The sequence below is a fragment of the Kitasatospora sp. NPDC001660 genome (assembly GCF_053596725.1).
On record NZ_JBSFGU010000003.1, the window covers coordinates 229,991 to 342,124 of the forward strand.

A 112,134-nucleotide genomic window follows, 5' to 3' on the forward strand; every position below is an offset into this window, starting at 1 on the left:
CGCCAGCGGGAGATCATCTCCGAGGAGCTCACCGCGATCGTCGAGAAGTACGGCGACGAGCGGCGCTCGACCCTCATCCCGTCCGACGGCGACCTCTCCATCGAGGACCTCATCGCCGAGGAGGACATCGTCGTCACGATCACCCGTGGCGGCTACGTCAAGCGGACCCGCTCCGACCTCTACCGCTCGCAGAAGCGCGGCGGCAAGGGCGTGCGCGGCGCCCAGCTCAAGCAGGACGACATCGTCGACCACTTCTTCGTGACGACGACCCACAACTGGATCCTGTTCTTCACCAACAAGGGCCGGGTCTACCGCGCCAAGGGCTACGAGCTGCCGGACGCCGGGCGCGACGCCCGCGGCCAGCACGTGGCCAACCTGCTGGCCTTCCAGCCGGAGGAGCACATCACCCAGGTGATGGCCGTCCGCACCTACGAGGACAAGCCGTACCTCGTCCTCGCCACCCGGGCCGGCCTGGTGAAGAAGTCCCCGCTCAAGGACTACGACTCCCCGCGTTCCGGCGGCCTGATCGCGATCAACCTGCGCCAGGACGAGGAGGGCCGGGACGACGAGCTGATCGGTGCCGAGTTGGTCTCCGCCGAGGACGACCTGCTGCTGGTCTCCAAGAAGGCCCAGTCGATCCGCTTCACCGCCACCGACGAGGCCCTGCGGCCCACCGGCCGCGCCACCTCGGGCGTCAAGGGGATGGCCTTCCGCGAGGACGACGAGCTCCTCTCGATGAACGTCGTCCGTCCGGGCACGTACGTCTTCACCGCCACCGACGGCGGGTACGCCAAGCGCACGGCGGTGGACGAGTACCGTGTCCAGGGACGCGGCGGCTTCGGCACCAAGGCGGCGAAGATCGTCGAGGGCCGGGGCTCGCTGGTCGGCGCGCTGGTGGTCGACGACACCGACGAGATCATGGCGATCACCCTCTCGGGTGGAGTGATCCGTACGAGGGTTTCCGAAGTTCGTGAAACCGGACGTGACACCATGGGCGTCCAACTGATCAACCTCGGAAAGCGCGACGCGGTCGTGGGCATGGCCCGCAACGCGGAGGCCGAGGACGAGGAGACGTCGGAGGACGAGGTCGAGGGCACCGAGTCCACCGAGATGGCCGAGGGTACGGAGACGGCGGCCGGCGGCGAAGCCGGGGCCTGATCCGAACCGTGGGCCGGTGTCGTCGCGTCCCTAGGACGGGGATGCGGTGGCACCGGCCGCCGACCAGTTCCGGGCAATCCCGCCGGGCGCTGGATGTCGAGTGACGAGCAGGGCGGTTCCCCCGTCCTGGCGGGAAGTGCGGGAGGACCAGGTGAGTGGAGCCACGGGTGCTGCGGGAGGAGCCTCCGGCGGCCGTCCGGGCGCGCAGGGCGGGGGCGGGTACGGCGTGCCGCAGCCGCCGGCCGAACACCCGGCCGCGTCCACCTCGCTGATGCCACCGGTCGGCGGAGCGGGCCAGAGCGGTGGCACGTACGGCGGTCAGACGCCGGCGCCCGGCGGCAGCGGGTTCTCGCAGCCGACCACCTACGCCAAGGGGCAGCCGACCCCGGCCCGCGGCACCCGGACGGGTAACACGCCGCCCGGCGGCACGCCCGTTCCCGGGGCCGCGCGCCGTCCCGGCAACACCCCGGCCGGCGGCGTGGGCCTGGGGCGGACCCGCAAGGCCCGGCTGCGGGTGACCAAGGTCGACCCGTGGTCCGTGATGAAGGTCAGCTTCCTGCTGTCGCTGGCGGTCGGGATCATCGTCATCGTGGCCGCGGCCGTCCTGTGGATGACGCTGGACTCGCTCGGCGTCTTCGACTCGCTGTCCAAGACCCTGAAGGACGTCACCGGCTCGGACAGCAACGGCGGCATCAACATCATGGACTACATCGGCTTCGGCAAGGTGATGACCTTCACCTCGCTGATCGCCGTGGTCGACGTCGTGCTGCTGACCGCGCTGTCCACGCTCTCCGCGTTCATCTACAACGCCGCGGCCGGCTTCACCGGCGGGGTCGAGCTGACCCTGGCCGAGGAGGAATGATTTTGGCCGGGTCCTGATCCCGGGTCAGGCATCCGTCCGCGGACGGAATGTGCGGGCCCCGGAGGCTGTTCCAGCCTCCGGGGCCCGTCGGCATTCGGGTGACAGCCGGCCGCCCGCGGCGTGCCGCTCGAATTCGGGCCGGCCGCGGTGGGATTAGCTGGGTGCCGCCCGTTCCGCGCCAGGGAGTGCCACAGGCCGCCCCCGGTCCGACAGACCGGGTCGTGCAGGACGACTGGACGGAGGCGCGCTCAATGGCACAGCTCGCAGGTCAACTGGTCGAAGCCCTGGACGGGCTGCTGGGGGTCCCGGTCCCGCTGCGGGTCCAGGCCTGGGACGGCAGCGTCGCGGGCCCGCCCGGCGCCCCCACCGTCGTCCTGCGGGGCCGCCGCGCGCTGCGCCGCCTGCTCTGGTCCCCCGGCGAGCTGGGCCTGGCCCGCGCCTACGTCTCCGGGGACCTGGAGGTCGCCCCCGGCGGCGACCTCTACGAGGTGCTCGACGCCGTCGGCCGGTTCGCCGAGCGCCCGGAGATCCGCACGCTGAAGCTCGGCCCGCGCGACGTCCTCGGCCCCAGGGGCCGCCGGGTGTTCGCCGCAGCCCTGCGGGCCGGGGCGCTCGGCCCCGGGCCCACGCCGCCCCCCGAGGAGGCCAGGACGGCCCACGGGCGGCTGCACAGCCGCGGCCGGGACCGCGCGGCCATCAGCCACCACTACGACGTCGGCAACGACTTCTACAGGCTCGTCCTGGGCTCCTCCATGGTGTACTCGTGCGCCTACTGGACGCCGGAGTCGAAGAGCCTGGAGGACGCCCAGGAGGCCAAGCTCGACCTGATCTGCCGCAAGCTCGGCCTGCGGACCGGGATGCGCCTGCTCGACGTCGGCTGCGGCTGGGGCTCGCTGCTGCTGCACGCGGCCCGCCACTACGGCGTCACGGCGGTCGGCGTCTCGATCTCCAGGGAGCAGGTCGCGCTGGCCCGCCGGCGGGTCGAGGAGGCCGGGCTGGCCGACCGGGTGGAGGTCCGGCTGCAGGACTACCGGGAGATCACCGACGGCCCGTTCGACGCGATCTCCAGCGTCGGGATGGCCGAGCACGTCGGCTCCGAGCAGTACCGGGTGTACGCCGCGGGCCTGTACCGGCTGCTGGTGCCCGGCGGCCGGCTGCTCAACCACCAGATCGCGCGCCGCCCCGACCACCCCGGCGAGACGCACCGCACCAGCCCCTTCATCGACCGCTACGTCTTCCCGGACGGCGAGCTCTCCCCGGTCGGTTCCACCGTGGCCCGGCTGGAGGAGGCCGGCTTCGAGGTCCGGGACGTCGAGTCGCTGCGCGAGCACTACGCGCTGACGCTGCGCGAGTGGGTGGCCAACCTCGAGGCGCACTGGACCGAGGCGGTCCGGCTGGCCGGCCGGGGCCGGGCCCGGGTGTGGCGGCTGTACATGGCGGCCTCCGCGCTCGCCTTCGAGCGGAACCGGATCGGGGTCAACCAGATCCTCGCCGTCCGCAGCACCGACGCGGGCGCCGCCCGTCTGCCGGCGACCCGCGAGGAGTGGCTGCTGCGGCGGTCCGCCGCAGCGCCGCAGCTCGGTGCCGGGGTCCCTGCCGCGACCCCCGCCGGCACGGATTTGGGGGATCGGCGGTCGGTCCGCTAATCTTTCAGTGCGGCGAGGGCCTATAGCTCAGACGGTTAGAGCGCTTCCCTGATAAGGAAGAGGCCACAGGTTCAAGTCCTGTTAGGCCCACCACCGCGAAGGGCCCGGAGTGATCCACTCCGGGCCCTTCGACGTTTTCCCGTTTTCGTTCCGCGGCCAGGTTCCGGTAACCTCTGCGTGTGGCGAGGGCCTATAGCTCAGACGGTTAGAGCGCTTCCCTGATAAGGAAGAGGCCACAGGTTCAAGTCCTGTTAGGCCCACCTCCCCGAGGGGCCCGGAGTGATCCACTCCGGGCCCCTCGGCGTTTCCCGGCGTCAATCCTCCGGCCCGGACGCGGGGTTGGCGGCAGCGGTGGCTGGTCACGATTGGGACACCGGTGTGTATCATCGGCCACAAGGGCGGTCTGGCACCCGGCGGCCCCGTAGGCGTTCGAAACAATCTGGACTCGTCGGCCCGGTCACTCCGGCCGGAGCCGGCTCTTGAGTCCACTTACGCAAGAAGGACGAGGTCCCGCGGTGAAGAAGCTTCTCCTGGTCGCCCTGGTCGCCCTCGGCGGCTTCTTTGTCTACCGTCAGGTCCAGGCGGACCGCGCCGAGCAGGACCTGTGGACCGAGGCCACCGACCCGGTTCCGGCCGGTCGCTGAGGCCCGGGCGATCTGACGATCGACGATCTTCGGGGGCGCGCCACGCGCCTCCTCGGGTCGGCCGGTCCGGTCATCCGACCGGATCGGCCGATTCCCTCAGGGGGACGGCGCTGGTAGGCCGCCGGAACCCGGTACGCTAGTGCCCGTTGGCACGCGCGGTGCCGTCGAGGGGCATTAGCTCAGTTGGTAGAGCGCTGCCTTTGCAAGGCAGATGTCAGGAGTTCGAGTCTCCTATGCTCCACAGTTCGTCGTACGAGCCGATCGGCCGTTGACCTGAATCCAGGTCAACGGCCGATCGGCGTTCCGGCGTCAGTGGGGCTTGCGCGGGTCGTGCGGCTTGGGGCGGTCGTCGGGGGCGGGCCCGGGCTCGGCGGCGTCCTCGGGACCGGCACCGTTGACCGGCGCGGCGGCCGAGCCCGTCGCGTGGGCACCGGACGGCTGGGGAGCCTGCGGCGCCGGGGGCTCGACCAGCCACTCCGGGTTGCTGTGCCGGCGCCACCACTGCCAGGCGAGGACCCCGCTGCCGATCGCCACCGCTCCGGCCACGGCGAGGCCGGTGGTCCACCCGTTGCGCTGCTCCTTCCGGATGTTCCGGGCGGCGAGATCGCTGATCTCGGCGGAGCTGACGTGGCCGTGCAGGGCGGTGAGCGCGGCGGCGCCCCGGGCCTGGGCCTCCTGCGCGACCGGGACGACGACGGCGCGGGCCTCCCCGACGGCCTGGACGACCCTGGGGCCGACCGTGGAGCGCGCCTGGTCGGCGGCCCGGGTGGCGGAGAGGCGGGCGGCCAGAGCGGCCTCCTGGGCCCGGTGGAAGGCCCTCAGGGCGTTCTCCTGGGCGTCGGGTGGGAGGCTGGCGAAGGCGTGGCCGAACTGGGGGGCGATGTGCCGGTCGTACTGGACGCGGAGGCTCTGGGCGGCCTGGGAGGCCTTCGGGCCGAGGGCGTCGAGGGCGGGGCCCAGGCGTTGCCTGGCGCCGTCCGCGAGGTGCGCGGCGGTGTCCCGGGTCCTGGCGGCCGTCTCGCGAGCTGAGTCCAAACGGGTCACGGGTTCTCTCCTCCTCGGTGGCGTCCTTTGTGCGCATATCCACCTGAATGCCGATCATGCATCCTGATTCGTCCGATGGCATTCCGGAGTGGGCCGTACGCGGGCGACGGTGTGGCGGTGGGGTGGGGATGTGTGGGTGGGAGCGGGGCAGGATCTGGGGTGGGGAAGACCTCCGCCGCCGGTTTCGCCGCAGTAGGCTGGCGGCTCCGGTGGTCTTGTACGGGAAGGGGAAACCGCTGATGCTCCCGGACGAGCCGAGGTCGCCGGCCGATCGGATCCGGGCGACCGGCCCAGAGGCCGCGCTGCCCGGGTGCTACCGCCACCCGCAGACGCCCACCGGCATCTCGTGCACCCGCTGCGGGCGCCCGATCTGCCCGTCGTGCATGGTCCCCGCCTCGGTGGGCTTCCAGTGCCCGGAGTGCGTCAGCGGCGCGCACGCCCAGGTACGGCAGCCGACCACCCGCTACGGCGGGGCGCTGACCGCGGACGGCGCGCTGGTCACCAAGGTCCTGATCGGGATCAACGTCGCGGTCTTCGTGCTCGCCGCCTACGTCTTCACACCGTGGCTCGCCCAGGACTGGATGCTGTACAGCGCCGGGCGGGCGATCCCGGGCGGCCCCGGGGGCGTCGCCGACGGTCCGGGCCAGTGGTACCGGCTGCTGACCGCGACCTTCCTGCACGTCCAGGTCTGGCACGTCGGGTTCAACATGCTGGCGCTCTGGTGGACCGGACAGGTCCTGGAGGCGGTGCTCGGCCGGGCGCGCTTCCTCGCCCTCTACCTGGTCTCGGGCCTCGCCGGCAGCGCCTTCGCGTTCCTGGTGGCCGGCGACCTGATGAGCTCGCTGGGGGCCTCCGGGGCCGTCTTCGGCCTTTTCGGCGCGACCCTCGTGCTGCAGGTCAGGACCCGCGGCCCGATCGGTCCGGTCATGGCGCTGCTGGTCTTCAACCTGATCGTCACCTTCTCGGTCCCCGGGATCGACTGGCGGGCCCACGTGGGCGGCCTGGTGGTGGGGGCGCTGACCGCGGTTGGCCTGATGTTCGCCCCGCGCGAGCGCCGCGGGCTGGTCCAGGGGCTGACGATGGCGGGCGCGGTGGCCGTCGTCCTGGCGATGGTGCTGATCGGGATGGCCCGCTACGGCGCCTGACACCGGAGGCGTTTGTCCACAACGGGTGCGGGGTTGTGCACAGCCTGTGTGGTGCGCCGGGTGCGGACAGTTGTTCTACGCGCGTTCCCCTGTGTGGCTCCGGTTTCGGCGGGCGGTGTCCACAGGTGTGAGCGGCGCGCCATAGCGAAGTTATCCACAGGGTGGGGATGCTTTTCCCCAGTGTGGATAACCATGTGGATAAAGCCGACAGTGTGATTGTGGGGATAACCGTCGGGCCGGTCGGCCGTCCCCGGGCACGCCTCGACGCCGTCCCGGGTCGAGCGGTCCGGGACGGCGCAGACACCTCGTCGGAGGCCGGGAAGGCCGATCAGCGGTGGGATCCGGCCAGGGCGTGGGCCCCGGGCGTCACTTCCACTGGGTGGAGACGCCGAAGCCCGCCGCGATGAAGCCGAAGCCGACCAGGATGTTCCAGTTCCGCCAGCTTTCGACCGGGTAGTTCCCGCTCGTCACGTAGTAGGTGACGATCCACACCAGGCCGATCAGGAACAGTGCCAGCATCAGGGGCGCGACCCACCCGCGGCCCGAACTGATCTTCACCGTGGCCGTGGTCGGCGGGGTGTAGTCGGACTTCTTGCGGAGTCGAGACTTCGGCACGAGGAGCTCTCCTGTCGATGCGCTGTGAGACCGCGCAGGGTGCAGCGGGGTGGAGTCGGCCGGCGTCGCTCGTGGAGAACGCTGGGGACGGCTCCCGCACGTGCCACCGGCGTCCGTTAGCGTAGTGGCTCGGCGGGTCTTAAGGAGATAAGGGTACGGTGCCTAATTTGTCGATTCCCCCTCGGCCGACCCGTACCCGTCGATCCGGCATCCGAATTGTCGGCCGTGCCCTGACCTGCGCCGTCTTCGCGCTCGCCGGTCTGCTCTTCTACATCAGCGCGCAGACCGCCCGCGGCACCGACCTGCGGACCGACAACTCGCTCCTCAGCCTCGGCGACGTGATACGCCAGCGCAGTGCCCAGAACCAGCAGGCACAGGCCCAGCTCGCCGACCTCCAGGCCCGCGCCCAGGAGCTCACCGAGCAGCAGGGCCGCAACCCGGCCGACACCGCCCGGCTGGACGGGCTCCGGCTCGGTGCCGCGCTGGAACCGCTCCAGGGCGGCGGCCTGACCGTCACCCTCAACGACGCCCCGCCGAACGCCACCGCCCGCATCCCGAACGTCCCCGAGCCGGGCGTCAACGACCTGGTCATCCACCAGCAGGACATCCAGGCCGTGGTCAACGCGCTGTGGCGGGGCGGTGCCGAAGGCGTGCAGGTCATGGACCAGCGCCTCATCTCCACCAGCGCCGTACGCTGCGTCGGCAACACCCTGCTGCTCCAGGGCCGGGTCTACTCGCCGCCGTACGTCGTCAAGGCGGTGGGGAAGACCGACGAGCTGCGCGCCGCCGTGGACGCGGACCCGACCATCCGCAACTACCTGCGCTACGTCCAGGCGTACGGACTCGGCTGGAAGGTCCAGGAGAGCGGCGACCTCACCCTGCCCGGCTACTCGGGTACCACCGACCTCCGTTCGGCGGGCGGCCAGCAGTAGTGGACCGGCCTCGGCGCCGTCGAGAGCGGGTCTACTCTTGACCCCAGTCTGCTACGTCGAGGGAGCACCATGTACGGCTGGATCTGGCGACACCTCCCGGGGAACACCCTGGTCAAGGCCGTCATCTCGCTGCTCCTCATCCTCGGGGTGGTCTACCTCCTGTTCACCTACGTCTTTCCGTGGGCGGAACCGTTGCTCCCCTTCGGTGACGTCACAGTGGACGGCGGCGACGGTGCCGCGGCCGGCTGAGCCGGTGGGCCCCGTTCTTCCCCCCAGTCCCCGCAATCCCCGGAGATAGCGCGCGAATGACCACCCCCCAGCCGACCCAGCCCCGGATCCTGGTCGTCGACAACTACGACAGCTTCGTGTTCAACCTGGTCCAGTACCTGTACCAGCTCGGCGCCACCTGCGAGGTGGTGCGCAACGACGAGGTGACCGTCGACCACGCCGTCCGCCGCAGCGGCGACGAGGGCTTCGACGGGGTGCTGCTCTCCCCCGGCCCCGGCGCGCCGGAGGAGGCCGGGGTCTGCATCGAGATGGTCCACCACTGTGCGCGGATCGGGCTGCCGGTGTTCGGCGTCTGCCTGGGCCTGCAGTCGATCGCGGCCGCGTACGGCGCGGTGGTCGGCCGGGCGCCCGAGCTGCTGCACGGCAAGACCTCGCTGGTCGAGCACGAGGACGGCGGGGTGTTCGAGGGCCTGCCCTCGCCGCTCACCGCCACCCGGTACCACTCGCTTGCGGTCGACCCGGCCACCGTGCCGGACGACCTGGTGGTCACCGCCCGCACCGAGAGCGGCGTGATCATGGGCCTGCGGCACCGCGAACTGCTCGTCGAGGGCGTGCAGTTCCACCCCGAGTCGGTGCTCACCGAGGGCGGGCACCGGATGCTCGCGAACTGGCTGGCGGAGTGCGGCCACCCGCAGGCCGTGGACCGGTCGGCCGGGCTCGCCCCGGTGATCGGCCGGGGCTGAGCGGCGTGACCGCGCTGCGTCCGGAGGGGCGTTACCAGCCGGAGGCGGGCCCGTACGGGGACGGGCAGCAGCCCGCGGGCCAGTACGGCCACGCCCAGCACGGCACCGGCCACCAGGGCACCGGCCACCAGGGCAACGGCCAGTACGGCTACAGCCAGTTCGGGAACGGCCAGTACCAGGAGGCCTACCAGGCCCAGCCCGTCCCGCCCGCACAGCCCGGGCCGGCGGGCACCGAGGACGGCTGGGGCGTGTACGAGCAGGCCGAGCAGGCCGCCGGCGCGCCCGAGTACCCGTGGCTGCCCGACCAGACCGTGCAGCTGCGGCTGCCCGCCGAGGAGGGAGCCCCGGAGGCCGAGCCGGCCCCGCCCACCGGCGGCCGGGCCGAGCGCCGACGGGCCGCCCAGGGGCGCACCTCGGTGCGCCCGGGCAACGGCCGGCGCCGGGCGTCCGGCCAGAGCGCCGGGCCGCGGGTACGGCCCAAGGAGTCCCCGGTGGTCGTGGTCGCCCGCCTGGCCGGCGAACTGTGCATCACGCTCGGCGTGGTGATGCTGCTCTTCGTCTCCTACCAGCTGTGGTGGACCAACGTGCAGGCCGACGCGGCCGCCAACGGCGCCCGCAACCAGCTGGAGAAGCAGTTCGACGCCGCGCAGCCCGCCCAGCCGGGACAGCCGGCGCCGGATCCGGCCAAACCGGAGACGTTCGAGCCCGGCAAGGGCTTCGCCATCATCTACCTGCCCAAGCTCGGGCTGAAGTTCCCGATCGCCGAGGGCACCTCCAAGTCAGCGGTGCTCGACAAGGGCCTGGTCGGCCACTACACGGGCACCGGGATGCCGGCCGACAAGGCGGGCAACTTCGCGCTCGCCGCGCACCGCAACACCCACGGCGAGCCGTTCCGGTACATCAACCAGCTCGGCAAGGGCGACAAGGTCGTGGTGGAGACCGCCACCGCGTACTACACGTACGAGATCACCAGCGGCATCCCGGAGACCTCGCCCAACAACGTGAGCGTGATCAAGCCCGTTCCGAACGGCTCCGGTTACACGGGCCCTGGCCGGTACATCACGCTCACCACCTGTACGCCGGAGTTCACCTCCAAGTTCCGCCTCATCCTGTTTGGCAAGATGACCGAGGAGCGGCCGCGCAGCCAGGGCAAGCCGGACGCGATCGCGGGCGGGTAGCCACCCGGCCGCAGGGCGATGGAGGGGAACACCGGTGGTGACGCAGGACGAGACGGCCGCGGAGGCCTTCCCGCAGCCCGGACCGGGGCCCGCCCGACGGGGACGGTCCCGGGCGCTGGCCGCGATCGGGGTCTTCGGCGAGCTCCTGATCACCCTGGGCCTGGTGCTCGGCCTGTTCGTCGCGTACTCGCTGTGGTGGACCAACGTCGAGGCGGACCGCTCGGCGGCCGAGGCCTCCGGCAAGCTGCGCAGTGCCTGGGCCGCGGGCCCGCCCGCCGCACCCTCGGCGGCTCCCGGCGCACCCCCGGAGGCACCCGGCGCGCCCCCGGAGGCGTCCGGCGCGCCGTCCTCGCCGGCCCCGTACGCGGCGGGGGAGGAGATCGGCTTCCTGCACGTCCCGGCGATGGGCAGGGACTTCCAGGTGCTGATCCGGATGGGCACCGACACCGGCACCCTGGCCGAGGGCGTCGCCGGGGTGTACGAGCAGGCGGCGATGCCCTGGGACGCGACCGGCAACTTCGCGCTGGCCGCCCACCGGGACGGCCACGGCGCGAAGTTCCACGACCTGGACGCGGTCCGCAAGGGCGACGCGATCGTCGTCGAGACCAGGGACAAGTGGTACGTCTACAAGGTCGACAACACCCTGCCGGAGACGTCCAAGTACGACACCGGGATCGTCGCGCCCGTCCCGACCGGCTCCGGCTACACCGGTCCGGGCCGGTACATCACGCTGACCACCTGCACGCCGGTCTACACCTCGCGCTACCGGATGGCGGTGTGGGGGAGCCTGGTCCGGGTGGACGCCGTGGACGCCGAGCGCACCCCGCCGCCCGAGCTGCGGCACTCCTGAATTCTCCGCTCCCCGTCGGGGGGAAAGCCCGAGGGCCCGTCGCAATCGCTGCGACGGGCCCTCGGTGCTGTCGTGCCGACTTCCACCGGTCCTCGGAACCCTCAGAACCAGGGGAAGAAGGGCTTAGTTCCCCTTGTTGGGGTCGGTGGGTGCGGGGAAGAAGGGGTTGCCCCCTTTCGGCGGCTCGGCCGCCTTCGTGAACAGCTGGACCTGGGTGTTCGGGTCCAGCTGGGCGCCGGCGCCCGGGTTGCTCAGCTGGACGATCGCGTTCGGGTCCTGCGGGCCGCTGACCACGGTGTAGCCCAGGCCGGCCTTCGAGAGCGCGGCGATGGCGTCCGACAGCTTGGCGTTCTGCAACGGCGGGACGGTGGCCTTTTCCGGCGCCTTGAAGACGGTCAGCGTGATCTTGGTCCCGGCTGGGGCCTTGGTATTGGCCGCGGGCGTCTGCGCCGCGATCGTGTCGATCTTGGTCGGGTCGGGGGTCGGCACGGTCTTCGACATGTCGACCTGGAAGCCTTGGCCCTGCAACTGGGCCGCCGCCGCGTCTTTCTGCATGCCGACCACGGACGGGACGGGCGTCTTGCTCTTGCCCTGTGAGATCGTCAGCTTGATCGGGGCGCTCGGGTCGGCCGGGGTGTTGGCCGCCGGGTCCTGGGCGGTGACGGTGTCCTGCGGGGCGGTGTCGTCGTCCTTGTACTCGGTGGTGACGTTGGTGAAGCCGGCGGTGGACAGGGCCTGCGTCGCCTGGTCCTTGGGCTTGCCGACCACGCCCGGCACGTTCGCCTTGGCCGGGCCGGAAGAGACCTGCACGGTGATCGTGCCGTTCTCCGCGACCTGGCTGCCGGCCGCCGGGTTCTGGGTGCAGATTTGGTCCTTCTTGATGTTGCCGTCCGGGCAGGCGACCTTGTCGCCCTCGGTCACCACGAGCTTGGGACCGGCCTGCTGGGCCGCCGTCTTGGCGTCGGCCAGGCTCTTGCCGACCAGGTTCGGCGCGGCGATCTTCGAGGTCTCCTTGGTGCCGCCACCGCCGGTGAACATCGCCTGGGCCACGAAGAAGGTGCCGACCAGGACCAGCACGGCGGCGAGCGCCAGCACGATCCAGGAGGTGTTGCTCTTCTTCGGCGGCTCCTCGCCGCGCCGGCCGCCCTCGCGGCCGTAGCCGTCGTCGTAGCCGTCGTGGCCGCCGCCCGCCGGGGTGCCGGCGTAGGTCTGGCCGTAGCCGTCGTCCGGGTAGCCGCCCTGCTGCCCGTAGCCGGGCTGCCCGACCTGCGGCAGGACGGTGGTCGGACCGCCGGGCTGCTGCGGCAGCACGTTGGTCTGGCCGTACGGGTCGTGCTGCGGGTAGCCGTTCTGGTCGTAGCCGTACCCGGCGGCGCCCATGCCGTAGGCGGCGGCCTGCTGGGCGGCGGCGACCGGGAGGCCGTCGAGGAAGCGCTCGATGTCGTCGCGCATCTCGTCGGCGGTCTGGTAGCGGTAGTCGCGGTCCTTGGCGAGCGCCTTGAGCACGATCGCGTCGACCTCGGGGCGCACCTCGGGGTCGAAGACGGACGGCGGCTGCGCCTCCTCCCGGACGTGCTGGTAGGCCACCGCGACCGGCGAGTCGCCGACGAACGGCGGGCGGACGGTCAGCAGCTCGTACAGCAGGCAGCCGGTGGAGTACAGGTCGGAACGGGCGTCGACCTGCTCGCCCTTGGCCTGTTCGGGGGAGAGGTACTGGGCGGTGCCGATGACGGCCGAGGTCTGCGTCATGGTCATCCCGGCGTCGCCCATCGCGCGGGCGATGCCGAAGTCCATGACCTTGACGTTGCCCTGCCGGGTCAGCATCACGTTGGCGGGCTTGATGTCGCGGTGGACGATGCCGGCCCGGTGCGAGTACTCCAGCGCCTGCAGGATGCCGATGGTCATCTCCAGCGCCCGCTCCGGCAGCAGCCGGCGGCCGGAGTGCAGCAGCTCGCGCAGGGTGGACCCCTCGACGTACTCCATCACGATGTACGGGATGGAGATGCCGTCGATGTAGTCCTCGCCGGTGTCGTACACGGCGACGATCGCGGGGTGGTTCAGGGACGCCGCGGACTGGGCCTCACGGCGGAAGCGGGCCTGGAAGGACGGGTCCCGGGCCATGTCGGCCCGGAGCGTCTTCACTGCGACGGAACGGCCGAGCCGGGTGTCATGGGCGAGGTACACCTCGGCCATGCCGCCGCGTCCGAGGACGCCGCCGAGCTCGTACCTGCCGCCGAGGCGACGAGGCTCTTCCATAGTTCCGACCCTCTCCCTCACCCGCCGGTGAGGTTGTGACGTAGGTGTCCCCGCACGCTCTGGGGGACGTCGCACGAGCCGCGGCCGGTTCTCCGGCCGGGTCGCGCGGCGCCTCGCGGGCGGCAACGGGCACACCCGCTGCTGGCGGATACGCTACCGGTCGCACCACGTGGGACCGGAGTCAGCCGTCGGCCGATATCAGACCGGTATCCGGGCGGGGGTGTCGATCGTGACATTCCACTCACCGCCGTCCGGGCCCGTCACTTGCCGAGTACGGCCTGCATCACCGACTTGGCGATCGGGGCGGCGAGGCGCCCGCCGCTGATGCCGTCGCGGTTGTTGGAGCCGTCCTCGACCACGACCGCGACCGCGACCGACTGGCCGTCCGAGGTCTTGGCCCAGGACGTGAACCACGCGAACGGCAGGCCCGCGTTGTCCTCGCCGTGCTGCGCGGTGCCGGTCTTGCCGCCGACCTGGAGGCCGGGGATCTTGGCGTTCGTGCCGGTGCCGTTCTCGACCACCGAGACCATCAGGTCCTGCATCTTCTGCGCGGTGGCCGGGCTCATGGCCTGGGAGAACTGCTTCTCGGTGTGCTTGGAGATGGTGGTCAGCGAGGCCGAGCGCTCCTGGTCGACCAGGTACGGCTGCATCAGGCCGCCGTTGTTGGCGATCGCCGCGGAGACCATGGCCATCTGCAGCGGGGTGGCGCGGGTGTCGTGCTGGCCGATCGAGTCCTGGGCGGTGCCGTCCAGGCTGGCGCTGTTCGGGAAGATGCTCTTCTCGGAGCGGACCGGGGTGTCGATGGTGCTGTTGAAGCCGAACTTCTCGGCCTGCGCCCGCATCTTGTCCTTGCCGAGGTCGGCGCCCATCTTGGCGAAGACCGTGTTGCAGGACTGGTCCAGCCCGGACTTGATGGTGGCGTTCTCGCACTTCTCGGTCGGCGACTCGTTCTTCAGCACGGTGTTGGTGTTCGGCAGGGTGTACGGGTCCGGCGTGCTGGTCACGTCGTCGACGTTCTGGTACAGGCCGTTCTCGAACGCGGCGGTCGCGGTGACCAGCTTGAAGGTCGAGCCGGGCGGATAGGTCTCCCGCAGCGCCCGGTTGAGCATCGGCTTGTTCGGGTCGGCGTTGAGGTCCGTCCAGGCCTTGGAGTCGGAGTCCTCGCTGCCGGCGATGGTGCCCGGGTCGTAGGACGGGGTGGAGACCAGCGCCAGGATCGCGCCGGTCTTCGGGTCGAGCGCGACGACCGCGCCCTTCTTGTTGCCGAGTCCGTCCCAGGCGGCCTTCTGGGCCTTGGCGTTGATCGTCGTGACGACGTCGCCGCCCTTCTTCTGCTCACCGGTCAGCATGTCCAGGGTGTTGCGGAAGAACAGCCGGTCGTCGGTGCCCGAGAGGACGCCGTCCTCCAGGTTCTCCAGCCCGGTGGAGCCGAAGACCTGGGAGGAGTAGCCGGTCACCGGGGCGTACATCGGGCCGTCGACCCAGGAGCGCTTGTACTTGTAGCGCAGGCCGTTGACGAAGTCGGACTTCGTGACCGGCTGGCCGCCGACGATGATGTTGCCGCGCGGGTGGGCGTAGCGGTCGAACTGCTGGCGCTTGTTGTTGACGTTGCTGGCCCATGCGTCGGCCTGGACGCCCTGCACCCAGTTGGTGCGCAGCATCAGGGCCAGGATCAGCACGAGGCAGAAGATCGAGACCCGGCGGATCGGCTTGTTCATCTGGCGGGTCCTCCCTGGCCCTCGGTGGCGGGGGCGGGTTCGACCCCGGGTCGGCGGGCGCTGTCGCTGATCTTCAGCAGGATCGCGATCAGTGCCCAGTTGGCGACCACTGACGAACCGCCCTGGGCGAGGAACGGCATGGTCATACCGGTCAGTGGGATCAGTCCGGTGACTCCGCCGGCGACGACGAAGACCTGCAGTGCCATGGCCGAGGCGAGGCCGACGGCGAACAGCTTGCCGAACGGGTCGCGGGCGGCGAGCGCGGTGCGCAGGCCGCGCTGGACCAGCAGCGCGTAGAGCAGGAAGATCGCCATCAGGCCGGCCAGGCCGAGCTCCTCGCCGAAGGAGCCCAGGATGAAGTCGCTCTTGGCGGCGAAGTTGATCAGCCAGGACCGTCCCTGGCCGAGGCCGGAGCCGGTCACCCCGCCGGAGCCGAGCGCCATCAGGGACTGCCCGATCTGCTCGGTGGACCCCTTGGGCGGGTGCGGGGCGAAGGCGGCCATCGGGTCGAGCCAGGCGTCGATGCGGGTCTTCACGTGGCTGGTGGTCATGGCGACGGCGGTCGCGCCGCCGACCGACATCAGCAGGCCGAACAGGATCCAGCTGGTGCGCTCGGTGGCGACGTAGAGCATGACCACGAACAGGCCGAAGAACAGGAAGGACGTGCCGAGGTCGTTCTCGAAGATCAGGATCAGCAGGCTGAGCAGCCAGATCACGACGATCGGGCCGAGGTCGCGACCGCGCGGCAGGTAGAGGCCCATGAAGCGGCGGCTGGCCAGGGCCAGGGCGTCCCGCTTGACCATCAGGTAGCCGGCGAAGAAGACGGTCAGGATGATCTTGGCGAACTCGCCGGGCTGGATGGAGAAGCCGCCCATCCGGATCCAGATCTTGGCGCCGAAGTCCTCCGCGCGGGCCGGGAAGAACGCCGGGGCGGCGAGCAGGACCAGGGCCGCGACCATCGAGATGTAGGTGTAGCGCTGGAGGACGCGGTGGTCCTTGAGGAACATCATGACGCCGATGAACAGCGCGACGCCCAGTCCGGACCACATCAGCTGGTTGCGGGCCGCCTCGAAGTTGCCGCTGAGCAGCTTCCCGGCCTTGTCGAGCCGCCAGATCATCACCACGCCGAGCCCGTTCAGCAGGGTGGCGAGCGGCAGCATCAGCGGGTCCGCGTACGGTGCGTAGCGGCGCACCAGCAGGTGCGCGACGAGGGCGAGCGAGCCCATCCCGACGCCGTAGCCGAGCATGCCGCCGGGCAGCTCGGAGTCCATGGCGAGGCCCACGTTGGCGTAGGCGAAGACCGGGAGCAGGACGGCGAAGACCAGCAGGGCCAGCTCGGTGTTGCGCCGGTTGGGCGCCTCCTGCGGGGTGATGGTGGTGTTGCCCCGGCGCCGGGTGACGGGCCGGGCGGCCGGCGTCCGGCGGCGGCCGGGCCGGCTCGCGCCGCTGCTCAGGTCGTAGGCGCTCACGGGGTGGCCGCTCCCTGACGGCCGACGGGCCGGCCGGGGGCGGGCCTATGTCGGATCACGGGTGTCACTGCTTCGGGCAGGAGTCGGCGCGCTGCCGGTCCTCCTCGCTCAGGCCGGGCACGTCGCCCGCCGCGCCGGCGGCCGGCGCCGTGGCGGAGGGCGGCTGGGTGGCCGGGGCGGTCGGGGTGGCCGAGGGGGTGGGCGTCGCGCTGGGCGTCGCGGCCGCGGGAGTGCGGTTCTTCTCGGTGCTCTTCTCGGTGGGCCGCTCGCTCGGGGTGGGTGCGGTGGCGGCCACGAACCCGGCGGGGTCGGCCCGGAAGGTGACGGTGGTGCCGGTCTGCGTGGGCTGGGTGCCCGCGGGCTGCCCGGTGGCGCCGGTCTTCGCGTCGATGACCTTCTTGCAGAGCTTGGCCCAGCCGTCGAGCTCCTTGATGGTCGCGTCGGCGTCGTTCAGGCTGTTGACCGAGATGGTCTTGGAGACGTGCGCCTGCTGGTCCGTCGGCAGGTACTTGAGCTCGATGTCCTTGTACTCGGTGTGCACCGAGGAGAGGCTGAGGCCGGCCAGGTTCTGGTTGATGCCCTGGTAGACGGCGACGTGCCCGCTCTCCGCGCCGACGTAGTACTGGTCCTGGGTCCACTGGTACCCGAAGTACCCGCCGCCGCCCAGCACGCCGAGGGCGACCAGGACGGCCAGCGAGATCTTGAGCCCCTTGCGGCTCCGCTTCGGCGGCTCCTCCTCGTCGAAGTCCTCGGTGCCGTACACCGAGGGCTCGCCGCCGCCGTAGGCGCCGTACTCCTCGCCGTAGCCCTCGGCCGGGCCGAAGCCGCCCTGGGCGGCGCCGTAGCCGCCCTCGTAGCCGTCGGCGGGGCCGAAGGCGCCCTGGGGGCTGCGGCCGAGGCCGGCGGCGCGGCCGGCCGGGGTGTCGGCGATGGAGCGGTCGGTGGCGGCCGAGGACGGCGGGGCGTCGGCGACCGCGCCGACCACCACCGGGACGTCGTTGAACTGGCCGCTCATGGTGTCCGTGGCGCCGACGTCGATGACGTCCGCCACGATGCAGGTGATGTTGTCCGGGCCGCCGCCGCGCAGCGCGAGCTGGATCAGCTCCTGCACGGTCTGCTCGGGCGCGTAGTAGCTGCCCAGGGTGTCCTGGAGCGTCTGGTGGCTGACCGGGCCGGAGAGGCCGTCGGAGCAGATCAGGTAGCGGTCGCCGGCCCGGACCTCGCGGATCGACAGGTCGGGCTCGACCTGGCCGCGGCCGTCCAGGGCCCGCATCAGCAGCGAGCGCTGCGGGTGGGTCTCGGCCTCCTCGGGCGTGATCCGGCCCTCGTCGACCAGGCGCTGCACCCAGGTGTGGTCCTGGGTGATCTGCACCAGCGAGCCGTCGCGCAGCAGGTAGGCGCGGGAGTCGCCGACGTGCACGAGGCCCATCCGCTGGCCCGTCCAGAGCATGGCGGTGAGCGTGCAGCCCATGCCCTCCAGCTGCGGGTCCTCCTCGACCATCTGCCGGAGCCGGTCGTTGGCGCCCTGGACGGCGTCACCGAGCAGGGTCAGCAGGTCGGCGCCCGGCACGTCCTCGTCCAGACGGACGATGGAGCCGAGCACCTCGGAGGACGCGACCTCGCCGGCCGCGGCGCCGCCCATGCCGTCGGCCACGGCCAGCAGCCGCGGCCCGGCGTAGCCGGAGTCCTCGTTCCCCTCCCGGATCAGTCCCTTGTGGGAGCCAGCGGCGAAGCGCAGCACCAGGGTCATGCGACCTGTGCCCCCCTCTGGGTCATGGACGGGATGCTGTCCCTCATGCGCTACTACTTCCGCAGTTCGATGACGGTCCTGCCGATACGGATCGGCATGCCCGGCTGGAGCGGGGTCGGCGCGGTCAGGCGCTGCCGGTCCAGATAGGTGCCGTTGGTGGAGCCTAGATCCTCGACCGTCCACTGCCCAGTCTGGTCGGGATAGATCCTGGCATGCCGGGAGGACGCGTAGTCGTCGTCCAGCACGATGGTGGAGTCGTGCGCGCGGCCCAGGGTAATGGTCTGGCCCTGCAGCGCGACGGTGGTGCCGGCCAGCGAGCCCTGGACCACGACGAGCTGCGTCGGGGCGCCGCGTCGGCGGCCGCCGCCCGCGGTCGGGGTGGCCGGGTTGCCGCCCGGGCCCGGTGCGGGGCGCCCGGCGGCGGGGGCGGTGCCCGCTCCGGCTCCGGCTCCCGACCCGGCCGCGGGCGCGGCAGTGCCGCGGCGCGAGGAACGGGGGTTCACCTTGGTCCCGAAGAGATCGCTGCGGATCACCTGGATCGCGACGATGACGAACAGCCACAGCACGGCCAGGAAGCCCAGCCGCATCACCGTCAGGGTCAGTTCGGACATGGCCGCCCCGCGTGTGGGTGAGCGAAGCGAGCGAACAAATCGGACACTACCCTTCGACCTGTCGGTAGACGATGGTGGTGGAGCCCACGACGATTCGCGAGCCGTCGCGGAGCGTAGCGCGCTGGGTGTGCTGTCCGTCCACCACGATGCCGTTGGTGGAGCCCAGGTCGAGGACCATCGAAGGGGTGCCGGGGCGGATCTCGGCGTGCTTGCGGGAGACGCCGGGATCGTCGATCCGGACGTCCGCCTCGGTCGAGCGGCCGAGCACGCACGCGGTGCCGGAGATCTGGTGGCGGGCGCCGTTGACCTCGATCCAGCGGCGGACCGAGGTGCCGTGGCCGGAGCCGGGGAAGGCGCGCACGTTGCCGCCGGCGGCGGGCGGGGCCGCGGGCATGGCGGGGGGCGCGGCCGGCGGCGGGGGCGCGTTGAGCTGGCCGGCGCCCGGCTGCTGCCACGGCGCGCCGGGGGCCGGGGCGGCCGGCGCGCGGTCGTAGCCGGGCTGCGGCGGGGCGTACTGCTGGGGCTCCTCGGCCGCCAGGGTGCGGCTGCGCACCCGGTACAGGCCGGTGTCCAGGTCGTCGGCCTTCTCCAGGTTCACCTGGAGGGGACCCATGAAGCTGTACCGCTGGGCCTCGGCGTACTCGCGGACCATGCCGGCGAGCTCGTTGCCGAGCTGCCCGGAGTAGGGGCTCAGGCGCTCGTAGTCGTGCGGGCTCAGCTCGACGATGAAGTCGTTCGGCACGACGGTGCGGTCGCGGTTCCAGATGCTCGCGTTGTTGTCGCACTCGCGCTGCAGCGCCCCGGCGATCTCCACGGGCTGGACCTCGGACTTGAACACCTTGGCGAAGGTGCCGTTGACGAGACCCTCAAGTCGCTGCTCGAACTTCTTCAGCACTCCCATGGGGCACCCCCTTCCAGGGTTCGTTCGCCTGCCTGCCGACCGGGCCCCGGAGAGCCGGTCGTGCCTACTTGCGGTACTTCCGTACTGATCGTATCCACGCCGGGCCCATCCGTACGGTTCCCGGACCGCGTCGTGCCCGGGGGTGGGCTCGGACACACAGGGTGACGCATATCGGGTACGGCACGCCAGGTGTGCCCGTCGGAAGGGGGTTCCACGCTTCGCCCGGGCGTTCGGATCGCATCCGTTCGGACGTGCTCGGGTGGCGGACCGGGGGCGGATCCCGCCCGTCGGAAAGGATTCGGAGCACTCCCCCGGGTCGTGCTACTGTTTTCCACGTCGGAAGGGCCGCCCGAAAGGGAGGCCGGAACGAAGAACCGCAGGGGCCGCGAGGCGCCGGGCGGGACGGAGGGCCGGTCGGTACGGAAGACACACCCATGCGCGGGTGGCGGAATAGGCAGACGCGCTGGATTCAGGTTCCAGTGCCCGAAAGGGCGTGGGGGTTCAACTCCCCCCTCGCGCACAGCGAAGCCCCGCAGATCTTCGGATCTGCGGGGCTTTCCCGTTCTCCCGGAAGGGTTCGCGCGGCGGTCCCGCCAGGCCGGCTCCGCCTCAGCAGCGGGAGACGGGGAGTTCGGCGCGGACCTCGAAGCCGCCCTCCTGGGTGGGGCCGGCGATCAGGGTGCCGCCGAGCAGCTGGGCGCGCTCGCGCAGGCCGACCAGGCCGTGGCCGCCGCCCGGCAGGGTCTCGGCGGGGTGCGCCGGCGGCGGATCGTTGCGCACCTCGACCCTCAGCCGTCGGCCCTTGGCCCGCACCTTCACGTGCACGGCCGCGTCCGGGGCGTACTTGGTGATGTTGGTGAGCGCCTCCTGGACCGTCCGGTAGGCGGCCCGCTCGACCGCCTCCGGCCACGGGCGGTCGCCCGGCGCCAGCTCGGCGTCGGCGGCCAGGCCGCTCTCCTCGATCAGCCGGGGCAGGTCGGCCAGCCGGGGCTGCGGCGCGAGCGGGGTGTTCTGGTGCGGGTCGCCGGTGCGCAGCACGCCGACCATCTGGCGCAGCTCGTCGAGCGTGCGTACGGAGAGCTCGCGGATGGTGCGGGCGGTGGACGCCGCGGCCGGGTCGGCGGTGCTCACCTGGAGCGCGCCGGCCTGGATGCTGATCAGACTGACCTGGTGCGAGACGACGTCGTGCATCTCGCGGGCGAGCCGGCCGCGCTCGCTGATCAGCACGCGCTCGGCGAGCAGCCTGGTCTCCCGTTCCTGGCCGCGGGTCAGCTCCTCGACCCGGGCCGCCAGCTCCCGCCGGGTGCGGGCGAGCAGGCCGGTGGCGGCGGGGCCGGCGGCGAGCATGAGCGACTGGATGGCGTAGAGCGCGGTGTCGCGGCTCAGCCAGACGGTCTGGTCGGAGATCGGCCAGTGGAAGAACTCGACGAGCGTGAAGAGGGTGCCGAAGGGGATGACGAGGCGGGGGCCGGGGCGCTCGGCGGCCAGCGTGTAGACGGCCGTGATCGGGGCCAGCCAGATGTCGGCGACGTAGCTGCCGGGCATGGTGAGCAGCAGCACCGCGAGCGGGAAGCGGCGGCGCCAGAGCAGCGTCACGGCGGCCAGCACCGAGAGCGTCACCTGCCACCACGCGGCGTCCCGGGCGACCAGGGCCGCGTCCATCAGGGAGTACAGCGCGGGCAGCAGCAGCATCAGCCAGGGCGCGGTGCACCAGGCCGGCAGCCGTCTCGACGGCAGCTGGTCGGCGGCGGTCATGCCCCGTCGCCGGGTTTCGGTCGGACCAGTCCGGCCCGGTGGGCGAGGACGGCGGCCTGGACGCGGTTGGCGGCGCCGAGCTTGCCGAGGATCGCGCTGATGTGGTCCTTGACGGTGCCGGTGCCGAGGAACAGCCGGTCGGCGATCTCCGCGTTGGACAGGCCCTCGCCGAGGAGCGCCAGGACGTCCAGTTCCCGGCCGGTGAGGGTGCGGGCGAGCGCGGAGGCCTCGGCGTCCGGGCCGCCGCCGTCCACGTAGCCGCCGATCACGGTGCGGGTGACGGTCGGGGAGAGGATGTTGCCGCCGGCCGCGAGCACCCGGACGGCGTGCACCAGCTGCTCGGGGGCGGTGTCCTTGAGCAGGAAGCCGGAGGCGCCGGCCCGCAGTGCGGTGCCGATGTACTCGTCGGTGTCGAAGGTGGTGAGCATCCCCACGGCCGGAGGGTCGGGCAGGGCGCGGACGCGGCGCAGCACCGAGATGCCGTCGAGGTCGGGCATCCGGATGTCGAGCAGCACGACGTGCGGGCGCAGCCGCTGGACGTGCTCCTCGGCCTGGCCGCCGGAGCAGTCGCCGACCACCTCCAGGTCGGGGGCGGAACCGACGATGAGGCCGAGGCCGGAGCGGACCAGGATCTCGTCGTCCACGATCAGCACGCGGGTGGTGGCGATGGTGCCTCCTCGGGTCGGGCGGCCGGGTGGTGGCGGTCCGCGCACGGGTCGATGTCGAGGGTAGGGGTAGCCGGGGCGGGTCGCCGAACGCCTGGGGGGTCCGCACCCCCGCCGAACGGCGGGGGCTGGAATCCGCTACCCGGTTCACGCGATTCTCACGCGAGGTGGGGAACCATGTTGGTGGCTGCCCTTTTGTCGGCCCGCTTCCTCGTGTGGGGGCCGGCGAGCCCGAGGGCCGCCGGTCAGTCCGTCGGGCCCGTGCGGGCGCCCGGCGCCGGGCCGTGTGCGGATGCGCCCCACCATCTGATCGTTTGGAATTGAGCTGTGTCGTCCACTGTGAAGTCGGAGCCGTCCGCCATGTCCGCCGGGCCCCGGCCCGTCGGGCTGCTCGACCGCTGGCGCCCGCGGGCCGCCGCGGCCTCCGTCTGGTACCTGCGGCTGATCGCGCTGCTGAACGTGGCGACAGTGCTGCTGGCGCCGTTCCGCGACCAGGTCAGCGAGCACAACGAGGGTGAGTACTTCACCCCGTACCTGATGACCTCGGGCCTGGCCAGCGCGGTGCTGTCGGTGTTCCTGGCCGTCGCGATGCGGCGGCGCAAGCGGGCCGCGTGGATCTTCAACGCGGCACTGGCCGGGATATTCGCGCTGCTCTACGTGCTGGCCATGGTGCTGCCCGACGAGCGCTTCGACCGGCACCCGCTGAACTACGTCTCCACCGTGCTGACCTGCCTGTTCGTACTGGCGCTGCTGGTCGGGCGGAAGGAGTTCACGTCCAAGGGCGACGAGTCCAACCCGAAGACCGCCGCCGCGACCTTCGTCGGCGGGCTGCTGTTCGGTGGCGGGGTGGGCGCGCTGCTGGTGTGGCTGACCAACGAGCTGACCGGCGCCGGCTTCTGGGACCTGTTCCGCTACTCGGTCGGCCGGATGATCACCATCACCCCGACCGAGCACCTGCGCTCCGTGATCGCCGCACCGACCTGGGTGAACGCGGCGATCAACGCGATGGGCGCGGTGCTGTTCCTGCTCGTCCTGTACGTCGCCTTCCGCAGCCCGCGCGGCAAGGAGCTGCTGAACCCCGAGGACGAGGCGCAACTGCGGGCGCTGCTGGACAAGCAGGGCGAGCGGGACTCGCTCGGCTACTTCGCGCTGCGCCGGGACAAGGCCGTGATCTTCTCCCCCAGCGGCAAGGCGGCGGTCACCTACCGGGTGATCGGCGGGGTGTCGCTGGCCTCGGGCGACCCGATCGGCGACCCGGAGGCCTGGCCGGGCGCGATCGACGCGTGGCTGTCCGAGGCCCGCGAGCACGCCTGGGCGCCGGCCGTGATGGGCGCCTCCGAGGAGGCCGGGGTGATCTACGCCCGGCACGGGCTGGACGCGCTGGAGCTGGGCGACGAGGCGATCGTCGAGCTGGACGAGTTCTCGCTCGAGGGCCGGGCCATGCGGGTGGTCCGCCAGGCGTACAACCGGGTCAAGCGGGCCGGGTACACCGTGCGGATCCGCCGCCACGAGGACATCTCCGAGGCGGAGATGGAGCAGCTGGTGGCCAAGGCCGACGAGTGGCGCGACGGCGCGACCGAGCGCGGCTTCTCGATGGCGCTCGGCCGGCTCGGTGACCCGGCCGACGGCCGCTGCGTGATGCTGGAGTGCCACGACGGGGACGGCGAGCTCAAGGCGTTGCTGAGCTTCGTGCCGTGGGGTCCGGACGGGCTCTCGCTGGACCTGATGCGCCGGGCCCGGGACACCGAGAACGGCCTGGTCGAGTTCATGGTGATCGAGCTGCTCCAGCGCGCCGACGAGGTGGGGCTGAAGCGGGTGTCGCTGAACTTCGCGATGTTCCGCTCGGTCTTCGAGCGCGGTTCGCGGCTCGGCGCCGGCCCGGTGCTGCGGCTGTGGCGGTCCGTGCTGGGCTTCTTCTCGCGCTGGTGGCAGATCGAGTCGCTGTACCGCGCGAACGCCAAGTACCGGCCGATCTGGGAGCCGCGCTACCTGCTCTTCGAGAAGAGCAGCGAGATCCCGCGGATCGGCATCGCGAGCGCGCGCGCCGAGGGCTTCATCGTCGCGCCGAGCATGCCAGCCCTTTTCCGGCGCCGGCACGCCCGGTCCGCCGTGGTGGCGCCCCGGGTGCCCGTGGGGGCGCAGCAGGGCAAGGGGTAGTCCCTCCGCCCGGGGGTGGAGGGCTGCGGACGGCCGGATGGGGGTGCCCTAGGGGGGATCCCCTCCCCCCTGAGGATGACCCTTATCCCCATCCATGCCGATGTGGATTTGTTAACAGGCTTCTAATGTTGGGGTAGCTGAGAAAAGACTTAACGGCTCGGGGATTCAGGAGAGGACGGCTGTGATTCACAGGACCCACACGGGGGGCGTGCGAAAGGGGCCGCTGGCGACAGCCAGAGCGGCCGCTTTCGCCGAGTGGGGGACGTTGTTCGTGAAGGTTCGCGACGGGGTGGTGCGCAAGAAGTTCGCCGCCGTTCCGCTGGCCACCACGGCGACGTCTCTGATCCTGCTGTTCAGCATCGTGCAGCACCTGCCGGGCGGTGAGCGCTTCGTCAACCACATCGGTGTGGTGAAGGCCGCGCTGCCGCTGGACGTCTCGCTGCTGCGGACCCCGCTGTCGCTGTACGTCCCGGCGCTCGACCTGCCGGTCTGGGGGGCGCTGGCCCAGGTCTTCGTGGTCTTCGGCATCGCCGAGATCGTGCTCGGCCGGCGGATGCTGCTGATGGTGGCCTACTCCTGCACCCTGGCGGGCACGCTGTTCGCCCGGGTCGGCGTGGCGATCGGGCCGGACCACCTGTTCGGCTTCCCGAAGTGGGTCGCCCACGTGCGGGACACCGGGCCGTCGGCCGCGGTGGTGGCGTTGGCGATCTGCATCGCGTTCCGCTGCCGGGCCTGGCTCACCGCCGGGCTGGTGGTGGTCCTGATGGTCGGCGAGGCGGTCGTGCTGCCGAACCTGGCCGGTCTGGAGCACGTCGTCGCGGTGATCACCGCGCTGCTGATCGCCGTCTCGGCCGAGGTGTTCGGCGGCTTCTGGCCGCGGGTGCTGGCCGGGGTCGGGGCCGCGACCTCGGTGGCCACGGCGGCCTCCCGCGAGGTCGCGGTGGAGGCCCGGCGGCGGACCTCGGCGGGGGCCGTCATTCCCTGAGAGGCTCAATTCCCTGAGCGGCTCATGAGAGACGTTCCGGCCTGACGGCCGGGTGAGGCGGAATCACCGCTCCGCCCGGCCGTCAGGCTTTCGGCGTCCCGTGGGGCAGCGGGAGTTCGAACCAGACGACCTTGCCGACCGCCTTGCGGGCGGTGCCCCAGCGTTCGGCGAACTTGGTGACCAGGGTGAGGCCGCGGCCGGTCTCGCCCAGTTGCTCGGCGGGCTCCAGCGAGGGCAGGTTGTGATTGTCGTCGCTGACCTCGACCAGGAGCTTGTCCACCCGGATCAGCTGGAGCTGGACCCGGTCCCTGGCCACCCGGACGGCGTTCGTGACCAGCTCGCTGACCAGCAGCTCGGTGGTGTCGCTGAGCGCCTCCAGGTGCCAGGCGGCCAGCTGCTCGCGGACCAGGGCGCGGGCCCGGCGGACCTCGCGGTGGTCGACGGTGAGGTTCCAGGTGGCCACCTCGGACGGGGCGACCCCGTCGAAGCGGGCCACCAGGAGGGCGACGTCGTCCTTGCGGTCGTCCGAGTGCAGGCGCTCCAGCACCACGTCGCAGGCCTGCTCGGGGCTCTGCCCGGGGTCGATCAGGTTGCCGCAGAGCGCGGCCAGTCCGGCTCCTATGTCGCCGCCCCGGACCTCGACCAGGCCGTCGGTGCAGAGCACCAGCATCGAGCCGTCCGACACGTCGATGGTCTTGGCGACGAACGGCACCCCGCCGACCCCGATCGGCGCGCCGGCCGGGATCTCCAGCAGCTCGCCGCTGCCGTCCGGGTGCACCAGGACCGGCGGGACGTGGCCGGCACTGGCCAGTTCGCAGGTCCGGTTGATCGGGTCGTAGACCGCGTACAGGCAGGTGGCGAGGTGGTCGTCGCCGAGCTTGTGGGCCAGGTTGTCGAGGTGGCGCAGCAGCTGGCCGGGGGGCAGATCGAGCGCGGCGAGGGTCTGCATCGCGGTGCGGAAGCGGCCCATCGCGGCGGCCGAGTGCAGGCCGTGGCCCATCACGTCGCCGACCACCAGGGCGACCCGGCTGCCGGGCAGCTGGATCGCGTCGAACCAGTCGCCGCCGACCTCGGCCTTCGGGTCGCCGGGCAGGTAGCGGTGGGCGATCTGCACGCCGGGGATCTGCGGCGGGCGGGTCGGGATCATCGAGCGCTGCAGGGTGGTGGCGACCCTGGCCTCGGCACGGTGCAGCCGGGCGTTGTCGAGCGAGAGGGCGGCGCGGACGGCCAGTTCCTTGAGGGTCGCGGCGTCGCTCTCGTCGAAGCAGGCGCGGTCGGGCAGCCGGAGCAGCTTGAGGATGCCGAGCACGGTGCCCCGGGCGGAGAGCGGGACGACCAGCATCGAGCGGCCGGAGACCACCGGGGCCAGCCGGACGCCGCCGAGCGCGATGGCGTAGTCGACCGCGACGTCGTCGCTGACCACCGGGACCAGGACCGGCTGGTTCAGCTGGAGGGCCATCCCGGGCGGGGTGCGGCGGGGCATGCTGACCAGCGAGCCCTCGGCCAGGACGTGGTCCCAGGCGCCGCCGGTCTCGTTGTAGACCAGGGCGACCCGGCGGAGCATGGTGTCGTCGTCCGGCCGGGCGGCGGGCAGCTCGGAGTCGGAGATCAGTCCGTCCACGAGGTCCACGCAGGCGAAGTCGGCGACCCGGGGGACCAGCACCTGGCAGAGCTCGTGGGCGGTGAAGCCGAGGTCCAGGGTGGTGCCGACCTTTCCGCCGACCTCGTTCAGCAGGGCCAGCTGCTCGCCGGCGTGGCCGTTGGTCAGGAACGGGCCCAGGCGGCCGGCCGGCGGCGGGCCGTCGGCGCTCGTGGGGGGCGGGACGGCGGGCGGGGACTGGTCACCGCGGGAGCACCTCCCGGCCGGGGCCGGGGAGAGGGCCTGGTGGCCGTTGGCGGACGGTTCGACGGCGGCCGGCTCGATGGTGGCGCCTCCTCCGGAGGGCGACGGGACGGACAGGGCGGCGGCCGACCTGCCGGCGGGCCGCTCGGTCAACTCGCGCTGGCCGGGCAGCGGGCCGGCCGGGCGCCCGCGGACCGCACGGGTCGCGGCGGGCTGCTCGGGTTGGGGCGGCGGGCCGATCCGGGCGGCGCGCTGCTGGGCGGTGGGGTAGCGGCGGCCGATCCCGGCGGCGGCGTGCGCGGTGCCGGACTGCGGGTCGGACGGCAGCAGCGGCAGGACGGTGGCGGCGTCCAGCCGCAGGGCGGGGAGTCCGGCGCGCTCCAGCGACTCCAGGAGCGGGGCGCGGTGGGCGGTGGGCAGGAGCCGGGCCAGCGGCGCGGCCAGAGCGGAACCGGCGAGTGGGCCGCCGGGCGGGGTGAGCGTGGCGACGAGCCCGTGGAAGCCGCCCCGGGCGGCGGGGGCGGCGGCGAACGGCAGCAGCCGCTCGCCCAGCGCGAGGCGCGGGCCGGCGGTGCGCAGCGGGCGGGCGTCCGCAGCGAGGGCGAGCAGTCCGTCGGACGGGCCGGGCAGCGGGTAGGCCCACCACAGCACGTCGCGCAGGTGGTCCTCACGGTCGGTGACGGGCATCTGGCCGGCCCAGGGGTGGCCGTCGGCGGTCAGCGCGGCCAGGGTGTCGAGGGCGTCGCAGCGGCGGCGGGCGCCGGTGCCGCCGGAGGCGCTGCGGGGCTCCACGGCGGGCAGCAGGCCGGAGGCGGGGCGGTCGCGGGCGACCTCGGCGCGGTGCCCGAAGAGTTCCTCGGCGGCCCGGCTCCACTGCGCGATCCGCCCGGCCCGGTCGACCAGGACGAGGGCGAGTCGGACCAGGGCGACCACGCCGGCCGGGGGGCCTTCCGGAACGGGCTCGGCGCCCGCCGGACGCGGTGTGGAGTTGGGCTCGTCCACCATGGATTCGGTCTGCTCCCGCCTGGCCGCCACGCCTGGAGGCGGCCGTCTCTCTGGAGGAAGGCACGCTGTGTGGATACCAGCGAAGCACGGACCGGGCCGGGCTCGATAGCGAAACGAGGAGATTCATCAGGATCGGTTGCACACCGCTTGCCTCGCGCCGGTTCGTACCCCCCTTCCAGCCGGTTGACGCTTCTCGCGCGGGGGTAGGGTGGCAGGCCGGGCCGCACCGCGGAACCGGTCGGCGGGCCAGCCGACGGCAGGACGAGACAGAGGCGAGATGTGACCGCGCAGAGCCCCGTCCGCTGGACGGACCCGGAGCAGCAGGAGCTGGAGGAGCGGGTCGCCGCCGCCGAACTCGCCTGGCTGAGCATGGACGTCGACGTGCAGACGCTGCGGGTCGAGATCGACAACTTCGCGCTGATCCACCATCAGCTGCTCGGCCCGCTCTACGCCCGGCTGGACGAGCTGGACGCCCTCGTCGCCGAGGCGGTCGCGGCCCGGACCGGGCGGCCGGAGGACCTGCGGCGGGCCGCCGAGGCCCGGCAGCAGGTCGAGGAACTCCCCGATCTGGACGCGCTGTTCGACTCCGTCCAGTCCGTCCGCGAGCAGCGCGGCGGCGGCGAGGAGGAGGCCGTGCCGGCGCCGCCCGCCGCCCCGGCCAAGGTCCGCCCCGGTCGGGAGGCCCAGCGGATCTACCGCGAGCTGGTGCGCCGCGCCCACCCGGACCTCACCACCGACCCGGCCGAGCAGCAGCGACGGGCCGGGTTCCTGGTCCGGGTCAACGAGGCCTACGCGTTCGGCGACGCCGACGCGCTGGCGGGCCTGGCCGCCGAGTGGTCCACCGCGCCCGAGGCGGCCCCGGCGCCGGACGCGCCGGACCGGCTGGAGTGGCTGCGCCGCCGGCTGGAGTGGCTCACCGCGAAGATCGCCGAGACCGCCGCCGAGCAGGTCCGGCTGGAGCGGACCCCGATGGGGCAGCTGCTCGGGCTCGCACCGCAGGACCCGGACCGGCTGCTGGAGCAGCTCGCCGAGGAGCTGCTGGCCAAGGCAGCGGACCGGCAGGCCGAGCTGGCCCGGCTGCTCGGCGATCCTTCGTCGCCGGTGGGCGACAATGGCACGGACCCTTCACATTCCCAGGAGAGCCAGACGATGTTCCCGCAGATCCCCTCCGCCGACGCCGCCTCCGTGCCCGCCGACGCCGTCCTGCTGGACGTCCGCGAGCAGGACGAGTGGGACGCGGGCCACGTGGACGGCGCGCTGCACATTCCGCTCGGTCAGGTCATCGCCCGGCTGGGCGAGCTGCCGGACGAGAAGCTGTACGTGCTGTGCCGGGTCGGCGGGCGCTCGGCGCAGGTCGTCCAGTACCTGGTGCAGCAGGGCCGGGACGCGGTGAACGTGGACGGCGGCATGTACGCCTGGGAGGGCGCGGGCCGTCCGATGGTGAGCAGCAGCGGCCAGGACGCCTACGTGCTGTAGCCCGTACGCTCCCCCGGGCCCGGTAGGGCAGGATGGGCGCGCGACCGACCCGGGACGGGCCCGGCGGCGCCCGTCCGGCAGGGGGAGTGCGCATGGCTGACGGCACGGACGCACCGGCCGACGGGCGGGCGTGGTCGCGGCCCGCACAGCTGGTGCTGGGCCTGGCCGCCGTGGTGCTGATGACCGGGACCGGGCTCTTCCTCGGCGCGGTGTTCCTGCACGTCGCGCCCGCCAACACGGTGTCCCGGCAGTACCGGAACGAGATCGACGGCCTGGTCTACCCCGAGTTCGAGCAGAACTGGAAGCTCTTCGCGCCCAACCCGCTCCAGCAGAACGTCAGCCTGGACGCCCGGGTGCGGACCGTCGCCGACGGTGGTGCCACCCAGACCCGGGACTGGCTCGGGCTGACCGCCCGGGACATCGCCGCGATACGGGGCAACCCGGCGCCCAGTCACGTCGACCAGAACCTGCTGCGGCGGGCCTGGGACTTCTACGACGGCTCGCACAACCCGCAGGACGAGACGCTGACCAACGGCCGCGGCAAGCTCGCCGAGGAGTACCTGAAGCGGATCGCGCTCCAGCGGATCGGCCGGAGCGTGGACGGCCAGAAGGTCCTGGAGATCCAGTTCCGGGTGACCTCGACGACCGTCCCGCCGCCGTCCTGGAGCGGCGAGGCGCCGCCGCCCGAGCCGAAGGTGCGGGAGCTGCCGTGGTGGCCGGTGGACGACGAGGACTACCGGGGGCTCGGGTGAACGAGGTGTCGCAGCCCGAGGTGGAACAGCGGCGGCCGGACGGGATCCCGCGCCAGGCCGGACAGCCGGCCGCACCCACGCCCGTACCCGAGCCCGTACCCGCGCCGCCGCGCGTGCCCGGTCCGCTCGAACTCGTCGGCCGGGCGTTGACCGCGTTCACCGGGCGGGCGCTCGGCCGCCACCAGGCGGCGGCGGTGCGGATCGGTTTCGGGCTGGTCTGGCTCGCCCACCTGCTGCGCGAGTGGCCCCACCGGCGGGTGCTGTACGGCGACCTCTCGCCCTGGTCGACGGACCTCGCCCAGCGGCTGCTCGCGGACAACGGGGCGTTCACCGTGCTGCCCTGGTTCGGCGGGCGGCTCTGGTTCGAGGCGGTCTACCACCTGGCGGTGCTGGCCGCCGCCGCGGTGGTGCTCGGCTGGCGGACCCGGGCGAGCACGGTGCTGTTCCTGGTCACCGTGCTGTCGCTGCAGAACCGCGACGTCTTCCTCGGCGACGGCGGCGACAACGTCGTCCACCTGATGGCGGTCTACCTGGTCTTCACCCGCTGCGCCGAGGTGTGGTCGCTGGACGCTCCCCCAGCCTCCGGCCGGGAGGCACCCCCGGACCGGGCCCGCCCCGGGCGGGGCGGCGTCGTGCTCTGGGCCGCGCTGGGAGCCGTCCTGGCGGTCTGTCAGCTCGGGGACTTCTCCGGCGACAGCCTGACCTGGACCTCCCCCGCCTTCCCGTACGTCGGGTGGGCGCCGCTGTTCTGGGGGCTCTGGGCGGTGGCCGGAGCCTGGTGGGTGCTCGGGCGGCTGCGGCCGGACGGCGAGGTGCGGGCCGTGCTCGACGCGCTCGCGAACATGGTGCACAACTGCGCGATGCTGGTGATCGCCGCCGAGGTGGTGCTGATCTACGCCACGGCCGGCTGGTACAAGGTGCAGGGCTCGCGCTGGCAGGACGGCACCGCGCTGTACTACCCGCTCCACCTGGACTACTTCGCGCCCTGGCCGGGGCTGTCCGCGCTGGTCGGCTCGGCGCTGGTGCCGGTGTTCCTGATCTCGTACGGCACGGTGATCGTGCAGGTCGCGTTCCCGTTCACGCTGCTCAACCGGCGGGTCAAGAACGTGCTGCTGGCGGTCATGATGGCCGAGCACCTCGGGATCGCGGTGGTGCTCGGGCTGCCGGTGTTCTCGCTCGCGATGATCGCGGCGGACGCGGTGTTCCTGCCGACCGGTGCGCTGCTGTGGGCGCAGACGCGGGTGCGGCGGATCCGGCGTGCCGGTGCGTCGCGGCGGGAGCGCTGCTGACGGGCGGGCGCGGCCGGAGGAGCGGTTGCCGAGCGGTGGTGGCACCCCCGGCCGGAGGCTGGGGGAGAGGTGGGAGCATGAGCGGCATGGACGACGTGGTGCGCGGCTGGCGGGCGGTGGAGCGGGAGCCGGGGACGGTGCTGCTGGACGGGTTCCATTCGCTGAAGCACGCGCTGCGCTTCGGCGGGGAGGTGCGGCGGGTGCTGACCGCCGACCGGGTCGCGTTGCTGGCGCTCGCCGCCGAGCTGGCCGAGGACGTCGGGCCGGCCCTGGCCGCGCTCGCGGTGGAGGTGCCGGAGCCCGCGCTGCGGACGCTGGCGCCCCGGCTGCACCCGACCGGCGTGATCGCGCTGGCCGTGCGGCCGTCCGCCGACGCGAACCGGGCCGCGCTCGGGCACCGTCCGCGCCGGGCGCCGGTCGTGCTGCTGGAGAACCCGCGCAACCTGGGCAACGTCGGCGCGGTGATCCGGCTCGCGGCGGGCTTCGGCGCCACCGGGGTGGTCACCACGGGCGATCTGGACCCCTGGCACCCGACCGTGGTGCGGGGCAGCGCGGGCCTGCACTTCGCGACCGCGGTCGAGCGGCTGGCGCTGCCGGAGCTGCCCGCCGGGCCGCTCTACGTGCTGGACCCGGAGGGTGCGGACATCCGCACGCTGGCCTTCCCGGACGACGCGCTGCTGGCCTTCGGCACCGAGCGGCACGGCGTCTCCGCGGAGCTCAAGGCGCGCGCGGACCACTTGGTCGCGGTGCCGATGCAGCCGGGGGTGTCCAGCTTCAACCTGGCGACGAGCGTCGCGATGGGGCTCTTCCACTGGATGTCGGGGCGCCCGCCCGGCCGCGCCTGAGCGGGGCGGTCGCCGGGGCGTCAGGAGAGCAGCCGGTGCCACGTGTCCGGGCCGGGCGGCCGTCGGCGTCGTCCGCGCGGGTGACGGCCGTTCGGCGGCCCGGGCGTGGTGGCGGCGGACGGGAGACGGTGCTGCCGGTCCTGGCGCTGACAGTGCGTCGGCTAGTCGGCGGGGTGCGGGTTGGCCGGGGAGTACTCGGGATCGGTCCAGGCCAGCGGGGTGGCGTCGGCGAGTTCGACGATACCGGTGACGGTCAGTTCGACCATCCGCTGGGCGCCGGGCACGCCCTCGCGGGCCCCGGGGGACCAGTCGGTGCGGGCCTCGCCGGTGACGAGCAGGGCGCCGCCGCCCTCCCAGTCGGGCAGGAGGAGGCCGACCCGCGGGTCGAGCTCCAGGTTCCCGAGCGTCATGAACATGCTGTTTCCCTGGTACTCGGGCCAGACCAGCCGGTCCGGGGCGGTGGCCCGCAGGAAGCCCGGGAAGCCGCCCCGGTGGGAGGCGTCCACGCTGCCGTCCGGGCCGACGGTGGCGACGAAGAAGGTGTCGGCGGTGGCGGCCGTCAGCTGTTGGGTGGTGGAGAGCGTCCGCCCGGCGGCCACCGCGCGCGGGGCGCCGGCGGACGGGCGGTCGAGCGGGGTGCGGCGCTGGATGTACTTCGGGCAGTTGGAGACCACCTGCTCGGCGGTGATCACCAGGCCGCCCCGGCGGTCCGGCACCGAGCGGCCGTTGAGCCGCATCCGGCGCCGGCCGGCCGGGTCGAGGGCGATCGTGCCGACCCGGGCGGGGCCGGTCAGCGCGGCGGCCAGCGGGTCGTCCCCGGCGGGGCGGGCGGCGACCGTCATGGTCCGCTCGTCGCCGGCCTGGAGGAAGCCCGGGGCGCCGGCGAGCTGGGTGGCCCAGACCCGGCCGTCCTGGGCGGCGGCGCCGATCACCAGCGTCCGCCGCTCGGTGAGGAAGCGGGCGGCGACCGGCGGGATGGTGTCGCGGATCGACCGGCCCGCGTGGTCGGCGCGGTCCCGCAGGCCGGCCAGTGCCTGGGCGGCGAGCTCGCCGCGGTGGTAGGGCGTGCCGACGGTGGTCACTGCGTCCTCCGGTCTAGAAGAAGCCGCAGGTCGGGGCGGCGGCCGTGGGGGCGGCGGCGCCCGTCGCGGCGACTCCGGTGCGGGCGTATATCTCCAGCCGGATGCCGTCCGGGTCGGTGAAGAAGATGCCGCCGGAGTCCGCTCCCTCACCGTGCGGCACGACCCCGTCGTACGCGAACTCGGCACCGAGTTCGCGCAGTCGGCGCTCGGTCCCGCGGACCTCGTCGAGGCCGGCGACCTCGAAGGAGAGGTGGTGCAGGCCCGGGGTGCCGGTGGCGAAGGTGCCGGTGCTCTGCTGCCAGAGGGTCACCACCAGGCGGCCGTCACGGCCCATCAGGGCGAAGCGGCGCTCCGCGTCGGTGCCCTCGTGCACCACCTGGACGCCGAGGACGGCCCGGTAGAAGTCGATCGAGCGCTCCAGGTCGGTGACGTTGAGGCCGACGTGGCCGGTCTTCAGGGTGTGGATCAGGGTGGGGCTGGACATGCCTGGACACTCCCGTGGCTGGGCGGGCCGGAGAAGCTCATGCCTAACCGGTACTCATGAAGCTAATGGTTAGGTGATGGAGCGTCAACCAGTATCAGGGCATGAAGGGGTTAGGTGGTGGCGCAGGTGAAGGGCGGAGGGGGGTTACTCCCACTCCCACCGGATGCCGATGTGGCCCGGCTGCTGGTCCGGGGAGAGCACGTGGGCGCTCGCGGAGGCGCCGATCCACAGCTGCTCGCGGCGGCTGTCGACGGCCTCGCCCGGCTCGCGGTCGTAGCGCTCGCAGTGCACCGGGACGCTCGCCGGGTCGAAGTGCACCTGGAGCACGTACTCGCGGACCTGGGTCGCGAAGCGGCGGCTGTACTCCATCGTCGGACCGCCGGGCGGGATCTCCACCTCGTACTCGAAGACCGTGCTGTCGCCCAGCCCGAGCGGGCGGTCCAGCATGATCTCGCCGACGGTCAGCCCGGCCTCCGGACGGCGGCGGACCCGGCCCAGCCGGCCGTGCCGGACCGAGGTGATCTCGGGGCAGCCGGTGGCCTCCTCGTCGGCCTTGTGCACGACCAGGCAGCGGCCGACGCCGGCGACGGTGGCGCGCACCACCTGGCGCATCCGCAGCAGGTTGCCGCGGCGCTCGGCGTCGACGTAGTACGAGTCGTGGATGCTCAGCCGCTCCAGCTCGCCGGCCGGCGGGGCGTCCAGCTCGGCGAAGATGTCGGCGATCTCCTGCTCGCCGGGCCAGACGTCCTCCAGCCCGAGGTGGCAGGTGTTGGCGGCGGCGGCCCAGCGGCCGCGCGGGCGCGGCGGACCGAGCAGCGAGGACAGGGAGCTGTGCGGCAGGCCGAGCAGCTCCTCCAGCAGGTGGACGGCGCGCAGCGAGCTGGCCCGCTCGGGCTGGCTGCGGCCGCGCCGCCAGTAACTCAGCGTCGTGACACTGACTCTGACGCCGCGCCCGGCGAGCGCGGCACGGATCCGGTCCAGGCTGAGACCGCTGGCCTCGATGGCCAGGTGCAGGGTGTCCGCGAAGCCGCTCCCGGCGGCGGGCCGCCCGGCGGGCGGCGATGCGCTGGGCGGCGATGCGCTGGGCGGCGACGCACCGGACGGCGACGCAGTGGGCGCCGACGTGAGTGCGGGCGGTCCGGGGCGCGGTCCGACCAGTCGGAGCCGCGCGGCGTCCTGGGGCTGCTGTGCGGCCATGCGGTAACCCTCCCCACCAGGTGAGCTCGGTGGGACCGGTCCGGCGCCGGGGCGCGCCGCCAGCGGCTTCACCGAGCTTTGGGGAACCCTATGCACGGTCGAGAGGCTACGTCATCCGTCGTGCGTATGACAGTGGTCACGGCAGGTGAACCGCGAGGTTATCGATCTTGAAACACTGCGGAAACACGGTCGGTGGCAGGTGGTGACGTGAAACACACCGCCGGGGCGGGCCCTGTCGGCGCCGCCCCGGCGGGGGTTTCGGTTACCAGGTGGTGATCAGTTGACGTTCAGGGCGACGTCGTCGATCAGGAAGCTGGTCTGGTTCGAGCCGTCCTCGGTGCCGGTGAACTTGAGGGTCACGGTCTGGCCGGCGAAGGAGGTCAGGTCGACGGTGCGCTGCACGTAGCCGGCGGCCGCGTCCACGTTGGACCAGGTCTTCAGCGTGGTCGAGTTCGCCTGCAGGGTCAGCGTGTCGTACGCGGTGCTGCCGGTTTCGGCGGTGTCGACGTGCAGCCAGAACGTCAGGGTCGCGGACTTGCAGCCGGCCGGGACCGAGACGGTCTGGGCCAGGGTGTCGGTGTGGGCGCTGCCGTAGCCGTCCAGCCAGGCCTTCCAGCTGCCGCCGTGGGCGGGCTGCGAGGTGCCGTTGTCGATCACGCCGCTGGACGCCGTCCACGGGGCCGCGGTGCCGGTCTCGAAGCCGCCGTTGCCGATCAGCTGGGCCGCGGTGCAGCCGCCGGTCGGGGGCGGGGTCGGGGTGCCGCCGCCACCGAGCAGGGCGGTGGTCAGGGCGTCGGCGACCGGGGAGCCCCAGCCGGTGACCTGGTCGTAGCCGGTCTTGGCCGGGAAGTCCTGGTTGGAGCCGGAGGTCACGTCGTGGAAGGTGCTGCCGTAGCTGCTGCTGTTCGCGACCGCGTACAGGCGTGGGCTGGCCTCGCCGAGGACGGGCTGCCCGGCCGTCTTGGCCTTCTGGTTGAACTGGGCGGCGTAGCCGGACCACAGCGGGGCGGCCGCGCTGGTGCCGCCGTACGTCTGCCAGGCGCCGGCCGTGTAGATCGCGAAGCCGCTCGCCGGGTCGGCGTTGGAGGCGACGTCCGGGACGGTGCGCATGGTGCCGCTGACGCCGGTGCCGGTCTGCCAGCTCGGCTTGCTGAAGACGGTGGACACGCCGCCGCCCGCGGTGCTCCAGGCGCTCTCCGAGGAGTAGGCGTTGCCGGAGACCTTGAGGTTGGTGCCGCCGACACCGGTCTGGTGCGGGCTGGAGGCCGGGAAGTCGACGGCCTTGACGGACGAGCCGCTGGTCGAGCGGGTGCAGTCGCGCGAGCCGTCGTCGCCGGAGGCGGAGAAGATCGAGATGCCCTGCGCGGCGGCCTGCTTGAAGGCGTTGTCGACGGCGGTCATCGAGGCGGCGGTGGTGTCCGGCTCGCAGGAGCCCCAGGAGATCGAGATGACCGAGGCCTTGTTGTCGGCCACGATCTTGTTGGCCATGTCGATCTCGCCCTGGTCGGAGTTGGGCGCCTCGTAGATCAGCTGGGTCGCCTTGGGCGCGGCGCCGCGGACGATCTCGCTGTCCAGCTCGACCTCGCCCTGGCCCTGGCCGGGGGCGGAGTCGTAGTTGGCGCCGTCCACCGAGACCGTGGAGACGGCCGGGCCGGTCAGGCCGTACTGGCTGTCGTAGGTGGTCAGGTCGGAGGAGGTGTAGCCGTCGAACTCCCAGAGGGCGACGGTGACGCCGGTGCCGTCGGCGCCGGTCTTGTTCAGGTTGTAGGCACCGTCGTACTGGGCCGGGCCGTAGCCGCTCGGGGTGGCCGAGGCGGCGTTCGGGGTGACCGCGTGCGGGGTCGCGAGGCGGTTCTTGCGGACCGCGTGGTTGTCCAGGCCGTGCACGCCCTGGACGATGCCGGCGAGGTCGGCCGGGACGGAGGCGGCCGCGTCGTTCGCGTAGAAGGCGCGCTGCAGCTGCGGGTCGACGTAGGAGCTCTCGTGGGTGCCGAAGGCGTGCGAGACCTGGTCGGTGGTGCCGCGGGCGCTGACCACCTGGCGGTTGGCGCTCACCTCGGTGACGGTCAGGCCCTGGTCGGCGAGGTAGGCCTTGACCTGGTCGACGGCGTCCTGGGTCGGGCCGAACCGCTCGTTGAACTGCTCCGGCGTCAGGTACTTGCCGAACTCCGGGGTGCCCGGGGTGGTGACCGCGGCGAGGAAGCGGTCGAGCGCGTCGGCGTCGCGCAGCTTCAGGCTGACGGCGACCGAGATCTGCTGCTCGGCGGGCACGTCGCCCTTCTTCTCCGAGCGAGCCACCGCGGGGTTCACGGTGTTCGGCAGCTCGACGCGGGGCGTGGCGTGGGGCGTGGGGGCGGCCTGTGCGGTGGTGACGCCGAGTGAGACGGCGGTCAGCGGCAGCACGGCTATGGCAGCCGCGAGGGCAAGGGTGCGGGGGCGCAACGGATCCTCCTCCGGCCGGCTGTGGGGGCCGGCAAGGGGCACTGACGTCCTGGGGGTAGAACGCTGGCTAGAACATGACAGAACAAGGAGGGGGATTGGTTCATGATCAAGTAATTGATTGCTAAAAAACAGTCAACTGTGGAACGGGGCAAGGGCGGGCGTTTCATACGGTGAATGGCCGCGAATTCGCCTGTGGTCCACACCAATCGGGGCTCCCGGGGCGGACGTAGAATCGCGTGGAGCCGAGGGAGAACGATGACTGACGTGATGGCGGATCCGAGGGACCCCCGCCCGCTGATCGGCGAGCCGCTGGCGCTCGACCTGCTCAACACGCGCTGGGCCGGCACCCCCGTCAACGACCTGCTCGGCGAGCCCGACGGGTACGGGATCTGGCTCTCCTCCGCCGGGCTGCGCGAGCGCTGCGAGGCCGACGAGGCGGGACTGGCCGCGGTACTGGAGGCCCGGGAGGCGCTCGGGGCGGCGGTGCAATCCCTGGGTGACAAGGGCGAGTTGAGCGAGGAGGCGCGGGCCGGTCTGGACGGCGTGCTGGCCCACGGGCGGATCCGGCGGACGGCCGGGGCGGGCGGGGCCGAGGACCGGATCGAGGTCGACGGGCCGCAGTGGCTGGCTGCCTGGCTGGCGGTGGACGACTTCCTCGGACTGGTCGCGCAGGGGGCGCACCGGGTGCGGCAGTGCGCGCACGACGCGTGCATTCTGCACTTCTTCGACGCGTCGCAGAACGGGCGGCGGCGGTGGTGCCGGATGGCGGTGTGCGGGAACCGGGCGAAGGCGGCGCGGCACTATGTGAAGGCGAAGGGGTAGGGCGCCTGCCGGAGGGCTGTTGGCGGTCGGGTGCGGGTCCGTGCCTTCCGCTGCGCGCAGTTCCTCCCCCGAGGCTCCGGCCGCGGGTGCCCCCCGCGCCCCTTGCGGGGCGCGGGGATTGAGGTGGGAGGGAAGAGAGGGAAGCCGGCGCGGGGCTGGGACGTCAGGCCGTCGCCGGGGTGCCGAGGTGGGTGGTGAGGGCTTCGGTGATGTCGCGGTGGCCCGGGTCGACGGCGGCCCAGGCGGCGTAGCCGTCGGGGCGGATCAGCAGGACGGTGTCGCGCAGCTTGCCGTGCGGGTCGGCGGGGGCGGCGGTGACGAGTTCGTCGGCCCAGGGGGCGGCGGCGGTCTGGACGTCGTTGCTGACCAGGACGAACTTCCCGGCGCGCAGCGCCTCGTAGAGCCGCGCCGGGGCCGAGGGCTCGCCGTCGCGGGGCTTCTCCAGGGCGGTCAGCCGCAGGTCCGGGACGCGCTTGCCGACCAGCGGGTGGGCGTCCTTCGGGGCGGGGTAGGCGATGTCGATCCCGGAGACCATCCGGGCGCCGCGCTCGGTGACCGGGTCGAGGTGGCTGCCGAGCGCGGTGAGCGCGCCGCGCAGGGCGCGGGTGGGGGCGGACTCGGCGAGGGCGAGCCGGATCAGGGCGCCGGAGGTGCGCAGGACCATCCGGCCGACCGGGTGCCGCTCGGTCTGGTAGCTGTCGAGCAGGGCGTCGGTGGCGCGGCCGCGCAGCACGGCGGCGAGCTTCCAGGAGAGGTTGGCGGCGTCCTGGAGGCCGGTGTTCATGCCCTGGCCGCCGGCCGGCGAGTGGCAGTGCGCGGCGTCGCCGGCGAGGAACACCCGGCCGGAGCGGTAGTTCGGCACCTGGCGCTCGTCGCTGTGGAAGGTGGAGGCCCAGCGGGCCTCGTGCATGCCGAAGTCCTCGCCGATGGCGGCCTCGGTGATGGCGGCGATCCGCTCCAGCGAGGGGGTGACGCCGTCCGGGACGCGCTCGGTGCGGTCCCAGGCGATGACGCGGTGGTAGCCGTCGCCGAAGGGGGCGAGGAAGGCGAAGCCGGCGGCGCCCGCGCCGACGGTGACGGTGTCCTCGGGCTCGCGCTCCAGCCGGACGTCGGCGAGCAGGACGGAGTCGACCACGGACTCGCCGGGGTAGGGGACGCCGAGCAGGTCGCGGACGGTGGAGCGGACGCCGTCGGTGCCGACCGCGTACCGGGCGCGGTGGGTGGCGCCGTCGGCGGTCTCCAGGGTGACGCCCTCGGCGTCCTGCCGCAGGCCGGTGACCTCGGCGCCGCGCAGGACCGTCGCGCCGGCCTTCACCGCGCGCTCGTGCAGCAGCCGTTCGACGTTGTACTGCGGGGTGATCAGGACGAACGGGAAGCGGGTCGGCAGGTTGCCGAGCTCGACGCCGAAGCGGTTGAACATCTTCAGCGAGGTGAGCGGCCGGCCGGTGGCGATGAGGTCGTCGGCGAGGCCGCGGGCGTCGAGCATTTCGAGGGTGCGGGCGTGCACGGCGAAGGCCCGGGTGAGGTTGGACTCGGCGCCGCGCTTCTCCAGGAGGGTGACGGCGAGGCCGGCGGCGGCGAGGTCGCCGGCCAGCAGCAGGCCGGTCGGTCCGGCGCCGACGATCAGGACGTCGGTGACGGTCTGCTTCGCGGTCATGTGTCAGCTCCCGGTGCTCTGAGGGTGGTTGGACGCGGCGTTCGGCGTTCTCCCAGCCTCCATCATCCCCGGACCGGGCGGGGCCTGTGAACCGCCGGGCCCCGGCGGTCGGTGACCGCCGGGGCCCGGTGACGTGCCGGAAGGCTCAGCCCTGCCGGCGGATCTCCACCGTGCGGAACCGGTTGGCGACGAACGCGCCGTCGCAGTAGGCGGCGTTGGCGGCCGGGTTGGCGCCGGTGCCGTGCAGGTCGGAGAAGGCGGCGGTCTGGTTGGGGTAGACGCCGCCGGTCAGGTTGAGGGAGAGCGAGACGCCGGCGTCCAGCACGGCCTCCACCAGCAGGGCCTCGACCTCGGGGGACGTGGTGTAGCCGGCGGCCGTCATCGCGCCCTTGTCGCGGACGGTGGTGCGCAGCAACTCGACCGCGGCGGGGGTGGATTCGACCGCGACGGCGAAGGAGACCGGGCCGAAGCACTCGCTGCGGAAGACCGCGCGGTCGTCCGGCTTGTCGGCGTCGAGCTTGATCAGGGCGGGGGTGCGGACGGTCGCGCCGGGGAACTCCGGGGAGGTCACCGTGCGCGGGGCGAGGGCGAGTTCGCCGTACTCGCCGCCGGCCGCGGCGGTCGAGCGCTGGAGCACACCGGGGTTGACGACGGCGCCGAGGATGGCGGCGGCCCGGGCGTCGTCGGAGAGCAGGCCCTGGATCGCGCCGGCGAGGTCGGCGACGACCTGGTCGAAGGACTTGTCGCCCTGGTCGGTGGCGATGCCGCCGCGCGGGATCAGCAGGTTCTGCGGGGTGGTGCACATCTGGCCGCTGTAGAGCGAGAGCGCGAAGGCCAGGTTGCCGAGCATGCCCTTGTAGTCGTCGGTGGAGTCGATCACCACCGCGTTGACGCCGGCCTTCTCGGTGTAGACCTGGGCCTGCTTGGCGTGCTCCTCCAGCCAGTCGCCGAAGGCGGTGGAGCCGGTGTAGTCGATCATCCGGATCTCGGGGCGGACGGCGAGGTCCTGGGCGACGGTGCCGCCCTCGTGCTCGGCGGCCAGGCAGACCAGGTTGGGGTCGTGGCCGGCCTCGGCGAGCACCTCGCGGGCGATCTTGACGGTGAGGGCGAGCGGCAGGACGGCCCGCGGGTGCGGCTTGACCAGCACCGGGTTGCCGGTGGCGAGCGAGGCGAACAGGCCGGGGTAGCCGTTCCAGGTGGGGAAGGTGTTGCAGCCGATCAGCAGCGCGAGGCCGCGCGGGACGACGGTGAACTCCTTGCTCATCACCAGCGGGTCGCGCTTGCCCTGCGGCTTGGTCCAGCCGGCCTGCTTCGGCAGCCGGGTCTGTTCGGCGTACGCGTAGGCCACCGCCTCCAGGCCGCGGTCCTGGGCGTGCGGGCCGCCGGCCTGGAAGGCCATGCCGTAGGCCTGGCCGGTGGTGTGCATGACGGCCTGGGCGAACTCGTGCGAGCGGGCGTTGATCCGGTGCAGGATCTCCAGGCAGACGGCGGCGCGCTCCAGCGGGGTGGCGGCGGCCCAGGCGGGCCGGGCGGTGCGCAGCGCGGCGATCAGCGCGTCCGGCTCGGCGTGCGGGTAGGTGATGCCCAGCTCGATGCCGTACGGGGAGGTCTCGCCGCCGACCTGGTCGCCGTCGGCGGGGTGGCCGTCGAGGGTGAACGGTGCGCCGAGCAGGGCGTCGAACGCCGCCTTGCCGTCCGCGGGGCCGCTCTCGCCGTACGCCTTGGGGAACTCGGGGTAGGGCGACCAGTAGTCGCGCTTGGCGGCGGCGTCGAGCGCGGCGTCCAGGGTGGCCTGGTGGCGCGCGACCAGCTCGCTGACGAGGGGGTGGGTGACCGCGGACATCTGTTCGCTCCTCAGAGGGCCGTGGAGAGGAAGACGGGACACGTCACAGAGTAACCGAACGATCGGTCGGCTCAAGGGGGTGAAGGGATTTGATTCCAGGGAAGCAGACGGGGGCGCGTCCGTGGTGGACGCGCCCCCGGGGGGCGGGAAGGACGTGCGGTCTACGGCACGCCGAGCTCGAAGATGACGTACCCGGCGTACCAGCCGGAGGCCGCCGCCGCGGTGCCCAGCACGGTCGCCAGCACCGGCCAGCTCAGCTTGCGCATGGCCACCGCGAGCGCGATGAACAGCGGGAACGCCGGCAGCAGGTAGCGCGAGACGTTGCCGAAGATGCCCAGGCTGCCGAGCACCGAGACGATCGTGGCGAGCGTGTACGCGGTGAGGACCAGCGGCGGGCGCAGCCGGACCAGCAGCACGATCAGGGCCGGCAGGGTCAGCACGATCAGGGTCGCGAAGAGGTCCGGCAGGGGGAACGCGAAGGGGTAGTCGTTGCGGCCGAGCATGACGCCGCGGATCGCGTAGAAGGTGCCCTGGCCCCAGTCGAAGTAGTGCAGCCAGGCGTCGTGCTGGAGGCGGAAGTAGCCGCCCCACTCGCCGGTCCGCCGGCCCACCCAGCCGACGTAGCCGAGCAGGCCGAGCGGGGCGAGCAGCATCGCGGTCAGCGGGCGCAGGACACCGCTCTCCCGGCGCCACAGCTCGACCAGCGCGGCCAGGCCGACGGCGCCGATCAGGGCCGCCGCGGTCGGTCGGTTGAGGCCGGCGAACAGGGTGATCACACCGGCCGCGACCCACTGCCTGGTCATCACGCAGTAGCAGGCCCAGGCGGCCAGCGCGACGAACGTCGAGTCCGAGTAGAGCGCCCACTCCGCGCCGGAGCCCGGGGCGACGGCCCAGATGCCGGCCGCGATCACGCCCGCCCGGGGGCCGGCCAGCTTGTCCACCACGGCGTAGATGCCGGCCGCGGCGAACAGCGAGGCGACCACCGAGACCAGCATCCCGGCGCCGTACAGGCCGAGGCCGGTGACGTCCGAGGTCAGCCGCATCAGGCCCGGGTAGAGCGGGAAGAACGCGGCCGAGTTCTGCTCGATGTTGAAGCCGATCTGGCCGCCGGGGATCGGCACCAGCGCCGGGTGGTAGCCGAACTGGGCCACCTGCTGGTACCACCAGCCGTCCCAGCTGGCGAGGACGTCCCAGGGGTTGGCGCCGCCGCCGAAGCGGGCGGGCTTCTTGGCGTACTCCCCGGAGAACGACAGCAGCTTCATGAAGACGGTGAAGCCGATCAGCTTGAGCACCGCGTAGCACCACACGGCCGGCCCGAACCGGACCGCCAGGGTGCGGGCGCGCTCGCGCCGGCCGGTGGCGGGTGCGGTCGCCGGCTCGTCGTTGCGCTGGTCTGGCACGTCGGAATCGACTGCCGGTATTGCGGTCATCGGACTGGATCCCACCCTGCTGGCCGTGGACGATCGTCCGCAGAGTCTAGGGCCTGTCGTTTCCTCTTGGTGCGGACCGACGAGGCGGTTCCGGCGGACCGGCTGCCCCGATCGCGTGGGCCCGATCGGGGCCGGGGATACTCGGAGGATGGCCGATCACACCACGCGTCCCGCCTACACCGTCGAGTCGCTCCTCGCGGTGACCGTCGACGTGTTCAACGAGCGCGGGTACGACGGCACCTCGATGGAGGACCTCTCGCGGGCCGCCGGGATCTCCAAGTCGTCGATCTACCACCACGTCCGCGGCAAGGAGGAGCTGCTGCGGCTCGCCGTCGGGCGGGCGCTGGACGGGCTGTTCGCGATCCTGGCCGAGCCGGCCGCGGTCGAGGGGCCGGCCGTGGTGCGGCTGGAGCACGTGGTGCGGCGCACCGCCGAGGTGCTGCTGGCGGAGCTGCCGTACGTCACCCTGCTGCTGCGGGTGCGCGGCAACACGGCCACCGAGCAGTGGGCGCTGGAGCGGCGGCGCGAGTTCGACCACCAGGTCGCCGAGCTGCTGCGGGCGGCCGTCGCGGACGGCGCGCTGCGGGCGGACGTCGAGCCGCGGCTGGCCACCCGGCTGCTGTTCGGCATGATCAACTCGATCGTCGAGTGGTACCGGCCGGGGCTCAAGGCCGCGGACGGCGTGGCCGACGCGGTCGTCCACCTGGCCTTCGACGGGCTGCGCGCGCGGTAGCCGCGGGCGCGGTCCGGGCCCGCTAGTCCGGGGGCACCTGGTCGGTCTCCTCGAACACCAGTATGGTTTGTGTACCAAGCACCTGCGGGATGGACTGGATGCGGTTCAGCACCAGCTCCCGCAGGGCGTGGTTGTCGGCGGTGTGCACCAGCAGGAGGACGTCGAAGTCGCCGCCGACGAGGGCGATGTGGGCGACGCCGGGCAGCGCCAGCAGCTGCTCGCGCACCGTGCGCCAGGAGTTCTGGACGATCTTCAGCGTGATGTACGCGGACGCGCCCTGGCCGGCCCGTTCGTGGTCGACCCTGGCCGTGAAGCCGCGGATGACACCGTCCTCGACCATCCTGGAGATCCGGGCGTACGCGTTCGCCCGGGACACGTGCACCCGCTCGGCGACCGAGCGGATCGAGGCGCGACCGTCCTGCTGCAGCAGCCGCAGGATCGACCGGTCGACACGGTCGAGTCTGGACATCTGTTCAGCCGACATGACCCCCCACCCTCACCGATTGGACGCACTGCCACCAGTCGACCTCCGCTCGGGCCGAATGTCCACCACCTTGTCACGCTTCTGGTCAAGATGAACAGACGACCGAACAATCGGTAGGGAGCCCCCACCACCCCCGGAGGTGCCCCGAGATGACCGTTCTCGACCACAGACACCCCACCGCGGTGCCCGGCTGGATGCCCGGGGCCACCGCCCCCCGCACCGACCCGACCCCGCTGCTCCCGGACGCCTCCCCCGTCCGCGTGCTCGGCACCCCCGCGCTGGAGAAGTACGACCCCGCGCTGCTGCGCGAGCTGTACCGCCGCCTCGTGATCGGCCGGCGCTACAACCAGCAGGCCACCACCCTCACCAAGCAGGGCCGGCTCGCCGTCTACCCGGCGTCCGTCGGCCAGGAGGCCTGCCAGGTCGCCGCCGCGCTGGCGCTCGGCGAGCGGGACTGGCTGTTCCCCAGCTACCGCGACACCCTCGCCGTGGTCTCGCGCGGCGTCGACCCGCTGGAGGCGCTGACCCTCCTGCGCGGCAACGCCCACACCGGCTACGACCCGCGCGCCACCCGCACCGCCCCGCTCTGCACCCCGCTCGCCACCCAGGCCCCGCACGCCGTCGGGCTGGCGCACGCCGCCCGGCTGCGCGGCGAGCCGGTGGTCGCGCTCGCCATGCTCGGCGACGGCGGCACCAGCGAGGGCGACTTCCACGAGGCGCTGAACTTCGCCGCGGTGCTCCAGGCCCCGGTGGTCTTCCTGGTGCAGAACAACGGCTACGCGATCTCCGTCCCGCTCACCGCGCAGTCCGCCGCGCCCAGCCTGGCCCACAAGGCCGTCGGCTACGGCATGCCGGGCCGCCTGGTGGACGGCAACGACGCGCCCGCCGTCCACGGCGTGCTGGCCGAGGCCTTCGAGCGGGCCCGCAGCGGCGGTGGCCCGACCCTCGTCGAGGCCCTGACCTACCGGATCGACGCGCACACCAACGCCGACGACGCCACCCGCTACCGCACCGACGCCGAGGTGGCCGCCTGGCGCGAGCACGACCCGATCCTGCTGATGGACCGCGCGCTGCGCGAACTCGGCGTCCTGGACGACGAACTGGTCCAGCAGGCGGCCGACGAGGCGGAGGCGCTGGCGGCCCGGATGCGGGCCGAGTTCCACGCCGACGCCGAGCTGGACCCGATGGCGCTGTTCGCCCACGTCTACGCCGAGCCGACCCCGCAACTGCGCGAGCAGGCCGCCCAGTTGTCCGCCGAGCTGGCCGCAGAGGCCGAGGTGCAGCACTGATGAGCTCCCACCCGTCTCCCACCCCCACCCTCGGCGGAGCCGCTGCGCGGCGCACCTCCGATGCTCCCACCCGCACGGCGAGCATGGCCCAGGCGCTCAACTCCGCGCTGCGGGACGCCATGCGCGAGGACCCGGCGGTGCACGTGCTCGGCGAGGACGTCGGCGCGCTCGGCGGCGTCTTCCGGATCACCGACGGGCTGACCGCCGAGTTCGGCCCGGACCGCTGCCTGGACACCCCGCTGGCCGAGGCCGGCATCCTCGGCACCGCGATCGGCATGGCGATGTACGGGCTGCGCCCGGTCGTCGAGATGCAGTTCGACGCCTTCGCGTACCCGGCGCTGGAGCAGCTGTTCTCGCACGTCGCCAAGATGCGCAACCGCACCGCGGGCAGGCTCCCGCTGCCGATCACCGTCCGCGTCCCGTACGGCGGCGGCATCGGCGGGGTCGAGCACCACAGCGACGCCTCCGAGGCGTACTACACCAGCACGCCCGGCCTGCACGTCGTCACGCCCGGGACGGTGGCCGACGCGTACGGGCTGCTGCGCGCCTCGATCGCCTCGGACGACCCGGTCGTCTTCCTGGAGCCCAAGCGGCTCTACTGGGGCAAGGCCGAGTTCGACCCGACCGTGCCGGTCGAGCCGATCGGCCGGGCCGTGCTGCGGCGCACCGGCAGGTCGGCCGTGCTGATCACGTACGGGCCCTCGCTGCCGGTCTGCCTGGAGGCGGCCGAGGCGGCGAAGGCCGAGGGCTGGGACCTCGCGGTGCTGGACCTGCGCACCCTCGTGCCGTTCGACGACGAGACGGTCGCCCGCGTGGTGCGCTCGGTCGGCCGGGCGGTCGTGGTGCACGAGGCGAGCGGCTTCGGCGGCACCGGCGCGGAGATCGCCGCCCGGGTCACCGAGCGCTGCTTCCACCACCTGGCCGCGCCCGTGCTGCGGGTGACCGGCTTCGACATCCCGTACCCGCCGCCGATGCTGGAGCACCACCACCTCCCCGGGGTGGACCGGATCCTGGACGCCGTCGCCCGGCTGCAGTGGGAGGACTGAGGATGATGCCCGTCGTGCGCGAGTTCACCCTGCCCGACCTCGGTGAGGGACTGACCGGGGCGGAGGTGGTGCGCTGGATGGTCGAGGTGGGCGAGGTGATCGCCGTCGACCAGCCGGTGGTGGAGGTGGAGACCGCCAAGGCCGTGGTGGAGGTGCCCTGCCCGTACGGCGGGGTGGTCACCGCGCGGTACGGCGAGCCGGGCGAGGAGATCGCCGTGGGCGAGCCGCTGGTGACGGTCGCGGTGGCCGCGGTGGACGGGCCGACGGACGCCCCCGCCGCTGCGCCGGCCGCTGACGTGGAGCGCCCGCTGGTCGGGTACGGGGTCGCGGAGTCGCGGGGCGTGCGGCGGCGCCGGGTGGGGGTTTCCGCTGCTCCTGCGCCCGCTCCCGCTCCTGCACCCGCTCCCGCTCCTGCTGCGCCCGCGCCCGTCGCGGTCGCGGCGCCCACCGTGGTGCCGGTGGTCTCGCCGCTGGTGCGGCGGCTGGCCCGGGAGCAGGGGGTCGACCTCACGGCGGTCACCGGCAGCGGGCGGGACGGGCTGATCATGCGCGCGGACGTCGAACGGGCGGTCGCGGCCAAGGTCGCCGCTCCTTCCCCCGGCCTCCGGCTGGGGGGACCCCCGTCGCCGGCGGCTCCCGTGGCGGCCGCCGCCGAGGGCGTCGTCCCGCTGCGCGGGCTGCGCAAGGCGGTGGCGGAGAAGCTCAGCCGCAGCCACCGGGAGATCCCCGCCGCGACCTGCTGGGTGGACGTGGACGCCACCGAACTGATGACGCTGCGGCGGCAGTTGAACGCCACGCCGGGGCCGAAGGTGAGCGTGCTGGCGCTGCTCGCCCGGATCTGCACGGTGGCCCTGGCGCGCTTCCCCGAACTCAACTCCAGTGTGACGGAGGACGGTTCGGGAATCATCCGGCACGCGGCGGTGCACCTGGGCTTCGCCGCGCAGGGCGAACGCGGGCTCGTCGTCCCGGTCGTGCGGGACGCGCACGTGCGGACCACCGAGCAACTCGGCGAGGAGCTGGGCAGGTTGACCGAGTCGGCCCGCAACGGCTCGCTGACACCGGCCGAACTGACCGGCGGCACCTTCACGTTGAACAACTACGGCGTGTTCGGCGTGGACGGCTCCACCCCGATCCTCAACCACCCCGAGGCGGCGATGCTCGGCGTCGGCCGGATCGTCGCCAAACCCTGGGTGCACGAGGGCCAGTTGGCGGTGCGCGAGGTGACGCAGCTGTCCTTCACCTTCGACCACCGGGTCTGCGACGGCGGAACGGCGGGCGGGTTCCTGCGGTTCGTCGCGGACTGCGTGGAGCGGCCGGGGATGCTGCTGCGGCAGCTCTGAGCGGTCCTCCACCTGGGCGCGGTAGCCCTGGGTGGACGGGGGGACCACTCAGGGCTACCGCGGACCGGGTGAGAGTAGCGCGTCCCGGGGGCGGGTGTCCGGGCTTCGCGCGATTTGTCGGATGAGCAGTCCGGGCGTGCCACGCTGCCTAGGCGTCAACAGGGACAAGCCAGGTGGTGGCGCAGGCCGGCCGGAGGCGAAACGATTCTCTTGGGTACTCGAAACGCTGCGGTGAAGCCCCGCAGAACACTTCTGGTCCGCACCGGGCACGGCTCGGCGGGGGTCGCCTCCGTCCCGGGCCTGGCGGAGCTCCCCCCGGACCCGGACGCCGAGCGGGCCGAGGCCGCCGAGCCGCCCCCGATGCCGCTCGACCCGCCGGACCTCCCGCCCGTGGAGGCGCCGACGGCCGTCCTGCCGGCGGTGCCGGGCCTGGTGACCGGCCCGGTGCGCCCGGCGGTCCCGGACCCGCCGGCCCAGCCGCCGGCTGTCCCCGCGCCGAGCTTCCCGGAGCCCGTCGCACCGCCCGCCGCCGCGCCGTTCCGGCCGCTCTTCACCGATGCCCCCAGCCTCAACTGGGCCGGACCCGACGACAGTTGGAGTCAGGCCTGGGCCGTGCGGGCCCTCTCCGAAGGCGGGCCGGCGCCCGCCGCGCTCGGCCCCGGACCCGTGCCCGGCTCGGCCGCCGAACTACCGCCCACCGCACGGGACATCGAGCTGATCCGGACCAGCCTGGCCGTCGTCGAGCCCGTCGCCGACCGGGCCACCGCGCACTTCTACGCGCTGATCTTCCTGCACCACCCCGAGGTCCGTGCGCTCTTCCCGGCCGCCATGGACGTCCAGCGCGACCGCCTCTTCCGCGCCCTGCTGGCCGCCGCCCGCGGCGCCGACGACCCGGACGCCCTGCGCGCCCACCTGGGCGCGCTCGGCCGCGGCCACCGCCGGTACGGCACGCTGACCGGCCACTACGGTCCGGTGGGGGAGTGCCTGGTGCAGGCCCTGGCCAGGTACGCGGGCAGCCGCTGGGACGCCGCGACCGAGCTGGCCTGGCGCCGGGTCTACCGGCTGGTCTCGTCGATCATGATCGAGGCCGCCGAGGAGGCCGCCCGCACCTGCCCGCCCTGGTGGTACGGCGAGGTGGTGCGGCACGAGCGCCGCACCCGGGACGTCGCGGTGATCACCGTCCGCCCGGACCAGGCCTACCCGTTCCGCGCCGGGCAGTACACGAGCCTGGAGACGCCCTGGTGGCCGCGGGTGTGGCGGCACTACTCGTTCGCCTCGGCACCCCGGCCGGACGGGCTGCTGACCTTCCACGTCAAGGCCGTCCAGGCGGGCTGGGTGAGCAACGCGCTCGTCCACCGCGCCGCGCCGGGGGACGTCCTGCGGCTGGGCCCGGCGACCGGGGCGATGACCGTCGACCACGGCTCCGGCGCCGACCTGCTCTGCCTCGGCGGCGGTACCGGCATCGCGCCGATCCGCGCGATGGTCGAGGAGGCCGCCGAGTACGGCATGCCCGGCCGCTGCGTCGACGTGTTCTACGGGGCCCGCCGCGCCGCCGAGTTGTACGAGCTGGACGGGCTGCGCGAACTGGCCCGGCGGCACCCGTGGCTCACCGTGCGCCCGGTGGTGTCCGGCACCGGCCCGGCCGAGGGCGCGCTGACCGGCGAACTCCCGGAGGTGGTCGGCGGGTTCGGCCCGTGGACCAGCCGGGACGCGGTGCTCAGCGGGCCGGCCGCGATGGTCCGCCGGAGCGTCGGGGTGCTGCTGCGCTCCGGGGTGCCGGCGGAGCGGATCCGGCACGACCTGGTGGGCGACCTGGCGGCGGGCTGAGGGTCGGTCAGCCGAGATCGGGTGCGAGCAGGGCGCGGATGCCCTCGATGTTGGCCGCCAGGTAGGCCCGCAGCCGGGGCGGGACGATGTTGACCGAGGTGACGCCCTCCCGCGTGAAGGGCAGCCGGACCACCTCGTACTCGCCGTTCGGCTCGTCCACCTCGGGCCCGTGCCGGCGGCTGAGGTCCATCGAGGCGAGGCGGCACACGAAGAAGTGCTGCACCTTGACCCCGTGCGGGTGCAGCAGCGTGCCGTCGTCGTGGTGAGTGTGGCTGATGGTGTCGACGAACGCGGGCACGATGTCGACGATCTTGCCGCCGAGCTCCTCGTCCACCTCGCGGTGCAGCGCCTCGACCACCGTCCGGTCCCCGCGCTCCACCCCGCCGCCGGGGGTGATCCAGTACGGGTGCGGCGCGCCGGGCCGGACCCGGCGGATCAGGACGAGGCTGGCCGGGCCGTGCGGATCGTCCGGGTCCAGCTCCAGCAGGATCGCCCGCGCGGTGCGCTTCACGACCGGGCGGGGTGGCGTGGTGCGGTTGTCGGGGCCCATGGCCACCTCCGGGACGCGAGCGTTGTGCGGGAGTCTCCCGCACCGGGCCGGGCCCGAAACGCCGACCCGGCCGGGTGCATCCGTTCGCCGGAGGACGTGAGGACGCGGGGTGAGCGCCGGAGGAGCGGGAGGGCCCGTCCCCGGTGGACCACCCGGGTACGGGCCCTTCCCGCGGCGCGGCCCGGCCGTGCTCAGTCGTCGTCCAGGGCCAGGTGCAGGCCCCAGGAGACCAGGCTGATGATCAGCGAGGCCAGCAGTGCCGGCACGAAGCCGGTGACGTGGAAGTCCAGGTTGAGCTTCCCCGAGGCCCACGAGGTCAGCAGCAGCATCAGGGCGTTGATCACGAAGGTGATCAGCCCCAGCGTCAGGATGAACAGCGGGAACGAGAACAGCTTGACGACCGGCTTGACCAGCCAGTTCACCACGCCGAAGACCAGCGCGACGGCCACCACCGTGAGCGCCTTGTGCTGCCAGTCGGTGTTGCCGTCGGTGAGTTGGATGCCGGTGACGATCCAGGCGGCGACCCAGATGGCCACCGCGTTGATCAGCGTTTTGAGAACGAAACCCTTCATGGCGCCCAGCCTGGCAGGCCGCCGGGCGCGCAGGGAAGCTCCCGTCGGGCATGGTGGTGTTGAATGCCGGTGGTCCCGGAGGTGGACGCGGACCCCGAAGCGGGCAGGAAAGGAGCGACGGCACCGGTGAAGCTGTTCCGGCTGGACGAACTCGACGCCGAACGCGCGGCCAACGACGGCGCGTACCTGCGGTTCCTGCGCGAACCGCGGATGTCCGCCGGGCTGTACGCGCTCTCCCCCGGCGACACCGACCCGCAGACCGCGCACGACCAGGACGAGATCTACCAGGTGATCAGCGGCCGGGCCGAGCTGACCGTGGGCGGCGAGACCGCGACGGTCGGGCGCGGCACCGTCGTGTACGTGCCGGCCGGGACGCCGCACCGGTTCCACCGCGTCACGGAGGAGCTGCGGGTGCTGGTGGTGTTCTCGCCGCCGGAGGGCTGATGCCCGGGGTCGTCCAGGGTCGGTCCTATGAGCGGGCGAAGCAACACCCCCCGGCCGGAGGCTGGGAGAGAGGCGGTCACATGAGTCTCACGGAAGAGCTCTGGTCGGCGATCGAGCCGGTCTACGCAGAGATCCTCGCCCACCCGTTCATCGGCGGCCTCACCGACGGCACCCTGCCGCGCGAGGCCTTCCGCCACTTCGTCGTGCAGGACTCGCACTACCTGCGCGACTACGCCCGCGCGCTCGCCGTCTGCGCGGCCAAGGCCCCCGGCGAGGAGGACGTACGGGCCTTCGCGGACGACGCGGTCGGTGCGATCGCGGCCGAGCAGGGCATGCACGCCGAGTTCATGACCGCGTTCGGCGGCAGCGCCGAACAGGCGGCCGACGAACCGGTGTTGCCCACCACCCGGGCCTACACCAGCTACCTGCTCGCGACCGTCTACGGCGGCTCCTTCGCGGAGGCGCTCGGCGCGGTGCTGCCCTGCTACTGGATCTACGCCCGGGTCGGCGAGGCGCTGCTCGCCCAGGGCTCGCCGGACCCGCTCTACGCCCAGTGGATCGCGACCTACGGCGACGAGGCGTTCCAGTCCGTGGTGCGGCGCGTGCTGGCGCTCGCCGACCGGATCGGCGAGGAGCTCTCCCCCGTCGAGCGCCGCCGGGTGGTCGAGCACTTCACGACCACCTCGCGCTACGAGTGGATGTTCTGGGACGCCGCGTGGCGGGGTGAGCGCTGGCCGGTCTGAGGCCGGACCGAGGCTGCCGCGGGGGTGGCCCCCAGGGGCATCCCCGGGGGCCGGGGTCGGGGTGATCTCGGGGTTCTCTCCGGGCCGTTGGGCCTCGTTCCGGCACTTGCGCCCCCGTACGATCGAAGCATCGAAAGCAAGCGGGATGCGGCACCGAAGGGCAGCCGGCCCGAGGGGAGAGAAGGAACGGACATGGCTGAGCTCTGGAAGTCGCTGCCCTCCTGGGTGCGCAACATCGTCGTCCCGGTGCTGGTCCTGGTGCTGGCCTGGAACATCGTGACGTTCGTGTTCGGCGTGGTCGGTGCGCTGCTGAGCATGCTGATCAAGCTGCTGGTCGTCGTCGGCATCGCCGCGGCGGTGGTCATCCTGGTGAAGAAGGCAGCAAAGCTCTGACGAACCCCTGTGGTCCTGCCTGAGGCCCGGTGTCCCGCTCATGGGGCGCCGGGCCTCAGGCGAGGCGTGCCCACCTGGGCACGGGGCCTCAGGTGGGCACGGGCGGCTACCCGATCGCGGGCGTCCGCTTCCCGGTCACTCCTCGATGCGGACCTGCTGGACCTGCTGCACCACCTTCGCCGGGGCGTCGGCCGGGGCGTCACCCGAGGGCTCCCGCTCCTTCATGGTGTTCAGCAGCTGCCGGGCCAGGCCGAGGCCGGTGCCGCCCATGGTGAGCGCCTTCGCGAACATCTCGCCCATGCCGTCCGCGCCGTTGAGCAGCACCATGTGCTCGACGTTGCCGAAGGACTCGGACGCGGCCCGGACGATCTCCGGCCACTTCTCCGCCAACTCCTGTGCCACGACGGCGTCCTGGTTCTCGGCGAGGGCCGCGGCGCGGGCCCGGATGCCCTCGGCGTTGGCCAGCCCGAGCGCCCGGGCCGCCTCCGCGTCCGCCAGACCGCGGGCCTCGACGGCCGCGGCCTCCGCCTGGCCGGTGGCCCTGGTCGCCTCGGCGGCGGCCAGGCCGCGCACCTTGGTGGCCTCCGCCTCGGCGGCCGCGGCGATCTTCACCTGGCTGGCGTCGGCCGCCGCCCGCAGCTCGGTCTCCCGGGCGTGCGCCTGGGCCGAGGAGATCCGGGCGTCGCGTTCGGCGTCGGCGCGGGTGCGGGTCTCGTACGCCTTGGCGTCGGCCGGCTTGCGGATGTCGATCTGGAGCTGCTGCTCCTTGCGCTGGGCCTCCAGCTCGGCGACCTTCGTCTCCTGGACGACGACCTCCTGCCGGGCGGCCGCCTCGGCGAGCGGGCCGGCCTGCCGGGCACGGGCGCTCGCGGTGTCCATCTCGGCCTGGTAGGCGGCCTGTTGGATCTCGCTGTTGCGCGTCGCCTCGGCCTTGCGGGCGAACGCCTCCTGCTCCGCCTCGGTCGCCGCGCGGTCGGCGGCGGCGGCCGCGATGCGGGCGTCGCGCTGGACGGCCGCGGCGTGCGGGGCGGCGAGGTTGCGGATGTAGCCGGTCGGGTCCAGGATCTCCTGGATCTGCAGCGAGTCGATGATCAGACCGAGCTTCTCCATCTCGGCGCCCGAGGCGGCCCGGGTCTCGCCGGTCAGCCGCTCGCGGTCGCGGATCATGTCCTCGACCGTCAGGCCGCCGACGATGGAGCGCAGGTGACCGGCGAACACGTTGTGCACCCGCATGCCCATCTGCTTCTGCTGGTCCAGGAAGCGCCGGGCGGCGTTGGCGATCGACACCGGGTCGTCGCCGACCTTGAAGATCACAACGCCCTTGACGTGCACCGGGATGCCCTGCGACGTCACGCACTCGACGTCCAGCTCGGCCTCGTTGAGGTCCAGCGACAGGCGGCGCACCGCCTGCATGCCCGGCACGACGAAGGTGCCGCGCCCGGTGACGATCCGAAAGCCCAGGCCGTCCCCGTGCTTCGAACCGGAGATGATCAGTGCCTCGTTCGGCTCGGCGACCCGCCACATGAGCTTGAACAGGATGATCAGGATGATGACGGAGGCCACCACGGCCCCCGCGACGACGCCGATCAACATCGGCCGACTCCCCCTTCAGGGCACACCGCTCCGTGGCTGCGCGTGGTTGTGCAGGAGTGCGCGGACGCGGTGGCAGCGGAGATTCTGCGCCTGTTCGTGCGCGTGCGCCAGTAGATGACGTCGTGACTTCGTCCCGGCCGTGCCACGGGCCCGTGACAGTGGGGGGAGACCGGCTGTCAGACCGGTGCCACGAACACCGTGCGCGGCGCCTGGTACTCGACCACGACCACCTGCGTGCCCGTCGGCAGCGGCTCCCCCGGCACCGCCAGGTACGCCAGGAACGCCTCCGTCCCCTGCCGCTCGGGCACGTGTACCAGCACCTCCCCGACCAGTCCCGCGCCGACCTTCCCCGTGACCCGCCCCGTCAGTCCGATCATGCGGCCCAGTCTGCGCCCACCGACCGCCCACCGGAAGCCCCTCTGGACCTGCGGCGATCGGCTCGCTACGGTGTTGGGCGTCATGTGCAGGCAACACCGCCTGCGGACGCGGGAGCTCGGAGCACCGGGCTGAGAGGGCGCTGAACGGTACGTCGACGGACGGACCGGAGGCTGCGTCGACCGCAGGAACCTGGACCGGGTAATGCCGGCGTAGGGAGTGAAGGTCAGATGACCACGTTCGACGCACAGCCGCAGTCTGCCCAGAGCGCCCCCAGCAGCGCCGGCACCGGCTACCCCACCCCGGCGTGGCGCAAGGCCCACCGCGAGGGATCCCGCCCCGACCTGCGGGTCCCGTTCCGGGAGGTGGTGCTCACCAACGGCAGGACCGTCCCGCTGTACGACACCTCCGGCCCGTACACCGACCCCGGCTACGAGCCCGACGTGCGCCGCGGACTGCCCGCCCTGCGCGACGCCTGGATCCGCCAGCGCGGCGACGTCGAGGAGTACGACGGCCGCGAGGCCCGCCCCGAGGACGACGGGATCAAGCACACCTCGCCGCGCGGCGGGAACCTGCGCAACCTCGACGCGGTCTTCCCCGGCCGCCCCCGCCGCCCGCTGCGCGGCCGCGGCGGTGCCGCCGTGACCCAACTCGCCTACGCCAAGCGCGGGATCGTCACGCCGGAGATGGAGTTCGTCGCCCTGCGCGAGGGCCTGGCCCCCGAGTTCGTGCGCGACGAGGTGGCCCGCGGCCGGGCCGTCATCCCGGTGAACGTGAACCACCCCGAGGTGGAGCCGGCCATCATCGGCACCAACTTCCTGGTGAAGATCAACGCCAACATCGGCAACTCCGCGGTCACCTCCTCGATCGAGGAGGAGGTGGAGAAGATGACCTGGGCCACCCGCTGGGGCGCCGACACCGTCATGGACCTCTCCACCGGCCGCAACATCCACACCACCCGTGAGTGGATCCTGCGCAACTCCCCTGTGCCGATCGGCACCGTGCCGCTCTACCAGGCCCTGGAGAAGGTCGACGGCAAGGCCGAGGAGCTGAGCTGGGACGTCTACCGGGACACCATCATCGAGCAGTGCGAGCAGGGCGTCGACTACATGACCGTCCACGCCGGCGTGCTGCTGCGGTACGTCCCGCTGACCGCCCGCCGCAAGACCGGCATCGTCTCGCGCGGCGGCTCGATCATGGCGGCCTGGTGCCTCGCGCACCACCAGGAGAACTTCCTCTACACGAACTTCGAGGAGCTCTGCGACATCCTCGCCACCTACGACGTCACCTTCTCGCTCGGTGACGGCCTGCGCCCCGGCTCCATCGCCGACGCCAACGACGAGGCGCAGTTCGCCGAGTTGCAGACCCTCGGCGAGCTCGGCCGGATCGCCCGCGAGCGCGACGTCCAGGTGATGATCGAGGGCCCGGGCCACGTCCCGATGCACAAGATCAAGGAGAACATGGATCTCCAGAAGGAGATCTGCGACGAGGCGCCGTTCTACACCCTCGGCCCCCTCACCACCGACGTCGCCCCCGGCTATGACCACATCACCTCCGGCATCGGTGCCGCGATGATCGCCTGGTGGGGCACCGCGATGCTCTGCTACGTGACGCCCAAGGAGCACCTGGGCCTGCCCAACCGGGACGACGTCAAGACGGGTGTGATCACCTACAAGATCGCCGCTCACGCCGCCGACCTCGCCAAGGGCCACCCCGGCGCCCAGGCCTGGGACGACGCCCTCTCCGACGCCCGCTTCGAATTCCGCTGGGAGGACCAGTTCAACCTGGCCCTCGACCCGGAGACCGCGCGCGACTTCCACGACGAGACCCTCCCCGCAGAGCCTGCCAAGACCGCGCACTTCTGTTCCATGTGCGGTCCGAAGTTCTGCTCGATGAAGATCTCCCAGAAGATCCGCGACGAGCACGGCGAAGGCTCCACGGCCGTGGACACCGGGTACGACGCGGACGCCGTGGCCGGCATGCAGGCCATGTCCGAGGAGTTCAAGGCCCAGGGCAACCGGGTCTACCTCCCGCTCGCTGACTGAACCACTGCCGCACGACGGGGTGCCGTCCTGGGATGCCTGAGATCCCAGGACGGCACCCCGTCGCGTCCTTCGGGGTTTCTGCCGATGCGGCTTCGCAGGGCCGGGGAGGCTCGGTCTGCCGACGTGGCCCGGCACGCGGTGGGAAACCGGGCCGTACACCGTCCACAACGTCGCAGCCACCGCGGGTGAAGCGCGTGGCGGCGGCTCAGCTCCCGGCGTTGTCGCCCGGGCGGTCCCGTTGGGCGGGCACCCGTGCCGTCGCGACGTTCTGCTCCTTGCCGGGGTGACGGGTGGGCGGGACTTCGAACCGGGCGCGCAGCACGTCGGCTTCGGCCAGGGCCTGCGGGGACGGCGGACGCGGCGTGTTCCGTCGGCAGAACGGGGCGTCGGTGGGCGCCGGTGCCGGTCGCCGCTCCAGTACGGTGATGGCGCTGCTGCGTTCGACGATCGTCTGCCCGGCCCCCTCCGGCGCGAGCGGGTAGCGGGCGATGACGGCTCCGGCGGGTGTCGCGATGGACAGGTGGGGCTGGTCGAGGCGCCGGCAGACCTCCACCTGGGCGCCGACCAGGTCCGGCATGGCGTAGAAGTTGCCGCGGAAGGGCACCAGGCCCTGGGCGCTGACGGTACGGCGGGCGCAAACGCGGGCCGGGTAGGGCGTGGCGGGCAGCTCCCGAAGTGCTGCGGCGCCCGTGCGCGGGCCGCCGGCCGCCGGGCGTGCGGCGCCGGTGCTCCCGCGCCGGGTGTCCAGCCGCGCGGCGAGCCGGTCCAGGCTGTCCTGGGCGTCCTGGAGGGTGGTGTCGTCCGTCACCGCGCGCCACCAGGAGCGGAGGGCCTCGTCGAGGGTCCGGCGCGTGTACGAACGCTGGTCGGCCGGCAGGCGCGACTCGACGCGCACGCCGTAGTGTCCGGCCACCTGCCGGAACGCCGGTGTCACCCGGTCGGTCCTCGGGCACCACACGGTCGGCGTCCGGCCGAACCGCCAGCACCCGGTGGTGCCGCCGAGCCGTCTCAGCACGAGGTCGGCGGCTTCCACGAGGTGGGGCAGCTCCTGGTCCTCCGCCAACGCCACTGACCAACGGCCGATGCCGTTGCCGGCGTCCGTGCCGGGGTCGGTGAGCGAGCCCAGGAGCAGGCACGCCCGATTGCCGTAGCCCCAACTCGCCGGCGGCTCGGGAAGCCGCAGCCAGTCGAACTCGACGGCCACCTCGCTCCACTGGGCGGCGGACGGGCTGCTCGCGGTCGTGGCCGCATCCTGGCACTGCTCGCAGCGCGGCCGGGCCTGGTGTCTGCGCAGGGCCCGGGTGAAGGTCGAGTAGCCGCCCGGGTAGCCGAGGTCGACGATCTCGTCGAAGAGGACGGTCGCGGCCAGGTGCGGGTCGTCCGCAAGGCGCTGGCGGCAGTACGGCAGGAACTGGAGGAAGCCGTCCTGGGAAGAAATTCGGATGCCCGGTGTCCGCTCGCCGCGGAGGTAGGACCTCACCGTTTTTCGATCACGCCCGAGGTGTCGGGAGATCCTGATTATTGACCACCCTTGGTGATGAAGTCTAACCGCTTCCAGATATTCCCGCCCGCTGAGCAAGAAGCCTCCCAGGGTCGACGCCGGCCGGACGCAAGTCGATGAATATGCCAAGAGCAAGTCGGAAACATAGCATCGCCCAGGGAGAAGAAACGTTTCTCTTGCAATTCTTTTACTTGGGGATTTTTGGTGAGCAGTGCTGGTGGTGAGTATAGGATTACCCCCACTTGGCTTCTTTGGATACGTTCTGTAGTCGACGAAAAAACACCCACCCCCCTGCGCCACCCCCCTGGGTAGTTTTGTGGAGCATCTCCGATATCGAATATGGAAGGACGCCTGAATGCCGTAAAAACGGCGCTCGCCGCTCCTCGTTGATGAACCGTGACCTCACCATGCCTGCCCCACGCCTCGCCGCCCCCCGTGCGGGAGCCGGTCGCCCCGCTCGGGACGTGGCTCTTCGTCCCCGACCGCCGCAACGTCGTGGGCGACGTGTCCACCGGCTACCTGTCGCGCAACGGCGAGCGCGTCGTCCTGGCGCACACCTCGCGCCCGTTGGCCGACCTCGTGCGGAAGATCAGCCAGTTGGAGAGCGACTTCACCGCGCGGATCGGCTCCCTGCTCTTCTCGGACGAATCATGACGCCGCCGGTCGTACCGAGGTCCCCGGCGCGGGCCCGGGCCGGTAGCCGGATCAAGCCGCAGCCAGACGACCACGTGGGGAGCGTGCCGTGTACGACCGTGTGACAGACCTTCTCGGCGGCTATGGGGACGGCGGCTACGGCGAGTCGAACGACGAGACATGGGCCATGCCCCGTGACCGCATCCGGGAGGCGACCCGTCCGGCGGGCGACTGGTACGACGACGGCTTCGCCTACGACGTCGGCATCGCGTACGGCGACGCGCAGGCGTTCAGCTCCATCGTCACATCGGCCGGCGGTTGGGAGGACAAGACGGCGTTCGTGCCGCCTCCGCGCGCCCCGGTCGATTCGTCCAGCCCGACCGGGTCCGGCCGACCGGTCGGCCAGTCGGCCTCCCGGCACCGCCGACGGTCTCCCTTCCCCCGCCCGGCCTGGCCCCAGCTGATCAGCGCCATGTTCGGCGCGCTGACGGCGGTGACGGTCACCACGGCCTGTGTGCTGGGCTGGGTGTTCTCCTACGGCCCCTTGCAGGAACTGGCATTCTCACGCGTGCCGCAGGGACTGTCGGAGTTGTGGCCGGTGGTCATCTACGGGCCGTGGCTCGCGGGTTGTCTGTCGGTCCTGCGCGCCGTCCAGCACGGACGTCAGCCGTTCCACTCCTGGGTCGTGGTCGTGCTGTTCTCCGGCCTCGCGGCCGGACTGTGCGTCGCCGACGTCTCCTGGACGCTGTCCGCCGTCGTCGTCGCCGGGCTCCCCCCGCTCACCGGCGTCATCTCACTCCACCAACTGGTGCGCCAGCTCAGCGCTGCCAAGGGTGCGCGCCAAGGTCTGGACCGTCAGTCCGGGCACAGGGCGCGCCGGTGAACCGCGGTCACGGGTCGCAGGTCGACGGCGGCGAGCGGTGCGGGCCCGACGGGTTCCGATGACCGCCCCGGACACCCGGGCGGCGGGGGAACGACCGAACGGCGGACCGACGCGTCGTGGTGACCGCCGTTGATCCGTTGATCCGACACCGGCCCGCGCTCTCCCCCGAGGGGGCGCGGGCCGGTGTCGGGTCGCGGCCGTCCGCACGGGATCAGGCCGCGTCCTGGGGGTACCAGCGGAGTTCGACGGTGTTGCCGTCCGGGTCCCGGACGTAGAGCGAGGTGCCGGTGCCGCGGGCGCCGTAGCGGGGACCCGGGCCGTCGAGGACGGTGAAGGCGCCGGAGTCGACGACGGCCTGCCAGTCGAGGGGCTCGACGACCAGGCAGAGGTGGTCGACGTTGGACCCGCCGCGGGGGCCGCGGACCAGGTCGATGATGGTGTCGGGGCTGACCCGGACGGAGGGGAAGGGGGCGGTTCCGGCCCGCCATTCGTCGACGCGGACCGGGGCCAGGCCGAGCAGGCCGGTGTAGAAGGCGAGGGAGCGCTCGACGTCCCCGACGTTGAGCACGAGGTGGTCGAAGGCCTTGACGCGCAGCATGGGGCGGCTCCGGGGCGGGGCGGGAAGGTGACGTCCTCCACGATCCGCCTGACGCGGGCCGGCATCAACGCCGGATGACCTCGGTGGGCTTCGAGCGGGACCGCACGCCCGGCCGCAGGCCGTCCGGCCGCCCGGGACTCGGTGGCGCGACCCGGGCACCGATTGCGACGACCGGGCCCGCCGTCGTGCGTTCGGGGGAAAACGGAGGCACCCTGGTTGGAAGGCCGACCAAGGAGGCAGCGATGGGCAGCTCGATCAAGGGGACCGATCCGACCGACGAGACGAACCGGGGCGCCAAGGCGTCCCCGCGGCAGCTGTTCACCGGTGGCGAGCGGCCGTTCGACCCCGAGGACCTCGTCATGGCGTCCGGGCACGACGTCACGCCCGCGCGGCTCGCGTGGGCCAAGCGGCAGATCGAGGAGAAGGGCGCGGCGGCGCTCGAACGCTACCTGCCGTAGCGGGACGGACGGCACCGGCCCGCCCGCGCCCGGGTAGGGCGGGTCTGGGCGACCGGCCACGGGCTGGTGGCCGAGGCGGAGGCCGTGATCCGCTCGGCCGGCCGCGGGAAGACATGAGCGCCGCCCCGGGACCCGTCCCGGGGCGGCGCTCCGCTTGTCGGCGCGGGGCGTGCGGGGCGGGCCGGCCCTCAGCTGACGTCGTCGGGGCCGGTGAAGCCCGGCGGGGTGTAGCCCGGGGTGGTGAAGTCGGGCGGGGTGAAGGCGGCGGGGCGGGAGGTGCGGCCTTCGGGGTCGGTGAGGCCGCCGGAGCCGGGGCCGGTGAAGCCGGGTGGGGTGTAGCCGGGGCCGGTGAAGTCCGGGCGGTGGGCGGGGACGGCCGGAAGGCTGGCGTGCAGGTAGGGGAGGAGGCCGCGGTCGCGCAGGGCGGTGCGCCATGCGCGACGGGCGTCGGCGAGCTCGGCGGCGAGGACGGGGTCGGTGCCCGCGGGGGCGCCGGAGCCATCGCGTAACGCGGTGAGGACGAGCCCGACGATGCCGACGGTCATCGCGACGACGCCGGCCGCGAGGGCGACCCAGCCGGCGGTGAGCAGGGAGCGGGCGAGGACGAGCCCGGAGTCGGCGGCGCGCAGGGCGTACCCGAGGAGCAGCAGGACCAGCGCGGCGGCCCAGGCCAGGATCGGGGTGAGCACGGTGAGGACGGGGAAGAGTCCGGCGCCGCCGTCGGCGGAGCGCAGCTGGGCGAGCAGGCCGGGCGCGGTGGGTTCGACGCCCTCGGCCGGCGGGGGCGTGTTGCGGAGGCTGTCGCGCAGCCGGGTGTAGTGCTCGTACTCGGTGGCGGCCGCGGCGGCGACGCCGTCGGCGTCGCGCAGGGCGCGGATGCGCAGCTGGCCGACGGTGAGCGCGCCGGGCGCGCGCAGGGCGGTGAGGACGGTGCCGTCGCGGAGGGCCTCGGCGAGGAGGCGCTCGTACTCCGGGCGGTCCTCGGCGTGCAGCGGCGGGGGGTTGGTCATGGGGACCCCGTTCATGCGGACCCCGGTTCGCTCCGCCCCGCGGGCTGGGCCCGCAGGGGCGCCGAATCGGGCGCGGAGGCGGGCCGCCGGACGGGCGGCCGCTCGTGGTGTGCCTCATGGTAGGGGCGGGTGTGCCTGCGCTGACAGTCGGTTTCCGGAATTTCGCGCCCCGGGCCGCGCGCGTGCGACGGCCCGGGCGCCGGGAACACCCGTTCGGCGGATGTGTCGGCGGGTGACGTCAGTTGACGGGCAGTCGGGCGACGAGCAGGCGCCCTTCCATGGTGACGCCGCCGTCCATGGCGACCGCGAGGTCGTCGGCGTAGACGTACGGCCCGGGGATGTGCGGCGGGGTGCCGTCGTCGGCGTGCACCGCGCCGGTGAGGTACGGGATCGGGCTGTGGCCGTGCACGATCCGGGTGCCGCCGTAGGTGTCGAGGAGCTCGTGGACGGCCATCGGGCCGGCGTCGCCGCGGAAGGCGAAGCGCTTGGTGAAGCGGCGGAAGCAGTCCCACCACTGGTCCACGCCCTCGTCGGCGAGCAGGCTGTGCACCGCGTCGTTGACGTCGGGGATGGACTCGCCGTACTCCAGGTAGGCGGTGGTGTCGGAGTGCAGCAGCAGGTGGCCGTCCTCGATGGCGATGGCGGGCAGCCGGGAGAGCCAGCTGATGTGGTGCGCCTGGAGCCGGTCGAGGTCGTGCTGCTGGCCGCCGTTGAGCCGCCAGGCCGCGAGGAAGGAGGCGGTGCCGGCGGTGGACTGGACGGGTTCGTCGCCGTACTTGGCGGCACCGAGGAAGAGCAGTTCGTGATTGCCCATCAGGGCCCGGCAGTAGCCGCCGGCGGCGGCGGCCTCGGCGGCGAGCTGCATGACGAGGTCGATGACGCCGATGCCGTCGGGGCCGCGGTCGGTGAAGTCGCCGAGGAACCAGATCCGGGCGCGGCCGGCGGACCAGTGGCCGTCGGCGTCGATGATGCCCTGGTGGCGGAGCTCGGCGACGAGTTCTTCGAGGTAGCCGTGGACGTCGCCGACGACGTAGAGCGGGCCGGGCGGCTCGCCGGGGCCGGGGGCCGGGTACGGGTAGGTGGGCGTGGCGGGCTCGGGCAGCGGCGGGCCGAGCTCGATGGTCGGCGGGTCGTCCCGCCCGGGGAGCTGGCCGGGGATCCCGTCGGTCAGCGTGTCGGGGAGGCCGTCGGGCGGCGCGTCGGGCAGCTGGAGGGCCGGCGAGGGCTGGTCGGGCAGGGTCGGCTCGTAGCCGGGGTGGTCCTGGCGGCTGAACACCGGCGCGTGCCCCGGGGCGTGCATGGTGTGCCCGTGCGTCTGACTGTCGGAGGGCCAGTGCTGTTCGAGGTAGCGTGCGCCGCCGTAGCCGCTGTAGGTCTCCGCTTCGTACGGCGCTCCGGCGTAGCCGGGGGCCGGATCCGGCTCGTAGTAGGTGCCGTACGGCAGCACATCGAGGTCCGGCTGGTGGCAGGGGCCTGAGAAGGGGTCTTCAGGCCCAGGGAAGCGGTCCTCGGGTGTCATTCGCCCATCATAGGAAGACCACTCTCCCGGCGTCGTCACCTGGTGGGTATCCAATCCTCCGGAGCGTCAGCCGGGTCGTCCCGCAGGGTCCGATTTGTCCCGGCTCGGTATGGTCTAGACCTCGCCCGGGGGGCGGGGAGGACTGACGGTGGTGCGCGGACTCCGGCGCTGGGAGGACGCGCGGACGATCAGCTCGGTGGGCATCAGGGTGCCGGGCGGCGGGCCGGTGCCGGCGGTGCGGAAGCGGGGCGGGAAGAGCCGGGCGATGTCGACGCCCGTCCCGGAGTCGACGCCCTCGATCGCGTCGATGAGCAGGTTGACGACGGTCGTGCCGATCCGGCGCGGCTTGAGCGAGAGCGTGGTGATCGGGGGCTCGGTGGTCGCGTAGACGTCGCTCTCGCTGCAGCAGACCAGCAGGAGGTCGTCGGGCACCCGCAGGCCGTAGCGGCGGGCGGCGGCGAGCAGGTCGGTGCCGTTGGGGTCGAACAGGCCGTAGACGGCGTCGGGGCGGTCGGGGCGGGCGAGCAGCCGGTCGGCGGCGACGGCGCCGGCGGCCGGGTCGTGCGCGGGGTAGGCCTCGTACACCGGCTCCTGGCCGACCTTGGCGCACCAGCCGAGGTAGGCCTCGGTGGAGAGCCGGGTGTAGGTGTCCGTGCTGGTGCCGGTGAGCAGGCCGATGCGGCGGGCGCCGGCCTCGGAGAGGTGGTCGAGGATGCCGAGCACGGCGGCCTCGTGGTCGTTGTCGACCCAGGCGGTGACCGGGCAGTTGCCGGGCTTGCCGTCGCTGACCACCGGGACGCCGGACCGGTAGAGCTCGCTGACCAGCGGGTCCTGGTCGGGCGGGTCGATCACCACGGTGCCGTCCAGGGCGATGTTGCCCCAGACGTCGTGCCGGGAGGAGGCGGGCAGCACCACCAGCGCGTAACCGCGGCCGAGGGCGGCGCTGGTGGCGGCGCGGGCCATCTCGGCGAAGTACGCGAACTCGGTGAAGGTGAACGGTTCCTCACCGTAGGTCGTGACGGTCAGCCCGATCAGGCCGGACCGTCCGGTGCGCAGGGTGCGGGCCGCCGCCGAGGGGCGGTAGCCGAGGCGCTCGGCGACCTCGCGCACCCGGCTGCGGGTCTCGTCGGGCAGGCGGCCCTTTCCGTTCAGCGCATCGGAGACGGTGGTGATCGACACTCCGGCGGCTGCTGCCACATCCCGGATGCCGGCCCGCTCCAGACGCCGTGAGGTGGTGGGTCGCCGACCGCTCTGGTTGGCTGCTGCTGTCATGGCGGACCGATCGTATGGCTCCTGACAAGGCTCTGTGACCGGCGCATCGGGAGCCCTTGGAGATACGTTTCTCCACGAGTGAGCCGGGGTGCGCCCCTTCGATACCGGCCCGAAACCTGCCGTCTTACCTCTGACATGTGCCAAAGGAACCCGGCAGAATGGCTGATCTGCGCCTGTAACCCGACCGGTCATCTCACTCCTACGGGTGAGGGCGGTCGGTATCGTGCAGGGCACCCGACCGGGGTGGTCCGGGGCGTGCGCACCGGAGGAACCCGCACCGGAGGACGCGCACCGGACATCGAGCGCCCACCAGGCGCGGAGATCGAGAAGATCGAGAAGGAGCAGGACCGTGACCGACACGTCAGCGCAGGGCCCGCGGCTGCGGCCGACCCTGGACGGCATCCCCACCTACAAGCCCGGCAAGCCGGCCGGCGCCGACGCCTACAAGCTGTCCTCCAACGAGAACCCGTACGAGCCGCTGCCCGGCGTCCTGGACGCGGCGGTCAAGGCGGCCGGCTCGTTCAACCGGTACCCGGACATGGCGGTCAACGAGCTGACCGAGGAACTGGCGAAGCGTTTCGGCGTGCCGGTCGAGCACATCGCCACCGGCACCGGCTCGGTCGGCGTCGCCCAGTCGCTCATCCTCGCCACGGCCGGCCCGGGCGACGAGGTGATCTTCGCCTGGCGCTCCTTCGAGGCGTACCCGATCATCACCCAGGTCGCCGGCGCCACCCCCGTCCCGGTCCCGATCACCGCCGGCGGTGACCACGACCTGGACGCGATGCTCGCCGCGATCACGCCGAACACCCGGCTGGTCTTCGTCTGCAACCCCAACAACCCGACCGGCAACGTGATCCACCGCGCCGAGCTGGAGCGCTTCATCGACGCGGTGCCCGGCGAGGTGCTGGTCGTCGTCGACGAGGCATACATCGAGTTCATCCGCGACCCCGAGGTGCCCAACGGCATCGACCTCTACCGGGACCGCCCGAACGTCTGCGTGCTGCGCACCTTCTCCAAGGCGTACGGCCTCGCGGGCCTGCGCGTCGGCTTCGCGATCGCCCACGAGCCGGTGGCGACCGCGCTGCGCAAGACCGCCGTCCCGTTCGGCGTGAGCCAGCTCGCGCAGAACGCCGCGGTCGCCTCGCTGCGCGCCGAGGACGCGCTCAAGGTGCGGGTGGACGCGCTGGTCGAGGAGCGCGCCCGGGTGGTGGCCGGGCTGCGCGCCCAGGGCTGGGACATCCCGGACTCGCAGGCCAACTTCGTCTGGCTGCCGCTCGGCGAGCACTCGGCGGACTTCGCCGCCGCGGCCGCCGAGGCCGGCGTGATCGTCCGGCCGTTCCCCGAGGGCGTGCGGGTGTCGATCGGCGAGGCCGAGGGCAACTCGATCTTCCTCGCGGTGGCCGAGGCGTTCCGCAAGACGCTCTGACGTCCGTCCGTCGACAGGGGCGTGCCGCGTGTGCGGTGCGCCCCTGCGGCGTTCCGGGACGGTCCGGATGCTGCCGGCGTGTTGCCGGACGCTGCCGGATGCCTGGGGATCGCTGGGAGTGGGCTGGGAGTTCGGCCAACGGCCGGCCAGGCGGCGGCCAAGCGGCCCGCGCGAAGGGGCCGGTGCGACCGGAATGTCCGGATCCGCCCGGTCAGTTTTCTCCCAGCCCGCGCCCAGGCCGACGCAAGAGCGCCCGGCGAAGCTTTCCGGCATGAAGGTGCTCCCACGACGGCGAGGCGCCGTCCTCGTCAACTCCGCCCTGGGCGTGGCCCTGCTGGGCGGCGCCGCCCTGGCGTACACCACGGTGAACAGCGGGCCGAGCGTGGCCGCAGGACAGCCGAAGGCCCGAACCGCGACCGTGGCCAAGGGGACGGTCCTGGCCACCGTGTCCGGAACCGGCACGCTGGTGTCGCCCACCGACGCGGCCCAGGACTTCACCACCGGCGGCCGGCTCACGGCCGTCAAGGTCTCGGTCGGGGACACCGTGAAGAAGGGCCAGGTGCTGGCCACCGTCGACACCACCGCCGCCCAGCAGCAGGTGGACGCGGCCAACGCGGCTCTCACCACGGCCAACGCCAACCTCACCAAGGCCCAGGCCGGTGTCACCACCACGACCACCGAGCCGCTGCCCCAGAGCAGCGCCGCCGCCGGCCCCAGTCCCAGCGCCGGTGCCGGGGGCCGCGGAGCGGGCGGGAACAGCGCGCCCGCTCCGCAGACCACCACCATCACCACCACCAAGGTCGACGACGCGGCCGTCGCCTCGGCCGAGCAGCAGGTCGCCACGGCGCAGACCAACGTCGCCAACGCCCAGGCGGCGCTGGCCGGCACGACGCTCACCGCCTCGGTGGACGGCACCGTCGCGTCCGTCTCCGCGAAGGTCGGCGACACCGTCGGCGGCGGGTCGTCCTCCACCACCGCGGGATCGAGCAAGTCGACCGGGACGAGCGCGAGTTCGAGCAGCGGCACGCCGAGCGGCTTCATCGTCCTGACCAACCCGACCGGGATGCAGGTCACCGCCAACTTCTCCGAACTCGACTCGCTCAAGCTCAAGAAGGGCGAGGCGGCCACCGTCGCGCTGAACGCGCAGTCCGACACCAAGCTCAACGCGACCGTCCTGTCGGTCAGTTCGCTGCCCAGCAGCAGTGGCGGCGGCAGCGCCGGTTCGTCGGCCGTCCAGTACGCGGCGACGCTGCAGATCAGCGGCGACACCAGCACCCTGCGCACCGGCCTCAGCGCGACCGTCTCGGTGGTCACCGGCGAGGCGGACAACGCGCTCTCGCTGCCCACCTCCGCGCTCGCCGGCACCGGCAGCAGCCGGACGGCGAACGTGGTGCAGCCGGACGGCTCCACGCAGCGGGTGAGCGTCACGGTCGGCGTCGAGGGCGACAGCACCGTGCAGGTGCTCACCGGGCTCAAGGAGGGCGACAAGGTCGAACTCCCCACCACCAGCGGCGGCAACGGCTTCCCGAACGGCTCCTTCCCGGGGCAGGGCGGCGGCCAGGGCGGTCGCGGCGGTGCCGGGTTCGGCGGCGGCGCGGGCGGCTTCGGCGGTGGCATCCCCGGTGGTGGTGGCGGCAACGGCGGCAGCGGCCGGGGCGGCAAGGGCTGAGCATGCGTCACGTCATCGACAAGCGGGTGCCCTCGGGTCCCCCGCCACCCGTCATCCGGATCCGCCGGCTCACCAAGGCCTACGGCCACGGCGACGCCACCGTGCACGCGCTGCGCGGCCCGGCCGACCCGGCGACCGGCGCGCCGCTCGGCGTCGCCCTGGACATCGACCAGGGCGACTACGTCGCGGTCATGGGCAGCTCCGGCTCCGGCAAGTCCACCCTGATGAACATCCTCGGCTGCCTCGACGTCCCCACCGGCGGCAGCTACCAGCTGGACGGCATCGACGTCGGCCACCTCGACGAGGGGCAGCTCTCGCTCGTCCGCAACCGCAAGATCGGCTTCATCTTCCAGTCCTTCAACCTGGTGCCGCGCACCACCGCCCTCGCCCAGGTCGAGCTGCCGCTCGCCTACGCGGGCGTGCGCGCCGCCGAACGGCGCCGCCGGGCGCTGGCCGCGCTCTCGCTGGTCGGGCTCGCCGAGCGGGCCGGCCACCGGCCCAACCAGCTCTCCGGCGGCCAGCAGCAGCGCGTCGCCGTGGCCAGGGCACTGGTCACCGCGCCCGCGATGCTGCTCGCCGACGAGCCGACCGGCAACCTGGACAGCCGCGCCACCGAGGACGTCCTCGCCATCATCGACCGGCTCAACGCCACCGGCCGCACCGTCGTCCTGATCACCCACGAGGACGAGGTCGCCCGGCACGCCAAGCGGGTGCTGCGGCTCGTCGACGGCCAGATCGTCAGCGACGTCCGGCAGGCCCCGGTGGACGGGCCGCCGCCCCTCCTGGACGAGTTGGGGGTGCCGGCGTGATCGTCTGGCAGATGCTCCGCTTCGCGGTCGGCGGCCTCGCCGCCAACAAGGTGCGCTCGGCGCTCACCATGCTCGGCGTGCTGATCGGCGTCGCCTCGGTGATCCTGCTGCTGGCCGTCGGCAACGGCTCGTCGGTCGCGGTGAAGGACTCGATCACCTCGCTCGGCACCAACTCGCTCACCGTCAGCTCCGGTTCGGCGAACGGCGGATCGCGCGCCACCTCGTCGGTGAAGAAGCTGACCGTCGCCGACGCCAAGGCGCTGGCGACGCAGGCCGATCCGGCCGCGGTCAAGTCCGTCGCACCCGTCGTCACCACCAGCGCCACCGCGCTGTACGGGAACGTCTCGTACAGCCCCGGCTCGATCGTCGGCACCTACCCGGCCTACTTCGAGACTGCCAACCAGAAGGTCGCGCACGGCGAGTACTTCACCAACGACGACGTGCTCGGCTCGCGCAAGGTCGCGGTGCTCGGCGCCACCACCGCCAAGCAGCTGTTCGACACCGAGGACCCGGTCGGGAAGAAGATCACCGTCGGCGGCACGCCGTTCACCGTGGTCGGCGTGCTCCAGGCCAAGGGCGGCAGCGGTTTCACCGATCCGGACGACGTCCTGATCGCGCCGCTGCCCACCGTGCAGAACGCGTTCACCGGCTTCGGCCCGGTCAACCAGATCCTCGTGCAGGCCACCTCGGCGGACAGCACGACGGCGGCCCAGTCCGAGATCACCCGGGTGCTGCTCGCGGCCCACGCGATCGCCGACCCGACGAAGGCCGACTTCCGGATCACCAACCAGGCCTCGCTGCTCACCGCCCGGGAGAGCACGACGAAGACGTTCACCGTGCTGCTCGGCGCGGTCGCGGCGATCTCGCTGCTGGTCGGCGGGATCGGGATCACCAACATCATGCTGGTGACGGTGACCGAGCGGACCAGGGAGATCGGCATCCGCAAGGCGCTCGGTGCGCCGCGCGCGGTCATCCTCGGGCAGTTCCTCACCGAATCCACGCTGCTGTCGGTGATCGGTGCGGGGCTGGGGGTCGCGGCCGGGATCGCCGGCTCGCACTTCAGCATCGTCGGCATCAAGCCGGTGGTGATCCCCGAGTCGGTGCTCGGCGCGTTCGGCATCGCCGTCGCCATCGGGCTCTTCTTCGGCAGCTACCCCGCCAACCGGGCCGCCTCGCTGCGGCCGATCGACGCCCTCCGGCACGAGTAGGACACGATCATGACCGAGATCAACGACCCGGCCGAACAGGTCGCGCTCCTCGCCACCCCGCCGGACGCCCGGGACATCGCCGGCGAGCTCGCGGCGCCGCCGCGCCGGCCGCTGCCCTGGCTCTCGCTCCTCCTCGCGGGTGGCGTGATCGCCACGGGCGCGTTCGCGGGCGGGGTCTGGTACCAGCAGAACAACGGCTCCGCCTCCTCCGCACCCCGGGCGTCGGCTGCTGCCGGCTCCCAGCGTGCTGCGGCGGGCGGTCAGGGCGGCCAGGGCGGCCAGGGCGGCTACGGCGGTCAGGGCGGCCAGGGCAACGGCTCGCGCCGTGGCGGCGGTCAGGGCGGCCAGGGCGGGCAGGGCCAGGGCGGGCAGCCCGGCTTCACGCGCGGCACGGTGAAGGCCGTGGACGGCACGACCGTCTACCTGACCGACGCCAACGGCAACACCGTCAAGGTCACCACCGGCGACGCGACGAAGGTCCAGCTCAACAAGGACGGCAAGGTCGCGGACCTGCAGCCCGGCCAGAGCGTGACCGTCGTCGGCACCCCCGACGCCAGCGGTGGCTACGCGGCCAGCCAACTCGTCGAAGGCGCCGCCGGCATGGGCGGCGGCTTCGGCGGTGGCGGCGGTGGTTTCGGCGGTGGGGGCGGTGGCGGCAACCGGACCCCGTCCAGCGGCTGACCCCGTTCGCCGCGAGGCCCTCGCCCTGCACGGGCGAGGGCCTTCGTGCGTTCTATTCGTCGCTGTCGTCGGAGCGCGGCATCGTGAGCGTCGCGACGACGCCGAGTGCGACGGTGGCGAGGGCGGCCCCGACGAAGAACTTCACTCGTTTCCCTCGGCGTCGCGGATGAGGTGGAGGAGGTTGAGCAAGGTGCTCACGGGGGCATTGCCGAAGTCGACGAGGATGCGCCCGTCGAGGGTGGTCTCGGTGGTGGCCGCCGAGCCCCAGAGGAGCCCGTAGGGGCGGCCACGCGTACGCAACTCGCCGAGGAGCGAGCAGACTTGCGCCTGGCTGTAGTCGCGCATCCGGGGATCGTCGGGTGGAATGGGTCGGTGGTTCACGCGGCGGAGTCCAGCTCGTACCAGACGTTCTTGCCGCGCTTCTGGGGCTCGACACCCCACCGGTGGGTGAGCCCCGAGACGAGTTGAAGCCCCCGGCCGGATTCGGCGAGGTCGGCGGGCGTGCGCTGCTCGGGGAGGACGGAGCTCTCGTCCGAGACGGAGACGCGGAGCGTGCCGCCGAAGAGCGAGTAGAAGACGACGGGCGCGGCGGTGTCACCGTGCCGCCAGGCGTTGACGATGAGCTCGACGAGCGCGAGCTCGGCGTTGAGGATGGTCTCGGAGTCCCACCCGGCCCGGACGAGCCCGGCCCTGAGAGCCTGCCGGGAGAGCGCGAGCGAGGGCGTGTTGAAGCTGCACACGGGAACCTCCATGAGGCGGTGGTGTGGAGAGAGGGGAGGGAGACGGCGGATACGTCGCCGTGAGCCAGGCCGTGGGATGGCTGCTCTTCGGTGCCCGGGCAGCAGGCGCCTACTGCCCGACATGCAGGCATTACTGACGATCCGTCGGGTCGATGTGACATCGACCATAGCGCATCGACTCTTAAAATTAATCGAGATGCGAGAAGGTTCCCCCTCAGGTAGGACGTTGCCGAGTGGCGCGGCACACTGTCCTCATGGCCCTTCGAACCCCAACCCTCCGCCAGCGCCGCCTTGGTGCCGAACTGCGGAGGATGCGAGAGCAAGCCGGCTTCGGTGGCAGCCAGCTCGCCCGTCTGCTCGGGGTGACGGCTGCCCTGGTGACCCAGATGGAGAACGGGAAGTCCGCTGTCAGCGAGGAGCGCCTGCGCGAGATCGCGGCTGCCTGCATGTGCGCCAACGAGCCCCTGATCAACGCGCTTGCCAACATGACCAGGGACCGAGAGGCAAGTTGGTGGGAGGAGTACCGGGGGACCCTCTCGGACGACTTTCTTGAAGTCGCCGAGATCGAAGGCCGCGCACACAGGCTCTCGACCTACACAATGGCCTTCATCCCTGGGCTTCTCCAGACCAACGCGTATACATCAGCTGTCTTTGCTCGGTCCTTGACGCCTGTTCCGCGTCACCAGGTGGAACTGAGAACAGCCTTCCGCATGCGGCGCCAAGCCATTGTTCGATCCGGCGCGACGCCGTACTCCGCATACATCCACGAAGCGGCTCTGCGCATGCAGTTCAGTGGACCCAAGGTCCAAGCCGAACAGCTTCGCAGCCTCATCGAGGACTCCGAGCGGTCGACCATCTCGGTTCGAGTCGTGCTGTTCGATGTCGATACGCTTCCGCTCAACTACGAGAACTTCACGCATGTTGAAGGCCCGATTCCCGAGCTCGATACGGTGCAGATGGACTCGGCTCTCGGCAACCTGCTCTTCGATGCACCGGCCCACACCGCCCGGTTCCGTGCCATGCTCGCTCGGCTCGACTCAGCAGCCCTCTCAGAAGACGAGTCCCGAGAGTTCGTTCGATCCATCAAAGATGATTTGGAAAGCAAGTATGCCTAACTCTGTCTGGCAGAAGTCCAGTTACTCCGGTGCGAACTCGGACTGCGTCGAAGTCCGTGCCATCGACGGGTTGGTCGAACTCCGCGAGTCCGATGAGGGCGACGTCATCATCCGCACCACCCCGCTCAGGTTCGCCAAGCTCCTCCAGAGCGCGAAGGCCGGCGAGCTCGACGCCTAGCGAATCGTTCCGGCGGCCCCTCGCGCTCCTCCGCGCGAGGGGCCGCAACCCAACCCCACATCGCCCCGCCCGCGCAGGAAGTCGACCGAGTCGACTTCCTGCGCGGGTGGCTCCAGTGGTCACCTGATCTGGTGACCTCAGACCGGTTTCCTGTTTTCTCAACTGCCAAGCCTTGAACCTGCAGTCACCGCTTCGCGAGCATCGAGCGGGCCGCCGGGCTGCCGATCACGGCTGCCATCTGCGACTATCTGGAAGGGGGCGACCCGATATGACCACTGCGCTCTACAGCGATGCGCAACTCTTGCGGGCGCGCATCGACTTGGCCTCGGAGATCGAGCGGGTCAGTACGGTGTTGGGTTCGCGGGTGGTCGAGGCGTTCCTCAATGTTCCACGGCACCCATTCGTGCCCGTGTTCTATCGGGAGGACGGTGGTGTCCACTTCCCTTGGAGGGGCGCGGACAGCGCCTGGTTGCGCGAGGTGTACGCAGACCGGGTCCTGGTGACCGAGGTCGACGGCGTGCACGCGGAGGATGCCGGACCGGACGGGCGGAGCGGGGTGGCAACCTCCTCCTCCACGCTGCCGAGCCTGATGGCCGACATGCTCGACGCGCTGGACGTCCACTCCGGGGACCGGGTGCTGGAGATCGGGACCGGGACGGGCTACAACGCAGCTCTGCTGTGCCACCTCGCCGGCGCGGCTCACGTCACCACGGTCGACCGCACTGAGCACCTCGTATCGGCCGCCCGCAACCGGCTGTGCGAGGCCGGGTTCGAACCGAGCGTCGTGCGGGCGGATGGGGCGGTTGGATGCCCGGACGGAGCGCCGTACGACCGGATCATCGCCACGTGTTCCGTCCGTCGTATCCCCCAGGGATGGCTCGACCAGTGCGCGCCGGGCGGCCTCATCGTCGCCCCGATCGGTGATCCCCTGGGCGGAGGCGCCGTGGCCCGGCTGACCAAGTTGCCGGCCGGGCGCGCGGCCGGCCGCTTCCTCCACCGGCCGGCGGCCTTCATGCCACTGCGCTCCGACGACGAGCCCAGCCCGCCGGCTCCCGAACCGGGAGCCGGCGGGCGGACGACGAAGATCAGTTCCCGCGTCCTGGACGACTACGGGTTCTCCTTCTTGGCGGGCCTCCACCTCGGCCCCACGGTCGTCCGGTACGGCGGCACCCTCCACGACCCGGCGGACGGCTCGGTCGCCCGCGTGCAGGACCACACCGTCCTCGTCAGCGGCCCTCGGGATCTCTGGCAGTCCGTCGAGGTCGCGTACCGGACCTGGCTCGACCAAAACCGGCCCCGCCGCGAGTGGTTCACCATTGAGGCGGGGCCGGATGGCCTGCTCGTCGGCTACACCGCCCCGGACGGCTCTTCGAGTCGATGGAGCATCTGAGTCCCCTCAGATCAGAACGCAGGAAGTCGGTCGAGCCGACTTTCTGCGCCACCCGCCCTTCCTCCGCGCCGCCTCGCGTTCGCCCGCGCGAGGCGACGCCACCCCGACGAGGACGTAAAGGCCATGCGGTTCGCACCCCTCGTCGCAGGCGCAAGGCGAGCGGTTCCGGCGGCCCCTTTGCTCCTCGCAAAGGGGCCGCCGGTCAGTAGCGGGTGCCGCGCTGGATACTGGTCGGCGCTACAGGGTGATCGACGTCTTCGGCCAGGGAAACGCGATCACCCGGCAGTCCGGCCGGCGGCCACCAGCTTGGCCTACCGGCCAGTACGCACACCACCCAGCCCTCCCCTGTGGGCCCGTCGGCCAAAAACCGACCGATAAGGTGTTAATCCAACATTCATCCATGCCGCATAGCCTCCGGGGGCTAGCCTCATGCTGAACGCCATCGTCCGACCGGGAGGCGAAACCCCCGTGCAAGGCACTGTGACCACACCTGGCGGCTCCGCGGTGGCCGGCGGGCCGGGCGAGGCCTTCCTCCTCGTCGTCGACGACGAGCCCAACATCCGCGAGCTGCTCGCCGCCTCCCTGCGGTTCTCCGGCTTCCGGGTCGCCTCCGCCGCGACCGGCACCGAGGCCCTGCGCCTCATCGCCGACGAGCGCCCCGACCTCGTGGTCCTCGACGTCATGCTCCCCGACCTCGACGGCTTCACCGTCGTCGAGAAGCTGCGCGAGCAGACCAGCCGCGGCCAGATCGCCGGCCCCGCCCACGGCCACCCCGGCGACCACCTCCCGGTGCTCTTCCTCACCGCCAAGGACGGCGTGGGCGACAAGGTCCAGGGCCTCGCCGCGGGCGGCGACGACTACGTCACCAAGCCGTTCAGCCTCGAAGAGCTGATCGCCCGGATCCGCGCCATCCTGCGCCGGGCCGGCGGCCCCGCCGAGGACGGCCGGCTGATCGTCGCCGACCTCAGCCTCGACCCCGTCGCCCACGAGGTCACCCGCGGCGGCGTCCCGGTCTCGCTCTCCCCGACCGAGTTCAAGCTGCTGCACTACCTGATGGCCAACGTCGGCCGGGTCGTCTCCAAGGCCCAGATCCTCGACCACGTGTGGGCCTACGACTTCGGCGGCGACCTCTCCATCGTCGAGTCCTACATCTCCTACCTGCGCCGCAAGCTCGACTCCGGCCCCGCCCACGGCCCCAAGCTGATCCACACGGTGCGCGGCATCGGCTACGCGCTGCGCCGTCCCCCGCAGAGCTGACCCGCCCCGCCCGTGTTCACCGGCTTCACCTCCCGACTCTCGCTGCGCGCCCGGCTGCTCGTGCTCGCGCTCGCCCTCGTCACCACCGGGCTCGTGGTCAGCGACACCATCGTGCTCGGCACCGTCCGGGTGCAGCTCGTCGAGCAGATCGACCAGCAGCTCCAGCGCTTCGGGCTGCCGCTGTCCCACCGGCCGCCGGGCAAGCTCAGCCCGCCCGACGCCGGAGGGCGGCCCGTCGTCCCCGGGCGGCGCGGGCAGTCCATGCTGCCCAGCCAGTACCTGGTGCAGTACCTCACCTCCGACGGCAAGGTGCAGGGCGTCCTGCGCCAGCCCGTCTCCGACAGCGACCCGGCGCCCCAGCTCGCCGGCCTCGACCCGGCCGCCACCGCCCCCGACGTCCCCTTCGACCTGCCCGACCAGCGCGGCCACCGCTCCTGGCGGGTGCTCGTCCTGCCGCTCCAGTCGGCCAAGACGCCCGCCGCCGGGGCGGGCACCAGCGCCTACGCCTCGCCGCTCGCCACCCCCACCTACCTGATGGTGGCCGTCTCCCGCGAGGACATCGACGCGACCATCGGCAAGCTCCGCACCTCCTTCCTCGCCATCGGCGGCGCCGTCATCGTCCTCATCGCCGCCCTCGGCTTCTTCGCCGTCCGCACCGGACTGCGGCCGCTGCGCCGCATCGAGGCCGGCGCCGCCCGGATCGCCGCCGGCGAACTCTCCCACCGGATGCCCGGACCCTCGCCGCGCACCGAGGTCGGACGGCTGTCCATCGCGCTCAACGGGATGCTCACCCAGATCGAGGCCGCGTTCGCCGCGCGCGCCGAATCCGAGGCCCGGATGCGGCGGTTCATCGCCGACGCCTCGCACGAGCTCCGCACCCCGCTGGCCGGCATCCGCGGCTTCACCGAGCTGTACCGGATGGGCGCGCTGCCCACCGAGGAGGACGTCCGCCGGACCATGACCCGGATCGAGAGCGAGGCCGTGCGGATGGGCGCCCTCGTCGAGGACCTGCTGGTGCTCGCCCGGCTCGACGAGGAGCGCCCGCTCGACCTCGCCCCGATGGACCTGCGCACCCTCGCAGCCGACGCCCTGCACGACCTCACCGCCCTCGACCCGACCCGCCCGGTAGCCCTCACCGGCCCGGCCGGCACGGGCGCCCCCGCAGCGGCGCCCGTCCTCGGCGACGAGGCGAGGCTGCGCCAGGTCGTCACCAACCTGGTCGGCAACGCCGTCAAGCACACCCCGCCCGGCACCCCCGTCCGGATAGGCGTCGGCGGCGGACCGGACGGCGTCTGCCTCCTGGAGGTCGCCGACGCCGGCCCCGGCCTCACCGAGGAGCAGGCCATCCAGGTCTTCGACCGCTTCTACCGCGTCGACGCCTCCCGCAGCCGCCACGACGGCGGCGGCGCCGGCCTCGGCCTCGCCATCGCCACCGCCCTCACCCGCGCCCACGGCGGCACCCTCACCCTCGAAACCGCCCCCGGCGCCGGCGCCACCTTCCGCGTCGAACTCCCCACGACCGCAGCCTCCTGAGCTCGATCGGGTGAATACGAGCCGATCACCCGATCGGCTCCTCGGTCCTGTGCGAGCGTTCAGCCGTTGCTTGTGCGGTCCCGCGCAGGCTGATCAGACTGGACGGGAAAGAGGTGTCTCAATGAGCATCCAGTTGGACACCGACGGGGACGGCCGGGTCACGCTCGACGAGTTCCTACGCGGCTTCACCGCCTTCTTCACCGCCCGCGCCGCCTCCACCCCGGGCGCCCAGCTCCTCGGCCGGCCATAGGGCCGGCCGCCGGGCGAACCCGCCGGTTGGGCACGGGAGTCCGGCGCTACTGCCTGAGGGCGGCGACCGTGTCGGCGACCAGGGCGCGGGCCGCGATGACGCTCTCGGTCAGGGCCTTCGGGCCGGCGCCGACCTCCGTGAGGAGAGCGGTGGCGCGGGCGGCGAACCAGGGCGGGGTGGCGGCGAGGGCGCCCTTCTCGTTGAGGCACCAGCGCCGGGCGTCGGCGTGCAGGGCCTGGACCAGGATGCCGACGGCGCGGGACAGGCAGAGCGAGACGTACAGGACGTCGGCCCGGGCGGCGCCCTTGGCGGCTCCGCCGACGAGGAACTCGGCCTCCCACACGCTCCCCACGAGCGCCGTCCGCAGCGGCTCGGGGTAGGCCGCCAACTCGGCCTGCAGGCCGGAGAGTTCGCCGGAAGGGTCGGCGAGGATCCGGCCGAGCGCCAACTCCCCCGCGTAGCAGGGCGACCAGAAGCCGAGCGGGTGCCCGGCCTGGACGCCCACCTCGTACCGGCCTTCCCGGCAGTCGACCCAGACCCGCTCGACGCGGTCGAGGTCGCGCAGGATCCAGTCGACCGCGACGCCGTCCACGGTGAGCCACGCGCCGCCGTTGACCCAGGGGCCCCAGTCGCCCGGCCCGGCGACCTCGACGTCCGGGCCGGCCAGGGACCGCAGCGCGGCGAGGTCGAGCGGCCCGCGGTAGTAGACGCCGAGGTCCCAGTCGGACTCGGGCCGGTGTTCGCCGCGGGCCCGGCTCCCGCCGAGGGCCACCCCGACGACACCCGGCACGCCCACCAGCCGCTCGGCCATCGCCGCGATGATCTCCCGCATGCGGACGAGTCTGGCACGGGGGGAACCTCCGGCACAGGGAATTCCGATGGTGCTCGGAGCGGTCCCGGCCCGGGATCGCCGGTCCACTCCTGTCAACCCCCACCCCACCTGCGGTTCCGCCGTAAGCATGGTGGATACTGTGCTTGTGAACGTGTTCACGTTCACAAGCGGACAAGCCCGCGTTCGTTGCGGCGGTCTCCGGCGGCAGGTGAATCCTGTCCGGAGCGCGCTTCGAAGGGGCGGGTTGGAGAGAGGGCGACGTGGAACTGGCAATCGCTCACGAGACCATCGCACGATGGCAATTCGGCATCACCACCGTCTACCACTTCCTCTTCGTCCCGCTCACCATCAGCCTGGCCGCCGTCGTGGCCGGGCTGGAGACCGCCTGGGTGCGGACGAACAAGGAGAAGTACTTCCACGCCACGAAGTTCTGGGGGAAGCTCTTCCTGATCAACATCGCGATGGGCGTGGTCACCGGCATCGTCCAGGAGTTCCAGTTCGGCATGAACTGGTCGGACTACTCCCGGTTCGTGGGTGATGTCTTCGGGGCCCCGCTCGCGATGGAAGCGCTGATCGCCTTCTTCTTCGAGTCCACCTTCATCGGCCTGTGGATCTTCGGCTGGGACAAGCTGCCGAAGAAGATCCACTGCGCCTGCATGTGGATGGTCGCCCTCGGCACCGTGCTCTCCGCCTACTTCATCCTCGCCGCCAACTCCTGGATGCAGCACCCGGTCGGCTACGCGATCGACCCGGCCACCGGCAAGGCGCAGCTCACCGACATCACCAAGGTGCTGTTCCAGAACACCACCCTCACCGTCGTCGCGCACACCCTGACCGCCGCCTTCCTCACCGGCGCGGCCTTCATGGTCGGCATCGCCTCCTTCCACCTGTGGAAGGCCAAGCGCCGCCCGGAGACCGCCGATCCGAAGCGGACCGCCGTGATGCGCACCTCGCTGCGGCTCGGCCTGGTGCTGGCCGTGGTCTTCGGCCTGGGCACCGCGATCAGCGGCGACTCGCTGGGCAAGGTGATGTTCGAGCAGCAGCCGATGAAGATGGCCGCCGCCGAGGCCCTGTGGGACACCCGGTCGCCGGCGCCGTTCTCGGTCTTCGCGATCGGTGACGTCAGCAAGGGCCACAACTCGGTCGAGCTGGAGATCCCCGGGATACTCTCCTTCCTCGCCCACAGCGACTTCAGCTCCTCCGTGCCCGGCATCAACGACACCGCCGCGGCCGAGGCCGCCAAGTACGGCGGCGATCCGAAGGACTACATCCCGAGCATCTTCATGACCTTCTGGGGCTTCCGCCTCATGATCGGCTTCGGGATGACCTCCTTCGTGGCCGGCCTGATCGGGCTCTGGACCACCCGGAAGAAGCTCTTCCTGCACCCCGGGTTCCGCACCGGCGACACCGAGGTCCCGCGGCTGATGCTCACCCCGAAGCGCGAGCTGAGCCCGCTGCTCACCAAGTGGAGCTGGAGGATCGGCATCCTGACCATGGGCTTCCCGCTGATCGCCAACAGCTTCGGCTGGATCTTCACCGAGATGGGCCGCCAGCCCTGGGCCGTCTTCGGCCTGATGACCACGGCCAGTGCCGTCTCCCCCAGCGTGGGCGTCGGCACCCAGATCGGGGCCCTCGTCACCTTCACCCTGCTGTACGCGGTCCTCGCCGTCATCGAGGTCCGGCTGCTGGTCACGTACGCCAAGGCCGGCCCGGTGGTGAGCGAGCGGCCGCCGGCCAAGGACCCGTCCCTGCGCGGCCCGTCCCCGGACGAGGACGCCGACAAGCCGCTCGCGTTCGCCTACTGAGCACCACAGGGGATCTGACATGCAACTCCACGACGTCTGGTTCGTCCTGATAGCGGTCCTGTGGATCGGCTACTTCTTCCTGGAGGGCTTCGACTTCGGGATCGGCGTGCTCACCAAGGCGCTCGCCCGCAACACCGCCGAGCGGCGGGTGCTGATCAACACGATCGGCCCGGTCTGGGACGGCAACGAGGTCTGGCTGCTGACCGCCGGCGGCGCGACCTTCGCGGCCTTCCCCGACTGGTACGCGACGCTGTTCAGCGGCTTCTACATCCCGCTGCTGGCCATCCTGGTCTGCCTGATCGTGCGCGGCGTGGCCTTCGAGTACCGGGCCAAGCGCGACGGCGAACGCTGGCAGCGGAACTGGGAGGGGGCCATCTTCTGGACCTCGCTGATCCCGGCCTTCCTGTGGGGCGTGGCCTTCGCCAACATCGTGCGCGGCGTGGCCATCGACGCGCAGAAGAACTACGCCGGCACCTTCTGGGACCTGCTGAGCCCCTACGCGCTCCTCGGCGGCCTGGTGACGCTCAGCCTGTTCACCTTCCACGGCGCGGTGTTCGCGGCGCTCAAGACGGCCGGCGGGATCCGGGAGCGGGCACGCGTCGCCGCGCTCCGGGCCGGCGTGGTGACGGCCGCGCTCGCGGCGGCCTTCCTGATCTGGACGCAGGCCGACAGCGGCAACGGCCGGAGCCTGGTCGCGCTGCTCGTCGCCGTGGCGGCCCTCGTCGCCGCCCTGGTCGCCAACCAACTCGGCCGCGAGGGATGGGCGTTCGTCCTCTCCGGAGTGACCATCGTGGCCGCGGTGGCGATGCTCTTCCTGGCGCTCTTCCCGAACGTCATGCCGTCGACGCTGCACCCCGAGTGGAGCCTGACCGTCACCAACGCGGCGTCGTCGCCGTACACGCTGAAGCTGATGACCATCGTCGCGGCCGTGTTCACCCCGCTCGTGCTGCTCTACCAGGGCTGGACGTACTGGGTGTTCCGCAAGCGCATCGGCGTCCAGCACATCCCGGCCGGTCACTGACGTGCGCCCGGTCGACCCCCGGCTCCTCGGGTACGCCCGCACCACCCGTGCCTTCCTCGCCGGATCCGTGCTCCTCGGCGGGGCGGGCGCGGTCCTGGTGGTGGCCCAGGCGAGCCTGCTCGCCGAGATCGTCGTCTGCGGCTTCCAGCGGCAGGCGACCCCCGGCGAACTCGCCACCCCGCTGGTGCTGCTGGCCCTGACCGCGGTCGGGCGCGGGCTGGTCGGCTGGCTCACCGAACTCACCGCGCACCGGTCCGTCGCCCGGGTGAAGTCCACCCTGCGGCGCCGGCTGCTCGACCACGCCACCGCGCTCGGCCCGGCCTACCTGGCGGGCCGGCGCACCGGCGAGCTCACCACCCTCGCCACCCGCGGCATCGACGCGCTCGACGACTACTTCGCCCGCTACCTCCCGCAGTTGGCGCTCGCCGTGGCCGTGCCGGTGATCGTGCTGCTGCGGATCGCCGGGGCCGACTTCACCTCGGCCGCGATCATCGCCGCGACGCTGCCGCTGATCCCGCTGTTCATGGTGCTGATCGGGATGGCCACCCAGTCCCGGATGGACCGGCAGTGGGACACCCTCGCCCGGCTCTCGCACCACTTCCTCGACGTGGTGGCCGGCCTGCCCACCCTCAAGGTGTTCAACCGGGCCCGGGCCCAGGCCGCCACGATCGCCCGGATCACCGCCGACTACCGCCGGGCCACCCTGCGCACGCTGCGGATCGCCTTCGTCTCCTCGTTCGCGCTGGAACTGCTCTCCACGCTGTCGGTCGCGCTGGTCGCGGTCTCCATCGGCTTCCGGCTGGTGGACGGCACGCTCGACCTGGAGACCGGGCTGCTGATCCTCATCCTCGCCCCCGAGGTGTACGTCCCGATCCGCCAGGTCGGCGCGCTCTACCACTCCAGCGTGGAGGGGCTGACGGCGGCGGACGAGATCTTCGAGGTATTGGAGACCCCGCTGCCCGCTGCCGGGGTCGTCGAGGCGCCCGCGCTCGCGGGGGCCGTCGTGGAGCTGGACGGCCTGGTCGTCCGGCACCCCGGGCGGACGGAGCCCGCCCTGGACGGCGCCGCGCTGACGCTCCGTCCGGGCGCCACCGTCGCCCTCACCGGACCGAGCGGGGCCGGCAAGTCCACCCTGCTGTCCGTCCTGCTCGGCCTCACCGCGCCGGCCGCCGGCACCGTCCGGATCACCGCCGCGGACGGGCGGACGTACGACCTGGCCGAGCTGGACCCGGACACCTGGCGGCGGCAGATCGCCTGGGTGCCGCAGCACCCGCACCTGTTCGCCGGGACGGTCGCCGAGAACCTGCGGCTCCACCGGCCGGAGGCGAGCGACGACGAGCTGTGGACGGCGCTGCGGTCCGCGCACGCGCTCGACTTCGTGACGGCCCTGGACGCCGTGCTCGGCGAGGACGGCGCCGGGCTCTCCGCCGGACAGCGCCAGCGGATCGCGCTCGCCCGGGTGCTGCTCGCCGACGACCGCCCGCTGGTGCTGCTCGACGAGCCGACCGCCAACCTGGACGGTGCCTCCGAGGCCGCCGTCGTCGATGCCGTCCGGGCACTCGCCGAGGACCCGGCGCGGACGGTGCTGGTGGTCGCCCACCGGCCCGCGCTGCTGGCCGTCGCGGACGAGCGGGTGCGGCTGGAAGGTGCCCCCGTTCCGGTGGCCGCCGCCGTCGAGCCCCTGGCCCACAGCGGGCGGCCCGTCGCCGCGACCGTGGTCGAGGACGAGCCCGCGGCGGACGCCACCGCGCCCAGGCTCGCGCTGTCGATCCTGCTCGGCGCGCTCGCCCTCGGCTGCGCCGTCGCCCTCATGGCCACCTCGGGCTACCTCATCTCGTACGCCTCCGAGATGCCGCCGGTGCTCTACCTGATGATGGCCGTCACCTCCGTCCGCGCGTTCGGCATCGGCCGCAGCGTCTTCCGGTACGCCGAACGGCTGGTCTCGCACGACGCCGTGCTGCGCACCCTCGGCACCCTGCGCGCCGCCGTCCACCGCCGGCTCACCGCGCTCGCCCCGGCCGGGCTGCCCGCGTTCCGGCGCGGCGACCTGCTCTCCCGGCTGGTCGCCGACGTCGACGCGATCCAGGACCACTACCTGCGCTGGCGGCTGCCCGCCGCCGTCGCCGCCGTCGTGTCGCTCGCCGCGGCCGTCGCGATGGGCGCCTTCCTGCCCGCCGCCGGCGTCGTGCTCGGCGTCGGCCTGCTGCTCGCGGGCGCGGTCGTGCCCGCGCTGGCCGCCCGCTGGTCGGCCGGTGCCGAGCGGCGGCAGGCCCCGGCGCGCGGGCGGCTCACCACCGCCGTCGTCGACGCCTTCTCCGGCACCGCCGAGCTCACCGTCGCGGGCGCGCTGCCCGGCCGGCTCGCCGCCGTCCGCGCCGCCGACGCCGCGCTGACCCGGCTGGCCGCCCGCTCGGCCGCCACCACGGCGCTCGGCACCGGGCTGATCACGCTGCTCGCCGGGCTGACGGTGGCGGGAGCGGCGGCCGTCGGCCTCCAAGGGGTGCGCGGCGGGGCGCTGGCGCCGGTCTGCCTGGCCGTGGTCGTGCTCACCCCGCTGGCCGCGTTCGAGGCCGTCACCGGGATGCCGCTCGCCGTCCAGGCCCGCCAGCGCGGCCGGGCCGCGCTGGCCCGGCTGCACGAGGTGCTGGAGGCCGAGCCCCCGGTCGTCGAGCCCGCGGAGCCGGCGGCGCTGCCCGAGCAGCCGCTGCCGGTCGCGGTGCGCGGCCTGGCCGTCCGGTACCCCGGGCAGGCCGCGAACGCGCTGACCGGGGTGGACCTCGACCTCGCCCCCGGGCGCCGGATCGCCGTCGTCGGCCCGTCCGGCTCCGGCAAGACCACGCTCGCCCAGGCGCTGCTGCGCTTCCTGGAACCGAGCGCGGGCGGCGTCACCTTCGCCGCCGGCCGTCCACAGGCTGTGGACAGCCGGGCGCTCGCCGGGGACGACGTCCGCCGGGTGATCGGCCTCTGCGCGCAGGACGCCCACGTCTTCGACAGCTCGCTCCGGGAGAACCTGCGCCTCGCCCGGCCGGGCGCGAGCGAGGACGAACTGCGCGCCGCCCTGGCCGCCGCCCGCCTGCTCGACTGGACGGACGGCCTCCCGGACGGCCTCGACACCATGGTCGGCGAGCACGGCGCCCGCCTCTCCGGCGGCCAGCGCCAGCGCCTCGCGCTCGCCCGGGCGCTGCTCGCCGACTTCCCGGTGCTCGTCCTCGACGAGCCCGCCGAACACCTCGACCTGCCCACCGCCGACGCGCTCACCGCCGACCTGCTCGCCGCCACCGCGGGCCGCACCACCGTCCTGATCACCCATCGGCTGGCCGGGCTGGACGACGACACGGTCGACGAGGTGCTCGTGCTGGACGGCGGCCGCGTGGCCGAGCGGGGCCGCTGGTCGGAGCTGCTCGCGGACGGGGACGGGCGGCTGCACGCGATGTGGCGGCGGGAGAAGGAGGCGGACGGGCTGGTGGCGGCCCGGTAGCCGGTTGCCGCGAGCACCGCCCTCAGCCGCGCCATCCTTCGGATGAAGACCGTACGAGCCGGTGGTGGACCGGTGAAAGCTGAACGAGGGAGAACTTCTTGGCCAACACGGCACGTTGTGTACGTCCGCCCCTTCCGGCGTGTCCGTGTGCACACATAGCTTTGCTCCCGTCCCGGAGGGGAACCGGACGGGGGGAGCAGTGGACGCGTCGAGCCGCGGTCACGCCGCAACAGGAACACCGAGTCGAGGGGGGTTCCGCGCCGAGCGGGCGCCGGACGGGCGCTACCGCTGGCAACTCAAGGCGCCGAACGGGCGGGTGGTCGCCGTCACCCCGGCCGCGTTCGAGACGGCCGACGAGGCCGAGCGCGGCTTCGACGGGCTGCGTGCCGGTGCCGGGGAGTTGACCGCGCGCATCAGCCACGTCCGGGACGGCATCGGCTGGATCTGGGTCGTCCCCGGCTCCCGCAACCTCCCCGAGGTGCGCTCGAGCCGGGCGTACGAGCGGTACGCCACCTGCCAGAACGCGTTCCGCCGCTTCGTCGCGCTGCTCGCCGGGCAGCCCGCGCCCGAACTCCCGGAGCGGGCCGTGCCGTCGAGACGCCCCGACGGCCGCTGAGCGGCGCGGGCCGACCGGGCAGGCCCTCGGCAGCCCGCGCGACCGGCGCACCTCGGACTACGTCAACGGCAGCTTCGGCCGAGGCAGTTCCAGGATCCGTTCGAGCACCGCCGCGACGCCGTCCTGCTCGTTGCTCACGGTGTGCAGCGGCACCGACGCCAGCACCTGCGGGTGCGCGTTGGCGACGGCGTACGCGGTGCCGGCCCAGGCCAGCATCTCCAGGTCGTTCGGCATGTCGCCGAAGGCGACCACCTCGCTGCGGTCGATGCCGTGCTCGGCGCACCAGCGGGCCAGCGTGCTGGCCTTGGTGACGCCGGGCGCGCTGATCTCCAGCAGCGGGATCGGCGCGGAGCGGGTGATCTCGGCCAGGTGCCCGGCCGCCTCGCGGGCCTCGCCCAGCAGCTTGTCCGGGTCGAGGTCCGGGTGCTTGGCCAGCAGCTTGAACAGGCCGCGCACCGGCCCGTCGGTCCCCAGCAGCCGCTCCGCCGGGCCGATCGGGTGGTCCACGTGCTCGCCCCACATCGGCACCTCGTACCCGGGCTCGCGGGCGAACCCGGCCGGGTGCTCGAAGGCGAACGAGGTGCCGGGCAGCTTGGCGCGCAGGATCTCGACCACGGACAGCGCGGTCTCCTCCGGCAGCGGGAAGGCCTCCAGCAGTTCGCCGCGCCGCACGTCGACGATCGCGCCGCCGTTGGAGCAGATCGCCACCCCGTGCCCGCCGATGTGCGGGCTGACCTGCTGCATCCAGCGCGGCGGGCGCCCGGTGACGAACACCACCTGCACCCCGGCCGCCTCGGCCGCGGCGAGGGTGGCGGCGGTGCGGTCGGTGACGGTGCCGCCGCTGCACAGCAGGGTGCCGTCCAGGTCGGTGGCGATCAGGCGGGGGGTTCGGGGTTCGGTCACCGGTCCATCTTCGCCCATCCCCGCCCGTCTGCGGGCTCCGGGCCCGTGCGGCCCGTCCTTCGACCCCCGTCGCCCTTCTTTCGGCCCCCGAAGCGCCGTTTCCGGCCGATTCGCCCGGGGCGTGGGTGTCCGGCGTCCGCCCTCCGGGCAGGACCCGCCATGGCCGACCAGACGGCCACCCCGTCGGCAGGAAGAGCCATGCCCACTCGCCAGCTTCGCGACGAGCCTCTCCCGACCGTCCCTCCCGCCGCCCGCGCCGCCCCGCGCGAGCCCGTCCTCCTCGGCGACGTGCTGTTCCACGCCCTCGCCGAGATCGCCCGCCGGGGAGCCCCGGACGGGCCCGCCGCGCCGCAGCCGAAGCTCCCCGCCCAGCGCACCCGTCCGCACCCGTGATTCCGGCCCCTGACCTCAGCCGAGCTGGGCGAGGCCCTCGGCGGCGATCTCCTCGAAGACCGCGAGGTCGCTCTCGAAGACCGAGTCCGGCACCGGCCAGTGGATCACCAGCTCGGTGATGCCCAGCTCCTTGTACGTCCCGGCCCAGTCGACGAAGGCGCCCACCGACTCCAGCGGCTTCTCCGCCGTCGAGCCCTGGAGCAGCACCTTCTCCAGCGTCGCGACGTCCCGGCCGGTGGCCTCGCAGGCCGCGGTGAGCTTCGCGAGCTGCCGGGCGATCACTTCGGGCGCCTGCTCCACCGGCACGTCCGCCGGGCCGCGCGGGTCGCCGTAGGTGACCCAGCCCTGCCCGTGCTCGGCGGCCAGCCTCAGCCCGCGCGGGCCGGTCGCCGCCACGTAGAAGGGGACGCGCGGGGTCTGCACGCAGCCGGGGACGTTCCGCGCCTCGACGGCCGAGTAGTACGTGCCGGTCTCGGTCGTGGCGTCCTGGCGCAGCAGCTTGTCCAGCAGCGGCAGGAACTCGCCGAAGCGGTCGGCCCGCTCCTTCGGCGACCACGCCTCCTGGCCCATCGCGGTCGCGTCGAACCCGACCCCGCCGGCGCCGATGCCCAGCGTCAGCCGCCCGCCGGACACGTCGTCCAGCGTGACCAGTTCCTTCGCCAGCGTCACCGGGTGCCGGAAGTTCGGCGAGGTGACGAGCGTGCCGAGGCGCAGGCGCTCGGTGGCCGTCGCGGCCGCGGTCAGGGTCGGGACGGACCCGAACCACGGCTCGTCCCGGAACGACCGCCAGGACAGGTGGTCGTACGTGTACGCGGCGTGGAACCCGAGTTCCTCGGCCCGCCGCCAGATCTTCTGCCCCTCTCCCCACCGGTGGATGGGGAGGATCACGGTGCTCAGTCGCATGGCCTCGACCCTACGCGTACGGTCCGGCCGGCGGGGCGTCGATCGGCTGCGGCAGCGGCACTCGACCGCCGGAGGTTCCCGCGGGTCGCGGCAGCGCGAGACCCGTCCGGCCCGGCAGACAGACAGAAACAAACAATTCTGAAGTATGTGCGGCCCCGGCATGCGCACATTCGCCAGTCGGCGTTCAGGTGCAGACAATTCGAGTCACCTCGATTGTGCATTCGGTCGGCTCGACTACAGTGCGATTCCCGAGCCGGACCTTCGTGGATGCCGGCGGCGGATGTTCAGGCGGAACGCGGCTGATTGCAGGGGCATGCCAGGAATTGTCACACCGATGTGCCGGGGGATATCCGACACCGATGCACTCGGGCCCATTTCCGCTCAGCCGCTGCGCGAACAGGGGGTCGGACGTGAATGAGATCGGTTCCGCGGTGGTGCTGTCGCAGCTCGCGACCACTCGACCGGGCAGCGCGAGTCAGGAGTTCGCCCGGATGCTGACCGGTGCCTCTCGCGACCGGTTCTCCGGGACCCTCCTCGTCGCCGGGGATCCGGGCGGCTCCTTCCACCTCCAGCGCGGTGCCATCGTCGAGGTGGCCTCACCCGGCGCCCCCGGTGTCGACACGCTCCTCCTGCGCTCGGGCCGGGCCGGTGGGGACCGGGCGCAGGCGGTCCGGTCCGGGGCGGCCGGGAGCGGTGCGGGAGCCCGGCCGGCCGCCCCGGAACCGGTCGGCGCCGCGGAGTTGCAGCTGATCCGTGTGATGGCGGCGCTGGACGCGGCCCTGGCCATGGGAATCGGCCGTATCGACGGATTCACCATCGACCGAGACGTCCCGGTTCACCGGCCGGCCGCACCGGAGGGAATCGAAGCGGAATGGTTGCTTCGAGAGGCCGAGCGGAGAATCAGGGCGCTCAATTCACTGGGACTTTCGATCTCCCCTTTCCATGACCGGCTGGCCCGGAAGAACGCCGGCACCGCACTGCTGAGCGGTTCGGTCGCCGGTGAGCGGCGGGAGATCCTGTTACGGGCCAACAGCCGGAACACGTCGCGGGACATCGCCTTCCTGCTCGGGCGAAGCCTCTACGCCATCACCGTGGAAGTCCTGCGCATGCTGGGCGAAGGCATCGTCGAGGCGGTGTTCCTGTCCGAGAACGGCCCGGGCCGGCCGCCGGTGCCGACGGGCGACCGGACGCCGGCGACGACGGAAGCCGCCGCCTGCCCGGTCGGCGGCGCGGTCCAACTGCCCCGCCGCCGACCGGGCGCGAGCGGCATCAACGAGGTTCTTCCGCTGCGGCCGGTGGCCGGTCGCTGGCGGCCTCCGCCCGCGCTCGTCGCGAAGTACCGGGCCGCCGAGGGGCACTCATGAGAGCCCCACCTCGCTTCCGGCGCAGGTGGGAGCCGGTTCGAGCAATGCGGCTCGGGTCGATGTCAAGGCGCACGTGACAGGAGAACTGTGACTACCAGGGACGACCAGCTGGTTGCCGAGATGCAGGTGCTACGCGACCGGGTCATCGGCGTCACCGACATCGTGGTGGCTTCGGCCGACGGCCTGCTGATCACGGCCGAGACCGACGAGACCGCGAGTGCGGAGGGCCTGGCCGCTCTCACCGCGGCGGCCCTCAGCATCGCCCGCCGTGTCGGCAGCGTCACGAGCAAGGGCGTGCTCCACCACACCGTGACGCGGTTCACCGACGGCTACCTGGTCGCCCAGGCGATCGGCGAGATGGCACTGATCGGGGTCCTCGGCGACTCCGGCATGGATGTGAAACGGCTTCACATCGAGGCGCAGGTGTCCGCGGAGCGGATCGGCACCCTGCTCACCTCGGGAAGCACGGCGGATCCGGGCGACTGACCCGGGCGCGAGTCGAAGGCATCGGCTCGAAGGAACGCGGCCGATGTCCGTACGGGCTGGGCCCGGTACCGGCCCAGCACAGGGACGACACTGAAGAAGGAGAAGGATGAGCGTGCCAGAAGTCCACGGCTCTCAGAGCATGACCGAACGGGTTGCGAGCCTGGTCAAGGGGCTGCGTGCCGAGGTGCCGGACTGCGTGGCCGCGGGGGTCATCGACATGTCCACCGGCATGCTCCTGTCGGTGGAGACCGTCGACTCGCACCCCCCGGAGGTCCTCGACATGCTGGCGGCGGCCACCCTCGACCTGTTCCAGGGCCGCAACGTGGTCATGATCGAGGGCATCTTCAAGGAGCGGCGCGGTGTGGTGAGCGACCGGCACTACTTCCAGGAGATCCTCGTCAACAGCGACAACCTGGCCCACCTCTTCCTGCGGGTCGACAGCACCGACGAGGTCGTCGCCGTGGTCGTCTGCCGCAAGTCGGTGAACGTGGGCATGCTGTTCGCCCAGGCCCGGAGGGTGCTGAAGGACCACGGGCGGCTGTGAAGCCCCCCGCGGCAGGCTCGTGGACCGGCGGGCGGCCCGCCGGTCCACCACCGCCCCGTCGCACCCCGCACGAACCGCGACGGGTGGACGAGGCTTGGCCGAGCGCGTGGACCGACGCCGGGAGGCGCTAGTCTGTCCGCCGCACGAATGCCTGATCATGTATCACACGGGGGTTAGTCGTCATGTCCGTCTCCAAGAAGCTGCTCGCCACCGCCCTGGTCGCCACGGCCGCGTTCGGCCTGGCCGCCTGCGGCCCTGACAACTCGTCCGACCAGGCCGGCGGCGGCTCCAGCACGGCCGCCACCGCCGCGCCCACGGGTGCCGCCTCGCCGACCGGTAAGCCCGCGCCGACCGGGAAAGCCACCGGCAAGCCGTCCGGCGGTGCCACCGGCGGCGGTCCGGAGGGCTTCTGCACCTCCGACCCGCTGCCGGCCGGGCAGAAGTGGATCATCCCGGTGAAGGGCACCAGCGGGACCACCCTGGTCTACAAGGACACCAAGGACGCCTGCGGGGTCGACGACGTCGCCCTCGAACCGACCGGGCCCGACAAGACCGCGCAGTTCGCCCCCACCTTCAAGGCCCAGCTGCGGTCGGTGGTGAAGCCGCCGATGGACGCCAACGCGGAGACCCTCGCCAAGCACGTCAACGAGTGCATCGCGACGCCGCGCAGCGACAAGGGCGTCTACCCCTGCCAGGACAACGTCTTCAAGGCGACGCTCGACGCCTCCGGCAAGGTCACCGAGATGTGGGAGCAGGCGGTTTCCTGAAGTCGCATCCGCCCGCGCCGGTGCGCGGGTGAAGGAGGGTCAGCGGGGCGGATCGGCGGTCGACGCCGGTCCGCCCGTTGCGTTTGCATCACGACGTGTCCGATTCATCGGACATTGCGGGGAAGTGCGGCGGTTGATTTTGTTGGCAGAACTCTCACCGGGCTCTCATAATTCCTGCCGAGACGCGTGCCGGACGGTCCGGAGAGCCGCAGGGGGGCGGTGTGCGAGGGGCCCGCGCGCGACATTCCACGTTTCCCTGGGGGAGTTCCTTGTCCGCGCCCGAAAACGAGCACCCCGCCGAGCAGCCGGTAGTTGCTCAACCAGCCTTTCCCGATGCCGGGTTGACCGCCGAGACCGTCGAGACCGCCGAGGCGGCCGCTGCCGCTCCGCCGGTGGCTCCCGCGCGCCGGCTGCCGCGTGCCGTCGGCATCGCGCTCGCCACCGCCGGGCTGCTCGCCGTCACGGCGACCAGTGCCGCGGTGACCGTCGCCGTCGGCAAGCCGGACGCCCGCCCGGTCGCCGCCGCGCCCGCGCCTACGGCCGCCGCGTCGGCCTCCGCGAGCGCGAGCCCGACGCCCACCGCCCTGCCGGTCCCGACGCCGACCGCCGTCCCGACCACGCCCAAGCCGGCCAGCACCGTCAAGGGCACCGTCAGCGGCGGCAAGCACGAGGGCGACCTGCGCTACTTCCTGCTCCCGATCCCCGACGGCGGCGAGTCGTACGGGCCCGCGGACGGGATGAAGATGACCGACGACGACGTCGCCACGCTGTTCGGCAAGCAGGACGGCATCATGGACATCCTCGGCTCGTACGGGTACAAGGAGGGCGCCTCCCGGATGTACCGCACGGCCGACGGCAGGGTCGAAGTCACCGTCACCCTCCTGCACTTCGGCTCCACCGCGATGGCGAGCGAGTTCGTCAAGGGCTACACCGTCAAGTCGCAGGACCCGATCGACATCGACGGCGACCCGAGCGCCCACGGCTACGTCCACAAGCCCAAGCAGCAGGCCTACACCGGCTCGATGACCGGCATCTCCAGCCAGGGCGACGTCCAGTACACGATCGACGTCGAGGTGAAGGGGACGCCGGACAAGGCGCTGCTCAGCGAGCTGATGAAGCGGCAGCGCGAGTGGCTCGCCTCCGGCGGCTGAGGCCGCACCGCCGTCCGCCCGCCGCCGTCACCCTTCCTTCCTCTGGAGCCACTTCGTGACCACCGAACCCGTGGAGCCGTCGCCCGGCGACGTCCCTCCGCAGCCCGCCGCGCCCGCGGCACCGCCCGCGCCCGCGGCACCGCCCGCCCCCGTGGCGCCGCCCGTGCCGCCCGTCGCTGCGCTGCCCGTCGCCGGGCCGCTCGCGGCCGAGCCCGGCCTGCCGTCCGTCGGGCCCGACGTGCTGGCCACCTGGCCCGACCTGCCGGCCGTCGAGCTCGCACCCCGCACCCCGCGCCGTCCCCGGCCGGTGCTGCTGGCCGTGTGCGGGCTGCTGCTGGGCGTCCTCGGTGGCGGCAGCGTGGGCTACGCCATCCAGGCCCAGCGCCCGCCGACGCCGCTGCCGCCGCTCCAGGTCGCGCGGCCGTCCTACCCCGCCGCGACGGTCGACCCGAGCGCCTTCGCCGCCGAGCAGCCCCGGCCGCTCGCCATCGACGGCGACCTGCGCAAGCTCCTGGTCACCGCGCCGGAGGGCAGCAAGCCCTGGGGCGACAGCCCGGACAAGCCGTCCTGGGTGTCGGTCGGCGACCTCGCCGAGCACGCCGGCGACGCGGTCCGCCGGTTCAAGGACCTGAACTCGCGCGGCTTCCGGCGCGCGGTGGAGGTCGACTGGCAGAAGGACGACGTCAAGTACCGCGTGTCGCTGATCCAGTACGCGCCCGAGCACGCCTCCGAGGCGAAGTCGCGTGCCACCGTCTTCCGCTCGCAGCCCTTCGAGAAGGGTGCCAACGGCGGTTACGAGGTGCTCGACGAGCCCAGTTACTGGGCCGACAGCAAGGAGCCGTACTACTACGGCGAAGCCGTCGCCCAGCGCGGCACCGTCTTGATGGAGGTCGAGGTCTTCGGAGCGAAGCCGGTGACCTCGAACGCCCTGGAGGACCTCGCCAAGCAGCAGTGGGAGCGGCTGATATGAGCGACAGCACCGTGACCGGGGCCGAGACCCCCGAGCAGCCGCACACCACCCCCGCGCAGCCCGCGCCGGAGCAGCAGCCCGGACTCGACCGGTCGGCCGCCGAGCAGCCTGCCGTCGGGCAGCCTGCCGTCGAGCGGTTCACCCCTGAGCAGTTCGCGCCCGAGCAGTCGGCCCCCGCCGCCCCGCGTCCCCGCCCGGCCTCCGGCCGCCTGGTGCGCGCGGGCGCCGCGACGGTCGCCGCGGCGCTCGTCGGCGTGGTCATCGGCATCGGCATCATCAAGACGCAGTACGACGACCCGGCCCCGGTCGCCGCCGGCCCGTCCGCCGCGCCGGCGCCGACCGCGACCGCCACGCCGTTCGGCGCCAGGTCCAACGGCAACCACTTCGGTTCGCTGCGCGACCTGCTGCTGCCCGTCCCGGCCGGCTTCGAGCTCGGCCCGGACGAGGGCGGCTACGGCAACGACAACGAGCTCGGCGCCGAGCAGCTCAGCGCGGAACTGGACGAGGAGCTCCAGCAGATCCCCAAGGACAAGCGCGACAAGCTCCGCGCCTACTGGGAGGGCCTGCACGTCAAGGCCACCGGCGTGCGGACGTACCGGTCCGACGGCGACGACCTGACGGTCGGCCTGAAGCTGCGCCAGTTCAACCAGCAGGAGGTGGAGAAGCTCAACGAGTACACGGCGGTCTTCAGCGACACCGGCCTGTTCCGGCTCGGCCCGGAGATCCCCGGACACACCGAGGCGCACTGTTACCTGATGCCGGCGCCGCCGTCCGCCCCGCTCGACTACCTGGAGTGCTCGGCCGCCGAGGGCGACCTCCTCGTGGTCATGAACGTCGAGGGCGTGGCCCCGCTGCCCAAGGACAAGATCGTCGCCCTCTTCACCGCGCAGCTCGACCGCCTCGCCCGCCCGGGAGCGTCCGTATGACCGACCACGTCACCCCGCAGGAATCCGCAGGGCAGGACCCCGAGGGCACCACCGCCCCCGCGCCTGCTCCGGCGACCCCGCCTGCTCCGCCGCTCTCGACGGTGGAGCTGCTGCCCGAGGCGCCGGGGACGCCGGAGACGCCGGAGACGCCCGAGGAGCTTGAGGCCCGCCTCGCCCGCCGTACCCGCCGCCGGAAGGCGGTGGTGCGCTGGGCCGCCGCCACCCTGGTGTGCGCGCTCGCCGGCACCGGGACGGCGATGGCCCTGACCGTCCCCGAGCGCACCGACATCCCCGGCCTGGCCACCAAGAGCGACGGCCGCTACACCTTCCCCGCGCTGGCGCTGCCGCCGCAGCCTGCGGGCAAGGGCGCGCCGGAGGGGAAGGACAAGACCCTCCACCGCGCTGACCTCCGTTACCTCCTGCTGCCCGCGCCCAAGGAGGCCGGCGGCTCGCTGGCGCCGGTCGTGTTCCCGAGCCCGACCGCGTCGCCCTCCGCCTCCGCCTCTGCTTCCGCGAGCCCGTCCGCGAGCGCCTCGGCGAGCCCGACGCCGTCCGGGGCGGCAGCCCCGTCCGCCTCCCCCGAATCCGGTCCCGCCGCGGCCGATTGGGCTCCGTGCGACGCGATCCTCGACGAGCAGCAGAACCCGGCCGTGCTGCGCGCGCTCCTGCTGCAGAACGCCTGCCGCGCCGCCGCCGTCCGGGAGTGGACGGCCTCCGACGGCACCCGTACGCAGATCCGGCTGCTGCGCTTCGGCTCCTTCTCCGAGTGCCACGACGTCTTCACCGACCTGCGCTCGAACGGCCTGCCGAAGGCCCTGCCCGGGGTGAAGCTCGGCTCGCACGGCGGCTGGGACGAGGTCCCGAACGTCGAGCCGGTGGTCAAGGAGTCCTCGGGGCCGGGCGACAAGGGCGACCCGACGGCCCGGCTGGCGTACCTCGAAGCGACCGACGTCCTCGCCGTCATCACGATGACCAACCCGAAGGGCATCCCGGTCGCGCCGTTCCGCCAGGTGGTCACCCTGCAGTCCGACGTGCTCGGATGACGTAGCGTCAACAATGGATCCGGGTCGGCCACTTCGCGTGTGGCCGGCCCGATTCCGTCCGCCCGACCCCTAGGGGAGCAGCCCGCCGACGTCATACCGCAGCATCATTCGCGGGTCGTCATTCCAGCGCATGGCCCGTACGGCGCAAGCCCGTTACGTTGGGCGCGTGTCCACTGCTGTCATCAAGACGGACGGCCTCACCAAGAGGTTCCCCCGGATCACCGCCCTCGACCGGCTCACCGTCGAGGTGCACCCGGGGGTCGTCGGCCTGGTCGGGGCGAACGGGGCGGGCAAGTCCACCCTCATCAAGATCCTGCTCGGGCTCGCTCCGGCGACTTCCGGCACCGGCCGGGTCCTCGGCCTGGACATCGCCACCCAGGGCCCGGAGATCCGCGAGCGGGTCGGCTACATGCCGGAGCACGACTGCCTGCCGCCGGACGTCTCGGCCACCGAGTTCGTGGTGCACATGGCCCGGATGACCGGGCTGCCCGCCGCCGCGGCCCGCGAGCGCACCGCCGACACGCTGCGCCACGTCGGCCTGTACGAGGAGCGGTACCGCCCGATGGGCGGCTACTCGACCGGCATGAAGCAGCGGGTCAAGCTGGCCCAGGCGCTCGTGCACGACCCGAAGCTGGTGCTGCTGGACGAGCCGACCAACGGCCTCGACCCGGTCGGCCGGGACGAGATGCTGGCGCTGATCCGCCGCGTGCACCGGGACTTCGGCATCTCGGTGCTGGTCACCACCCACCTGCTCGGCGAGCTGGAGCGCACCTGCGACCACCTGGTCGTCATCGACGGCGGCAAGCTGCTGCGCTCCTCCTCCACCGCCTCCTTCACCGAGGCGACGGCCCTCCTCGCGGTCGAGGTCACCGGCCCACCCGTCGCCCACCAGCACCCTTGTCCGGACAGCTCCGCTGCACACCCTCTTCTGGAGGACCCCGCGCTGGAGGACCCCGCGCTCGACCCCGTCGCCGCCGTCCGCGAACGCCTCATCGCCGCAGGCCTGTCCGTCACCCCGGACGGCTCGCGCGTCCTGCTCGTCCGGCTGGCCGGTGACGACACCTACGACACCATCCGCGACACCGTCGCGGACCTCGGCCTCGGCCTGGTCCGGCTGGAACAGCGCCGGCACCGGGTCGCCGAACTCTTCACCGACACCGGCCAAACCGCCGACACCGCCGACACCGCCGACGCCGACGGCCCCGAGAGCCAGGGAGGTCCGGAGGATGCCTCCTGAGAGCAGGCCCGCCGACACCGGTGTCATCCACGACATCGGCTACCGCGGCTACCACGGCCCCCGCCTCGGCCGGGCCTACGCGACCCGCTCCCTGTTCACCCAGAGCCTGCGCGCCGCGTACGGCCTCGGGCGCTCCGGCAAGTCCAAGGTGCTGCCGATGCTGGTGCTCGGCGTGCTCACCGTGCCCGCCGTCATCATGGTCGCGATCGCGCTCGCCACCAAGGCCGCCCGGCTGCCGCTGGACTACCCGCGCTACCTGTCGTCCTTCGGCCTGATCGTCTCGATCTTCCTGGCCTCGCAGGCGCCGGTGCTCCTCTCCCGGGACCTCCGGTACCACACCGTCCCGCTGTACTTCTCCCGTCCGATCACCCGCGGCGACTACGTGCGGGCCAAGTTCGCCGCGATGTTCTGCGCCCAGTTCCTGCTGATGGCGGCGCCGCTGGTGGTGCTCTACGCCGGCGCGCTGCTCGGCCGGCTGGACTTCGCGCACAACACGGAGCACTTCCTGATCGGCCTGGTGGCCGCCGGGCTGTACGCGGTCGTGCCGACCTCGGTCGCACTGGTGATCGCCGCGGCCACTCCGCGCCGCGGCTTCGGGGTGGCCGGGATCATGGGCTACCTGACGATCAGCTCGGCGGTGGTGGCGATCCTGACCGGGATCGCGGCCGGCCCCGGGCGGACCGTCCGGGACTCCGCCCGGTGGACCGCGCTCCTGTCGCCGAACGACCTGGTGGAGAGCCTGACCAACCAGCTCTTCGACCTCGGCGGCGGCGACGGCATGCGCGCCCCCGGCGCGCTCGGCACGGCCGTGTTCGTGGCCGTCGCCGCCGGGACGGCGGCCGGTGCGTACGGGCTGCTGCTGCGCCGCTACCGCAGTGTCTGATCCAACTACAGGGCCTGAGAGAGGGACGTCATGGCCACCATCACCATCGACAAGGTCTCCCGCTGGTTCGGCAACGTCGTCGCCGTCAACGACATCAGCATGGCGATCGGCCCGGGCGTCACCGGCCTGCTCGGCCCGAACGGCGCGGGCAAGTCCACCCTCATCCACATGATGAGCGGTTTCCTCGCCCCCTCCACCGGCGCGGTCACCCTGGACGGTGCGCCGATCTGGCGCAACCAGCAGGTGTACCGGCAGATCGGGCTGGTCCCCGAGCGGGAGTCGATGTACGACTACCTGACCGGCCGGGAGTTCGTCCTGGCCAACGCCGAACTGCACGGCCTGCCCGATCCGGGCGCCGCCGCCCGTCACGCCCTCGGCCTGGTCGAGATGGAGTACGCCCAGGACCGCAGGACCGGGACGTACTCCAAGGGCATGAAACAGCGGGTCAAGATGGCCTCCGCGCTCGTCCACGACCCGGCCGTGCTCCTGCTCGACGAACCGTTCAACGGCATGGACCCGCGCCAGCGGCTCCAGCTGATGGACCTGCTGCGCCGCTTCGGCGCCGACGGCCGGACGGTGCTGTTCTCCTCGCACATCCTGGAGGAGGTCGAGCAACTCGCCCGGCACATCGAGGTCGTGGTGGCCGGCCGGCACGCCGCCTCGGGCGACTTCCGCCGGATCCGCCGGCTGATGACCGACCGCCCGCACCGCTACCTGGTCCGCTCCAGCGACGACCGCCGGCTGGCCGCCGCCCTGATCGCCGACGGCTCCACCGCGGGCATCGAGGTGGACGAGCGCGAACGGGCGCTGCGGATCCAGGCGGTGAACTTCCAGGGCTTCACCACGCTGCTGCCCCGGGTCGCCCGGCAGGCGGGCATCACGCTGTACACCGTCGCCCCGGCGGACGAGTCGCTGGAGAGCGTGTTCTCCTACCTCGTCTCCGCCTGACCTCAGTACGCCATCGGGAAAGGCCGACCATGAATCCGACCGTCGCCAGGCTGACGCTGCGCGGCCTGCTGGGCCGCCGCCGCGGCGCCCTGCTGCTGGTGGTCCCCGCCCTGCTGCTGCTCGTCTCGGCGCTCGCGAGCGGGTCGGGCGGCAACGAGCACGAGCTGACCGTGCGGATCCTCGGCCAGCTCGGCCTCGGCACCCTGGTGCCGATCCTCGGCCTGGTCGTCGGCACCGGCGTGATCGCCACCGAGATCGACGACGGCTCGATCGTCTACCTGCTCGCCAAGCCGCTGCCGCGCCGGCGGATCGTCACCACCAAGCTGGCCGTCGCGATCGCCACCACCTGGGTGTTCGCCGCCGTCCCGACCCTGCTCGCGGGCCTGATGCTGTACGGCACGCGGGACGGCGTCGCGCTCGGCTACACCGTGGCGGCGCTGGTCGCGGGGGCCGCGTACAGCGCGCTGTTCCTGCTGCTCGGCGTGGTCACCCGGCACGCGGTGGTCGCCGGTCTCGGGTACGCGCTGGTGTGGGAGTCGCTGGTCGGCAACTTCGTGGCGGGCGCCCGCACGCTGAGCGTCCAGCAGTGGGCCCGGTCGGTCGCCGAGGCGGTGGCGGGGGATGCCGCGATCGGCGCGGACGTCTCCTTCGGGGTGGCCGTCCCGCTGCTGCTGTTGGTCACCGTCGCCGCGACCGTCCTGGCCGCGGTGCGGCTGGCCGGGCTGACCCTGGCCGGCGAGGAGTAGCCCCGCCCTACAGCGTCCGGTTGCGGCCCGCGCCCCAGCCGGCCGCGCCGACCACGGTGACCAGCACGAGCATCAGCGCCAGCGTCGCGTTCCACCCGCCGGTCAGCTGGTGCAGCGCACCCGCGCCGACCGGTCCGGTCGCCGCGACGAGATAGCCGATCGCCTGCGACATGCCGCCCAGCTGGGCGGCGCCGGCCGCGCTGGCGGTCCGCAGCACGATGAACGCGAGGCCGAGGCCGAGCGAACCGCCCTGCGCGACACCGAGGACGGCCGCCGCCACCCAGGCGCCGGACACCGGTGCGACCAGCAGCAGGGCGATGCCGAGGCCGTTCAGCCCGGCCATGGCCACCGCGAGGCCGCGCTGGCTGGTCATCCGGCCGGCGATCAGCGGCACCAGGAAGGCGCCGGCCACCTGCACCAGGTTGGAGAAGGCGAAGACCAGGCCGGCCTGGCCGCGGTCCATCCCGTGGTCGGCCAGGATGGTCGGCATCCACGCCACCAGGATGTAGACGAGCAGCGACGAGATGCCCATGAACAGGCTGATCTGCCAGGCCAGTCCGGAGCGCCAGATCCCCTCGACCGGCTTGCTCGCGTCGCCCGGCCGGCCCGCGGCCGGGGCCGGGGCCGCGGCGACCGCCGCCCGCTCGTTGCGCGAGCGCAGCACCTGCGGCAGCCAGGCCACCGCCGCCACCAGTGCGAGCACCGACCAGGCGCCCAGCGAGGCCTCCCAGCCGCCGCCCAGCGCGTGCTCCAGCGGCACCGACAGACCGGCCGCGAGGGTCGCGCCGACCAGCATCGTGGTCGAGTAGACGCCGGTCATCACCGCCGCCCGCTCCGGGAACTCCCGCTTGACCAGGCCCGGCATCGAGACGTTCAGCACCGCGATCGCCACGCCGATCACCACGCAGCCCGCGTACAGCGCCGCCACCGAGGGCAGCACCCGCAGCAGCACGCCCGCGCCGAGCACCAGCACCGCGCCGAGCACCACGCGCTCGGTGCCGAACCGCCGGGTCAGCCGGGGGGTGAGCGGCGCGCCGACGCCCTGGAACAGCACCGGCACGGTGGTGATCAGGCCGCTCGCGGTCGTGGACAGCCCGAAGGTGCGCTGGATCTCGCCGACCATCGGGGAGATCGCCGCAAGGCAGGCGCGCATGTTCAGTGCGACCAGCACGATGCCGGTCAGCAGCAGGGTCGGGTGGGCCAGCCGGGAGCGGACGGGGAGCGGGGCGGAGGAGGTGACAACCGGCTGCTGGGCACGGGTGACGGCCATGGGTGTGCTTGTTCTTTCGGGGATGGGAGATCGGGGCGCGAACGGCGGAAGGGCGCGTGCGCCTTACTTCCGGGCCGCGATGGCCGCGAGAAGCTGCTCGACGGCCGCGATCGGCTCGGCGAGCAGCGCCCGGCACGCCGCCTCGGCGCGGTCCGGGTCGCCGCTCTCGATCGCGTCCACCAGGGCCGCGTGGGTGGCGACGACCACCTCGGGCATGTCGTGGTCGCCGAAGGCCGTCCGCATCGACTCGCGCACCGAGGCGCCGAAGTAGCGGTAGACCTCGGCCAGCGCGGGGTTGTGCGCGGCCTCGACGACGGCGGTGTGGAACTCCAGGTCGTGCTCGACGGTGGCCTCGCGGCCGGCCCGCTCCGGGCTCGCCGCGATCACCTCGGCCTCGCGGGTCAGCGCGGCCCGCATCCGGGCGATGTCCTCGGGGGTGTGCCGCAGGGCGGCCAGGCGCGCGCCCTCGGTCTCCAGCGCCGCACGGACCTCCAGGACGTCCCGGATGCCCGAGCGCTGGACGCCGCGCAGGACGGCGGCCGGGTCGCTGGTGCTGCGGACGAAGGTGCCCTCGCCCTGCCGGGAGACCAGCATGCCGGCGTGCACCAGCACCCGGATCGCCTCCCGGACGGTGTTCCGGCCGACCTGCAGCCGCTCGGCGAGCTCGTGCTCGGTGGGGATCTTCGATCCCACCGGCCAGGCGCCGCCGGCGAGTTGCTCGCGCAGCTGGTCGATGGCGGTGTCCACGAGGGAGCGCCGCCCGGCCGCCTGCAGGCTGCTGCCGTCGCTGGTCATGCCGGTACTCCCTCCACTGCTCGTCGCCACCGGTCGTCGGTCATCCTACAACCGCTTGCCCGGTCATCCTACAACTGGGCGGGCGTGTCCGGGGCGGGGGCGGTACCGGCCGCTCAGCGGGCCGGGTAGAGGCGTTCCAGGACGACGGCCACGCCGTCCTCGTCGTTGCTCGCGGTGACCTCGTCGGCCACCGCGAGGAGTTCCTCGTGGGCATTGGCCATCGCGACGCCGTGGGCGGCCCAGCCGAACATCGGCACGTCGTTGGGCATGTCGCCGAAGGCGATGGTGTCGGGGCCCCGGACGCCCAGCCGGCGGGCGGCGACGGCCAGCCCGGTGGCCTTGGACAGGCCGAGCGGCAGCAGCTCGACCACGCCGGCGCCGGCCATGACGACGCCGACCAGGTCCCCGGCGACGCGGCGGGCGGTCTCCGCGAGCTCGTCGTCGGTCAGGCCGGGGTGCTGGATGTAGAGCTTGCTGATCGGGGTGGTGAGCAGCTCGTCCCGGTCGACCCGGACGACCGGCAGGTCGGAGCCGATCAGCAGCTCGTAGCCGGGCCCGGCGAGGACCTGGCCGTCCAGCCCGTCCTGGTTGGCGGCCACGGCCAGCGGGCCGGTCTCGGCCTCGATCTTGGCGACGGCGAGCGCGGCGAGCCGGCGGTCCAGGGTGAGCGAGGTGAGCAGCTTGTGCGCGCCCGCGTCGTAGACCTGGGCGCCCTGGCCGCAGACGGCTATCCCGGTGTAGCCGATCTCGTCGAACACCGGCCTGGCCCAGGCGGCGGAGCGGCCGGTGACGATGATGTGCAGCGCACCCGCCCCGGTGGCCGTGGCCAGCGCGGCGCGGGTGCGCGGGGAGACGGTCTCCTCGTCGGTGAGCAGGGTGCCGTCGAGGTCGGTGGCGACCAGCCGGTAGGGCAGGCCGCCACCGTTCGGGTCGACGCCTTCCGGGGAGACGGGTCTGGGGCTGGTGGTGCTCATGGGCCGTGCGTCTCCCGGGAGTTGCTGGTGGTGCGGTGCTACTTGGCGACCGGTTCGAGGACGGACCGCCCGCCGAGGAACGGCCGCAGCGCCTCGGGCACGACCACCGAGCCGTCGGCCTGCTGGTGGTTCTCCAGGATCGCCACGATGGTGCGCGGGACGGCGACCAGCGTGCCGTTCAGGGTGGCGAGCGGGCGGGTCTTGCCCTCCTCGCGCACCCGGATGGCGAGCCGACGGGACTGGTACTCGGTGGTGTTGGAGGTCGAGGTGACCTCGCGGTACTTGCCCTGGGTCGGGATCCAGGCCTCGATGTCGAACTTGCGGGCCGCCGAGGCGCCGAGGTCGCCGGAGGCGACGTCGATCACCCGGTAGGGCAGCTCCAGCGCGTTGAGGAAGTCCTTCTCCCACTGGAGCAGGCGGCGGTGCTCGTTCTCGGCGTCCTCGGGAGTGGTGTAGACGAACATCTCCACCTTCTCGAACTGGTGGACGCGGATGATGCCGCGGGTGTCCTTGCCGTAGGTGCCGGCCTCGCGGCGGAAGCAGGACGAGTAGCCGGCGTAGCGCAGCGGCAGCTTGTCGGCCTCGATGATCTCGTCCATGTGGTACGCCGCGAGCGGGACCTCGCTGGTGCCGACGAGGTAACGGTCCTCCTCCTTGAGGTGGTACACGTTCTCGGCGGCCTGGCCCAGGAAGCCGGTGCCGTCCATGGCGGCCGGGCGGACCAGGGTCGGGGTGATCATCGGGATGAAGCCGGCCGCGGTGGCCTGGGCGAAGGCCATGTTGACCAGGGCGAGCTCCAGCAGCGCGCCGACGCCGGTCAGGTAGTAGGAGCGGGCACCGGCGACCTTGGCGCCGCGCTCGGTGTCGATCGCGCCCAGGATCTGGCCGAGCTCGACGTGGTCGCGCGGCTCGAAGCCCTCGGCGGCGAAGTCGCGCGGGGTGCCGATCTCCTCCAGGGTGACGAAGTCCTCCTCGCCGCCGACCGGGGCGGCCGGGTCGATGAGGTTCGCCAGCGAGCGGAGCAGGCGGTCGGCCTCCTCCTTGGCCGCGCCCTGCTCGGCGTCCGCGGCCTTGACCTCGGCGGCCAGCTCCTTGGTGCGCTGCAGCAGGGTGGCCTTCTCGTCGCCCTTGGCCTGGGCGACCTGCTTGCCGAGCAGTCGCTGCTCGCTGCGCAGTTCGTCGAAGCGACTGCCCGAGGCCCGGCGCCGCTCGTCGGCGGAGAGGAGGGCGTCGACCAGGTCGACGTCCTCGCCACGGACGCGCTGCGAGGCGCGCACTCGGTCAGGGTCCTCACGAAGCAGGCGAAGGTCAATCACGGGCCCAAGCCTACCGGGCGGGGGCTCGTCCACCGGTACGGGTTTTCCCCTGGGGATAACTCCGTGGCTCCTGTGGATAACTCCTGTGAAGAATCACCCGGTGGCGAGTTATCCACAGGCGTGGAGCGGGGCCTGTGGATCCTCGGGGCTCTGGGGCCTCCGGGAGGTCAAACCGGCAAATTGAGGTTTCAAACCTCATTCGACCTTCTCGGGTGAGGGAATTGAAGCATTCGAACGGGTGATTTGCTGGCAAGCGGGTGACTCTGGTCCGATTAGTCAACTCTGCGAAGCAAACCGATGATCTGACCGATCTGGGCAGTGGCTATACCGGTTTGTCGACTCATCCCCAGGCCTGTGGATAACTTTTGGGCTGTGGACAGCGGAGGAGCCTGTGGACAGCCGCATCGGGCGGCGGGCGCCCTGTGGACCGCGGGCGCGGTCACCCCTCCCGCCCGCAGGGCGCGGTCGGAAAACATTCGGAAGACGGGCGGAAGACGGGCCGGAAAGGCCGGAAGGACAAAACGCGTCGTGCCGGTGCCGCCGCGCCCGTCAGATGTCGCCGCGGCCGTCGAGGGCGCGCGAGAGCCAGTCGGCCGCCGCCGCGAAATCCCCGTCCGAGGTGCCCGGCCGCTGGTGCGTGGGCGCCTGCTGATCGGCGCGCGGATAGGAGCCGAGGAAACGCACCTGCGGGCAGATCCGCTTGAGCCCCATCAGCGCCTCGCCCACCCGGCGCTCGGACAGGTGCCCCTCGCAGTCGATGAGGAAGCAGTAGCTGCCCAGCCCCTCGCCGGTCGGCCGGGACTCGATCCGCATCAGGTTGATCCCGCGCACCGCGAACTCCTGGAGCAGCTCCAGCAGCGCACCCGGGTGGTCGTCCGGCAGCCAGACCACCATCGAGGTCTTGTCCGCCCCGGTCGGCGACGAGACCCGCCCGGGCTTGCCGACCAGGACGAACCGGGTGGTCGCGTTCTGCGCGTCGGCGATGTCCTTGACCAGTGGGTCCAGCCCGTAGATCGGCGCCGCGAACTCGCCCGCGAACGCGCCGTCGTACCGGCCCTCGGCCACCAGCCGGGCGCCGTCCGCGTTGGACGCGGCCGACTCCCACCGCGCGTCCGGCAGGTTGGCCGCCAGCCAGCGCCGCACCTGCGGCTGCGCCACCGGGTGGCTGGTCACCGTCTTGATCCCGGACAGCTCCGTGCCGGGCCGCACCAGCAGCGCGAAGGAGATCGGGAGCAGCACCTCACGGTAGATCATGAGCGGTGTGCCGGAGGCGAGTTCGTCGTTGGTCGCGGTGACGGCGCCCTCGACGGAGTTCTCGATCGGCACGAACGCGCCGGATGCCTCGCCGCCGCGCACCGCGTCCAGCACCAGCGGCACCGAGGCCATCGGCACCAGCTCCCGGGTCGCCGCCTCGGGCAGGGTGCGCAGGGCCGCCTCGGTGAAGGTGCCCGCCGGGCCGAGGTAGGTGTAGCGGGTGGCCGACATGCCGTCTCCGTCTCGTCAGGTCGAAGTAGCCACCATAGCCACTCCGTTCCCCGCCCAGGAAAGCGTTTCGATGGGCGGGATCCGCCGCCGCCGTGCAGCAGTTCGGCGGCCCGGCAGTCCGATCGTCGGGCAGTCCGCCGGTCCGTCGGTTCAGCCGTCCAGCAACTGCTGCCCCACGTAGCCGCCCTGCGGGGCGCCCGGCGGCACGACGTACACGCCGCTCGCCTCGTGCCGCAGGAAGCGGGAGAGGCCGTCCCCGCGGGACAGCTTGCGCTGCACCGGGGTGAAGCCCTTGCGCGGGTCGGCCTGGAAGGCGAGGAAGAGCAGCCCGGCGTCCGGCGAGCCGTCCGCCAACAGGCCGTCGTGGTAGGAGAATCCGCGCCGCAGCATGGCCGCGCCGCCGTTGGCGGCCGGTGCGGCGACCCGGATGTGCGCGTCGGAGGGGATCGTGAGGGTGCCGTCCTCGCTCTGGGCGGACAGGTCCACCGGCGCGTGCTCCCCGGCCCCGGCGGGCGTGCCGAGCGGTGCGCCGTCCGACTTGCGCCGCCCGATCACCCGCTCCTGCCGGTCCACCGGCAGCGCCTCCCAGTGGTCCAGCAGCATCCGGATCCGCCGGAACACCAGGTACGAGCCGTCGGCCGCCCAGGCCGGCTGGTCACCCCCGGCGGCCGCGAACACCTTGGCGGCGAAGCCGTCGTCGGCGGGCTTGGGGTTGTTGCTGCCGTCGATCTGGCCCATCAGGTTGCGGCCGGTCACCGGGTGCGGGGTGGCGCCCGGGGTGCGGGCGAAACCGGCGCACTGCCAGCGCAGCGAGGCCGTCCCGGCCGCCTGGCGCTGGAGCACCCGCAGGGCGTGCACGGCCACCAGGGCGTCGTCGGCTCCGATCTGGACGAACAGGTCGCCGTCGCCGCGCGCCGGGTCGAGCGCGTCGCCGGGGAAGGCGGGCAGCGGTTCGAGGGCGGCCGGGCGGCGGTCGGCCAGCCCGGCCTTGTCGAACAGGGCCGCCCCGAAGCCGAAGGTGAGGGTCAGCGAGCAGGGGCCGGCGTCCAGCGCGACCTGGTTGTCGAACTCCTCGGCCGGCTCCCCGGCGGTCAGCCGGGCCGCCGTCCGCGACCAGCGCTGGAGCAGGCCGCGCAGCCCGTCCCGCCCGGCGCCGTCGGCCAGGTCGAAGGCGGCGAGCTGGACCCGGGCCTGCTGCGGTTCGAGGATGCCGGCCTGGTGCTTGCCGAAGAACGGCACGCGGGCCGGGCCGAGCGTCACGCCGCTGCCGGTCCGGTCGCCGGCGGCCGGGCGGTCCAGCGCGGCGGCCCCGGCGACCCCGGCGCCCGCGCCGGCCACCAGCCCCGCGCCGGCGGTGCCGAGCAGCGCGCGCCGGGTGAAGCCGGTCCGTGCGGTGGTGCTGTCGGTGGTGCTGTCGGTCATGGTCACCCGATCTTCAGGGACTGCGTCGGGGTGGTCTGGTCGATGTCGGAGGAGCGGATCTGCACCGACACCACCCAGTTCCCGGCCAGCGGCAGCTGCGCGGTGCCGCTCCAGCGGCCGGTGCCCCCGGGGGTCAGCGGCACGGGCAGCGGGCCGAGGTCGCGGTCCGGCAGGGTGAAGGCGAGCTGCACCTCGGGGACGTCCACCGGCTTCCCGTCCGCGCCGTCCAGCGCGAGCTCCACCTCGTTGGAACCGGTCTTCGCCGGGTTGATGGTCACCGTCGCCGTGCCCTTGGCGTTCGGCGTGCGGCCCTTGGTGTCGTACGGGAGCTTGAGCTCGACGCTGCGGCCCGGCTCGGTCTGCGCGGGTGCGGCCCCGCCGGCCGCCGGCGCCGCGGCGCCCCCGGCCTTGACCTCGCTCGCGACCCGCCCGGGCGGGGAGTTGGTGAGCATCGTGGTGACCACCAGCACGGCCACCGCGACCGCCGCCTCGACCAGCACCGAGCGGCGCAGCCCGGCCCGGGTCGGGGTCAGTCCGCGGTCGCGTCCGGCGCTCTCCCGGGCGGCCTGCTGGCGGGCCAGCTGGGCCTGTCGGACGGGGTCCTCGGAGTGCGCCGTGACGGCGACCGACTCGGGAAGGTCGGCCGGTTCGACCTCGGCCGCCTCGGCCGGGGCCGAGCGCAGCCGGCCCAGCCAGGAGCGGGAGACCCAGGCGACGCCGAGCATCGCGACCACGCAGCCGGTCTTCACCAGCAGCAGCCGCCCGTACTCGGTGCCGGTCAGCGCGCCCCAGCTGCCGAGGCCGCGCCAGGACTGGTAGACACCGGTGACGACGAGCACCGCCACCGAGCCGAACGCGATCTTCGAGAAGCGGTCGACGACCTCCGCGCCGACGCCCTCGCGCAGCGCGACCAGCAGCGAGGCGAGGCCGCCCAGCCAGAACGCCATCGCGATCAGGTGCAGCAGGCCGAGCGGCAGCGCCAGCCAGACCTGGATGCCCACCGAGGCGTGGTCCGCGCCGACCCAGGTCGCCGCGAGGGCGACGGCCAGCACCAGCCCGCCGACGCCGAGCCCGATCCGGGCCTCGCGCTGCGGCCGCCGGGCGGCGCGCTGCTCCAGCTCGCGCAGCTCGGCGGCCTCGGCGTCACCGTGGTCGTGCTCCGCGCCGTGGTCGTTCCCGTGGCCGTCCCCGCGGCCGTCCCCGTGTTCCGCTTCCGGCTGCCCCAGCTGGCCGACCAGCAGTGACAGGAACACCCCGCTCGCCGCGAGCAGCAGCAGCCGGGCGGCCAGCGCCGTGCCGATCCGCTCGTCCAGCGTGGCGCGCACCAGCGACAGGTCGAAGGCCTGCCCGATCCCCGAGCCGCGCTCGTACGGCCCGCGCAGCATCAGCACCGCGACGGTGGACACCAGCAGCGCCACCCAGCCGGTCATCAGCAGCCGCTGCACCGCGTGCCGGGCCACCCCGGCGGGCCAGCAGACCAGGACGAACGCGGCGGTGCCGGCGAGCAGCGCGAACGCGACGTACGCGACGGTGCGGCCGGTGCCGTACAGGGCGGCGACCACGCCGTCCGCCTTGGCGCCCTGGAGCGCGGTGGTGGACACCGAGGTGTCCGAGGGCGTGCCGATGGAGAAGGTGAACGCGCCGCCGACGGGGTGCGAGTCCTCCGAGACGGCCCGCCAGGCCACCGTGTACGTGCCGTTGGCGAGGCCGGGGTTGAGCCCGACCCGGGCGGTGTCGGCCTTGCCGTCGGCGTGCCCCGGGTTGCCGGTGTCCACCGCCTTGCCGGCCGGGTCGAGCACCCGGACCGAGTCGCCGGAGAGCGTCACGGCCTCGCTGAAGGTCAGCGTGACCGCCTGCGGGGCGGTGGCGAGCACCGAGTTCTGGTGCGGGTCGGTGGCTTCCAGGGTGGCGTGCGCGGAGGCCGGTCCGGCGCCGGCGAGCACCAGCGCGAACAGTGCGCCGAGCAGTCCGAGCGCTCCGAAGATGCGCAGGGGGGCGATCCTACGGTGCGAGGCCTTCTCCATACTGGCGGAACCCCTAATTCTGGCCGGGACGGTAGGTGAGCTCCTTGACCGGCACCTTGACGGAGATGGTGCCGGACTTGGCGAAGGTCAGGTCGAGCTCCAGCTCGTCCCCGAGGACCGGGGCCTTCTGCCATCCCATGATCATGAGATGGGTGCCGCCCCGGGTGAACTGCAACGCGCCGTGCGCGGGCACGTCCAGGCTGTCGACCTGGTCCATGCTCGACGCGGTCGAGCGGTGCATGGTGACCGACCCGGCGCCCGGGCTGGTCACCTTGACCAGCTGGTCCGCGCCGCCGTCGTTGCGCACGGTCAGGTAGCCGGCCGCCATCCCGCCCGCGGGCGGCAGCGGGATGTAGGAGTCGGCGACGCTCAGCTTGGCCGGCCCGCCGGCGGCACCGTCCTGGCCGCCCGCCCCGCAGGCGGCCAGGAAGGCGCCGCCGCCCAGGGCCGTCGCCAGCACCGCGCCCGTGAGCGCCGTCCGCCGGAAGCCGGGTGCCGTCCGGCCACGGGTGGCGCTCATGCACCCGCCTCGCTTCGCTCGGCAGGCGCTTCGCGCAAGCGGCACCTCTCGATCATGAGCTCGCTCTGCTCGCTCATGCACCCGCCTCGCTTCGCTCGGCACGCGCTTCGCGCAAGCGGCACCCCTCGATGATGAGCTCTCCCACAGCCTTCGGTCGCGGGTACCCCCATCGCTCGCTCATGCCGCGACCCCCTTGGCGAGCAGCGGCAGGTCGTGCTGGTAGGTCTTCACCTCGGTGCCGCTGAGGTAGAGCACGTGCGCCTTGTCGTCCGAGGGGAGGAAGGCCAGCACCTGCGCACCGTGGGTGGAGGTGACGGTGCCGTCGGCGTTGACCACCGGGTCCTCGATCATGATGCCGAGCGACTTGGCGGCGGTCTTGACCTTCTCCAGGTCGCCGGTGAGGCCTATGAAGTCGCTGCCCATCGAGTCGAGCCAGGTGCGCAGCACCTTGGGGGTGTCGCGCTGGGGGTCGGTGGAGACGAACACGACCTGGATCTTCTGCCGCTCCTCGGGGGAGAGGCCCTTCATCGCGACGCCGATGTCGCCCATGGTGGTCGGGCAGACGTCCGGGCAGCTGGTGTAGCCGAAGAAGAGCAGCGTGGCCTTGCCGTTGGTGCGCTGGCGCAGGTCGAAGGGCTGGCCGGAGGTGTCGGTCAGCGTGAGGTCCGGCTTCTCGAAGTTCCTGGTGAGCTTGGTGCCCTCGTACGGCGTGGCGTCCTTCTGCTGGGTCACCTTGGCGGCGGTCGAGTCGCCGCCGGAGGAGCCGCAGGCGGTCAGCGTGAGCGCGGCGGCCAGCGCGACGGCTGCCGCGCCGGCCAGGCGGGTGGTGCGGGTGGTGCGGGGCATGCGAGTTCCGATCGTGCTCGGTGGAGCGCCGGCGGGGCCGTGCCCGTGCCCTGGGCACGGCCCCGCCGGCGTGGGGTTCAGGAGGCGGTGCCGTTCTTGCGGCGCAGGCCGAGGACGCCGACGGCGGTGCCGATCACGCCGACCACGATGCCGACGACGCCGAGCACCCGGGCGGTGGAGTCGCTGCTCTTCCGGTCGGAGCCGGAGGCCTGGGCCTGGTCCGCGCTGTCGCCGTGCCCGTGGCCGTCGGCGGCCGGGGAGGCGGTGGCGGAGACGCCGTGGCCGTCGTCGCCGGCGGCCTTGGTGAGCTTCAGGACGGGGGCCGGGTGGGCCGGCTCGGCCTGGCCGGCCTGGGACTCGTCGATCCAGCGGACGACGTCGCCGTTGTCGTAGGTCTGCAGGGCCTTGAAGACCATGCTGTCGGCGTCGGAGGGCAGCGGGCCGAGCGAGACGCGGAACTCCTGGAACTGCCCGGGGGCGATCTTGGTGTTGGCGTCGGCGGTCCAAGTGATCTTGGAGATGGCCTCGTTGACGTCGCTGCCGTGCACCTTGATCGGCTTGTCGAGCTTGGACTTCTCGACGGTCGCGGTCCACCCCGGCAGCGGCAGGGTCCGGACCGAGGCCAGCGGGTGGTCCAGCGGGAGGCTGACCTCCAGCTTCACGGTGCTCGCGGAGTCGCTCTCGTTCGGCACCCGGAAGTCGACGGCCGTGTAACCGCCCTGCGGGGCCGAGCCCGGGTTCACGGTGACGTGCGCGAAGGCCGGGCCGGCCAGCACCACGACGGAGGTGGCGGCGGCGGCGACGGCGGCGGCGATGCGGCGGGTGGGAAGGGAACGCATGGTTCGGTGGTCTCCGTTCGGAGCTCGGCGGACCGGCCCGCCGGTTCGAGGCCCGGCCGGGGTCCGCGCGTGGGGACGTGTGGGGGGGTGGAGCTGCGCACGGACCGCCGCGACATGAGCGCGGGTACGGCCCGGCGACCTGCGCACGCCCGGCACCCGGCAAGAACGGGGCACCAGCGGGCCGGTCAGTACGCGAGGGCCCCGACCGGCGGCCCACGCCGCACCACGCTGTGCCGCAGCGCGACACCCCCGGGCAGCGGGCACTCCCCGCTCCGGGCACCGAACCGGCGGGCCGGGCCCGCCACCCCGAACAGACCCCGCAGCAACGCCGCGACCAGCGCGAACGCCGTCCGCAGCGGCGCCGCCCAGTGCTCGCGGGCGGCCGTCGCGGCCACCCGCACCAGCCGCCACAGCGCCGCCTCGCCGCGCCGCAGCCACCAGCCGGCCACCAGGGCCGCGGCCAGGTGGCCCGCCAGCATCGACGGCGTCATGCCGAACACGCCGCCCTGCCACCACGGCACGGCCGGGAACGCGGCCGGGTCCAGCCCCGCCGACGAGACCAGCTGCTCGGCCGTCGGACCGCCGGTCAGGCCGGCCAGCGTGCCCGGGTGGGCCTCGTTGCAGATCAGCCGGCCGGCCACCTGCGGCAGGGTCAGCGGGCCGGAACCGCCGTGGTGCATCCCGGCCATGGCCGAGGCGGCGTGGCCGCCGAAGCCGTGGAAGAGGCAGTGCAGACCCAGCTGGCCCGCGCCCAGCGCACCGGCGATGGCCGCGAGCGAACGCTCCCGCCCGCCGAACGCCACCGCGAGCGCCAGCACCGCCGCGAAGCCCGTCGCGAGCGCGGGCAGGGCGACGTCGCCGCCACCCGTCAGGGAGTGCCCGGCGGCCGCGATCAGTGTGCAGACGAGCGCGAACGGGACGGCCCTGGCAAGCCGCAGGTCCCAGGCGGCGGCCCCCACCGGCGCGTCCGGTGCGGGGGCGCCCGGGTGCTGGGCGGCGGCGAGGGCAGTCATGGCCGGGCCATCATCTCATCGCCTACCACGCCGCCGAGGGCAGGGTGGGAAATCCCTACGAATCCCCCGTCCGGCCGAGGCGCACGGTTCGGCGCGTGCGCCGCTCGGCACAGACCACGGCGTCAGTCCATCCGCCGAACGGGCGGTAGCGGACCTTCGTCACGGTTCACCGCGGGAACAGCCGGAGATACCTAGTTGTATGTGGAGCCGCAGCCAGGAGGGACCTCCCGTGGACATCTGGTGGACTCTGCACCTCAAGCGCGACCCGGCCAGCGTCCCGCTGGCCCGGCGCATTCTGCTCGGTGCCATGGCGACGGCGGGCGTCGACCCGCAGATCGCCGACGACCTCGGTGTCGCCCTCAGCGAGGCCTGCGCCAACGCCGTCGAACACGGCGTCGGCGGGCGGCCCGACGAGGGCTTCCAGGTCACCGCGTCGATCTGCGGCGACCGCCTGCGGATCGAGGTCACCGACTCAGGCCCCGGCCTGCCCGCGGCCTCCGTCGTCACCCCGTCGCCGCTGCCCCCGCGCCGCCCGGCGGGCCCGCCCCCGGCCCGCCCGGCCCCGCGCCGCGCCCGCCGTGGCCGCGCCACCGTCCCCGCCCGGGTGCTCACCGGGCACCGCCCGCGCCGCGACGGCCGCCCCTACGACACCCATGTCCTCCTGTGTCGCCCCCAGGCCCCCACGCTCCGCCCGGTCGACCTCGACACCCTTCCCGACCTCAGCGCCGAATCCGGCCGCGGCCTCTTCCTCATCCACGCCCTCACCGACCACGTCCAACTCCGCAACCACCCCCTCCGGGGGGCGATCGTGAGCTTCGACAAGATCCTCAAATGGCAGGACGGTGCCCTGCTGCAGGCGTCGTAGTAGTAATGGCGTCGTAGAAGTAGGGGAGGCACGGACCTGCCGAGGCGGCGCCCGGGTTCATCGCTCGTGGCGCCGCCTGCTCTCCGCGGTCTTCGGGTCAGTCCTCTTCTTCGACGGTTTCGACGGTTTCGACGGCTTCGACGGTGCGGCGGCGGGTGAGCAGCAGGAGGGCCGCGCCCAGGGCGATGGTGGCGGTGCCGGTGACCGCGATGGGGGTGGAGTTGGTGCCGCCGCCGGTGTCGGCGAGCTGGCCGGGGGCGCGGGTCGGGCTCGCCGTGGGAGAGGGGGTCGTGCCGGAGGTGCCCGCCGGGGCGTGGTCGGTGACCGCGAAGGTGCCGCCGGTGCTCGCGGCCAGCTGGGGGCACGTGTACTTCTTCGCCGGGGCCGAACCGATCGGCAGCACCTCGGACTTGGCCGCGAACGCGAAGCGGTAGTTCCCGAGTGCCGCCCCCGGGCCGGCCGTCACCCGCACCTGGAGGGTCAGCTTCTCGCCCTGCGCGAGCTTGTACGTGCCGGTGTCCGTCCCCGCGAGCGGCTTCCAGTCGCCGCCGGGCGCGTGCAGCTTGACGTCGAGGCCGGAGACCGCGCCGTCCTTGCCGGTCAGCGTGAAGGTGGTGGCCAGCTCGCGGACCGTCGTGGTGCTGGTGTTGTCGAAGGTCACCGACAGCTCGCCGGGTGCTCCGCCGGTCACCACGGCGGCGCCCGC

At 72.8% G+C, this 112,134-nt stretch carries 103 protein-coding genes and 4 tRNA genes (2 of these 107 only partly in view); 62 read left to right on the forward strand and 45 right to left on the reverse strand.

The features are described 5' to 3' along the window. The 7 genes from gyrA to ACWCXH_RS04665 form a co-directional block, all read left to right on the forward strand. Positions 1-1,158, forward strand: partial view of a DNA gyrase subunit A gene (gene gyrA, locus ACWCXH_RS04635; RefSeq protein WP_449799973.1) — the end only. The gene continues 1,380 nt to the left of window position 1, outside the view; only the last 1,158 of its 2,538 coding nucleotides appear in the window; the start codon falls outside the window, past its left edge; the stop codon is at positions 1,156-1,158. A gap of 151 nt (positions 1,159-1,309) precedes the next feature. Then, positions 1,310-2,020, forward strand: a complete 711-nt coding sequence (locus ACWCXH_RS04640; RefSeq protein ID WP_449799844.1) for a DUF3566 domain-containing protein — start codon at positions 1,310-1,312, stop codon at positions 2,018-2,020. Positions 2,021-2,271: 251 nt separating this feature from the next. Next, on the forward strand, positions 2,272-3,666 hold the full coding sequence (locus tag ACWCXH_RS04645; protein WP_449799845.1) for a class I SAM-dependent methyltransferase: 1,395 nt from the start codon (positions 2,272-2,274) through the stop codon (positions 3,664-3,666). A 16-nt stretch (positions 3,667-3,682) separates the two neighbouring features. After that, positions 3,683-3,759, forward strand: a tRNA-Ile gene (locus tag ACWCXH_RS04650). 93 nt (positions 3,760-3,852) lie between these two features. Then, positions 3,853-3,926 (forward strand) — tRNA-Ile (locus ACWCXH_RS04655). Positions 3,927-4,181: 255 nt separating this feature from the next. Beyond that, positions 4,182-4,310, forward strand: coding sequence for a DLW-39 family protein (locus ACWCXH_RS04660; protein WP_014137031.1), 129 nt, complete (start codon positions 4,182-4,184; stop codon positions 4,308-4,310). Positions 4,311-4,478: 168 nt separating this feature from the next. Next, positions 4,479-4,551, forward strand: a tRNA-Ala gene (locus tag ACWCXH_RS04665). Between the two features lie 68 nt (positions 4,552-4,619). On the opposite strand, the gene ACWCXH_RS04670 is transcribed toward ACWCXH_RS04665, so the two are convergent. Next, on the reverse strand, positions 4,620-5,354 hold the full coding sequence (locus tag ACWCXH_RS04670; protein WP_449799846.1) for a DUF5324 family protein: 735 nt from the start codon (positions 5,352-5,354) through the stop codon (positions 4,620-4,622). Between the two features lie 239 nt (positions 5,355-5,593). Here ACWCXH_RS04670 and ACWCXH_RS04675 point away from each other — a divergent pair, with 239 nt between their 5' ends. Beyond that, entirely contained in the window at positions 5,594-6,499 is a 906-nt protein-coding gene (locus ACWCXH_RS04675) for a rhomboid family intramembrane serine protease (RefSeq protein WP_449799847.1), read from the forward strand. A 366-nt stretch (positions 6,500-6,865) separates the two neighbouring features. Here ACWCXH_RS04675 and crgA read toward each other — a convergent pair whose 3' ends face one another. Next, positions 6,866-7,114 carry a cell division protein CrgA gene (crgA, locus tag ACWCXH_RS04680; protein WP_218200977.1) on the reverse strand — a complete coding sequence of 83 codons (249 nt, stop codon included), beginning with the start codon at positions 7,112-7,114 and terminating at the stop codon, positions 6,866-6,868. Between the two features lie 173 nt (positions 7,115-7,287). Here crgA and ACWCXH_RS04685 point away from each other — a divergent pair, with 173 nt between their 5' ends. The 5 genes from ACWCXH_RS04685 (at position 7,288) to ACWCXH_RS04705 (ending at position 11,045) form a co-directional block, all read left to right on the forward strand. Further along, positions 7,288-8,046: a DUF881 domain-containing protein gene (locus ACWCXH_RS04685; RefSeq protein WP_449799974.1), complete on the forward strand. Its 759-nt coding sequence runs from the start codon at positions 7,288-7,290 to the stop codon at positions 8,044-8,046. 69 nt (positions 8,047-8,115) lie between these two features. Then, entirely contained in the window at positions 8,116-8,295 is a 180-nt protein-coding gene (locus ACWCXH_RS04690; protein ID WP_363647589.1) for a hypothetical protein, read from the forward strand. Between the two features lie 56 nt (positions 8,296-8,351). Next, positions 8,352-9,017 (forward strand): aminodeoxychorismate/anthranilate synthase component II, encoded by a 666-nt coding sequence (locus ACWCXH_RS04695; RefSeq protein WP_449799848.1) that lies wholly within the window; start codon positions 8,352-8,354, stop codon positions 9,015-9,017. A 5-nt stretch (positions 9,018-9,022) separates the two neighbouring features. Continuing rightward, positions 9,023-10,195 carry a class E sortase gene (locus tag ACWCXH_RS04700; protein ID WP_449799849.1) on the forward strand — a complete coding sequence of 391 codons (1,173 nt, stop codon included), beginning with the start codon at positions 9,023-9,025 and terminating at the stop codon, positions 10,193-10,195. 34 nt (positions 10,196-10,229) lie between these two features. Further along, entirely contained in the window at positions 10,230-11,045 is an 816-nt protein-coding gene (locus ACWCXH_RS04705) for a class E sortase (protein WP_449799850.1), read from the forward strand. A 123-nt stretch (positions 11,046-11,168) separates the two neighbouring features. On the opposite strand, the gene pknB is transcribed toward ACWCXH_RS04705, so the two are convergent. From pknB to ACWCXH_RS04735, 6 genes are all read right to left on the reverse strand, one after another. Beyond that, positions 11,169-13,301 (reverse strand): Stk1 family PASTA domain-containing Ser/Thr kinase, encoded by a 2,133-nt coding sequence (pknB, locus tag ACWCXH_RS04710; RefSeq protein WP_449799851.1) that lies wholly within the window; start codon positions 13,299-13,301, stop codon positions 11,169-11,171. A gap of 260 nt (positions 13,302-13,561) precedes the next feature. Then, entirely contained in the window at positions 13,562-15,019 is a 1,458-nt protein-coding gene (locus tag ACWCXH_RS04715; protein ID WP_449799852.1) for a peptidoglycan D,D-transpeptidase FtsI family protein, read from the reverse strand. Then, positions 15,016-16,392, reverse strand: coding sequence for an FtsW/RodA/SpoVE family cell cycle protein (locus tag ACWCXH_RS04720; RefSeq protein WP_449799975.1), 1,377 nt, complete (start codon positions 16,390-16,392; stop codon positions 15,016-15,018). Before ACWCXH_RS04720 ends, ACWCXH_RS04715 begins: the two co-directional genes overlap by 4 nt. Before the next feature lie 160 nt (positions 16,393-16,552). Further along, a complete protein-coding gene (locus tag ACWCXH_RS04725; RefSeq protein WP_449799853.1) occupies positions 16,553-18,238 on the reverse strand; it encodes a protein phosphatase 2C domain-containing protein in 1,686 nt (561 codons plus the stop codon). 53 nt (positions 18,239-18,291) lie between these two features. Next, on the reverse strand, positions 18,292-18,849 hold the full coding sequence (locus tag ACWCXH_RS04730; RefSeq protein ID WP_449799854.1) for an FHA domain-containing protein FhaB/FipA: 558 nt from the start codon (positions 18,847-18,849) through the stop codon (positions 18,292-18,294). 46 nt (positions 18,850-18,895) lie between these two features. Beyond that, complete coding sequence (locus tag ACWCXH_RS04735; protein ID WP_449799855.1) at positions 18,896-19,750, reverse strand: FhaA domain-containing protein; 855 nt, start codon at positions 19,748-19,750, stop codon at positions 18,896-18,898. Positions 19,751-20,186: 436 nt separating this feature from the next. Here ACWCXH_RS04735 and ACWCXH_RS04740 point away from each other — a divergent pair. Then, a tRNA-Leu gene (locus ACWCXH_RS04740) sits at positions 20,187-20,270 on the forward strand. Between the two features lie 89 nt (positions 20,271-20,359). Here the strand turns inward: ACWCXH_RS04740 and ACWCXH_RS04745 are convergent. Further along, complete coding sequence (locus ACWCXH_RS04745) at positions 20,360-21,505, reverse strand: sensor histidine kinase (RefSeq protein ID WP_449799856.1); 1,146 nt, start codon at positions 21,503-21,505, stop codon at positions 20,360-20,362. Then, a complete protein-coding gene (locus ACWCXH_RS04750) occupies positions 21,502-22,218 on the reverse strand; it encodes a response regulator (RefSeq protein WP_449799857.1) in 717 nt (238 codons plus the stop codon). Before ACWCXH_RS04750 ends, ACWCXH_RS04745 begins: the two co-directional genes overlap by 4 nt. A 312-nt stretch (positions 22,219-22,530) precedes the next feature. Here ACWCXH_RS04750 and ACWCXH_RS04755 point away from each other — a divergent pair, with 312 nt between their 5' ends. Beyond that, positions 22,531-24,327 (forward strand): phosphatidylglycerol lysyltransferase domain-containing protein, encoded by a 1,797-nt coding sequence (locus tag ACWCXH_RS04755; RefSeq protein WP_449799976.1) that lies wholly within the window; start codon positions 22,531-22,533, stop codon positions 24,325-24,327. 271 nt (positions 24,328-24,598) lie between these two features. Next, complete coding sequence (locus ACWCXH_RS04760) at positions 24,599-25,312, forward strand: hypothetical protein (RefSeq protein ID WP_449799858.1); 714 nt, start codon at positions 24,599-24,601, stop codon at positions 25,310-25,312. 82 nt (positions 25,313-25,394) lie between these two features. On the opposite strand, the gene ACWCXH_RS04765 is transcribed toward ACWCXH_RS04760, so the two are convergent. Beyond that, complete coding sequence (locus ACWCXH_RS04765; protein ID WP_449799859.1) at positions 25,395-28,160, reverse strand: SpoIIE family protein phosphatase; 2,766 nt, start codon at positions 28,158-28,160, stop codon at positions 25,395-25,397. 279 nt (positions 28,161-28,439) lie between these two features. Between ACWCXH_RS04765 and ACWCXH_RS04770 the strand changes: the two genes are divergently transcribed. From ACWCXH_RS04770 to ACWCXH_RS04785, 4 genes are all read left to right on the forward strand, one after another. Further along, complete coding sequence (locus ACWCXH_RS04770; protein WP_449799860.1) at positions 28,440-29,636, forward strand: rhodanese-like domain-containing protein; 1,197 nt, start codon at positions 28,440-28,442, stop codon at positions 29,634-29,636. A gap of 92 nt (positions 29,637-29,728) precedes the next feature. Beyond that, on the forward strand, positions 29,729-30,388 hold the full coding sequence (locus tag ACWCXH_RS04775) for a DUF5819 family protein (protein ID WP_449799861.1): 660 nt from the start codon (positions 29,729-29,731) through the stop codon (positions 30,386-30,388). A 5-nt stretch (positions 30,389-30,393) separates the two neighbouring features. Beyond that, positions 30,394-31,677 (forward strand): HTTM domain-containing protein, encoded by a 1,284-nt coding sequence (locus tag ACWCXH_RS04780; RefSeq protein WP_449799862.1) that lies wholly within the window; start codon positions 30,394-30,396, stop codon positions 31,675-31,677. Positions 31,678-31,763: 86 nt separating this feature from the next. Next, complete coding sequence (locus ACWCXH_RS04785; protein WP_449799977.1) at positions 31,764-32,522, forward strand: TrmH family RNA methyltransferase; 759 nt, start codon at positions 31,764-31,766, stop codon at positions 32,520-32,522. A 161-nt stretch (positions 32,523-32,683) separates the two neighbouring features. Here the strand turns inward: ACWCXH_RS04785 and ACWCXH_RS04790 are convergent, their stop codons facing one another. The 4 genes from ACWCXH_RS04790 to ACWCXH_RS04805 form a co-directional block, all read right to left on the reverse strand. Continuing rightward, positions 32,684-33,604 carry a pyridoxamine 5'-phosphate oxidase family protein gene (locus tag ACWCXH_RS04790; protein WP_449799863.1) on the reverse strand — a complete coding sequence of 307 codons (921 nt, stop codon included), beginning with the start codon at positions 33,602-33,604 and terminating at the stop codon, positions 32,684-32,686. Between the two features lie 13 nt (positions 33,605-33,617). Further along, entirely contained in the window at positions 33,618-34,088 is a 471-nt protein-coding gene (locus tag ACWCXH_RS04795; protein ID WP_449799864.1) for a VOC family protein, read from the reverse strand. Positions 34,089-34,232: 144 nt separating this feature from the next. After that, positions 34,233-35,285: a hypothetical protein gene (locus ACWCXH_RS04800; protein WP_449799865.1), complete on the reverse strand. Its 1,053-nt coding sequence runs from the start codon at positions 35,283-35,285 to the stop codon at positions 34,233-34,235. 276 nt (positions 35,286-35,561) lie between these two features. Further along, entirely contained in the window at positions 35,562-37,727 is a 2,166-nt protein-coding gene (locus tag ACWCXH_RS04805; protein ID WP_449799866.1) for a protease pro-enzyme activation domain-containing protein, read from the reverse strand. Positions 37,728-37,982: 255 nt separating this feature from the next. Here ACWCXH_RS04805 and ACWCXH_RS04810 point away from each other — a divergent pair, with 255 nt between their 5' ends. Beyond that, positions 37,983-38,549: a CGNR zinc finger domain-containing protein gene (locus ACWCXH_RS04810; protein WP_449799867.1), complete on the forward strand. Its 567-nt coding sequence runs from the start codon at positions 37,983-37,985 to the stop codon at positions 38,547-38,549. Positions 38,550-38,712: 163 nt separating this feature from the next. Here the strand turns inward: ACWCXH_RS04810 and ACWCXH_RS04815 are convergent, their stop codons facing one another. The 3 genes from ACWCXH_RS04815 to ACWCXH_RS04825 form a co-directional block, all read right to left on the reverse strand. Further along, positions 38,713-40,206, reverse strand: a complete 1,494-nt coding sequence (locus tag ACWCXH_RS04815) for an FAD-dependent monooxygenase (RefSeq protein ID WP_449799868.1) — start codon at positions 40,204-40,206, stop codon at positions 38,713-38,715. A gap of 145 nt (positions 40,207-40,351) precedes the next feature. Further along, the gene (gene paaN, locus ACWCXH_RS04820) at positions 40,352-42,049 is read right to left on the reverse strand and encodes a phenylacetic acid degradation protein PaaN (protein WP_449799869.1); all 1,698 of its coding nucleotides are present in this window, start codon (positions 42,047-42,049) and stop codon (positions 40,352-40,354) included. 161 nt (positions 42,050-42,210) lie between these two features. Continuing rightward, on the reverse strand, positions 42,211-43,479 hold the full coding sequence (locus ACWCXH_RS04825; protein WP_449799870.1) for a hypothetical protein: 1,269 nt from the start codon (positions 43,477-43,479) through the stop codon (positions 42,211-42,213). 148 nt (positions 43,480-43,627) lie between these two features. On the opposite strand from ACWCXH_RS04825, the gene ACWCXH_RS04830 reads away from it, so the two are divergent. Next, on the forward strand, positions 43,628-44,212 hold the full coding sequence (locus ACWCXH_RS04830) for a TetR/AcrR family transcriptional regulator (protein ID WP_449799871.1): 585 nt from the start codon (positions 43,628-43,630) through the stop codon (positions 44,210-44,212). Positions 44,213-44,234: 22 nt separating this feature from the next. On the opposite strand, the gene ACWCXH_RS04835 is transcribed toward ACWCXH_RS04830, so the two are convergent. After that, entirely contained in the window at positions 44,235-44,681 is a 447-nt protein-coding gene (locus ACWCXH_RS04835) for an Lrp/AsnC family transcriptional regulator (RefSeq protein WP_449799872.1), read from the reverse strand. A 164-nt stretch (positions 44,682-44,845) separates the two neighbouring features. Here ACWCXH_RS04835 and pdhA point away from each other — a divergent pair, with 164 nt between their 5' ends. The 4 genes from pdhA (at position 44,846) to ACWCXH_RS04855 (ending at position 50,198) form a co-directional block, all read left to right on the forward strand. Then, positions 44,846-45,985 (forward strand): pyruvate dehydrogenase (acetyl-transferring) E1 component subunit alpha, encoded by a 1,140-nt coding sequence (gene pdhA, locus ACWCXH_RS04840; RefSeq protein ID WP_449799873.1) that lies wholly within the window; start codon positions 44,846-44,848, stop codon positions 45,983-45,985. A gap of 83 nt (positions 45,986-46,068) precedes the next feature. After that, positions 46,069-47,031 carry an alpha-ketoacid dehydrogenase subunit beta gene (locus ACWCXH_RS04845; protein WP_449799978.1) on the forward strand — a complete coding sequence of 321 codons (963 nt, stop codon included), beginning with the start codon at positions 46,069-46,071 and terminating at the stop codon, positions 47,029-47,031. A gap of 5 nt (positions 47,032-47,036) precedes the next feature. Continuing rightward, the gene (locus tag ACWCXH_RS04850) at positions 47,037-48,371 is read left to right on the forward strand and encodes a dihydrolipoamide acetyltransferase family protein (RefSeq protein WP_449799979.1); all 1,335 of its coding nucleotides are present in this window, start codon (positions 47,037-47,039) and stop codon (positions 48,369-48,371) included. A gap of 231 nt (positions 48,372-48,602) precedes the next feature. Continuing rightward, the gene (locus ACWCXH_RS04855) at positions 48,603-50,198 is read left to right on the forward strand and encodes a globin domain-containing protein (RefSeq protein ID WP_449799874.1); all 1,596 of its coding nucleotides are present in this window, start codon (positions 48,603-48,605) and stop codon (positions 50,196-50,198) included. Positions 50,199-50,205: 7 nt separating this feature from the next. Here ACWCXH_RS04855 and ACWCXH_RS04860 read toward each other — a convergent pair whose 3' ends face one another. Both ACWCXH_RS04860 and ACWCXH_RS04865 read right to left on the reverse strand, forming a co-directional pair. Next, on the reverse strand, positions 50,206-50,748 hold the full coding sequence (locus ACWCXH_RS04860) for an NUDIX domain-containing protein (protein ID WP_449799875.1): 543 nt from the start codon (positions 50,746-50,748) through the stop codon (positions 50,206-50,208). Between the two features lie 191 nt (positions 50,749-50,939). Beyond that, complete coding sequence (locus tag ACWCXH_RS04865) at positions 50,940-51,320, reverse strand: phage holin family protein (protein ID WP_449799876.1); 381 nt, start codon at positions 51,318-51,320, stop codon at positions 50,940-50,942. A 126-nt stretch (positions 51,321-51,446) separates the two neighbouring features. Between ACWCXH_RS04865 and ACWCXH_RS04870 the strand changes: the two genes are divergently transcribed. From ACWCXH_RS04870 to ACWCXH_RS04880, 3 genes are all read left to right on the forward strand, one after another. Further along, entirely contained in the window at positions 51,447-51,764 is a 318-nt protein-coding gene (locus ACWCXH_RS04870) for a cupin domain-containing protein (RefSeq protein ID WP_449799877.1), read from the forward strand. A gap of 80 nt (positions 51,765-51,844) precedes the next feature. Further along, the gene (gene tenA / locus ACWCXH_RS04875; protein WP_449799878.1) at positions 51,845-52,507 is read left to right on the forward strand and encodes a thiaminase II; all 663 of its coding nucleotides are present in this window, start codon (positions 51,845-51,847) and stop codon (positions 52,505-52,507) included. 192 nt (positions 52,508-52,699) lie between these two features. Further along, positions 52,700-52,900, forward strand: a complete 201-nt coding sequence (locus ACWCXH_RS04880; protein ID WP_449799879.1) for a DUF5326 family protein — start codon at positions 52,700-52,702, stop codon at positions 52,898-52,900. A gap of 135 nt (positions 52,901-53,035) precedes the next feature. On the opposite strand, the gene ACWCXH_RS04885 is transcribed toward ACWCXH_RS04880, so the two are convergent. Both ACWCXH_RS04885 and ACWCXH_RS04890 read right to left on the reverse strand, forming a co-directional pair. Then, the gene (locus ACWCXH_RS04885) at positions 53,036-54,493 is read right to left on the reverse strand and encodes an SPFH domain-containing protein (protein WP_449799880.1); all 1,458 of its coding nucleotides are present in this window, start codon (positions 54,491-54,493) and stop codon (positions 53,036-53,038) included. A 176-nt stretch (positions 54,494-54,669) separates the two neighbouring features. Further along, positions 54,670-54,870: a hypothetical protein gene (locus ACWCXH_RS04890; RefSeq protein WP_449799881.1), complete on the reverse strand. Its 201-nt coding sequence runs from the start codon at positions 54,868-54,870 to the stop codon at positions 54,670-54,672. 228 nt (positions 54,871-55,098) lie between these two features. Here ACWCXH_RS04890 and thiC point away from each other — a divergent pair, with 228 nt between their 5' ends. Next, a complete protein-coding gene (thiC, locus tag ACWCXH_RS04895) occupies positions 55,099-56,913 on the forward strand; it encodes a phosphomethylpyrimidine synthase ThiC (protein ID WP_449799882.1) in 1,815 nt (604 codons plus the stop codon). Positions 56,914-57,118: 205 nt separating this feature from the next. Here the strand turns inward: thiC and ACWCXH_RS04900 are convergent, their stop codons facing one another. Beyond that, positions 57,119-58,714: a terminase gpP N-terminus-related DNA-binding protein gene (locus ACWCXH_RS04900; protein WP_449799883.1), complete on the reverse strand. Its 1,596-nt coding sequence runs from the start codon at positions 58,712-58,714 to the stop codon at positions 57,119-57,121. A 96-nt stretch (positions 58,715-58,810) separates the two neighbouring features. On the opposite strand from ACWCXH_RS04900, the gene ACWCXH_RS04905 reads away from it, so the two are divergent. Together ACWCXH_RS04905 and ACWCXH_RS04910 are read left to right on the forward strand one after the other, a co-directional pair. Next, positions 58,811-59,068 (forward strand): hypothetical protein, encoded by a 258-nt coding sequence (locus ACWCXH_RS04905; protein ID WP_449799884.1) that lies wholly within the window; start codon positions 58,811-58,813, stop codon positions 59,066-59,068. Positions 59,069-59,156: 88 nt separating this feature from the next. Then, the gene (locus tag ACWCXH_RS04910; RefSeq protein WP_449799885.1) at positions 59,157-59,930 is read left to right on the forward strand and encodes a DUF2637 domain-containing protein; all 774 of its coding nucleotides are present in this window, start codon (positions 59,157-59,159) and stop codon (positions 59,928-59,930) included. A gap of 211 nt (positions 59,931-60,141) precedes the next feature. Here the strand turns inward: ACWCXH_RS04910 and ACWCXH_RS04915 are convergent, their stop codons facing one another. Further along, on the reverse strand, positions 60,142-60,525 hold the full coding sequence (locus ACWCXH_RS04915; RefSeq protein ID WP_449799980.1) for a VOC family protein: 384 nt from the start codon (positions 60,523-60,525) through the stop codon (positions 60,142-60,144). 245 nt (positions 60,526-60,770) lie between these two features. Here ACWCXH_RS04915 and ACWCXH_RS04920 point away from each other — a divergent pair, with 245 nt between their 5' ends. Then, complete coding sequence (locus ACWCXH_RS04920) at positions 60,771-60,986, forward strand: hypothetical protein (protein ID WP_449799886.1); 216 nt, start codon at positions 60,771-60,773, stop codon at positions 60,984-60,986. A gap of 188 nt (positions 60,987-61,174) precedes the next feature. Here ACWCXH_RS04920 and ACWCXH_RS04925 read toward each other — a convergent pair whose 3' ends face one another. The 3 genes from ACWCXH_RS04925 to ACWCXH_RS04935 form a co-directional block, all read right to left on the reverse strand. Next, positions 61,175-61,996: a hypothetical protein gene (locus ACWCXH_RS04925; RefSeq protein ID WP_449799887.1), complete on the reverse strand. Its 822-nt coding sequence runs from the start codon at positions 61,994-61,996 to the stop codon at positions 61,175-61,177. 238 nt (positions 61,997-62,234) lie between these two features. Then, positions 62,235-63,515, reverse strand: coding sequence for a metallophosphoesterase (locus ACWCXH_RS04930; RefSeq protein ID WP_449799888.1), 1,281 nt, complete (start codon positions 63,513-63,515; stop codon positions 62,235-62,237). 114 nt (positions 63,516-63,629) lie between these two features. Further along, entirely contained in the window at positions 63,630-64,787 is a 1,158-nt protein-coding gene (locus tag ACWCXH_RS04935) for a LacI family DNA-binding transcriptional regulator (RefSeq protein ID WP_051838156.1), read from the reverse strand. Positions 64,788-65,136: 349 nt separating this feature from the next. Here ACWCXH_RS04935 and hisC point away from each other — a divergent pair, with 349 nt between their 5' ends. From hisC to ACWCXH_RS04960, 5 genes are all read left to right on the forward strand, one after another. Further along, entirely contained in the window at positions 65,137-66,213 is a 1,077-nt protein-coding gene (hisC, locus tag ACWCXH_RS04940) for a histidinol-phosphate transaminase (RefSeq protein ID WP_449799889.1), read from the forward strand. A gap of 271 nt (positions 66,214-66,484) precedes the next feature. Then, entirely contained in the window at positions 66,485-67,882 is a 1,398-nt protein-coding gene (locus ACWCXH_RS04945; protein WP_449799890.1) for a biotin/lipoyl-binding protein, read from the forward strand. Between the two features lie 2 nt (positions 67,883-67,884). Beyond that, the gene (locus ACWCXH_RS04950; protein WP_449799891.1) at positions 67,885-68,691 is read left to right on the forward strand and encodes an ABC transporter ATP-binding protein; all 807 of its coding nucleotides are present in this window, start codon (positions 67,885-67,887) and stop codon (positions 68,689-68,691) included. Beyond that, entirely contained in the window at positions 68,688-69,899 is a 1,212-nt protein-coding gene (locus ACWCXH_RS04955) for an ABC transporter permease (RefSeq protein ID WP_449799892.1), read from the forward strand. Before ACWCXH_RS04950 ends, ACWCXH_RS04955 begins: the two co-directional genes overlap by 4 nt. Before the next feature lie 9 nt (positions 69,900-69,908). After that, positions 69,909-70,580, forward strand: a complete 672-nt coding sequence (locus ACWCXH_RS04960; RefSeq protein ID WP_449799893.1) for a hypothetical protein — start codon at positions 69,909-69,911, stop codon at positions 70,578-70,580. Between the two features lie 141 nt (positions 70,581-70,721). Here ACWCXH_RS04960 and ACWCXH_RS04965 read toward each other — a convergent pair whose 3' ends face one another. Both ACWCXH_RS04965 and ACWCXH_RS04970 read right to left on the reverse strand, forming a co-directional pair. Further along, positions 70,722-70,925, reverse strand: coding sequence for a hypothetical protein (locus tag ACWCXH_RS04965; protein ID WP_449799894.1), 204 nt, complete (start codon positions 70,923-70,925; stop codon positions 70,722-70,724). Between the two features lie 32 nt (positions 70,926-70,957). Next, on the reverse strand, positions 70,958-71,320 hold the full coding sequence (locus ACWCXH_RS04970) for an ATP-binding protein (RefSeq protein WP_449799895.1): 363 nt from the start codon (positions 71,318-71,320) through the stop codon (positions 70,958-70,960). A 254-nt stretch (positions 71,321-71,574) separates the two neighbouring features. Here ACWCXH_RS04970 and ACWCXH_RS04975 point away from each other — a divergent pair, with 254 nt between their 5' ends. The 6 genes from ACWCXH_RS04975 to ACWCXH_RS05000 all read left to right on the forward strand — a co-directional run bounded on the left by ACWCXH_RS04975 (position 71,575) and on the right by ACWCXH_RS05000 (position 77,043). Beyond that, positions 71,575-72,435, forward strand: coding sequence for a helix-turn-helix domain-containing protein (locus ACWCXH_RS04975; RefSeq protein ID WP_449799896.1), 861 nt, complete (start codon positions 71,575-71,577; stop codon positions 72,433-72,435). Further along, complete coding sequence (locus tag ACWCXH_RS04980) at positions 72,428-72,613, forward strand: DUF397 domain-containing protein (protein WP_449799897.1); 186 nt, start codon at positions 72,428-72,430, stop codon at positions 72,611-72,613. Before ACWCXH_RS04975 ends, ACWCXH_RS04980 begins: the two co-directional genes overlap by 8 nt. Before the next feature lie 172 nt (positions 72,614-72,785). Then, on the forward strand, positions 72,786-74,003 hold the full coding sequence (locus tag ACWCXH_RS04985; protein ID WP_449799898.1) for a methyltransferase domain-containing protein: 1,218 nt from the start codon (positions 72,786-72,788) through the stop codon (positions 74,001-74,003). Between the two features lie 429 nt (positions 74,004-74,432). Then, positions 74,433-75,260: a response regulator transcription factor gene (locus ACWCXH_RS04990; RefSeq protein ID WP_449799899.1), complete on the forward strand. Its 828-nt coding sequence runs from the start codon at positions 74,433-74,435 to the stop codon at positions 75,258-75,260. A gap of 12 nt (positions 75,261-75,272) precedes the next feature. Further along, positions 75,273-76,793: a sensor histidine kinase gene (locus ACWCXH_RS04995; protein WP_449799900.1), complete on the forward strand. Its 1,521-nt coding sequence runs from the start codon at positions 75,273-75,275 to the stop codon at positions 76,791-76,793. A 121-nt stretch (positions 76,794-76,914) separates the two neighbouring features. Continuing rightward, the gene (locus ACWCXH_RS05000; protein WP_449799901.1) at positions 76,915-77,043 is read left to right on the forward strand and encodes a hypothetical protein; all 129 of its coding nucleotides are present in this window, start codon (positions 76,915-76,917) and stop codon (positions 77,041-77,043) included. Positions 77,044-77,089: 46 nt separating this feature from the next. Here the strand turns inward: ACWCXH_RS05000 and ACWCXH_RS05005 are convergent, their stop codons facing one another. Further along, the gene (locus tag ACWCXH_RS05005) at positions 77,090-77,875 is read right to left on the reverse strand and encodes a nucleotidyltransferase domain-containing protein (RefSeq protein WP_449799902.1); all 786 of its coding nucleotides are present in this window, start codon (positions 77,873-77,875) and stop codon (positions 77,090-77,092) included. A 260-nt stretch (positions 77,876-78,135) separates the two neighbouring features. On the opposite strand from ACWCXH_RS05005, the gene ACWCXH_RS05010 reads away from it, so the two are divergent. From ACWCXH_RS05010 to ACWCXH_RS05025, 4 genes are all read left to right on the forward strand, one after another. Then, positions 78,136-79,680, forward strand: a complete 1,545-nt coding sequence (locus tag ACWCXH_RS05010; RefSeq protein ID WP_449799903.1) for a cytochrome ubiquinol oxidase subunit I — start codon at positions 78,136-78,138, stop codon at positions 79,678-79,680. Positions 79,681-79,699: 19 nt separating this feature from the next. Next, positions 79,700-80,701 (forward strand): cytochrome d ubiquinol oxidase subunit II, encoded by a 1,002-nt coding sequence (gene cydB, locus ACWCXH_RS05015; protein WP_449799904.1) that lies wholly within the window; start codon positions 79,700-79,702, stop codon positions 80,699-80,701. A 1-nt stretch (position 80,702) separates the two neighbouring features. After that, the gene (cydD, locus tag ACWCXH_RS05020; RefSeq protein ID WP_449799905.1) at positions 80,703-84,179 is read left to right on the forward strand and encodes a thiol reductant ABC exporter subunit CydD; all 3,477 of its coding nucleotides are present in this window, start codon (positions 80,703-80,705) and stop codon (positions 84,177-84,179) included. Between the two features lie 199 nt (positions 84,180-84,378). Beyond that, complete coding sequence (locus ACWCXH_RS05025) at positions 84,379-84,795, forward strand: hypothetical protein (protein WP_449799906.1); 417 nt, start codon at positions 84,379-84,381, stop codon at positions 84,793-84,795. Positions 84,796-84,852: 57 nt separating this feature from the next. Here ACWCXH_RS05025 and ACWCXH_RS05030 read toward each other — a convergent pair whose 3' ends face one another. Further along, positions 84,853-85,716: an HAD family hydrolase gene (locus tag ACWCXH_RS05030; protein ID WP_449799907.1), complete on the reverse strand. Its 864-nt coding sequence runs from the start codon at positions 85,714-85,716 to the stop codon at positions 84,853-84,855. A gap of 180 nt (positions 85,717-85,896) precedes the next feature. Here ACWCXH_RS05030 and ACWCXH_RS05035 point away from each other — a divergent pair, with 180 nt between their 5' ends. After that, positions 85,897-86,091, forward strand: a complete 195-nt coding sequence (locus ACWCXH_RS05035; RefSeq protein ID WP_449799908.1) for a hypothetical protein — start codon at positions 85,897-85,899, stop codon at positions 86,089-86,091. Positions 86,092-86,106: 15 nt separating this feature from the next. On the opposite strand, the gene ACWCXH_RS05040 is transcribed toward ACWCXH_RS05035, so the two are convergent. After that, complete coding sequence (locus ACWCXH_RS05040) at positions 86,107-86,994, reverse strand: LLM class flavin-dependent oxidoreductase (protein WP_449799909.1); 888 nt, start codon at positions 86,992-86,994, stop codon at positions 86,107-86,109. Positions 86,995-87,233: 239 nt separating this feature from the next. On the opposite strand from ACWCXH_RS05040, the gene ACWCXH_RS05045 reads away from it, so the two are divergent. From ACWCXH_RS05045 to ACWCXH_RS05100, 12 genes are all read left to right on the forward strand, one after another. Beyond that, positions 87,234-88,358, forward strand: coding sequence for a MarR family transcriptional regulator (locus ACWCXH_RS05045; protein ID WP_449799910.1), 1,125 nt, complete (start codon positions 87,234-87,236; stop codon positions 88,356-88,358). 87 nt (positions 88,359-88,445) lie between these two features. Then, positions 88,446-88,844, forward strand: coding sequence for a roadblock/LC7 domain-containing protein (locus ACWCXH_RS05050; RefSeq protein WP_449799911.1), 399 nt, complete (start codon positions 88,446-88,448; stop codon positions 88,842-88,844). Between the two features lie 139 nt (positions 88,845-88,983). After that, positions 88,984-89,388 (forward strand): hypothetical protein, encoded by a 405-nt coding sequence (locus ACWCXH_RS05055; RefSeq protein ID WP_363649632.1) that lies wholly within the window; start codon positions 88,984-88,986, stop codon positions 89,386-89,388. 182 nt (positions 89,389-89,570) lie between these two features. Continuing rightward, the gene (locus tag ACWCXH_RS05060; protein ID WP_449799912.1) at positions 89,571-90,155 is read left to right on the forward strand and encodes a hypothetical protein; all 585 of its coding nucleotides are present in this window, start codon (positions 89,571-89,573) and stop codon (positions 90,153-90,155) included. A gap of 341 nt (positions 90,156-90,496) precedes the next feature. Further along, positions 90,497-91,306, forward strand: a complete 810-nt coding sequence (locus ACWCXH_RS05065) for a hypothetical protein (RefSeq protein ID WP_449799913.1) — start codon at positions 90,497-90,499, stop codon at positions 91,304-91,306. A gap of 55 nt (positions 91,307-91,361) precedes the next feature. After that, entirely contained in the window at positions 91,362-92,276 is a 915-nt protein-coding gene (locus tag ACWCXH_RS05070; RefSeq protein WP_449799914.1) for a hypothetical protein, read from the forward strand. Then, positions 92,273-93,202 (forward strand): hypothetical protein, encoded by a 930-nt coding sequence (locus tag ACWCXH_RS05075; RefSeq protein ID WP_449799915.1) that lies wholly within the window; start codon positions 92,273-92,275, stop codon positions 93,200-93,202. The genes ACWCXH_RS05070 and ACWCXH_RS05075 overlap by 4 nt, the downstream gene beginning before the upstream one ends. Further along, on the forward strand, positions 93,199-94,245 hold the full coding sequence (locus tag ACWCXH_RS05080; protein ID WP_449799916.1) for a hypothetical protein: 1,047 nt from the start codon (positions 93,199-93,201) through the stop codon (positions 94,243-94,245). Before ACWCXH_RS05075 ends, ACWCXH_RS05080 begins: the two co-directional genes overlap by 4 nt. 130 nt (positions 94,246-94,375) lie before the next feature. Continuing rightward, complete coding sequence (locus ACWCXH_RS05085) at positions 94,376-95,482, forward strand: ABC transporter ATP-binding protein (RefSeq protein WP_449799917.1); 1,107 nt, start codon at positions 94,376-94,378, stop codon at positions 95,480-95,482. Continuing rightward, positions 95,472-96,365, forward strand: a complete 894-nt coding sequence (locus tag ACWCXH_RS05090; RefSeq protein ID WP_449799918.1) for an ABC transporter permease — start codon at positions 95,472-95,474, stop codon at positions 96,363-96,365. The genes ACWCXH_RS05085 and ACWCXH_RS05090 overlap by 11 nt, the downstream gene beginning before the upstream one ends. Positions 96,366-96,395: 30 nt before the next feature. After that, entirely contained in the window at positions 96,396-97,313 is a 918-nt protein-coding gene (locus tag ACWCXH_RS05095) for an ABC transporter ATP-binding protein (protein ID WP_449799919.1), read from the forward strand. A 29-nt stretch (positions 97,314-97,342) separates the two neighbouring features. Then, positions 97,343-98,059, forward strand: coding sequence for an ABC transporter permease (locus tag ACWCXH_RS05100; RefSeq protein WP_449799920.1), 717 nt, complete (start codon positions 97,343-97,345; stop codon positions 98,057-98,059). A 7-nt stretch (positions 98,060-98,066) separates the two neighbouring features. Here ACWCXH_RS05100 and ACWCXH_RS05105 read toward each other — a convergent pair whose 3' ends face one another. The 11 genes from ACWCXH_RS05105 to ACWCXH_RS05155 all read right to left on the reverse strand — a co-directional run bounded on the left by ACWCXH_RS05105 (position 98,067) and on the right by ACWCXH_RS05155 (position 110,563). Beyond that, positions 98,067-99,329: a CynX/NimT family MFS transporter gene (locus tag ACWCXH_RS05105; protein ID WP_449799921.1), complete on the reverse strand. Its 1,263-nt coding sequence runs from the start codon at positions 99,327-99,329 to the stop codon at positions 98,067-98,069. Positions 99,330-99,392: 63 nt separating this feature from the next. Further along, on the reverse strand, positions 99,393-100,124 hold the full coding sequence (locus ACWCXH_RS05110) for a FadR/GntR family transcriptional regulator (protein WP_449799922.1): 732 nt from the start codon (positions 100,122-100,124) through the stop codon (positions 99,393-99,395). A gap of 113 nt (positions 100,125-100,237) precedes the next feature. After that, positions 100,238-101,098, reverse strand: coding sequence for an HAD family hydrolase (locus tag ACWCXH_RS05115; protein ID WP_449799923.1), 861 nt, complete (start codon positions 101,096-101,098; stop codon positions 100,238-100,240). 38 nt (positions 101,099-101,136) lie between these two features. Beyond that, entirely contained in the window at positions 101,137-102,414 is a 1,278-nt protein-coding gene (serS, locus tag ACWCXH_RS05120; protein ID WP_449799924.1) for a serine--tRNA ligase, read from the reverse strand. Positions 102,415-102,963: 549 nt separating this feature from the next. Then, the gene (gene pheA / locus ACWCXH_RS05125; protein WP_449799925.1) at positions 102,964-103,899 is read right to left on the reverse strand and encodes a prephenate dehydratase; all 936 of its coding nucleotides are present in this window, start codon (positions 103,897-103,899) and stop codon (positions 102,964-102,966) included. A 150-nt stretch (positions 103,900-104,049) separates the two neighbouring features. Then, entirely contained in the window at positions 104,050-105,321 is a 1,272-nt protein-coding gene (gene efeB, locus ACWCXH_RS05130) for an iron uptake transporter deferrochelatase/peroxidase subunit (RefSeq protein ID WP_449799926.1), read from the reverse strand. A 2-nt stretch (positions 105,322-105,323) separates the two neighbouring features. Continuing rightward, on the reverse strand, positions 105,324-107,345 hold the full coding sequence (locus ACWCXH_RS05135; RefSeq protein ID WP_449799927.1) for a copper resistance CopC/CopD family protein: 2,022 nt from the start codon (positions 107,343-107,345) through the stop codon (positions 105,324-105,326). Between the two features lie 13 nt (positions 107,346-107,358). Then, positions 107,359-107,865 carry a copper chaperone PCu(A)C gene (locus tag ACWCXH_RS05140; protein ID WP_449799928.1) on the reverse strand — a complete coding sequence of 169 codons (507 nt, stop codon included), beginning with the start codon at positions 107,863-107,865 and terminating at the stop codon, positions 107,359-107,361. A gap of 177 nt (positions 107,866-108,042) precedes the next feature. Beyond that, positions 108,043-108,711 carry an SCO family protein gene (locus ACWCXH_RS05145; protein ID WP_449799929.1) on the reverse strand — a complete coding sequence of 223 codons (669 nt, stop codon included), beginning with the start codon at positions 108,709-108,711 and terminating at the stop codon, positions 108,043-108,045. 77 nt (positions 108,712-108,788) lie between these two features. Next, positions 108,789-109,550 (reverse strand): YcnI family copper-binding membrane protein, encoded by a 762-nt coding sequence (locus tag ACWCXH_RS05150; protein ID WP_449799930.1) that lies wholly within the window; start codon positions 109,548-109,550, stop codon positions 108,789-108,791. 185 nt (positions 109,551-109,735) lie between these two features. After that, entirely contained in the window at positions 109,736-110,563 is an 828-nt protein-coding gene (locus ACWCXH_RS05155; RefSeq protein ID WP_449799931.1) for a hypothetical protein, read from the reverse strand. 229 nt (positions 110,564-110,792) lie between these two features. Here ACWCXH_RS05155 and ACWCXH_RS05160 point away from each other — a divergent pair, with 229 nt between their 5' ends. Continuing rightward, positions 110,793-111,428: an ATP-binding protein gene (locus ACWCXH_RS05160; RefSeq protein ID WP_449799932.1), complete on the forward strand. Its 636-nt coding sequence runs from the start codon at positions 110,793-110,795 to the stop codon at positions 111,426-111,428. Between the two features lie 97 nt (positions 111,429-111,525). Here the strand turns inward: ACWCXH_RS05160 and ACWCXH_RS05165 are convergent, their stop codons facing one another. After that, positions 111,526-112,134 carry the 3' portion of a hypothetical protein gene (locus ACWCXH_RS05165; protein WP_449799933.1) on the reverse strand. It continues 291 nt past the right edge of the window, so 609 of the gene's 900 nt are visible here — the last part of the coding sequence; its start codon lies beyond the right edge, outside the window — the gene reads right to left on this strand; it ends in the stop codon at positions 111,526-111,528.

Bases quoted from the DNA above. Each gene is read 5' to 3' on its own strand.
- ACWCXH_RS04645 (WP_449799845.1), top strand. From the start codon at position 2,272: ATGGCACAGCTCGCAGGTCAACTGGTCGAAGCCCTGGACGGGCTGCTG.
- ACWCXH_RS04675 (WP_449799847.1), top strand. From the start codon at position 5,594: ATGCTCCCGGACGAGCCGAGGTCGCCGGCCGATCGGATCCGGGCGACC.
- ACWCXH_RS04690 (WP_363647589.1), top strand. From the start codon at position 8,116: ATGTACGGCTGGATCTGGCGACACCTCCCGGGGAACACCCTGGTCAAG.
- ACWCXH_RS04695 (WP_449799848.1), top strand. From the start codon at position 8,352: ATGACCACCCCCCAGCCGACCCAGCCCCGGATCCTGGTCGTCGACAAC.
- pknB (WP_449799851.1), bottom strand. From the start codon at position 13,301: ATGGAAGAGCCTCGTCGCCTCGGCGGCAGGTACGAGCTCGGCGGCGTC.
- ACWCXH_RS04715 (WP_449799852.1), bottom strand. From the start codon at position 15,019: ATGAACAAGCCGATCCGCCGGGTCTCGATCTTCTGCCTCGTGCTGATC.
- ACWCXH_RS04725 (WP_449799853.1), bottom strand. From the start codon at position 18,238: ATGACCCTGGTGCTGCGCTTCGCCGCTGGCTCCCACAAGGGACTGATC.
- ACWCXH_RS04730 (WP_449799854.1), bottom strand. From the start codon at position 18,849: ATGTCCGAACTGACCCTGACGGTGATGCGGCTGGGCTTCCTGGCCGTG.
- ACWCXH_RS04735 (WP_449799855.1), bottom strand. From the start codon at position 19,750: ATGGGAGTGCTGAAGAAGTTCGAGCAGCGACTTGAGGGTCTCGTCAAC.
- ACWCXH_RS04745 (WP_449799856.1), bottom strand. From the start codon at position 21,505: ATGACCGCCGCCGACCAGCTGCCGTCGAGACGGCTGCCGGCCTGGTGC.
- ACWCXH_RS04755 (WP_449799976.1), top strand. From the start codon at position 22,531: ATGTCCGCCGGGCCCCGGCCCGTCGGGCTGCTCGACCGCTGGCGCCCG.
- ACWCXH_RS04765 (WP_449799859.1), bottom strand. From the start codon at position 28,160: ATGGTGGACGAGCCCAACTCCACACCGCGTCCGGCGGGCGCCGAGCCC.
- ACWCXH_RS04775 (WP_449799861.1), top strand. From the start codon at position 29,729: ATGGCTGACGGCACGGACGCACCGGCCGACGGGCGGGCGTGGTCGCGG.
- ACWCXH_RS04785 (WP_449799977.1), top strand. From the start codon at position 31,764: ATGGACGACGTGGTGCGCGGCTGGCGGGCGGTGGAGCGGGAGCCGGGG.
- ACWCXH_RS04795 (WP_449799864.1), bottom strand. From the start codon at position 34,088: ATGTCCAGCCCCACCCTGATCCACACCCTGAAGACCGGCCACGTCGGC.
- ACWCXH_RS04800 (WP_449799865.1), bottom strand. From the start codon at position 35,285: ATGGCCGCACAGCAGCCCCAGGACGCCGCGCGGCTCCGACTGGTCGGA.
- ACWCXH_RS04810 (WP_449799867.1), top strand. From the start codon at position 37,983: ATGACTGACGTGATGGCGGATCCGAGGGACCCCCGCCCGCTGATCGGC.
- ACWCXH_RS04815 (WP_449799868.1), bottom strand. From the start codon at position 40,206: ATGACCGCGAAGCAGACCGTCACCGACGTCCTGATCGTCGGCGCCGGA.
- paaN (WP_449799869.1), bottom strand. From the start codon at position 42,049: ATGTCCGCGGTCACCCACCCCCTCGTCAGCGAGCTGGTCGCGCGCCAC.
- ACWCXH_RS04825 (WP_449799870.1), bottom strand. From the start codon at position 43,479: ATGACCGCAATACCGGCAGTCGATTCCGACGTGCCAGACCAGCGCAAC.
- ACWCXH_RS04830 (WP_449799871.1), top strand. From the start codon at position 43,628: ATGGCCGATCACACCACGCGTCCCGCCTACACCGTCGAGTCGCTCCTC.
- ACWCXH_RS04835 (WP_449799872.1), bottom strand. From the start codon at position 44,681: ATGTCCAGACTCGACCGTGTCGACCGGTCGATCCTGCGGCTGCTGCAG.
- pdhA (WP_449799873.1), top strand. From the start codon at position 44,846: ATGACCGTTCTCGACCACAGACACCCCACCGCGGTGCCCGGCTGGATG.
- ACWCXH_RS04845 (WP_449799978.1), top strand. From the start codon at position 46,069: ATGGCCCAGGCGCTCAACTCCGCGCTGCGGGACGCCATGCGCGAGGAC.
- ACWCXH_RS04850 (WP_449799979.1), top strand. From the start codon at position 47,037: ATGCCCGTCGTGCGCGAGTTCACCCTGCCCGACCTCGGTGAGGGACTG.
- ACWCXH_RS04860 (WP_449799875.1), bottom strand. From the start codon at position 50,748: ATGGGCCCCGACAACCGCACCACGCCACCCCGCCCGGTCGTGAAGCGC.
- ACWCXH_RS04865 (WP_449799876.1), bottom strand. From the start codon at position 51,320: ATGAAGGGTTTCGTTCTCAAAACGCTGATCAACGCGGTGGCCATCTGG.
- tenA (WP_449799878.1), top strand. From the start codon at position 51,845: ATGAGTCTCACGGAAGAGCTCTGGTCGGCGATCGAGCCGGTCTACGCA.
- ACWCXH_RS04880 (WP_449799879.1), top strand. From the start codon at position 52,700: ATGGCTGAGCTCTGGAAGTCGCTGCCCTCCTGGGTGCGCAACATCGTC.
- ACWCXH_RS04885 (WP_449799880.1), bottom strand. From the start codon at position 54,493: ATGTTGATCGGCGTCGTCGCGGGGGCCGTGGTGGCCTCCGTCATCATC.
- ACWCXH_RS04890 (WP_449799881.1), bottom strand. From the start codon at position 54,870: ATGATCGGACTGACGGGGCGGGTCACGGGGAAGGTCGGCGCGGGACTG.
- thiC (WP_449799882.1), top strand. From the start codon at position 55,099: ATGACCACGTTCGACGCACAGCCGCAGTCTGCCCAGAGCGCCCCCAGC.
- ACWCXH_RS04920 (WP_449799886.1), top strand. From the start codon at position 60,771: ATGGGCAGCTCGATCAAGGGGACCGATCCGACCGACGAGACGAACCGG.
- ACWCXH_RS04925 (WP_449799887.1), bottom strand. From the start codon at position 61,996: ATGACCAACCCCCCGCCGCTGCACGCCGAGGACCGCCCGGAGTACGAG.
- ACWCXH_RS04930 (WP_449799888.1), bottom strand. From the start codon at position 63,515: ATGACACCCGAGGACCGCTTCCCTGGGCCTGAAGACCCCTTCTCAGGC.
- ACWCXH_RS04935 (WP_051838156.1), bottom strand. From the start codon at position 64,787: ATGACAGCAGCAGCCAACCAGAGCGGTCGGCGACCCACCACCTCACGG.
- ACWCXH_RS04945 (WP_449799890.1), top strand. From the start codon at position 66,485: ATGAAGGTGCTCCCACGACGGCGAGGCGCCGTCCTCGTCAACTCCGCC.
- ACWCXH_RS04950 (WP_449799891.1), top strand. From the start codon at position 67,885: ATGCGTCACGTCATCGACAAGCGGGTGCCCTCGGGTCCCCCGCCACCC.
- ACWCXH_RS04960 (WP_449799893.1), top strand. From the start codon at position 69,909: ATGACCGAGATCAACGACCCGGCCGAACAGGTCGCGCTCCTCGCCACC.
- ACWCXH_RS04965 (WP_449799894.1), bottom strand. From the start codon at position 70,925: ATGCGCGACTACAGCCAGGCGCAAGTCTGCTCGCTCCTCGGCGAGTTG.
- ACWCXH_RS04975 (WP_449799896.1), top strand. From the start codon at position 71,575: ATGGCCCTTCGAACCCCAACCCTCCGCCAGCGCCGCCTTGGTGCCGAA.
- ACWCXH_RS04980 (WP_449799897.1), top strand. From the start codon at position 72,428: ATGCCTAACTCTGTCTGGCAGAAGTCCAGTTACTCCGGTGCGAACTCG.
- ACWCXH_RS04990 (WP_449799899.1), top strand. From the start codon at position 74,433: ATGCTGAACGCCATCGTCCGACCGGGAGGCGAAACCCCCGTGCAAGGC.
- ACWCXH_RS05000 (WP_449799901.1), top strand. From the start codon at position 76,915: ATGAGCATCCAGTTGGACACCGACGGGGACGGCCGGGTCACGCTCGAC.
- ACWCXH_RS05005 (WP_449799902.1), bottom strand. From the start codon at position 77,875: ATGCGGGAGATCATCGCGGCGATGGCCGAGCGGCTGGTGGGCGTGCCG.
- cydB (WP_449799904.1), top strand. From the start codon at position 79,700: ATGCAACTCCACGACGTCTGGTTCGTCCTGATAGCGGTCCTGTGGATC.
- ACWCXH_RS05030 (WP_449799907.1), bottom strand. From the start codon at position 85,716: ATGGGCGAAGATGGACCGGTGACCGAACCCCGAACCCCCCGCCTGATC.
- ACWCXH_RS05035 (WP_449799908.1), top strand. From the start codon at position 85,897: ATGCCCACTCGCCAGCTTCGCGACGAGCCTCTCCCGACCGTCCCTCCC.
- ACWCXH_RS05040 (WP_449799909.1), bottom strand. From the start codon at position 86,994: ATGCGACTGAGCACCGTGATCCTCCCCATCCACCGGTGGGGAGAGGGG.
- ACWCXH_RS05055 (WP_363649632.1), top strand. From the start codon at position 88,984: ATGACCGAACGGGTTGCGAGCCTGGTCAAGGGGCTGCGTGCCGAGGTG.
- ACWCXH_RS05060 (WP_449799912.1), top strand. From the start codon at position 89,571: ATGTCCGTCTCCAAGAAGCTGCTCGCCACCGCCCTGGTCGCCACGGCC.
- ACWCXH_RS05075 (WP_449799915.1), top strand. From the start codon at position 92,273: ATGAGCGACAGCACCGTGACCGGGGCCGAGACCCCCGAGCAGCCGCAC.
- ACWCXH_RS05080 (WP_449799916.1), top strand. From the start codon at position 93,199: ATGACCGACCACGTCACCCCGCAGGAATCCGCAGGGCAGGACCCCGAG.
- ACWCXH_RS05085 (WP_449799917.1), top strand. From the start codon at position 94,376: ATGGCCCGTACGGCGCAAGCCCGTTACGTTGGGCGCGTGTCCACTGCT.
- ACWCXH_RS05090 (WP_449799918.1), top strand. From the start codon at position 95,472: ATGCCTCCTGAGAGCAGGCCCGCCGACACCGGTGTCATCCACGACATC.
- ACWCXH_RS05095 (WP_449799919.1), top strand. From the start codon at position 96,396: ATGGCCACCATCACCATCGACAAGGTCTCCCGCTGGTTCGGCAACGTC.
- ACWCXH_RS05100 (WP_449799920.1), top strand. From the start codon at position 97,343: ATGAATCCGACCGTCGCCAGGCTGACGCTGCGCGGCCTGCTGGGCCGC.
- ACWCXH_RS05105 (WP_449799921.1), bottom strand. From the start codon at position 99,329: ATGGCCGTCACCCGTGCCCAGCAGCCGGTTGTCACCTCCTCCGCCCCG.
- ACWCXH_RS05110 (WP_449799922.1), bottom strand. From the start codon at position 100,124: ATGACCAGCGACGGCAGCAGCCTGCAGGCGGCCGGGCGGCGCTCCCTC.
- ACWCXH_RS05115 (WP_449799923.1), bottom strand. From the start codon at position 101,098: ATGAGCACCACCAGCCCCAGACCCGTCTCCCCGGAAGGCGTCGACCCG.
- pheA (WP_449799925.1), bottom strand. From the start codon at position 103,899: ATGTCGGCCACCCGCTACACCTACCTCGGCCCGGCGGGCACCTTCACC.
- efeB (WP_449799926.1), bottom strand. From the start codon at position 105,321: ATGACCGACAGCACCACCGACAGCACCACCGCACGGACCGGCTTCACC.
- ACWCXH_RS05135 (WP_449799927.1), bottom strand. From the start codon at position 107,345: ATGGAGAAGGCCTCGCACCGTAGGATCGCCCCCCTGCGCATCTTCGGA.
- ACWCXH_RS05140 (WP_449799928.1), bottom strand. From the start codon at position 107,865: ATGAGCGCCACCCGTGGCCGGACGGCACCCGGCTTCCGGCGGACGGCG.
- ACWCXH_RS05145 (WP_449799929.1), bottom strand. From the start codon at position 108,711: ATGCCCCGCACCACCCGCACCACCCGCCTGGCCGGCGCGGCAGCCGTC.
- ACWCXH_RS05150 (WP_449799930.1), bottom strand. From the start codon at position 109,550: ATGCGTTCCCTTCCCACCCGCCGCATCGCCGCCGCCGTCGCCGCCGCC.
- ACWCXH_RS05155 (WP_449799931.1), bottom strand. From the start codon at position 110,563: ATGACTGCCCTCGCCGCCGCCCAGCACCCGGGCGCCCCCGCACCGGAC.